Below are 115343 nucleotides of genomic sequence, written 5' to 3' on the forward strand. Positions count from 1 at the left end.
GCAAATTAGGCATAGAACGCATGCGATTCAAGTACTCTTTAGCAGATTCACCACTATTTCGCTGTTGAATATGCAAAATATCTTCAGCTGAACCTACAAAATAGTAGCCTTGCGCGCGAAGACGAACATTTTCTGGCCAAGAATCATTTCCTGCAACACTGCTAGTTACAGTACTATCTACCTGCTCTCCTGCACGCAGCTCATGCTTTGATATTTTCGACTTAAGTAACGGCTGGAAAGTTTTTTCTACACCAAAAGAAAAATCTTGCGGATACCATGTATTTTCAAAAGATCTAATCACATCTTGACCATCTGGAGAGAATAAACGTTCAGCTTTTGGAGCGTTAAAAGAAACTTCAATTCGAGCGTTTCCAGCATCAAGTGCGTTCCAAGTAATATCTAAACCTTCTTTTTTAGATTTTCCTTCAAAAGACTCAGATCCGTTAGCAAATTTAATAAGATTATTTGAGGATTTTACTTTAATAGGTACTCCTCCTAAAGAATCTCCATTAGAATTTTGCAGACTAATATGCATTACGCCAATGCGCTTGCCCTTAGTGTAATCATTTTTTAGCACAGCCTTAACCGGAGTTTCTTTAACACCCTGCTGCCACAACTTATCTGCCTTATTCCTTAAAGTTTCTGTTTCAACGTCTACAAATCCGTTTTCAACAGCCTCCTTCCATCTATCTTGATTAATATCAAAATGATTATGAATCATAAACGCCAAAGCAGCCTGAGTTAAATCATCGTCATTGTTGTTGTGCGTTTTAATAATATTTGCAGCAATACGATAATCTTCACCATTCATCTGCTTAATATTGCCTTTGTAATCTATAAACACGGAAGATTCCATGCAAAAAATAGAATTCTTTCTACCCTCCCACTTATCCGTAACAGGACCGAGCCTTAGCCTTGCAATCTTTTCGCTTAGCCATTCAACAGTATTCGACTTTTTGTAATAATAACCCGTTAATTTATCGACAGATCCCATAGCAATTTGCGAACAAAGCACCGAAGGAACTAGTACTGCGGAAGTAAACAATGCCAACATTTTGCGAATATTTTTTTGTTTCATGAGGTTTCGCAATTTATTCGCACAACTAAAATTAGTATGCTTCCCCAAATATGTTTCCATAAAAATCTCCTTTAACCCAACCCTTAATGCAATAGCGAATTATGAGAATAATTTTCTATTTGCATTGAACACTAGAGTAAGCGCTCATGACATCAACTATGACTTTAGAAAAGATTTGCGTAAATATTTTTTTAGTATTGTGGTTAAAAGGTAGTATTTGGATAAAAGTTATGCACAAATCCACAATTTTGCTTAAATCTCTTGCCTAAATTTTTGCCGTTTACCCGCCGCTTACCCGCCGCTTACCCAATTTTTTCATGTGGAGATTTTTAAAAAACAAAAACTCCGGACTGCAAAAAGCAATCCGGAGTAATCCGCGGAGTCAGAGAGATTCGAACTCTCGAGCCGCTTACACGACTAACACCTTAGCAGGGTGCCCCTATCGGCCACTCAGGCATGACTCCACTTGTTTACTGTACATAACAGCAACAGATTGACACTATAGCACCTCTTAAGGACTGTAAACAAGCTTGACGACACACTTTAAGATAACATTTAATATAACAATATCCAGTGCTACACAGGATTGTGATCTCCAGAAAACGTTACAACTACAGCAAACATAACAAGAATTATTCCTGCAATATCAGTCAATGTTGGAATTTCACCAAATCCCATTCCAATAATAACTGCGATTGCAGGATACAACGCTTGTATAACAGAGTATTTTGCAGAAGTAACACGTTTCAATAAAACCTGATCAAGCAAAGTTGGGAAGAAAGAAGCACATATTGCAATAACCAACATTAACGCAAGTAAAGCAAAAGAACCACCAGGGCGAGCAGCCCAAGTAGCTTCTGGTTTAGGCGAAATAACATGCTGCACTGCAGGAACAGCAAGAACAACAGATTGCAACAGCCAACCAATAAGAGCTGCAACACTTACACGATCAATAGCGTGTGAACTTTTTGCCAACATGCGACCTGAAACAATATATAGGCCCCACATTGAACCGCCAACAAGAATGGCGAATAACCCAATTAGAAAATGCGGGCTTACTGAACTATGTATAGAAGCGCTAGCCAACAGCATAATGCCACAAACAGCAATCACAATTCCCACACGCTCTCGCCATTCATGACCTGCAATAACAGCCACAAGCAAAGGACCTATGAATTCTATAGTCACTGCAACACCAACAGCCATGCAACTAATAGCAACATAGAACATAGTGTTCATAGCAACTAACGACACGCCAACGGCTGCAACAATTCCCCATTCTCGTAGCGTTTTTGGCAAAAAACTACGTTTGCTGCGAGAAAATGGTCTTCTCCAAGCCAAAAGCAACAATGTCATAAATCCTACGCGATACCACACTGCATACAGAGGATCCAATTGGCTAAAAGCTACTTTTGCAACAGAAGTTGCTGTATACACCATTGAAGCCTCAATGACGATAATAAGCAGCACAGGCATGCGATGTAAAAGATTGACGACAAATTGCTTCATAGCAACAACCCTACATGAATATTGATCCGACATACGCTTTTTTACAAAAACATTAGTTTAATCCACAAATTTTTTCCATAAAATCGAACGTTTGTTCTATTATAAACTTATGAGTACAGCACCGAGAGTACAAGCAGCGAAACGTGATTGGGGGCACGACACCTCAGGTTGTAACATACTTCATGTCGACATGGATGCATTTTATGCTTCTTTAGAAGTTGCAAGACACCCGGAGCTTAAAGGAAAGCCGCTTATTATCGGCACAGGCAATCGCGCTGTTGTTTCTGCAGCAAGCTACGAAGCGCGCGCTTACGGCGTTAATTCCGCTATGCCCGTTGTTAAAGCTAGAAATCTTTGTCCACAAGGAGTTTTCTTGCCAGTTGACATTCCTTACTATTCAAGCGTTTCCAAAAGTATTTTTGAAAATATTTTTTTGCATATTACTAATCAAGTTGAAAAAGTTTCTGTTGACGAATGCTATATGAATGTTAAATCGGCTTTATTACAGTGGAAATCGCCTGTAAATATTGGAACTTGGGTACGAAAAGAAGTATTTGAAAAGTATCATATTACATGCTCGGTTGGCATTGCCAGCAATAAACTTATTGCAAAGATGGCTTCAACTAACGCAAAACCTAACGGAATGCTTCTTATTCCGCAAAAATGTAATGAAGATTTTGTGTCAATAATGCCATTGCGCGCAATACCAGGAATTGGCTCATCTTTAATACATAAGCTTGAGGATTGGGGCTTATCTACTGTTGCGTCGCTTAAAAATGTTGACGAAGCAACGCTTACTCGCATAACGGGTTCGCAAATCTTAGCAAGAATGATATATCAATCAGTTAGGGGCATAGACGAGCGCACTGTGACTGCACATGCCCCTGAAAAATCCATTGGAACTGAGCGAACTCTTGATACAGATACCACGAACGAGAATGCTGTTAAACAATTACTACAGCAATGCTGCAGCGAAGTAACTCAACAGTTGCGAAACAGAAAACTTATGGCACGCACTATAACGTTAAAACTACGCTTTGGCGACTTGCATTATGTTACTAGATCTTCTACTTTGCAAAACGCAACTGATTCAACACACGAGTTTTACGAGCATGTCGTTGTTTTGCTTTCTAAAGCTAATCCAACTGTGCATAATTACATTCTTGGAGGCAATAACACAAAGCTTTTAAGCCCAGTTCGTTTAGCTGGTGTTACAGCGAATAATCTTGTGCCAGCAAACAAAGTTTCACTTCAGCCTTCTCTAAACGATATTCTGGAGGAAAATACTCGCGAATCTAAAAATCCTACACAAAACATCATGTCCACAATGAATAAAAATACTAGATTGCGTCACGCAGAACACGCTTTAGATGCCGTTCGCAAAAAATACGGCAACAACGCTGCCCACATTGGATTGTAAACTCGCGCCACATTAAATAATACTTTGCAAATAATTAATTACTTGCTTTATCTGAACGCGGAGGCAAGGCTGCAACGCGAGCTTCATCCCATCCGGAAGCTCCAGCATCTGTAGCTCCTCCCAAATCTCCGAGCTTGTCGAAATAATCAACCGCAGCATCGCGATACCACTCCCAGTCTTCTGGCAAATCATCTTCATAAAAAATAGCTTCTACTGGGCAAGCCGGTTCACAAGCTCCACAATCCACACACTCGTTTGGGTTAATATAAAGCGTTCGATCGCCTTCATAAATGCAGTCTACAGGGCATTCATCTACACACGCTTTATCTTTTACATCAACGCAAGGCTCTGCGATTACATATGGCATAACGCCCTCCTTTCTGCTTTTATGCAACTTTTCTATTATAGAACATTTTTGAAAAGTCTATGACACAAAAAGTCGGCATGCGATATAACCGTATGCCGACTTCTTGCTAAATAAATAATTTATTAATTTTGACTATCTTGCGAGGCCGCAGCAGTCGCCTCAGCTTGAGCTTCTGCACGAGCCTGCTCCTCTGTTTCTCCTTCAGCTACCTTCTCTGCAGCAGCAGCATCTTGAGCAAACAAAGTTTCAACCGGAACACCGAGCTGCTTAGCTTTACGCAACTGCCTGCCAAGCAAAGAATTGCGGTAAGAGTAGCCGAAGTATACCGCAAAGCCTATTGCCAGCCACACTGCAAAACGAATCCAAGTCAATACAGACAAGTTAAGCATGAGCCAGAATGTAGAAAGCGCTGCAAACAGCGGAAGCCATGGATTGCCAGGAACGCTAAATGAACGGTGCAAATCTGGTCTGCGCATACGCATAATCGGCACACCAGCAGAAACAAGCAGGAATGCAGAAAGCGTACCAATGTTCACCATGTCGGAAAGAATGCCAATATCGAGAGTGGAAGCAACGACTGCCACAACAATACCAGCAACAATCTGAAGTCTTGCAGGAATACCACGCTTGCTTACCTTAGAGAAGCTACGTGGAAGCAAGCCATCGCGGCTCACAGCGAAGATAATGCGCGTAAGACCGAGCAAAAGCACCATCACAACGGTTGTTAAACCAATAACAATACCGAGGGAAATAATCTTTGCAGCCCAAGTAGCACCCACAAGTTCGAAACTTGTAGAAAGCGAAGGAGCGGCTTGCTTTGCCAAATCCTTGTAGGAAACCATACCAGTTGTTACAACTGCGACGAGGATGTAAAGAACAGTAACAATAAACAATCCAAGACCAATACCTCGTGGAATGTTCTTGTGCGGATCCTTAGTTTCTTCTGCTGTTGTTGCAACAACATCAAAACCGATGAATGCGAAGAACACGAGAGCCGCGCCGGAAAGAATACCTGGAACGCCATAAACAGCTGGCTGCATGCCTGTTACCCACTGCCACAAAGGCTGTGCCATAACCCCAGAGACTTCTATTCCCTTTACACTTGCAGCGTCGGTTGCAGGTGGCACAAATGGCGTAAAGTTGGAAGCTTTAATGTAGAAGAAGCCCACAACAACCACGAATAGAACGATACCAATCTTCAAGATTGTTAAAGCGCCGTCGAAGCGTGCAGAAAGCTTAGTTCCAAGGACAAGCATAGTTGTAAAGAATGCAACGATTATAATCGGAGCAACATCAATAGTGAAACCACCTAAGTTAAAACTTGTGGTCATATTCAAACCGAAAAGCTTCATTAAATCGTTAAGATAAACGCCCCAATACTTTGAAATTACTGAGCCAGCCATCAGCATTTCTAGGATCATATCCCAGCCAATAATCCAAGCAATAAGCTCACCAACTGTAGTATATGTAAACGTATAAGCAGATCCAGCAACTGGAATCATAGAAGCAAATTCTGCGTAACACATTGCAGCAGAACCGCATACAATGCCTGCAATAATAAAGCTAATAATTACAGCAGGACCAGCATGAAATGCTGCAGCCTGAGCGCCAACAGAGAAAATACCGGCACCAACAGCGACAGCAACACCCATAACTGCCAAATCCCAAGCATTTAATGTACGTTTAAGATGGCGTTCACCATCCATAGTCTCAGCGATAGTCTGTTCAACAGACTTTTTTCTCCATATTTGCATAATAAACGCACTTTCGTTGAGGTATAGGTATAAAGGTATGCCGCAATCAGAAGCGCATCGACAAATTTGCGAAACAGTTGCGACTTCACCTATATAAAATTTCTACTTAATTTTCTTTATTTATTCCTGTAAATGTAATTAAATAAAAAATTTATATAGATAATGTAGGTAAATATTACACAAAACATTGCTTACACGGTAGTTTTACCGTGTGTTCCTTTATTATTTGTGAAAATTTAAATAATAAACTTATATATTACTGCATAAAACGCATCATATTCGTAAAATTTTCAGTTTATAGAAATATTTATTACAACAGGTTCAGGAATAAGCGTTACACCAAACTTACTTTGCACACCACGGATAATAGTTTTTGCCAAATTTGCAATATCGTCACAAGAAGCATTATTACGATTGGTAAGTGCCAAAGTATGCAATGAAGAAAGCCCCGCAGGCGAAGGTTTCCCATTTTCTATAAGCCTAAAACCCTTATGGAATCCAGCATGGTCAATAAGCCAAGCTGCAGAAGTCTTTATACCATGCGATCCATCTTGCATAATTGCATCAAATTTAGGAGCATCTTCTGGCAAAGTATCGGCTTCACTAGTACTAAGTATTGGATTCATAAAGAAACTACCGCAACTATGACGATCACTGTAAATATTATCGCTCTCTAAAAATTCGCCAGTAACATAGTCTTCACTTTGCAATCGCAAAGCAAATTCAACACCTTCAGCACACTTTGTACCACGCATCCACAGCTTATCGTAACGAGAAGCATCCTCAAGCATGCCTTTAGAGGCACGAACGCGCAAAACTTCACGACGTATTGCTGCTGTTTGCATGCGCTCACCCAATTCTACGTGCAAAGCATTAGCTAATTGCGAATGAGAAACAACGCCGGTTGAATTATGCTTCAAACAAAAAGTAACAGACAGTACAACGTAACGAGGAGTAGGAAAATACGAATCCGCAGGGACTCCTACTGAAGAGTACATACTTTTTTTAAGCAATGAAGTGCGATACCCAAAATTTAAAGCATCCTTTTGCAACTCCATAGTTGATTTTGTTTCGCGATCCCAAACTTCTACGGAAGTAACACTTTGAGATACTTCTTGACCATAAGCGCCAATATTTTGTACAACAGAAGCCCCAACAGTGCCAGGTATGCCAGAAAGACCTTCTACACCCTCTAAGCCAAGAGAAATCGTATGTGAAACAAAATCATCCCAATTACAACCAGCTTCAGCATTGATATGCACTAAATGAGCACCACTTTGCAAATCAATGCCATCTTCTGAAGGTGCTGCTTCATCAAGCACATGAATATCACGTCTAGCATCTCGCACAACAACGCCGTTGAAATCCTCATCGCTAACAAGCATATTAGAGCCGCCACCGATAACACATAAAGGCAAACCAGCTTCATCAGCATCTTCTACCGCTTCAATAACAGCAACGCGACTTTTTGGCTCTATAAAACGCGCAATTTTGCCACCTACGCCAACAGTTGTTATATCTGCAAAGGATGGATTATTTACTAAAGATGCTTGCATACTCATGGTTTAAATATTAACAGCAATAAATAACAAAAACCCCGCATTAAGCGGGGTAATAAGCATAAAATCTGCGCAACTAGCAATAAGCTTAAACAAGCCAAAATCGTGAGCGCAGTAAGCTGAAGATTCAGCGAGTCTCGCGATGAAGCGTATGCTTGCCACAGCGTGGGCAGAACTTGTTCAACTCAAGACGATCAGGCGTATTGCGACGATTCTTCGTCGTGATGTAATTACGCTCTTTGCACTCCGTGCATGCCATCGTAATGCCCGGACGGATGTCGGCGCTCTTGCTTGCCATTTCGTTCACCTCTACAATTCATTATTGGCCAGCCAGTCTCCTACTGGCCGTTGTAGCGAGGAAGAGACTCGAACTCTTGACCTTACGATTATGAGTCGTACGCTCTAGCCAGCTGAGCTACCCCGCCAGAGAGCCTCGAGTGAGAATCGGACTCACGACCTCTTCCTTACCAAGGAAGTGCTCTACCACTGAGCTATCGAGGCGTGGCGGGTAGTGGATTCGAACCACTGAAGCACGAAGCGGCTGATTTACAGTCAGCTCCCTTTGACCACTTGGGAAACCCGCCAGCAGTCTCCGTAAGAAGTGAACTTCAAACGGCAACTTTGTTATTTTGCCACGAAATCGCGACTAATGCAAGATTAAGACACGCCGAAAGCAAAACTTTTATGCAAAAAGCTAGTTATTTAGCGAAAAACCTTCTTTTTTTAAATTTTCGCAAACTGTCAAAACCCTGTCATTAGCCTCGCGCTCGCCGATACTAATGCGAATACCTTCACCAGCAAAAGCGCGAACAGACAATCCTGCAGCAATAAAATGTTCTGTTGCCCGCTCGGTATCTGCCCCAAATGGCATCCAGAAGAAGTTTGCATACGCATCTTCAATATTCCAACCTTGCTCGCGCAAAGCTTCAAGAATGCGCTCACGCTCAGCAACAAGAGATGCAACACGAGTACTCATCTCCTTGCTTGCGTCATCTTCCAGAGAAGCCAAAGCTGCGACCTGCGCTATTTGAGACACTCCAAATGGCACAGCAACTTTACGCATACCGTCTACGACTTCAGCCGGAGCAATACCATAACCAATGCGCAAACCTGCCAATCCATAAGCCTTGGAGAACGTTTGAGCAACAACTACATTTGGATACTCATGGTACAGTTTTATGCCATTTGCAGTGCCTTTTGCTGTGTTAAACTGCACATAAGCTTCGTCAATAAGTACAAGAACGTCGCTTGGCACAGCATCTAATACCTTGCGAGCTTCCTCCTCGCTAAGTGAAGCAGAAGTTGGATTATTAGGATTATTCAAAATAACCAAACGCGTGCGATCGCTAATAGCTGCAATCATAGCGTCAACATCATGGGAACCATCAGCACGGTTAGGAATCTGAACGCTTGTAGCACCAGCTCCAGTCACAATAATCGGATAAGCTTCAAAGCTTCTCCAAGGATATATGACCTCATCTCCCGGACCTGCAACCAAGTCAACAAGCTGCGTAATAACTTCCGTAGAGCCGCAACCAAGCACGACTTCGTCTGCAGTCACACCAAAACGCTTAGCAAGTTCTTCAACAACTTCTGTGCCACGCATATTAGGATAACGGTTTATTACATTAAGAGCGCGATTTGAGATCGCTTCTTTTACGCTTTGCAAAGGCTCATAAGGATTTTCGTTACTAGAAATCTTATACGCACGAATGCCGTCTAATTTAGGAGCTGGCTTACCCTGCTTGTAGCTAGGAATTGTATCTACAATATTGCGGTGTTTGTATGTCATACTTCTCCATCATACTCCACACATGCCTTAACTGTGCAATAGCAAAAATCCGACCAAAACCTTACAACCGCGTAAAGTTTCTGCCGCCTATCTAAATATTCCACAGACATTCTTACGTACCGCAATAAAAAACGCTGGGAACAACGTTTCCGTCATTTCCAGCGTAAGTTTTATTGTTTCAACCGGCTAAATACTAGCCAAGAATTGCAAGCACATCGCGAGAAGACACGATTAAGTAGTCCTCACCTTCATAATGCACTTCAGTTCCGCCGTACTTGGAATAAAGAACCTTGTCTCCAACCTTAACATCCATAGGAATGCGCTCGCCCTTATCGTCGCGACGACCAGGACCTACGGCAAGAACTTCACCCTGCTGTGGCTTTTCCTTGGCATTATCTGGAATATACAAGCCAGAAGCAGTCTGAGTTTCCGCTTGAGCTTGCTTAACAATAATCTTATCCTCCAACGGTGTGAGCTTAATCGACACTGTTGCCACCCCTTTCATAAGAGATACTATTTCGTACGCAAGAAACAATCCGACGAGGCTGACGATCACGTCCGCAACCGCACTTACGTTCTATGCCTCATAATACCGCGAATTTAGCACTCTAACAACTCGAGTGCTAATCTTTTAAGAAAATTTTTAGAAAACTCTTAAATCATGCATTTCGACGAGCAAGAACATCATGCAAATTTGCCACGCCGAGTGAGTCTTCAGAACTCTCTGGAGCATCCACTTCGCTTACTTTTTCTTTTTCGTGGAACTGAGAAGAGTTTGTAGCAGCAAAATTAGCAGCGTCATCGGCATTATCAACATTAGCAACTGGTACAGCTTTAACTACTTGCTTAGTTGACTTAATTTCCAAACTTTCTGGAGTACGAGATGCTAAATTAGCATTACCTGAATCAGACTTAGTTTGTGAATCAAGCGAGAACGAAATTAAATCTTGATTAGACTGATAGTTTTGCTCCGAAGCCACAAAAGCGTTAGAAGAATCGTATGCGTCTTTCTTTTCCACCTCAACGATATTAGACTCTTTAGATTCAGATTCTTCTTTATACAAACGCTCACGCAACGCTGCATTGCGCTCTTGCTCCGCACGATGTAACGCAACACGAATTTCGCTCTGCTCCATAACCGAAGTTTCAGTATTGTCACGAGACGCATCATTTCGAACAGGCACTACAGTCTGAGATACAGAATATTCAGCACTGTCGTTTTGAGAAATCGCATCACTACTGTTGATTTCTCCATTAAAATCAGAATCAGATGCAGAAGAATAATCTTTCAACTGGCGTATAACAGCACTATTATGGCGTTCGCACAGCTCATCCTCAGCTTTGCATTTCGAAGCAGCGCGCATTGTTGCAATACGCACCTCCCAAGCACGAGCATGCTTAGAAGCACGAGCTCCAAAATAAAGCACTACTGCCAACATAGCTCCAGGAATAAGAGCAAAAACTGGAGAAAATATACCAGAGCATCCTGCTAAGAATACGACAAAAGTCAAGGCAGCAAGCGCAACTACCAACACACAACGACGGCGTATTGCAGCACGCCTAGCAGCGCGAATGCGCGCAATATATTCAGGAGTTAATGTTCGTTTTTGTTGTGTCGGTTGCATACAAGCCCCTTTTGCCAACATACTAGTACCGTCGCAAATGCGCGCAGTACTCCACTCACCTACAAGATGAAGTGTTGGTGAAAACCTATCCTCGCGATGTTCAAGCATAGACTTCATGCCGTTAACCGTGCGTTTAGGCAACCACCCGAACCATAAGGCTACGAGGATGACTAATACGAGTACCGCACTCACCGATTCATAACCCATAAGTATTAATATAAAGAAGTCATAGGATGTGTAGCAACATAAACATTTCGGCGTGTCGCCAAAATGTGGGATTATTGCGCGCGACATCACACAATATGCTGTGCCGCAATCATTCACTAAGCAAATTTAACACCTATAATAACTGTCATAGTATGTACTAGGATATGTGAAGGAACAGTAAGTTTCTACTTACGTGCTCGTGTAACTTCGGAGGGACTTTTGCCTACTTATCATTATCGTTGCAAGCAATGCGGATACGATTTTTCAGAACATCAATCATTTTCAGATGACCCTATTACCATTTGCCCTCAGTGCGGAAAAGATGCAGTGCACAAAGTGTACTCTGCTCCTCCAATCAACTTTAAAGGCAAAGGCTTTTATCGAACCGATAAATGATTTTGTAAAATTATAAATATTAATTATTGTTTAAATATTGCGCGCTAATAGGTTTTATCCACAGCGCGCAATTTTTCTTGCTCTTGCATTTTTTATATTTCAAAATACAGGTATGAGCATAAATTTTTCTTTATTTAAATCTCAAAATAACGCAAAAAATAGTGCGTTATTGCAGCGAAGGCAACGCGCTTTCATGCGGAAAATCATTATTGTGCTATGTGCTGGAATGATGGCTTTACTCGTTGTGTCAACTATTATTGACTCACAAGAAACTCAAGTTATAGCAGTAGCTAAACACAATATTCAGCAAGGTTCACGCGTTAGCGTAAACGATATTGCATATGTTCGAGTGCCTAAACATAAAGTATTTAATCAAGCGCTATCTAATAATATAAGCGCGAATGCTTCTATTATTGCAACATGCGAAATACGTAAAGGCATGCCAATTTTGCAAACACTATTGAGTAAAATTCCGCGCATTCCAGAAGGATTCACTTCTATTACCATTCATTTAGCTAGTGCAGATCACACACTGCTTCCTGGCGAAAAAATTGATCTAGCTTTTAGCAAGCCGGTACAAGATGAAGAAATTTCTAACTCTAAAAATGCAGAAAGTCACAACAACGAAAAATCTAAAAGCAGCACTATAGAAAATAACGATAAAAACAAAAACCAGGATATTGAAGAAAACAATATTGCAGAAATTGACGAACGCTATGTTAGCGTAGTTCATAATGTTACGGTAATGCAAATAACTCAAAGCACCCAAGTTTCACAAAATCAGCAAAATACTACCACTCTTGCTATGCCTGCCGCAGATGCGTTGCGATTATTACAAGCTCAGTCTGCAAACCCCTCTTTGGCAATTGTTGCCATGAAATTGTCACAATGAGATTGCCGTCATGGAATACGTACACGATTAGTAGAAATCAGCGGTAATTATTAGCAATTAGCGATAATGACCAGTCAGCAACAAGCAGCAACAAGAATAAATCATTCTGCTACTTCTCGCGTATTTCAAGCTCAACTAACACGCTCGGAAAACACCGCCCAGTGAGGCGGCAATTCGCTTAAAATACGATTATCGTCGTCTTGATTACGCTGTTGCAAAGTAAGCTCGTCAGAAGGCTCGAGTTTAACGCCATCTGCATCAAAAAGCTCCGAGCCTTCACGAACAACCCTAACTGACCTGCGGGGAGATCTTCTATTGGGATCGTATTTACTCATTCGTTGTCACCATACAATTCCCCGAGACGAGAAACAACACGGTCAACCTCTTTTTCAGGATTGACAAAAGCTCCAACGCTCCACACTGTCATAACTGACCAGCCCAAGGATTCCAAATCCTGAATAATCATGCGATGACGTTCACGAGTTGATTGCACGCTCATAAATTGCGCATCATCCGTAAGCACAGCAACAGCAAATGACTTGTCCGCAAGTCCAACTACTAGAGGAATTCTAACGCCATTATCGAAGCCATAGTTGACTGCAACTTTTAATCCACGCGAGCGAATACGCTCAGCTAAATCAGTAAATAGCACATTTCTTTGTGCAGCTTCTGCAGCAATTTGCGCTTCAACATCGTTGGCATCTTCTGGACGAAGCGGCTTATCACTTAACTTCTCAGCCCATTGCAAAAGGTTCTTCAAAAGCTTTGGACCATCTTGGTGCAAACGCTCATCTTCCATATCTTTAGATGTAAACGCACTAACAATATCTAGATGACGACGAGCTAGAGCCAAAGCGTCAAGAAGCATACTGCTTCCACCTTCTTCTTCAAGCAATCCAAACTGCTGAAGAAGTCTGCCATGAGATGTTTTTGCATAGCAAAGCGACATAATTACATCTGTTGCTATTGCTCCAGAAGCTTCATTAACGCCCAAAAGTCTCACATGTCGCAAGAATCTAGCCATGTTTTCGTCTTTAATAGACAAAGACTTCAACTCTGCTCCTAAACGACTGCGGAACACGTTTGTCAACGTAACTACGACAAGCACATAGCTTGAAGGAACAACCGTAAACGTATTCGCACGCTGACGAATAAGCTCAACTACTTCATCAATTTCACGCTGGCTGCTTTCAATAAGCCCAGAAGACATTACTGGAACTCCAGTTGCTTCAATTTGATGCAAACGAACTTTACCTTGCAAACGTTCAACAGGAACGTCATGACGCAACTTTCCGTAACCATGTTCTTCCAAGAATCGCGCTAAACGAAGCGAGCGCCTTGTTGCTCTAGAAACTACTGTTACAGATGGTAGTAATGAAATAAGCGAACGCAAACTTTCAGAACTTACTGTTTGCTTATGCGCTAAAACTACTACTTGACGAGCACGAGACAAAATAGATAGCAACTCAATATTTGATATATGAGATGCCGAATCAATTATTACAGTATCTGCAATAGGTCTCAACGGAGTCATCATAGTAAGAGTAGATGGCATAGCTACAAGTATTGGTTTCGCAGCCAACACAAGTTCCGCATAATTGCGCAATAATTTATTAAAAGTAATTCCAGAACGGTTTCCTGCAAGCATAGTATGTAACTGATTAGCTTCTTGCGTGTGCGAGAACAATAAATCGCACAAATGCCTCATAGCTTCTTGCTGAACCATTGGACCGATTGAACGCACATGTTCTGTATCAACTTGCACGAACCGATCAGAGACATCTTGCATTGCGGAGCCATCTTGGTGAGAAATAATTGCAGAAGAATTAACGATATCTTCAAAAACAGTAGTCCACCAAGCCAATTGCAACTCACCGTCAATTGCATTACCTGTAACGTTGCGACGACGCAAATCGCTAACTAAATCAGATAAGCCCGCTTTGCTGAACTCACGCTCCAAATTGCAACGACCAGGGAGAGTATCTAGAGATGCTCTGTCGTCATGCAAATCTTGCAAACGAGCTTCAAGCTGCGCAAATTCAATATTTTCAAGATCTGCGCCCTTAAGAGTTGTTGCTAACACTGCATCAAGAGCAACTAAATGCCTTGCTAATAATTCTTGAGTATTTACAATATCATCCAATTTTGGCGGCAAAACAGGCCATCCGCCGTGAGGCACGAAAGTACGCCACTGAGCTGCTTGCTGCGCAACAATCTTTAATGCCTCATGCAAATCATCGACTTTAGCTCCAACTCTTAGCAAGCTGCGCGCTTCTCGAACATGATGTCTACGTTCCCAGAAGCCCATAATTGTGCCTTCGGCTTTACGCTGAACTTTCGGCTTACTCGCTTCAATCATTGCATCTAAATCGCGCTCAAAAATTTCAGGCTGGAATACGTCAAGTACACGTCGCAAATTTTTGAGAACTGTAACTTGACGACTCCACTCACGAGCTGTTGTTGGCACAGGGAAACCACAGCTTTGCACAGTGCTTTTAACTTGTTCTCGAGTTGCTGGAAGAAGCTTAAGAAGCACGTCTACAACACGCTGATATACAGATATAGCTTCATTTTCGTCAAATATCGACGCGCCAAACCAAGGAGTATCTTCAGGATTTATCCTAAACTCTCCAAGCTCATCGGCTTGGTGGAATTTTTTCGACCACTCTTCAATATGACCGGTCATGGCGTGCGCTGCAGAAACATCTAAACGCACATGCGTAGACGGATGGGTTGGAAACATTGCAATTGCTGCAAGATTCTGGATTGTTTGATATGCAGATACTCCCCAAGTTTCGTTGATACCATGAAGATCGCCTAAATAACGAGTAAGGCGAGAACGCACTCCAACCAACTCATCTGCAACCTGCTCAAATCGTGAAGTCGCAATACTATGTCTAGCACCAACTGCTGCAATCAACTGCGCATCGACATGCTTAGCAATATGACCATCCGCAACGTCTAATGCTAATGAGGAAATTTCATGCGTATTCAACGTGTAACGGAAACGCCTCTGCTGCTCAACAACATTAGGCACATACAACACAGAATGTCCTGCAATCACAGAACGAGAAGCAATCGCAGCAGCAATCGCAGCTGAATCTGAGCCCGAATCAATATCCACGAACAGAGAATTTCCAGAAGCAACAAGCTCCGCTGCATAACGCACAACGTTATCTACTTCACCAACTTCGCATTCGCTATGAGGATCTGCGTCGAAAGGACTATATTCTAGCTTATTTGCAGACTGAAGCTTATGAATAGCTCGATCATCGCCAGCCATAGCGTCAATCATCGCATTTCCAACATTGCCAGATTGCAAAGCGTTAATAATTTGTTCACTTTCTGCTACAAAACGCGAACCAGCATCTGTAAAGCAGCCAAGTATAATATCGCGCTCAATATCAAAATCTGTAAAAGCTGAGCGAGCTTGCTTACAAATAGCATCAAACACTACAGAAGTTTCTGGCGTTCCACTTTCATATTGAGATCCGTCGAATAAAACATCTTCCCTAAGTTGAACACCACGCTCACTTAAACGCGACACAAGCGAATTGTTCAGCCCAACACTTCCAGAGAAATAAATAGTGGCGGAGGTCTCATCTTGATTAGTGTCACGAACAACTTTCACAGGATACGTAAGAACAGGCACATGGTTGCCATTCCACGATGCAACACCAACTATTAAAGAAAGTTCGGAAACGCCACTTTCATGTGCTTTTGCGTCTCTATCTTCAAAAACTCGATCTAGCCTTCGCCCAGCAGCTCGCAACATTCCAGCGTCTCGGAATAAAGATTTTAATGTTACTTTTCCGCTTGCAAAAAGTTGCGCAATTCCGGAAGGATGAGCATGCGTCAACTCTAATTGTGCAGCAAGTTGCGTTATATCTTCTAGTGGAGAAGGAGATAGCTGAGCCTGATATTGCTGCTTCCACCCAACTATATGTTGTAAAGCGTTAGTACGAGCGCTGTTGGTATTGTTAGAGCCAGATTTTTCTAAAGAATCATCTTCTGACGTAGTATTTTCAACTACTGTATCAGTAAAAACTTGCTCTGCCGAATCCTGCTCCACATTGTTTGTATCACTCATATTCCCACCCTACTTGCTTACTGTTCAATAGCTTTGCGATATGCACTATAACCGCTGTTTCTAGCTAGTGCAGCATCTACTTCAGAATTACCTTGAGCTGCGAGCCACGCGTATAAGTCATCATATAACCCAGTGTTTGCAGCCAAAAACGGAAGCAACTGCGAATATTGCGCCATCTCAAATTGCTTTGAAAAATCACTACTTTCTTCAGCTTCTTTTGACGTAAATCCGCCGGCTTCCACTACATTTTCTTGAGAGTCAAATTCGCCTTTTGATACTTTTTCAAATACGGAGCCTGGCTCAAATGCAGGTGTGTACTCCGCATCAGAATTGTTAATATCGAGATTATTAGAGTCGAGATTTGTAGTACCGAGATTCGTAGAGCCAAAACTGTTAATATCGAGATTATTAGAACCTGTATTTGCACCATTAAAAGCTGAAGTATTGGCAATATTTTCAGCAAAAGTTTCAGTTGAATTTAATGGAGATACTAGAAATTCTTGAGAACTTTCGTTTTGCAATACATTTGTTTCCGGATTAACTGGCGTAACCGGAGAAACCTGAGCAACTGAATCAGCTTGATCAACTGCAGAAACCGAAGAAATCACAGAATCTTGTTGCGAAGGTTCTTCTTTAGTTGAACTTTCTTGCTGAATCGCTTGCGCATCTGCAAATAAATTACGCGGCTCTACAGGAGCCTCCTGCTGTTCTCGCATAACAGGCAAAGTTACATCATGATTGATTGGAGCAACATCTGTTTGCGAATCATCATTGAGCTGAGTATGATTCTGCATGCCTTGTTTCCAAGACAATCCAGGATGCGAAACTGATTGAGCATGGAAAACACCTGTTGGCTCACCAGCGCGCAAATCAAGAATTTGATCTACTGATAAATCTGAAGCTGCAGGCTCATCATGCGATTCATCTGTAGCATAAGAGAACAGATTACGCACTGCGTTATCTTTTTCAACTTCAGCAGATTCTTCTTCTACACGCACAAAATCAACAGGAACATCACCGAATTGCATGCGCATTAAGTTATCTGGAAGCTGAAAATCAACATCAGGCTCTAGACGCAGCAAATCACCATTTGCGCTGACTAAATATGTACCGTTAGTTGAATGCAAATCTCGTATTGTTGCCACGCCTCGCATGTCTACAATTAGCAGCGCATGCCTCTTTGACATAGAACGTTTATTATCCACTATGTCGACGCGCGCGAAACCATCTTCACGCAACGGGCGTATAGGCTTTCGACCAATCTCTACAGACTGACCTGCACCCACACGTGCCTGCTCGACACCACCAACTGTAATCATCCAGCGCTGCACGGTTTGTCGCTCACTCACGTGATCTGCTCCCTTCAAAAAACACACTACTTACTATTGTGTCATGCTTTGTGTATATTGCGCTAGTATTTGTTGATTTTAAGCATAAAAATATCACATATTCATATTTGAAGATTTTACAAGAAAATTTATAAGGAATTTTACTAGAACTTTTGCAAAGAATTTTATTTGCAATAATTTTTAAAATCTTTATGCAAATGGAAATAACAAAAGGCTCGGAAGAAACTTCCGAGCCTCGAAACTTGCGATATTACCAACCGTCCCTAGCGGAAAGCAACAACGCAAAGTGCTCAGCATTAATCGGTTAACGAAGCCTGAATCAATAGTAAAAAAGGAAATTTGGCAAACCATATCAACAAGCAAACGCAAACCAATTAATTGCTGTATAAAACTAAAAGATCTACACAGCGTGCAGAGCACAAAATTTTTTACAAAAGCACTTAGTCTAGCGCACCTTTCAGCACACTAGACTAAGTAATTCACAGTAAAACCGACTCAACGATCAACCAATAAGCTAAAGCCCAAATGATTCATCACTGAATCAGATTTCAGCTTAGTGACGGATCTTGCGAAGAGCAGCACCCATGCCAGCAAGCACAGAAGCAGCAACAGCAGCCAAAGCTACAGCAGCACCGGTCTTAGCCAATGGAGCAGCCTTCTTCTCGGAAGACTTCTTAGCTTCAGACTTCTTATCAGACTTCTTTGCGGCAGCCTTGTCATCAACCTTCGCATAACACGCGCGGCAGAAACTTTACGCGCAAGTAAAGAAAAGGTCGCAGCGCAACAAAAAAGGCGGCAGGAATAATCCTACCGCCTAATTTTCACTATGCACGCACGCATAAAACTGCGTTATGCGCAAAGCAACAAAAAGTTAGAACTACTTAAGTTCAACGGAAGCGCCAGCCTCTTCGAGGGCAGCCTTAGCCTTCTCAGCGTCTTCCTTCTTAGCCTTCTCGAGAACAGCCTTTGGAGCGCCGTCCACGAGAGCCTTAGCTTCAGCCAAGCCGAGGCTGGTCAAAGCACGCACAGCCTTGATGACTGCAATCTTCTTATCGCCAGCAGCGGTGAGAACGACGTCAAACTCGTCCTTCTCTTCCTCAGCAGCACCAGCAGCAGCTGGAGCAGCGGCAACAGCGGCTACAGGAGCAGCAGCTTCGACATCAAACTTATCTTCGAATGCCTTGACGAACTCAGAGAGCTCAACGAGGGTCATTTCACCGAAAGCTTCAAGAAGCTCTTCGTTAGTGAGCTTAGCCATAATTGGCTTCCTTTCTTACTTGGCCGGGCATACCTTATGCCTTACGACCATAACATTTTTATATTTGGTTGGTCTCATGCAGCAAGCTGCAAGGGAATCAAGCGGCCTTTTCCTGCTTCTCGCGCAAAGCGTCGATTGTACGAACTGCCTTGGTTGGCAATGCGTTGAACAGGTAAGCGGCCTTGGACATGGTGCCCTTGAGCGCGCCGGCCATTTCGGAAAGCAACTGTGGGCGCGACTTCAAGTCGGCGAGCTGCTTTGCACCTTCGGCATCGTAAACGGTTCCATCTGCGAAACCGCCCTTAATGACGAGGGCTTTATTCTCTTTGGCAAAATCACGCAAGGTCTTAGCAGCCTCAATGAAATCACCCTTAACGAAGGTGACTGCAGTTGGACCGGCGAGAAGCTCGTCGAGACCTTCAATGCCCGCTTCCTTAGCAGCAATACGAGCAAGCGTGTTCTTAGCCACAGAGTAGGAAGTATCGCGGCCTAGCTTTTCGCGCAGAGTAGAAATCTGCGGAACGGTAAGCCCGCGGTACTCGGTGAGGTAGATAGCGTCTGCATTACGGAAAAGTTTCGTAAGCTCGGCAACTACCGCTTCCTTTTCGGGCCTCTTCATGGCGTTCCTTCCTAAATTGGCCGTAGGTGAAAGAAATGCATCAAGCGTAATAAACAGGGCAATAAAAAAAGCCCTGCGCACTGGCAGAGCAACATAAGAAACACTAAAATGTGCTTAAATTTTCGACTCATAACGAAATTCGCTATAAATCATCGCTCAACCTGTGCTGGCCTGACACATCAATTTCAGGAATTTTTAATTCCGCCAACGGTCTGTGGTTTACGTTGGGTAAGTCTAATACGCCGTTAGGACAATGTCAAGAGAAATACTATAGAAATAAAAAAGAGGGCATGTAATTTACATACCCTCGAATTTTTTAATTTTTACTTTTATATTTTATGTTTCACAAGTTCACTACTTGCAAAATGCGCCTTACATTAAATGCACATTTTACAGCACTGCATTAGCAACGAAATCAAGCAAGAACAGCAAGGAAACAATCCAAAGCATTGGATGAACTTCCTTAGCACGCTTCTTGCAAGTCATAACTAAGCAGTACATGATGAAGCCTGCAGCGATGCCGTAAGAAATGGAGTAAGAGAACGCCATAAATACGGCAGCAAAGAATGCAGGAATTGCTTCGGAAATATCGTCCCAAGCAATTTCCTTCAAGGAGCTTGCCATCATGCAACCAACAACAACAAGCACGCCTGCAGTTGCTGCAGCAGGAACTGCAGAAGCAAAAGGCGCAAGAACAATAGAAAGCGCGAAGCAAATAGATACAACTACGGAAGTCAAACCAGTGCGACCACCGGCACCAATACCAGCAGCAGATTCTACATAAGTAGTGGTGTTAGAAGTACCGCAAATTGCGCCAACAGAAGTAGCAATAGAATCAGCAAACAATGCGCGATCCATCTTGGAGCTAAATCCGGAGCCGTTTTCAAGAGCCTTTTCGTCAGCCTCAGAGAAGATACCTGTACGACGGCCAGTACCAATAAAGGTGCCGAGAGTGTCAAAAGTATCCGACATTGAGAATGCGAAAATAGTTACCAACACAAGCGGCAAACGAGCAGGATCAGCAAACAAAGATGCAAAACCCTTATCGCTAAAAATAGCACCGAAAGTAGTTGGAAGCTGAGCAAAAGCATCAGTAACAGACACTGCATTGTTCAAAGAAGTCAATCCCAAAGGAATACCAATTAAAGAAGTTGCAATAATTGTAATAAGCAAGCTTGCGCGAACTTTAAGAACTGTAAGAACAATAGCAAAAAGAAGTCCAATAAGGAATAACCAAAGCACAGGGTTATTCATAACAGCAAGACCTGGAATAGCAGCAGTTGGTTTACTCTTTGCAGCGGCGGCAGGATCCTTGGAAGTAAAAGTAATCAAGCCAACACTCATCATGCCCACATAGGCCACAAATAAACCAATGCCACCGCCGATTGCTTGTTGAAGCGAAGTCGGGATGGCACGAATAATCATTTTACGAATTTTAGTAACGGTAATAATAATGTTAATTAAACCGCACAAGAACACCATGCACATGGCCTCTTGCCAAGTAAAATGCAGGCCGAAGCAAACTGTGTAAGTAAAGAATGCGTTAAGACCCATGCCAGCAGCCTGTGCGTAAGGTACGTTAGCAAACAAGCCCATAACAAGGGTACCAATGATTGCTGCGATGATTGTAGCGAGGAAAACGCCACCTTTAGGCATGCCAGTTTGGCTTAAAATCATTGGATTTACGACGATAATATACGACATTGCGAAGAATGTAGTGAGACCTGCAGTGATCTCCGTTGATACATTCGTGCCGTTTTCTTTGAGATGGAAGAACTTTTCCATATACTCTCTGTTCCTTGGTTTACAAGCGCAAAAGACCAGAAAAGCGCGGCGAAAGCACTTGAGCAATCGCGTACGCAATTACATTTGGGCATTCACGCAGAGGTTACTGCGACTCGTCGAATGAACGAAAGCATCACAAAATCTCACATAAAATTATGAAAATTGCGAAACCTTTGAACAACCGAACAGCTCTGACCTTACGCGCACGTGCTGACCAAGGAAATACACCGAAATCAAAGAAGTATATAACAACTCAGCCAAAACGACCGGAAATATAACGCTCAGCTTCAGCGTTGCGCGGATTGTTGAACATAGTAGTTGTGTCTGCAAAGTATTCCAAATGCCCCGGCTGACCTACAGCTTTCAAATTAAAGAATGCCGTGTAATCCGCAACACGCGCAGCCTGCTGCATGTTGTGAGTCACAATCACAATCGTGTAGTCACGCTTAAGCTCATTAATCAAATCTTCTACAGCCAATGTAGAAATAGGGTCAAGAGCTGAGCAAGGCTCATCCATAAGTAAAACTTGCGGATGCACAGCCACAGCCCTAGCAATGCAAAGTCGCTGCTGCTGACCGCCAGAAAGACCAATACCCGGCTTATCTAAGCGATCCTTAACTTCATTCCACAAGTTCGCGCCTCGTAAAGCCCACTCAACTAAATCGTCAGCATCACTCTTAGCAATTTTGCGATTATTCAAACGAACTCCAGCGAGCACGTTTTCTCGAATAGACATTGTTGGGAAAGGATTTGGACGCTGGAAAACCATGCCAACATCGCGGCGGACAGCCACAGGATCCACGTCTTTACCGTATAAATCGCGGCCTTCAAGAAGCACTTGACCTTCTACTCGCGCGCCAGGAGTGATTTCGTGCATGCGGTCTAAAGTGCGCAAAACTGTTGATTTTCCACATCCGGAAGGTCCGATAAAAGCCGTCACTTTATTTGGCTCAATATTAATATTCACATCTTCTACAGCAAGAAAATCACCATAGTAAATATTAAGATGCTTCACATCAATTCGTTGACCCATTTTATGCTCACTTTCTAAAAATTTAATTCGCTTTGCTTTGCTTTATTTTGCTTTGCTTTAACTCACTTTATTTAAGATTTACTTCGCTTTATTTCGCCTTTACAGAAAACACTCGAGCTACAACTCGCCCCAAAATATTTAGCAACAACACCAACACAATAAGCGTTAAAGCTGCAGCCCACGAGCGCTCCATTGGAATTGACGTTACGCAAGAAGCCGGCGCATTAGCTGGACAATTCGCAGAAAGTTTGGAATATTCTTGGTAAACATACACCGGCAAAGTCGTCATTTGCCCATCAAATAAATTGAGATTCGTGGAAGCAATAAAGCCTGAAGCCATAAGAAGTGGTGCAGTTTCGCCAATAACGCGCGCAACCGCAAGAATACAGCCAGACACAATTCCCGGAAGAGCAGTGCGCAAAACGATTTTTGTAATTGTGCGCTGCTGAGTAACTCCCAAAGCAAGAGACGCTTCGCGCAAATCGTTAGGCACGATTTTTAGCATTTCTTGAGAAGACTTCACAACTGTTGGAATCATAAGAAGAGAAAGAGCCACAGATCCTTCAAAACCATTGATTGTGCCAGGACCAGCAAGAAGAGCAAACATAGAAAATGCAAACAATCCAGCAACAATAGACGGAATACCACTCATAACGTCAACAAGCAGATTAATTATGCGCGAAATTTTGTTTCCGCGAGCATACTCAACCAAATAAACAGCACACATTAAACCAATCGGAATTGAAATAACCATAGCTCCTAGCGTTATTTCAAGAGTTCCAATAATCGCGTGCAAAATTCCGCCGTAACCGCCAGTTCCAGTAGCATTTCCGCCCACAACGTAAGTCATGTTATGAGTGAGAAAATCAAAATTTAAACGCTTAATACCATTGATAATGGTTGTTAAAAGCAAAGAAATAAGCGGAATAAGTGCCACAACAAAAGACAAGAAAATCAGCACGCGCATAAGCATGTCTTTACGTTTGCGCGCAGCTATGTGTGAGCGAGTTGGGCGGAATTTGTTGAAGTCAATAACCGGAGCCGCAGAATTTTCTGCGCGATTTTCTACGCAATTTTCTGCGAAGACTTCAGCACCTTCGTTAGATTTATTAATTTGATGCTCCATTTATGCGCCCGCCTTTCCGGTAATTTTGCGAGCAATAAAGTTGACTGCAAAAGAAATAACGAACAAAACTAAGCCGGTTGCAATAAGCGCACTTACGCCAAGTCCGTTCGCTTCCGGATACTGCGCTGCAATATTTGCGGCAATAGTTTGATTTTGAGAAGCCTTGAAAATATTGATACCAAAAGTAAATCCAGGAGACAAAATCATCAAAACTGCCATCGTTTCACCCAAAGCACGGCCCAGCCCAAGCATAGAAGCCGACACAATACCAGACTTTGCAAACGGCAAAACAGCTAACTTAATCATCTCCCACTTCGTAGCGCCGAGCGCAAGCGCACCTTCCTGCTGCAAGCGAGGAGCCTGCTGGAAAATATCGCGAGCCATAGAAGTAATAATCGGCAAAATCATCACAGCCAAAACTAATGCAACCGTAGCAGCAGAACGAGAAGGATTAGCCGCCGGACCAGAAAATAGCGGAATCCAGCCAAAAAGTTTAGAAACCCAATCCCAGAAAGGATACATAGCTGGAACCAAAACCAATCCGCCCCACAAACCATAGATTACGGACGGAATCGCAGCAAGCAAATCAATTACTCCACTCAAAAGCGGAACAATTTTTTTAGGCGCATAATACGAAATAAACAGAGCAATACCAATTGCCACAAAAAATGCGAACAGCAGTGCGAGCGCAGACATAAGCACTGTGCCAAAAATAAGCGGAGCCACATAGCTTATAAAATCATGCGCTTTACCACCAGTAAAATCAGCAAACACATGACTTACTTGATCGTGATTTCCACTTAATAACGGCAAAGCACGAAACAGCAGAAATACTGCAACTGCTGTAAGAACAAGCAAAATTAGCATGCCACAGCCTGCAGCCACGCCTTTAAAAAGACGGTCCGCAAGATGAGTGCCAACATAATTTTTGCTATTGCTCTCAGAAATTTGAGCAGTTTCGTTTGCACTATTCGCGACTGCTTTCGCATTTTTCGTAGAACTCAATCATTCTCCTTTATAACCGATACGTTCATAATATCAGTTTGTAAAGTTTTTACTTTCCTGTTTTAACAGACTTAATCGATGCGTTAATTTTGCTTACCAAATTTTGTGGAAGTGGAGCCGTTCCAGCAGCAGAAGAAGCAGCATTCTGCCCTTCCGCGCTAGTTACGTAGCTAAGCCAAGACTTCACAAATCGAGCAGTTCCAGCATCTTTATAAACCGGGCAAGCAATATCGTAAGAAACTAACACAATTGGATAAGCACCCTTAGATTGCGTATTGTGATTAATTTTCATAACAACGCGATTAGGATATTTTGCAGAAGCGTCTGCGTCAATTTCAGAATCAGCTAAAGTTTTAGAAGCAGCTTCCGGAGAAATCTCATTGTAAGTATCCCCCACCTTCACTGCAACAGTACCGAGCTTACCGACCTGTGAAAAATCAGCGTAACCAATCGCACCATTTGCCATGCGAATAGTAGATACAACGCCCGAAGTGCCCTTTGCACCTTGACCGACACTATTTGGCCAGTTTTCAGAAAGATCATATTTCCAATCGTCCGGAGCAGCGTCTTTCACATAGCTTAAGAAATTCTGCGTTGTACCGGACTTATCGGAGCGGTGAACAACAGTAATCGGGGTGTCTGGAAGCTTTAGCTTAGGATTCTGCTTCTTGATATCGTCATCATTCCAGCGCGTAATTTTTCCGTCGAAAATTTTAGCAATCGTCGAAGCGTCCAAATTAATATGCTTGCCAGCATCCGAAACACCTTTAAGGTTGAAAATAATCGCAATTGGTGAAACATACACGGGCACATCGAAAGCCGTAGTTCCATGAGCACAAATCGACTTAGACTTTTCAACTTCGTCGTTACTCAACGCTTTGTCTGAACCAGCCCAAGCCGTGGCACCAGTCATAAAAGTGGTAACGCCAGCACCAGAACCAGTAGGATTGTAAGCAATTTTTGCACCCGGATTTTTAGATTGGAATCCTGCAATCCACGCTTCCATTGCAACCTGCTGGGAAGAAGCACCCGAGCCTTGGAAATTGCCGGAGATCTTAGTGTTTTGCGAACCTGACGCATTGGAATTATCAGCAGGAACATTGTCTCCGCAAGCAGAGCAGGTTGCACACAAGCCGAAAGTTAGCGCCGCCGCAGCAATACTGCGGAACTTAAGTGCGCTTTTAGTCGTATTAAATTTATTCATATTTGACTTATTCATATCGTTACGCATATTCTTCTTTCCTTTCGCGAAGAATTGCCTTGCGCCCCACCACATTTTCGCGTTCCTATAGCCGTATTGCGAATTGGGCGCATTTTCTTAATTAATCCCTATCTTTTTTTATTAACGCAACCATCGTAAACAGGTGGGTAAAACCTCACCGGCAAAAATAAAGTGGGTACCAAAAATGGCGGTATTTGGTGCTATATTTAACGCGACTTAAGCAAAATGAAGGTCGGCGACCACATCAGCGTGTCGAAATGCTACAAATTGCGAAGAATATTTACCGTAATTTTTGCAGCAGTGTCCGCATACTCGGAAATATCAAAAGTGTGAAAATCCTCGTATTTTGTATCCGCATTATCGCTCATTGCGCGCACAACAAGTGCAGGAACGTCGTTACGAGCAGCCACATGCAAGACTGCTGCGCCTTCCATTTCCACAGCATCCGCTTGAGTAGCTGCAATTACCTCCGCTACTTTTTCTGGCGAATCAACAAAATATCCGCCGGATGCAATAGTGCCAGCGATATGCGTGATTTTCATATCGGTAAGCACTTTACTAGCTACTTTAAGAAGATAATCATCCGAATTAAATTCGCTTGCAAATGGCTTCCATTGACCGATTAAGCGCATATCGGTATCGAGATATTTTACAGTTTTTCCAAGAACAACATCGTTCGTATGCAAATTTTTATTAAGATTTCCTGCAATACCAGAAAAAATTACGACTTGAGGGTTATATGCGTCAATAAGATATTGCACAGTTGCAGCAGCATTAACCAGACCCATTCCGCCAACAGTAGCCGCGACTTCGATTTTACTGCCATTCGCCGAGTCAAGAGTGCCGCAAGATACATCAAGACTTGCAGAGTGATCGTGAGTCACGTTTTCAAGCGCACTGGCAATATGCGCAACTTCTTCCTCTAAAGCACCAACAACAGCGACTTTCGTAATTTTCTCAGTACTAGGCATTAGCAGAATCATCCTTTTTTACTTCGCTACTTACGCATTTATCGTTATTCTTAACCAAAAACACGCATACTAAAGTCATAATAACAAAAGTCAAAGTCGCAATTTTCAGCAATGCTCCGCACGTAAAATCAAACCAAGGATTCACAACAGGAACATTGAAAAACGCAATAATTTGATTCTGCAGGGCAAGAAAAGCGAAAAATCCGGCTATAAGCAATACACAAACTAAAGTGCCAACAATGCGACGCCATCCGTTAGCAAAAACAAGCAAAGCAATTCCAGTTACAAACGGCATAAAAACGCTAAACCACAATGCAGAAAACGTAACAAGCGTATAACCAGCACTATGCGTGCCACGATACCATGCAAAAGCCAACAAAATAACACCAGTTGCAATCAAAGCTAACAATATATAACGCACCACCGGTAGTGCTTTACACATAAAACCTTTATTCGCATTATTCCCATTATTCGCTTTATTCAAGTCTTCGTTATACATTTCAACACACTCCCTTGTACGCAAAATATAATGCAAAAATAGGCGGCAAATACAGTAAGGAACATAAGCCAAGTAGAAATTAATTGAGATTATCTTACTACAATCTCTAAGCTCTAAGCTCTACGGCGAGTTGCTACAGATTTATCTAAAATTCTTAGCAAATTGGCAGTATCTTCCCAAGAAATACAACGATCCGTAATAGACTTCCCATATTCAAGTTCGCTAAGAGGAGCAGGATCCTGATTACCACCCTGTAAGAAGCTCTCCATCATCACGCCCTTAATACCCTGCTCACCCGCAGCCAAACGATCCGCAATCTCACGCACAACCTCAATCTGGCGACGCTCATCCTTGCCAGAATTACCATGCGAGCAATCCACAACAACACCATGCGAAGCCATGCAACCAGTACCCAAACGCAAACGAATTGAAGCCACAGCAGAAGCAACCGACGCAGCATCATAATTCGGCCCCTTACTAGATCCGCGCAAAACCACGTGACAATCAGGGTTGCCAAGAGTCTGCACAGCACAAGCGCGACCAAGATGATCAATACCAAAGAACGTATGATGCTGGCTCGCAGCTAAGCAGCCATTTACAGCCGCAGAAACAGAACCATCCGTAGCATTCTTAAAACCAACCGGCATAGAAAGACCACTAGCAAGCTGACGATGAATCTGAGACTCAGTATTACGCGCACCAATCGCACCCCAGCTCACAGCATCCGCAATAAACTGAGGGCTGGTCGGCTCCAAAAATTCAGTAGCAGCAGCCAAACCAGCATCCAACACGCCGAGCAAAGTCTTACGCGCAAGCAACAAACCCTTATGAATATCATGCGTTCCGTCAATATCCGGGTCGTTAATCAAACCCTTCCAGCCAAGAGCTGTGCGCGGCTTTTCAAAATACACGCGCATAACAATAAGAAGCTCATCTTCAAGCTCCGAACGCAACTTAGCTAAACGACTCGCATAATCAAGAGCAGCCTTAGGATCATGCACAGAACACGGGCCAACAATAACCAACAAGCGATCATCTTCGCCATTCAAACAGCTACGAATCTCATCGCGCGACTCAGCAACAATATCCTGCGCATACGGCGACAATGGCAACTCACCAAGCACCTGAGCAGGAGTTGGCAAAGGCTCCAGCTCAAGCACGCGGCGGTTTATTATGCGATCCACACCAACCTGGTCTTCCCAGCGCTGAAACTTCGCGGAATTAAGAGGGTTACGCCCCTCCTCAACTTCCTTCTTTACCGCGCGAGAAGTACGCTGCTCAGCTGTAGAAGCCATTTGTCACCATCCTATAAAAACTGTGCTTGGTGCGATCGGTGGGTGCGAGGAGAGAATCAACCTAACTTGGTGGGGTCGGTGTACGCATCTTGAAATAAAGATGCGTGCACCGCCGAGCTTGCGTTGAAAGCACAACCACATTTGATGTGGTCGGTGCTTGCATCTTGAATAAAGATGCAAGCACCGCCGAGCTCACGCGAAAAGCACACTGTGCTTTTCGCAATAGTGAGCGCGGCGCTTTGGAGTAGCTTAAGCGCCCAATGCGCTTAAGCTAAGCCAAAGCGCCCATTGGATCCCACGCCGGTAATACGATTGCTGGTTCTTCTAGGGCTTTGCGATATTCTTCCGGAAGCAGATTCTTCGGCACTGCAACTTCGTACACATACTCGGTAAACCAGTCGTCACTCATCGTAAAGTAACCCTTATCTGCAATATCAGTGCCCCAAGAGTTCTCTACGCGCCAACGGCGAGTAGTCGTACCATCATCAGCAACATCCACACCAGCAAAAGCCATAGCGTGATTCATCGCAGAATCAGCAAAACGCACACGCGCTTCCTTATCCAAATCAAAATCAACGCCATAAACGCGACCATACTCGAACAAATCAGTAGCCCAAGCGCCATTCTCGCGATCCATCATAGGATGGCAATCGGCACCAAACCACACTGGAATGCCCTTCTCAACCAAAATCTTACGCACGCAATCCTTCATAAACTGGTTTGGCACGTTCAAATATTCGGTTGCGTCTCCGCCAGCAACATTACCCAAATGCTCAATAGCAATCTTCTTGCCCTTAGGATGTTCAGCTCGAGGATCGTCAACCAAGCACACATAATCCTCAAGACCAGCATTCACGTACTTCTTCCAAAACTCAACTGGCGTAATCTCACCATCGCGATGGAACTTGCCGTCGCTATCAGTCCACTCCCAATCGAAGCTCTTAGGTGGCTCACCCAAGTGAATTGTCAAAATCCTGTGACCTGCAGCAGTAGCATCCGCAATAATCGCATCAATTTCAGTGGCATTCGCATACATATGAGCAACAGCAGTATGCAAAAGCGCACGCAACTGCGTATTCATAGCACCAGTATTCTTAGAAGAAGCAGTTTCTGGGAACAAATCCTTAGGAACAGCACCATACTTCTTGTAAACATTCATAGCCATGGTCCACTGGCCGCCATCGCCCATAACGTCATGCAACAAATGCTGAATCAAACGAGAATCTGAAGGCTCACCTGCACGCACCAAAGCAGCAACATCCTTCAAGAAGTAGTTAATTCGCTCAAGCTTGTCGTAGTACATCGCATAGTTTTGAGAAAACTCAAATTCCTTCAATCCAAGGGATTTCTTCGCAATGAAACGAGCCACGTTCAACGAACTAAACAGCCAGCAACGGCCAGAACGATCCTGATGTGTTGCATCTCCGTTATCAACAATGGTAGAAAAACGACGCTGCAATAAGCGCGCACGATCATAATTACGCGCGACTTTATCAATACCAGCAGCAGTCACACCATTCATAGCTAAACGGTTTAAAGGATTTGCGTCAAAATCCTCACGCAAACCTTGTAATTTTTCATCAGTTAGAGCAGTGATTTCAGTCACAATGCTACCTTTCCTGTTAATTATCAATATTTATTTCAAATATTTATTCAAATACCAGCACATTCTAGCGTACGATGTTTAAGCCAATCTACAAATTTTACAATATTTTCTTTATTGATTATCTGTGTCTTGATCTTCTTGAGACTCGTTAGCTTCTTCAGATTCAGCCAACGCAGCTTGAACATCTCGCTGAGCCTGCTTCGCATCTGCAGAAGATTGAGCATCCGACGAATCCTCATTATCGTCAGAAGCTTGCGCAACTTGTTGGTTTTGTTGAGCATCCCCAAAATCAAATCCAGAGAAAGCATTCGCAAACAGCGAACGCAATTCCGTAACGCGCTGCGTAATAGTTGCCTCACGATGCTGCAATTGGGTTAATCGAGTCGTCATGCCATCAAGCTCTTGCTGCGCTGCAGCTCTACGCTCTTCAACCTGAGCAGTTGCTTCCTGCATAGCTTTGCGCACAATATCAGCAGCCTGACTATCCGCAGCCTGATGCGTTTGCGCTGCATATTCGTCAGCTTCTTGATGAACAGTTTTTGCGCGAGCAACCAAAGCATCTGCTTCTTCCTGAGCTGCTCTTTCTTTCTCTTTCAAACCAGAAAGCAAGGCATTGACTTTCTTTGTAGCTTCCTCCTGTTGAGCAGCAATATCTGCTCGAATCTGCTCAACTTCTGCACTAACTTGGCTTAACGTACGCGTGCGTTCAACTTGAGCATCATCTGCAATTTCTTGAGCTTTAGCAGCAGCAGCATCCGTAATTTCGCCAGCTTTGCGCTGTGCGTCAGCCATCATCTTCGAAGCGTGTTCGCGCATATCAGCAAGCTTTTTATTTGCTTCTGCAAGAGCAGATTCAATCTGATCGTTTGTTTCAGCTTTAGCACGTGCAATCTCTTCGTTTGCAGCCGCACGCTGCTCAGCAATTTTTTGCGCAGCTTCCGACTTAAGTTGCGAAATGCTGCTTTCTTGCTGAGCGCGCTCAGAAGCCATGCGCTTCGTATGTTCTTCTTGAGTGTTTTGTAAAGCTAATTCTGCAGCGTCTTTTTGAGCTTGCACATCTTTAGCAGTAGTATCGCGCAAACGTGCAGAATCTTCTTGTGCAGCTTGCATAAGTTGTGTCGACTTTTGCGTGGCATTGGAAAGCATTGTGTCTGCTTTAGTTTGTGCTTCTTGCATTAAATGTGCAGCATCCAGTTTTGCATTGTTCAGCAAAGTTCCAGCTTGTGCTTGTGCATTCTTTTTAATTGATGCAGCATCTTGCTTAGCGCGCTCAAGCAATTGAGAACTAGTCTGCTCTGCAGATGCCAGCAATTGTTGCGCATTTGCACCTAAGGATGCAAAAGTATTTCCGCTTTTTGCACGTTTTACATTATTTTTTTCTTCTTGCAATTGCGCTTGTAATTGCAAAATTGATTCATCGCTTGAACGCACTTGTTCACGCAGACGAGAAATAGTACGCTCATAGTTTGCAAATGCTTCATTTACCTTGTCTTTATCGTACCCACGCAACGCGGTTGGAAATAAATCAGCCACCATAATATTCCTTTCACAAGCCCCCACACAGCTGCACAAAACGCTGTGCTACACCATCAGAATCAACGCTATCACTTACAAGCAAAAAACACTCGTGTGTTGCGCACGTTTTTGCTAAGCTCACACAACTGCACTTACTACCTAGCTCAAATACAGTAATGTTTATATAGCATATGCGATTATTTGTCGCGAATTACTAAAGCAAGAAGTCTACCTTCATGCGATTTTCCAGCTAAACTAGCACGTCGATGAGAATACCATAGCGGATTTTCCAAAGTGCACATTGGGTTTTGCAAATTTTGCAAACGTTCCGGCAAAGACTCGCCTTCCCCATCTACTTCGCAAATCGCGCGCAATTCCTCATCTTCCTGCAAATATTGCGTAGCTGCAGTAACTCTTGGCAAAGCGTCAACAATATTCGCAACTCCTGCGAGCGCTAAATCAATGCGTGCAGCTTCAGCAATATCAATACCAATTCCACCGAAACGCGTTTTTGTTACAGTTTGCGGATAACGTTTTTCAAAATCGCGCGCAATACTCTCACCAACTTCGTAGCAATCTCCACAAATACACGGACCGAGCACTGCTTCTATACGAGAACGCTCAGCTCCCTTTTCGCACATTGCTTCGATGACAGCATCAAGCACTCCAGCCATCAATCCTTTTCGTCCACAATGCGCTGCAGCGATTACTCCAGCTTCGTCGTCCGCAAGTAAAACTGGCAAACAATCTGCAGCAAACATTCCTAATGCAAGCGAGCACGCAGTTGAAACTTGCGCATCTGCTTCAATTCTCAATTGCGAATCCGCAAAACCTGTTGCATCAAAGCCGTAAGAAGTATTCCATGAATCTACTACACTATCTGCGTCAAATACTTCTCTGCTATGAACTTGAGCAACAAGCGACAAGTCAGCTTGCAAAGCTTTTTGTAAAGCTGCGCGATTGCTTGCTACAGCCTCCTCACTATCTCCTGCGCGTCCGCCTAAATTAAGTGAAGCAAATAAGCCTTCAGAAATTCCACCCAATCTAGTAGTAAAAACTGCATGAGTGCGAGACCCTAACGGCACTGGAATGGTTACAGGAATTGGCGTACCGTCCTCATCTTCGTGCGGCAATGGCATACCAGTTACGCTTGTTTCTTGCATTTTATTGTTTTCTTTCAGCCTAAATAAGCCAATTCTTCATTGCTTAATTGCAAATCAGAAGCTTTCAAACTATCTAAAATTGTAGCTGGTCTGTGAGCTCCAGGAATGACAAATATGTGATCGCCTTTAGCGAGCTCCCAAGCCAAAACTACTTGCTGATAACTTACGTTATGATCTTCAGCAACTTTGCGGAATGGATCGAAAAGATGCTCGTCATAAGGATGACGGAATCCACCTAATGGACTCCAGCAAACAAAAGCAATTCCAAGCTTTTCGCAATATTGCAACGTATCTTCATTCTCTAAATGAACTGGAGAATATTGATTTTGTACTGCTACTAGCTTTTCTCCTAAAATGTTGCGCGCAATATCGATTTGCTCCACAGAAGCGTTAGAAATACCGATTTCTCGAGCCACACCTTCATCAAGCAACTCTTGCATTGCTTCAATAGACTCATTGTATGGAACTTCTGGATCTGGCCTGTGGAAGTAAAGCAAGTCAATAGTGTCAACGCCTAGAGCCATTGCAGACTCTTTGGCATGCGCAATCAAATGCTCTGGCTTACCATCCTTACCCCACGTTGGTCGCCCGTCAGTAAAGTTACGGAAGTGACCGACTTTAGTAGCAACCAAAATAGAAGATTTGTCGCCTTTCCAGCTTTCTAAAGCCTCACGAACAAGCTTTTCGCCAGTTTGTTCTTCACCACCAGAGCAGTAATATGCCCAAGCTGTGTCAATATGCGTACAACCTGCATCAAGAGCTGCGTGAATTGTTTCAATTCCCATATCGTGACCAAGATTGTTTTCTATTGTCAATGGCATTTCGCCAAAACCAATAGCGGTTGTATCAAACGAACCTAATGCGCGATGCATAACCATATTTCACCCCTATTTTGTAAGTTTTATATTTTTCGTAAGTATTTATTATTGCATTACGCTACTTTACGCAGTCACAATATTTTACTACTTTTTATATTTTATTTTATTGCACAGATTGCATAAAACATTTAAATAGCTATCTAAAAGAAATGCCTCCAAACGCAAACGCAGCTTGAAGGCATTTCTACGAATATTTATTTTTATTTAGTATCTAGCAATAATTTTGCTTTAATACTATTTGCGCAATTAATCTTCCTCAAATGGATCAAAATCGCGACGCACGCGGCGACGAGGACGCTCTGCGCGCTCTTCACGAGCCGAACGATACTCGTCATAGTGATCGTCATCAGCTGCATAACGCGGCTTTCTATCAGATACGCGACGATTTTCTGAATCTCGACGATTTGAGCGATCTTCACGGTCGTCACGATCTGCACGATCTTCACGGTCGTCACGATTTTCGTAACGATCGTCACGATCATCGCGCACGCGGCGACGAGGACGTTCATCAAAATCGTTATCGCTGTAACGGTTATCGCGATCCGCACGATCTGCACGACGGTCGTCTCGACGAGTGTTGCGGTCATCATAACGGTTATCGCGATCCATGTATCGGTCATTTCGATCCATGCGATCTCGATCGTCACGGTCATCGCGCATGCGGCGACGAGGACGCTCATCGCGATCTGCACGATCCGCACGGTCATGATTATCGCGATCGTCACGGCGAGAACGACGGTAATCGCCACGAGAGTCACGAGAATCGCGATCGTCGCGAGAACTGCGGGAACGATTTTCACGCGCTGCTGGAGCAGAAGATTCTTGATCTTCAAAACCTGGAATAGCCAAAGAAATTTTGCCACGCTCATCTACGCTTTGTACGATAACTTCAACATTATCGCCTTCCTTCAGCACATCTTCAACAGTGTCAATGCGCTCACCATTTGCTAAATTGCGAATCTGTGAAATGTGAAGCAAACCGTCAGTTCCAGGAGTCAAATTCACAAAAGCTCCAAAGCTTGTGGTCTTAACAACCTTGCCTGTGAAAGTTTCACCAGCTTTTGGCACACGAGGATTTGCAATAGAATCGATGATTCCCTTAGCTTTCTCAGCAGCTTCTCCGCCTTCAGAAGAAATGTAAACAGTACCGTCATCTTCAATAGCGATTTCAGCACCAGTTTCTTCCTGAATTTGGTTAATCATCTTGCCCTTAGGCCCAATTACCTCACCAATCTTGTCTACAGGAATTGTGGTTGTAATAATGCGTGGAGCGAATGGACTCATCTCAGCTGGGCAATCAATGCATTCGTTAATAACTTCAAGAATCGTTGCACGAGCTTCATGTGCCTGCTGCAAAGCGGCAGCTAAAATATCAGCTGGAATACCATCAAGCTTCGTATCGAGCTGCAAAGCAGTGATGAATTCAGAAGTACCAGCAACCTTGAAGTCCATATCACCAAATGCATCTTCTGCACCGAGAATATCAGTCAAAGTCTTGAAGATATGCTTTCCATCAACATCACCAGAAACTAAGCCCATAGCAATACCAGCAACTGGAGCCTTCAAAGGCACGCCAGCAGCAAGCAAAGAAAGCGTAGAAGCACAAACGGAACCCATAGAAGTAGAACCGTTAGAACCAATAGCTTCAGACACCTGACGAATAGCGTATGGGAACTCTTCGCGACCTGGCAAAACTGGAACCAAAGCCTTCTCAGCTAAAGCACCGTGACCAATTTCACGACGCTTTGGAGAACCAACGCGACCAGTTTCACCAGTGGAGTATGGAGGCATTTCGTAATTGTGCATATAACGCTTAGTCTGTGGACCAGAAAGCGCATCAACCTGCTGCTCCATCTTAAGCATATTCAAAGTAGTCACACCCAAAATCTGAGTTTCACCACGCTGGAAAAGTGCAGAACCGTGTACGCGAGGCACAACATCAACTTCTGCAGAAAGCGTACGAATATCGCGCAAACCACGACCATCAATACGATAATCTTCAGTCAAAATACGACGACGAACAATTTGACGCTGCAATTCTTTAAACGCATTGCCGAGTTCCTTTTCCTTTTCGGCTTCGTCCATATCAGTGAATTCTTCAGCGATTGCAGCACGCACGCCTTCCTTAATTTCAGCGATGCGATCTTGACGAGGAAGCTTTTCAGCAATAGAAAGAGCTTCATTCAAATCAGCATGAGCAATCTCGTCAATACGAGCATAAAGTTCGTCAGTATATTCTGGGAAGAGTTGGAATTCCTTAGTTTCCTTAGCTGCAATACGCTTCAACTCATTTTGAGCATCGCAAATAACCTTAATAAATGGCTTTGCAGCTTCCAAACCTCCGGCTACGACTTGCTCATCTGGCTTGGTTTGACCATCATTGTAAATCAAATTCCAAGCATTCTTACCAGCACCAGCCTCAATCATTGCAATAGCAACATCGCCGTTTTCAATCACACGACCAGCCACAACAATCTCAAATACTGCACGCTCGCGCTCACTCCAACGTGGGAAAGCAACCCACTGGCCATCAATCAAAGCCAAACGAACGCCAGAAACTGGGCCCTCAAATGGCAAACCAGAAATCATAGTAGATGCAGACGCCGCATTCAAAGCAATAACATCGTAAGCATCATCTGGATTAATTGCCAAAATTGTTTCAACAACTTGCACTTCGTTACGTAAAGTGTGTGGGAACAACGGACGCAACGGGCGATCAATAATACGGCATGCCAACGTTGCTTCGTTAGAAGGACGACCTTCACGGCGGAAGAACGAACCTGGAATCTTTCCAGCAGCATACATTTTTTCTTCCACATCAACAGTTAATGGGAAGAAGTCGTAATTTTCCTTCGGACTAGATCCTGCAGTCGTCGTCGACAAAATCATGGAATCGTCATCCAAATATGCGGCAACAGCACCATCTGCTTGCTGAGCAAGTCGACCAGTTTCAAAGCGTAGCGTACGCTTACCAAATGAACCATTATCAATAACGGCTTCTACAGCCTTAATTTCGGGACCCTCCACGGGTTCCTCCTTTTCTTAACTTACCTAATCAACCAACATGCGTAATAACATTGACGACTTCGCATTATTACTTATATGCGAATATTTGCACTCTTTGCAACACTTGCGTTACGTCAATATTTCGTAGTGTTTTTTGTTTCGGTTACTTCAATCATCCGTATTCAGTTATACATCAATCTTTAATTATTTTTTGAATTATTCGTTAATTCTTTTTAGTTATAAATTTTAAATATTGTTCACAACACTTACCCCAAATCTGTGAATATGTGAACAATTTTTATGCGTACACGTACCTGCGTACAGCACAAAGAATACAAAAGCCCGAGCTAAGCCCGGGCTACAAGACTATCGACGCAAGCCAAGTCGTTCAATCAAAGAACGATAACGGTTGATGTCAACACGCTTCAAGTAATCGAGAAGACGACGACGATCACCAACCATGAGCAACAAGCCACGACGAGAATGATGATCGTGCTTGTGCTCCTTCAAGTGCTCAGTAAGGTCAGCAATGCGCTTGCTAAGCAAAGCGACCTGCACTTCTGGGGAACCCGTGTCACCCTCGTGCGTCGCGTATTCGTTGATAATATTCTTCTTATCTTCAGCCGTTAATGCCACGGCGTCCTCCTTAATATCACTGCGCGGTGCCACAACCTTCTGCTGTAGCGCTCTCAATCCGCGGGCGTTACACGCCAAGTCTCTATCATACAACCACTTGCAAACAACTTATTTTCGCAAAATCCAAATATTACATTGCGGTCATAAAGCCACCAAATAACACAACTAGAATTGCCAAAACCTCAATTGCATAAAACATTATGAACGACGCCCAACTACGCGTAAGAACATTCAAAGCCGAGGTTTTAGGAACAATGACAAGCAAACCAACAAAAATGACAGCAAATACAGCTACTCCAATACCTGCAGAAATAATGCCAAGATTTGCCGCATTCGCTAAACCTGAAGCATGACCATAGACCACATACGTCGAATACCAGAAGCTCATGTTTAGCATGCATAATCCGGCAATAAGTTGTTCTAAAGCCAGAAAAACAGCAAACATTATCCGCCAAATCCAACGATGAGTGTCAATCAACGCCATAGCAAGACTTGTAAAAGCAGACACTGTGATTACCCACGAAATAAAAACAACACCTTGCGAAGATAATCCAGAGCAATGCGAAATAACCCACGAAGTATGACGAGCTGCCATAGTGCGACCAATCCAATACGGAATAACAATAGCGACAAGCAGAACGCCAAAATAAATCCACCAATTCTTTGGATTAGAATGCTTACGAGAAAAATCAGCAATCGACAAGTCTGTTTCCGGCAAACCAATGTTTACATATTCGTCAGGAATTTTGCTTTTCGAATCATCATTCTTTTTTAAAACTTCATTAGCATTGATTACACGAGCAGAACGTTTCCTAGGCTTTAGCGGAGCAAAACTTTGTGGATATTCACCATCATGCTCATCATTTAACTTCATACGTTACTTCTCCTGCCAATCTTTAATTGCCAAGCAATTTCTCAAGTTTTAACCATGCAACATTACATTACTAACTATTATTGTATGTTATAACGCAATTAACTGATAGCGTGTGCACAAAAAGTGTCAACCGTTTATGGCGACTGCTAGGCTCAAAATAACAGTTGTTTCGCTTGATTTTTAATTAACAAGCGTCACTAAATACGCAAAATTTATGACAGGACATTATGGGATTTATTCATTTTATTGTTAACCTACTCAAGGATCCACGCTCAGCTATTGCAAGTTGGATTGCAATGGGCACAGCTCCAGCATTAGGCCTTATTTTTCTCATTGTTTTTATTGAAACAGGCGTAGTATTCTTCCCATTCCTTCCAGGAGATTCACTTCTTTTCGCAGCAGGGTTTTTTGCAGCTCCTGACGCTCAAACAGGTCATAGCGCGCTTCCACTTCCACTATTACTTGCCGTAGTGTGGCTAGCCCCAATTATTGGCGATCAGTGCAATTACTTTATTGGTCATTTCTTCGGACGAAAGATTGTAGAATCCGGGAAAGTAAAAGCGCTCACTCCAGAACGAGTTGCAAAAACCGAAAAAATGATTGATAAATGGGGTCCGCTGGCAGTATTCTTGGGTAGATTCTTCCCATTCATACGCACTTTTATGCCGTTCATCTCCGGAATTTCTGGAATGCGTTGGATACGCTTCACACCATTTTCTGTACTAGGCGGTCTCGTTTGGTCGTCGCTTTTCACATTTCTTGGATATTTCTTCGGCAAGATTGATTTCGTACAGAAGAATTTTGAATTAGTAATTGTTGCAATTTTGCTTATCTCGCTTGTGCCAACTTTTATTGGTTTATACAAAGCGCACAAAGCAAAGAAAGCAGCAAAACTTAATAAAGAAAACAAATAAACTAGTATTTTAACTTACGACACTCAAGCACGCTGCACTACAAGAAATGTTGTTTTTATACAAGCTTTGTAGTACAGTGTGCAGAGTTGTCGTAAGATGATTTGTCTTAGACATTGGGGCTATAGCTCAGTTGGTAGAGCGCTTCGTTCGCATCGAAGAGGTCGTGGTTTCGATTACCATTAGCTCCACTGAGCCCACTGCATTCATTCCACCGCAGTGGGCTTTTTATTTTTCTCGCACAATGCCTGTCAAATCTAGCAAAACTAATTAGAATAGTTTACTGATTGCTAATTTTCTTTTTAAAAATAATGCTAATTCCTAATGCAGCACAAAGAATTGCTATAATTCCAGTGCCAATATAAGCCACAATTTCTATATAATTTACCGATTTTCGCTTAAAGGAATCAGCATTTTCAAAAGATTTTTCCGATTTTTTCACTTGCGAACGAGCTATCCAATCATCGTTATCGGAGCTATTGTCGGAATCATCATCTAAACCATCATCAGAACTATCAGCATCTTTACTCTCGCTATTTTTAGATTTTTTATCTGCTTCAGATTTTTTTACAAGCTTATTTGCAATAGAAACAATTTTTACATTTTTATATTGCAAAGTTGTTATATTTCCCGCATAATCTGCAGCTTTTACTAATACGTCGTGAGTAAAACCGTCTGGTTTTAGTTTTATAGATAAAACTGATTTATTCACATCTTTACCGCTCCAAATACGATTTGTTTTACCATCAACATCGATTGTTACATATTGCAATGCTATGTTATCTTTTGCACTAATACGTAAAATTTTTCCTTCTTTATTAGTGCGATAAGTAGAATTATTTTGCATATCAAACACTGTTGTGATTGGAGCAAGATTATCTACTGTAAATTGCACGGAAGCTGGTGCAAATTGCAACATTCCTTCCTTTTTGCTAACTGCACTTTCGCTACAAGAATGATTGCCTGCCTTGTCTACTGACATAATGCGCACCCGATAATGAGCGTTATCGGCAAAATTCCGTTTAAAAATAGTGTAAGTCAATCGTCGCCAGCCACGATCTGTGCGACTGTTTACAGAAAAATCCTGTTTTGATAAAATCTTCTCTACACCGTCTTGCATAACACTAATTTTTGCAGGACTTGCCAGTCCGCTAGGATTGAGTTCTTCAATATGAATATCTTTAGCATTTTGCAATTGTTTACGATTCATTGCTTTAGTGGAACTATCTATACTAAATGAGGAACCGCTTCTATTTATAGAAAATTGCAACTTACCAGAAATAACATGATCTACTAAATCTTTAGCACTCCACTGAAGCTGATATACGTCATCGTCTTGAATTCCATTATAAAAACCTGCGTATTGCACACTTACGCTTTGCGAATCAGCTTTTCTAGACACAAAAGAACGCAATTCCTTAGCATATCGCATTCTTCTCAGCGAATACGTTACGCTTGCAGGTTTTAGCCAACGATCTTTTATAACTAATGTTGGAACTACAGCATGAGAATACGCTCCGCCTTGTTGCACTCCAGTAATAGAAACAGTTGGCGAAAGCGTATCAATAATGAATTTATTACTGATAGAAGAACTCGCATTACCCGATAAATCTTCAACACAATAGCGAACATCCCAAGAAGCATCCCCCGAAAAAGAAACATCAGCATACCACACGTTTGTATGCACACCATCGTTTTTAAAGCTTTTAGCTGTAAGTACCATAACCTGCTTACCATCAGCAAAAACTTTCGCAATAGGATAAGAATCGTGAAGCAAATACGAGAAAACGAACGAATCATCCTGTATTAATATTCTTGAAGCTCGATTATTACGAAAATATTTGCCTTCATACGATGCGTTGTTGTCATAACTAACACTCAAGCGAGGAACAGTTTTGTCAATAACAATATATCTTGGACGCTTGCTATAAGAATTATCTTTTGTTAAATCTGAAGCATTCAAAACTGAATCAGGAATACTTAATATTGGCTTACGAGAGCGCAATTTGTTGCCAGAAAGTTTACTTTCATTAGAAATATAGTTAGTTTGCTTTGAAACATGAGAATTAGAGTCAACTCCTCCCCATATGCGTTTAGGATGCATTGTTACAGCAGCAAGTCTTATAGAGATATCTTGCAAATCGTATATTCCTTCTTTTTGCAATTCAACTCTTACTATTCCTAATACTCGAGGTCGGATCTTATAACGAATATTAACTAGCGACGACACCGCCTCAATCTTAGCTAAATCAACTTTGGCACTCACTATTTGATATCTTCCAACGCTAACAGTAGCTTTATGCGCGTTCCTAATTTCCGAAGCGTCCAATCCATCAAAAGTTATAAGTAGCGAAGCAGCACGTTTAGTAAACATGTACTCGCCTTGAGTGCGAACAGTTTTCTGTTTTGTCATAACAGAAACATTTGCTATATGCAATCCTTTGGCTGCGTTATAGCTGTTTTTTGCATACGCAATAGAATTAAGTGGCAATAATGCAACAACTATAGCAGCACTAATAAATACAATAATCCCAATATAAACGCCAATGCGAGCGCAGCCGCATTGAAATCGCTTGAAAAACCACATATCCCCCAAATTTCTTTGTTTACACATTTATTCCCTCCCTTTTATTATTCCTTTTATTTCTTTTATTTCTTTTGCAAAAAAGCTAGATTAATTTCGTCTTGAACTTTTTTGACACTGTCGATTGCGTTTTTCTTTCTACTTACAGCTTCATCATTTGACACATGCGCTTGTTTAAGAAGATATTCTGCCTTGTCGCACATTTGCTGAATTTCTTGTTTACTGGATCCACTTTCTAGAAACATCGGCAACCACGAATGAATTGATTGCAAAACTAGTTCTCCAGTATCCACAAATAAAATGTCTCCGTGATCTTTCTCAACAATTTGCATTAGCTGCTGTAATTGATTCACATAATTTTTATACGTTTCTACGCTTGCACAATCTTTAGAAACATCAACAAGTTGCGCATAAGCGTCAGAAATAGCGATGTACGCGCTTAACATTTTTTGATTTGAAACAGTATGCGATATGCCATCAGAATTAGTTTCTACAGCTTGCAAAGACGCTTTATTCGCATCTATCTCATATTTTTGAGCCTCTTGGAACCATACTTTTGCTACTCGCATACGAGATAATCGTTCTGTTTGCGAAACTTTTCCAGAAAATCCTGCAAAATAGTACCAATACGCTTTGCCTATTTCTATAGAAATATTCAACCAATCTTTATTTACAGGACGCAAGTTTTGCTCGTATTTATTAATCAAACCAACAAAACATTGCTCTTCGTTGGCACTCCATTGCTGATCTGCAAGTTGAATTTGCAATAAAATTTGGAGAGGTTTAAATGATATTTTGCTTATATATTTCTTCTTGATCATACTATTTTGCACTTGCATTGCATGAGAAATATAGCGACACGCAATATCCGAATTGCTTTCACGCTCAGCTAATTGCATGTAAGAATCGTAGCTTTTATTATTTTTGCGTATTTCCTCAATTCTTTTACTACTTGGCTCACCATCAAAAGATTGCTTATTTCGATTTACAAAAGCATTCCCAACAAATAAACCTAAGCAGTTGAATAAAATTACTATAAAAACTAGTACTACAACAATTAATGCCGTAATTGCATAGCGCTTTTTTCTAGGCTTAGAACTATTTCTGCATTGTTTGCGTCGCAATACATCCGTAGAAGTGTCGCATTGTTGCGAATGTTTTTCTGTATGCTCACACGCTTCCAGTGCAGAAAACATTTCGTCGCAATCTTTATGTCTATGAGATGGTTTAGTAGCTGTAGCTATTGCGAGCACAGACACTAATTGTTCTACTACTTCACGATTCTCATGAGACAATAGTACAGCAGATTGCACGTTTGTTTTAGGCACTTCAGTTGGTAATAATGCGTAACGCAATGTCATTCCAATCGAATACACATCGCTTGAAGTAGTTGCTGCAGAGTTTTCGTTCAAAATTTCAGGAGCGGTAAAAATATTAGTAGCAAATCGCGCGTCGCACTGGTCTATTGTGCGCAAATCAAGCACTCCCCCGTTTGCATATAATTGCGTTGCAGCACCAAAATCAATCAAACGGACTGTGCCATCTTCTGAAATCATAACCTGAGAAGGCTTAAGATCACCGTATATAATTGGCGGATAATGCGAATGTAAATAAGAAAGTATTGAGCAAAGTTGCATACCTAAATCAAGAACAGTTTCAACATTTTGCAATCCAGATTCTTCTACAATAGATTTTAAAGAACGTCCCTTTACATAATCGCGAACAGCATAAGCTCTACCATTTTCTTCAAAAAAATCAACAATTCGCGGAATAGCTGGATGATCGCATTCCTTTAAAACATTCGCTTCAGCACGTAAGGATTGAATAATACGCCGTTGATACTCTTCGTCTCCTTGCAGAAGCGTTTCTTTAACAGCCCATTGCTTGTGCAAAACGGTGTCAACAGCAAGAAACACTGTTGAAGTGCCACCACGCCCCAGCTCACCAAGCAGCTGATAGCGTCCGCCTACACAAACCATCGTTACGCCTCCGCAATATTGAAAACTCCAACTACTCATCAAATATTTCAGTTAATTTTTTGAGTAATTGAATTACAGTTGCGACTACTGTACCGATAAATTTATGCGTAAAAAAGCTTTTTATAGCATTGTGGATAAAAGCTTATAAACCTACAAAACTCACGTTTTGTAGAAGAAGTAGAAGAATATATCAGTCGATATTAGCACCCAATGCTAAAAGTTTGCCTCTAAAATCTGCATATCCTCGATCAATTAGCGAAATTCCACGCACATTCGACGGACCTTGAGCAGTAAGAGCTGCAATCAAATGGCTAAAGCCTCCGCGCAAATCAGGTACATCAATATCTTGACCTGTCAACGGAGTAGGTCCGAAAATCACTGCAGAATGCTTGTAATTGCGCTGCTGGAATCTGCAAGGAAGCGAACCTAAGCATTCACGATAAAGCTGAATCATAGCTCCCATTTGCACAAGTGGCTTCGTGAAACCAAAACGATTTTCATAAACAGTTTCATGCACAATACTCAAGCCCTTCGCTTGAGTAAGCGCAACGACAAGAGGTTGCTGCCAATCAGTCATAAAACCAGGATGTACATCGGTTTCAATAGCAACCGGATGCAAATCCCCACCCGGATGCCAGAAACGAATTCCTTTATCTGTAACATCAAATTGTCCGCCAACTTTACGGAACACATTTAAGAAAGTCATCATTTCTGGCTGAGTTGCGCCCTTAATAAACACATCTCCGTGTGTTGCAAGAGCAGCAGAAGCCCAAGAAGCTGCTTCGATGCGATCAGTTAATGACGTATGAGTGTATCCTTGAAGCTCTTTTACTCCCTCAATACGGAAAGTACGGTCAACATCTACAGAAATAATCGCACCCATCTTTTGCAAAACGGCTACCAAATCCATAATTTCTGGCTCAATTGCAGCTCCGGAAAGCTCTGTACGACCTTCTGCAAGAACCGCTGCAAGCAAAGTCTGTTCGGTTGCGCCGACAGAAGGATAAGGCAAATGAATTTTAGTGCCATGTAAGCCATTAGGTGCAGTAATATGAATACCATCCTCGTGATCTTTATCTACATTTGCACCAAGTTTACGCAACGTCTCAAGATGAAAATCAATTGGACGGCCGCCAATATTGCATCCTCCAAGCGCAGGAATAAACGCTTCTCCAAGACGATGAAGAAGAGGACCAGAGAAAAGAATTGGAATACGAGACGAACCAGAAAGAGTGTCGACGTCAGCTACATCTGCGAGCTGCACTTTTGTGGCATCAATTGTTACAATGCCTTCAGGTCCATTAACTTCAACGTCAACACCATGCAAACGCAACAAATCAGAAACTACATGAACATCGCGAATTTCAGGAACGTTTTTTAGAACAGACTTGCCAGGTGCCAACAAAGCTGCAACCATAGCCTTGCTAACAAAGTTTTTTGCACCACGCACTTTAATAGTGCCATTAAGCGGCTTACCACCTTCTACATGCAACACATCTGCAGCGTCAATGCCACTATTGTTGTTCTGCTCAGCCGTATTGTGTGCGGACACATTTACCTCTTTCGTTCGCGCTAAAACACTATTCACTATAATACCGGCATATTTGCCAACGCGCTCATGCAATCTATTAAAACTGATTAAATTAGCGCGTAGATCGTTGACGCCATCGACGAATCAATCTAGTAAGTAATGATGGTTTACGTAATAAATCCACTTCTGGCAATTCATGCTCAGACTCAGCTGTAAGAGCATAAGTATAGGCTTTTTTGGAAGAAGGTTTGCCAACAAGATTCCCAAATTCAAGCATTTGCGTACGCGGTTCAAACGGGTGACGAATATCAAATTCAAGCAAGCGCACGCCTCTTTTAGCAGGTTCAGGACCGTAAGATCCAAAACCACATGTAGGAGTGGCAACAAATAGCATATTACTCTCGGGATCTTTAGCTGCGAAAGAATTGCGGTGATCGTGACCGGCAATTAGCGCAAAAGCTCCTGCATCAAGCAAAGCAGCGTATTCACCACTATCGACGTCAGGGCAGCTGATTCCTTCACCTAAATACCCATCGGGCAGAACATGTTTTTCGTCAAGAGCATAATAGCGACCAGCAAAAGTACGATACCCTTCAATAGCATGTTCGCGCGCAGCAAGTTCTTGCGGAACTTCACGAAGAACACGATAATATTGCGGCAATGGAAAATGCTGAAAAACACAAATATGCTCAGGCAAATAAGAAGAAAGACCAGAAATAAACTCGATAGTTTTTTTAGAAGGGCTACCATATCCGCCGGATTTAGCATAATCTCCAGAATCAACTAAAACTATTGAAAAAACAACCTTTTCATGCTTTTCATCCATAACAGGCAAGGCAAAAGTACCAGGCTCACATGTAAAAATAATCTGCTTTGGCAACACACATTTTGTCGATTGCATAGCACTTGCAGAAGATACATTAGAAGCACTGCGATTCATGCAACATGGAAAATCTTGATATATCTTATCAAGCTCTTCATTACTCAGACCGCACTGGAAATCATGATTCCCATAAGTAACAACCCACGGAATACTGCGATCTTCTAGTGGCTTCATTAACTTAGCAACAAATTCGTGCACCTTATCAACCAATTGCTTCTTATCAGAAGCTGAAATATTGGAAGATTCCTGCCAGAGTCTACGCTGAAAAGTTTTTGCAAATACTCTTTCATAACCTGCAATCTGGTTTCCAGTAAAAACTACAAGATCTGGTCGCACAGCATCGCAAGCAGAAGCAATAAGTCGAATAGTATCTTGTGAAATACGTAACCCATCTTGAACATCTGCACACTGAAGCACCCGGAATTTACCAGAAAGATGGAACTGCAAACGTCCTAAACGAGCCGAAATAGATAAAGGAAGTGCCGCAGATGCATGAGCTTCAGATTGTGCAGAATCAGTCATACTTTAAGCATACGGCAGATATGCCGCGACTCACTCAATTTTGTGCGCAAGTTTACATAAATTATTTACATTCAAAAATACTAAATTAAGCAAATACTGATAATAAATAACCTAAAAGCGATAAAAACGTGCAATTTCAGTAAAATAGTTACAAATTCACAGACAATTCACAGGTAATCGCATTACTGCACTCAGCATAAGGTGGTTATTATATATACATCAAAGGGAAATAAACTACAAGCAAGTAGTTGAATTTGACTTTAATAACTTAAACCTCTCTTCTTCTCTTCTTTCTCTAACCCCGGTCACGCACCGGGGTTTTTGATTTTAAGGCTACATAAGAAGCGTGCGGCAAGCGTGGTAAACGGGAGTAAACGGCAAAAACTGAGCATGTATGTAAAGAAACTGCCGCTTTCACGCCAACAAGCGGCAGAAACTTTACAGCCGTGTAAAGAAAAGGTCGCGCGCTGAGACAAATCGCAGTAATACAGATAGATAACAAAAAAGCCCTCGTTCTACGAGAGCTATTCGCTGGGGTACCTGGACTCGAACCAAGAATGGATGAACCAGAATCACCTGTGTTGCCAATTACACCATACCCCAATTGACAAGCTTCGCGGCTCTTGGAACCGTTCCGTCTTCGTACCCCCGACCGGATTTGAACCGGTGTTGGCGCCGTGAGAGGGCGTAGTCCTAGACCGCTAGACGACGGGGGCTTTCATTTATCAGCTACGCCTCTTGACGCAACAAATAGCGACTTTACAACATAAAGCAAATACTTGCAACCGCGGCGTGTCGAAAATATATTAAGCATAAAACAAATAAAAAGGCGGAAATGCAGCAATAGTGCCACACTTCCGCCTTATTCAAATTTTATTTGCGCTTATAAATTATTGGTGATTTACAAATGCTCGCGTAAACCAGCCAAACGCGCCAAAGTCACGTCTTTGCCCACGATTTCCATGGACTCAAACAGTGGAGGCGAAACGCGACGACCAGAAAGTGCAACTCGCACAGGGCCAAACGCCAAGCGCGGCTTGTAGCCAGCTTCCTCAACAAGCTTCTTGTTCAAAAGCTCGTGCAAGGAATCAGTATGCCAATCAGCAGCATCAACGTCCTTCAAGGCAGCGAGCGCAGCGTCAAGAACCTCTCCTGCAGATTCCTTCAACTGCTTACGAGCGTCGTCATCTGGAGCAATGTAGCCATCTTCACTTAACAGGCTGCCAACCATTCCAGCGACCTCGCCAAGCAAACGCACGCGAGGCTGTACAAGAGGTGCAGCAGCGGTGAGTACTTCACGCTCGCGGTCAGTTAACGCATCCCAATTATCCGCACTAACTACGCCATCCTTATGCAAGTAAGGCACAGAACGGTTCAAGAAATCTTGAGGCTCAAGCATGCGAATATGCTCAGCGTTAATCGAAATTGCTTTATCCAAGTCAAAGTGTGCAGGATTTGCCTTAACGTCGCGCACATCGAACTTTTCAACCATCTCGTCCATAGTGAACACGTCACGATCAGGCGCAATAGACCATCCAAGCAAAGCCAAGTAATTCAGCAAGCCTTCTGGAATAAATCCGTTATCCCTATGCAAGAACAAGTTGGACTCAGGGTCTCTCTTAGAAAGCTTCTTCTTACCTTCGCCCATAACGTAAGGCATATGTCCGTAAAGCGGAGTTTCCTTAGCAATACCCATCTCCATAAGATAACGGTACAGCACAATCTGACGAGGTGTGGAGCTCAAAATATCCTCACCGCGCAAAACCACATTCACATCCATTAACGCATCGTCAACAGGGTTCGTAAGCGTATAAAGTGGATCGCCATTCGGACGCACAATCACATAATCTGGAACAGATCCGGCTTTAAAAGTAATTTCACCACGAATTAAATCGTTAAAAGTAATGTCTTCATTTGGCATCTTCAAGCGAAGTGCAGGTTTGCGACCTTCGTCGCGGAAAGCTTGCTTCTGTTCTTCCGTAAGATTGCGATCGTAGCCATCGTAACCAAATTCAGCAGGACGGCCAGCAGCAATATTACGCTCCTTAATTTCTTCAGGAGTAGAGAAGGATTCATAAGCGTATCCTGCTTCAAAAAGCTTTTGTGCTACGTCTTTATAAATTTCCATGCGCTGGGACTGGCGATACGGTCCGTTATCTCCGCCAACATCAATGCCCTCGTCCCAATCAATATTGAGCCAACGAAGAGCCTCAATAATCTGCTGGTAGCTTTCCTCACTATCGCGCTCATTATCGGTATCTTCAATACGGAAAAGCAATTTGCCGTGAGTATGGCGAGCCTCCGCCCAGTTAAATAGCGCGGTACGAACCATACCTACGTGAGGTGTACCGGTTGGCGAAGGGCAAAAACGCACGCGAACATTCTTTGGAAGTTCAGGCTTTGCGGATTTTGTTGCATTATTAGCAACTTCTTGAGTTTCCTCGATATCAGTCATAGGTTCCATTGTGCCGCGCGTTACGGACGTGCAGCATTCGCATCAAACATAAGTCAACCTAAAAACTAATCAAGTGCCTGCGTAGATTCTTTATTACCCTCAACGTGCGCAAACTTCGCAGCAAGAGCCTCGCGGGACTTTCTATCATCCTCTTCTTTTGCGAGCTTCTTCGCAACTTCAGGATCCCACAGCACGTCTTCACGATGCTTTCCCCACTCTGAAATAAGCAGCGGCGAAATAAAATTGACCAACGCACTTATATCGCCACTTATATCACAATTACACTTATCGCTAGAATTGCGCACACAATCAACAATCTCACGCCATTGAGCATCCTTGAACATCATTCGCGGCAAACCAGCACACTCACATATTTCGTTAATATATAAGAAGATTGGTAAAGTTTCGCAAATCTCGTTAGTTTTTTTAATTAGATTTGTTAATAAGCTTAAAACTACAATAATTTTTTGCATTTCCAATGATTTATTTTCATAACAAGAAACCATTTGTTTCGCATAATTAATTGCAAAGTCAATATCGCTAATACTCCAATTACCTTCAACATTTAACGTATCGGCTGCTGCATTTATTGCATTAGAATCTTCGGCAGAATGAGATGCAATCTTACTAAAAATGGAATTTATATTATTACTATTTTCTAGTATTGCTTCTTCTGCTTCATCATAGTTAGGCTCATAGCATGAATCCATATTGTCGTAAGCATCGGCGGCAGCAAGTAGCGCGTCTACTATTTCTTGCGGACGTCCAGGAATTTCATCCGCACCTTCATACACAAATTCAGCATCCGGCACAGTAACATCAAGATTCGTGAGTATTCGTGCTATTGCTCGCATTGAGCGCACCTCAAGATTTTCCGCATATTTTGCGTCGTTATCTAAGTGTCGCGCTTCCGTCAATGGCCATAATTCCGTTAGTTTTGCGGCAGATTGCGCTGCATCATTCAGCATTAGCATACTTTTTTCATTATTTTTAATATCTTCAGAATCTTTGACAGAATCAACAGAACTAACCATTTCAATGCTCCTTCGCATTATATGTTACTTACTTCACTCGCCCAGCAGGATCAACATACGTAATTGAAAGCACACGCAAAGTCTCGCAATCGTAAGTAATAGAAGTAATCGAAGCTAAAGCCGTGTGACGAAGAAGCATATTATGTTCAGCGTGGCCGGTTTCCAGTAGGTGTCTATAAGACCAGATTGGCGACTCATGAGTAACTGCAACGATTTGCTCACCCGGATGCTTACGAACCTGCTCGCGCACAAAATCGCCAACTCTAGTGGCAATACTTCTGTAGCTTTCTCCCCAACTTGGCTTCCACAAATTCGCAACAAGCTTCCAATTGTTGTTTTTCCACAGTGCGCCTTCACCGTAACCTATGCGTTTCCCGCGGAAATTATTTCCAGCTTCAATTAAGCGTTTATCTAAAATAATGTCGCTTTCTTGAGATTGCGCAGAATCTTCGTCACAGTGCGCTTTTACATAGGCAGAATCTGCAATATTGCGCAAAGCATTTTCGATTTCACGCGCTGTTTCACGTGTTCGCTCAAGAGGAGACGAATAAATTGCAGTAATTCCGCGCATTTGCGGAACAGTGGCAATATATTTTGCTGTAGCTTGCGCCATTCTCACTCCGCGAGCAGAAAGATGAAATCCAGAAAGACGCTCATACAACACGTGATTTGGATTATCAACTTCTCCATGACGCACAAAATGAATTGTCGTAGCTGGCATTGCGTTCTACTTTCTGTTTAAAAGATTAAATCAATTACTTGCGATTTTTTGTATGATTAAGCGACCACATTCCCAAACGGTGAGCAAAACTCGTATCTTCTTGCGCAACATACCCAGGCTGTTGAGATTTAGTATCATCGAGCAGCCACTTTCGTATAACAAAATTCCACACAGCAACAACAACAGTAGCTACAAGTTTTCCTATATTTGTGCGCAAAACGTATACTGCAGATCCGCGTAAGCTTTCAACCATTCCTAACGTACTAGCCCAAATAATCAAATCGTTTATAAGCAAACCTATAACTGCGGAAATAACAAAAATCAGAAGCTCCATCCACTTTGCCATATCTTCACGATGTTTAAAGACGTATTTCATACTGGCAATATAGTTGAAGATAAGTGAGATTACGAAAGAAATCGTACCCGCAACCACATTATTTAAGTGCGCAAGCATTAATAAATTGAGTAACGCAACGTCAATAATAAGGGCAATAATGCCAACAATTCCAAACTTTACAACCTGTTCAATAAGCTTTTTCATAATATCCATTAAACACGCGGCTGCTAACAAATAACATATAATTGTTACGTAATAAAGCTTACCAAATTTAGCAAAGGAGCGATTATGCCAGTTATTCATACTCATGTTTCTGTAAGCACAACACCTGCCCAGCGCGACGCATTAAAAGCTGCTTATGGCAAAGCAATTAGCGCAGTTCCAGGAAAAAGCGAGCATTGGCTCATGTGCCCATTCGAGGACAATATGCCGATTTATTTTGCAGGAGACAATACTAAGCCTGCAGCTTACGTTGAGGTGAACGTGTTTGGTTCCAGCGTGCCAGGGTCTGCTTGGGAAAAGTTAACTGAGCAGATTATGGCAGCTTTAGAGCGAGAGCTTGGGATTCCACAGGATCGCACTTATATTCGTTACACTGCAACTACTGACTGGGGTTGGAACGGCGGCAACTTCTAGGCGCAAGTCGCAAGCCTCAATTAGCAAGTCGCATAAAATCGCCATATCTTGTTACGTAAAATACGCATCAAAATATGGCGATTATTATGACGTCTACGCGACGCTACAAAACTTTAGGATTGCTCACTAAAATTAGGTTCGTCAACAGTAGATTTAGCGGATACAGCGAAGTCAGCAGGCTCGTTAAACTCAGCATCGCTTGAAGAATAATAATCGTCGCTAGCAACACTGCCTTCAAGATCTGGACCAGCAGCTAGACGAGCCACCTCTTCCATGTCCTTGTTTTCAAATAAAACCATGCGGACATAACCAACAACAAATCCAACAACAGCAGGGCAAACCCACGCCATGCCAAATTCTGAGAACGGTAGCCAGTTTTGAACAACCACCAACATATCGTTCATATGCAATGCATTGCGTAAAGCTTGTGGCAAACTATTCAAAAAATCATATACCGCTGCAACACCAGTAAAACCAAGCGTCCAAGCGTACACGACTTTGGAATTTCCAAAAAGTCGACCGCACAAAGCCAAAAGAATCAATACGATTGACAGTGGATACAAGAACATCAATACTGGAACTGCATATTCGATGATTGTGCTCAAACCAAAGTTTGCAAGGCCAAACGAAACAAGCGTAATCAACACAGACCAAACGCGATAGCTAGGACCCTTAGGGAATAACTTAGAGAAGGTTTCCGAGCAGCTTACAATTAAACCAACTGCCGTCTTTAAGCATGCAAGAGTAACAGTTGCAGCAAGAACAAGCAAACCAACGTTTCCAAGATGGTAGCGTGCAACTTGCGCCAAAGTTACGCCACCGTTTTCAGCAGGCTTAAACAGTGCACGGCTACGCACACCGACAACAACAATTGCGACGTAAATCAACGCCATAAGCAAGCAGCTAAAGAATCCAGATCGCACAGTATTCACTGCCACATCTTTAGGGTCTTTTACGCCAAAGGATCGAATAGTACTAACAACTATAATGCCAAAAGCCAAGCTAGCTAAAGCATCCATTGTATTGTAGCCATCTAAGAATCCTGTAAAGAATGATTCATTAACATACTTCCCTATAGGAGCAGCATCCGCAGAAGCACCGCTTATAGGGGAAAATAGTGCAGTAAATACCAAAACCGCTAGGAACACAAGGAAGATTGGCGTAAGAACTTTACCAACCCACGTAAGTATGCCGCTTGGTTTCATAGCAAAGAAGAACGCGAGCGCAAAGAACACTACAGAGAACAAGAACAAGTACAATTGCCCATTTCCGTCTTGCGGAATAATTCGCTCCAAGCCAACCGTGTACGAAGTTGTTGCGCATCGCGGAATTGCAAAGAACGGGCCGATTGTTAAATAAAGAACGCATGTAAAGAACATGCCGTATTTTTTACTAGCTTTGCTTGAAAGTTCAAAAAGACCGTTTGCGCGACTCATTGCAAGAGCCGTAACGCCTAACAATGGCAAGCCAACGCCAGTAACAATAAAGCCTAATGCTGCAGGAGCAGAATTGTTTCCCGCGTTAGCACCAAGGAATACTGGGAAAATAAGGTTTCCAGCGCCAAAGAACATGCCAAACAACATGACCGCCACGTATGCGGACTCAATAATGGTCAAGTTCCTTTTTTTCGGGGCACTGTCTGTGCTGACACTTTGTGTTGTGACGCTCATGCTTACACCTCCTATATGGTGAAAATTGTTTAAGCATATTATTTAACGCATTGAATAACAAAACTGAAACCGAAAAATAATATTAGGGGGTATATTAATAAATCGCATGTACTTAATAGACAAAAATTTGCAATTTCGCGCGTGTCTCCTAATCAAAATAAAAGGACGCCAACATAAAAGCTAGCGTCCTAAATAAAAAGCAAATGCGCAATAATAGCAAATGCGCTAAATCACATCTTGTCTGGAGCAGAAACACCAAGCAAATCAAGGCCAGAGGCGATTACTGTGCGCACAGCAGCGTTAAGCTTAAGTCGAGCTGCAGCACGTGCTGGCTCTGGGCACTTTGCAATGCGAATAGCCTCACGCTCTGCCTCTGGCAAGCGATTTTCTGGGTCGCTCAACTCCATTGGCACTACGCGCTCAAGGTTGTACCACTTGTGGTAGCTTGCAGCCAAATCCTCAAGGTAATGCGCAACGCGGTGAGGAGCGCGCAAATCGCCAGCTTGTGCAAGAGCCGCAGGCCATTGAGCCAAAGCAGCCAACACTTCGCCGTCTGCCTCAGTATTAAGCAAGCTTAAATCAGCTCCGTCTACACTAATTCCAGCGTCTGCCGCGTTACGAGCCACATTGCAACTGCGCGCGTGAGCATATTGCACATAATACACAGGATTATCGTTGCTGTGAGAAGCAAGCAAATCCAAATCAATATCAACACTTGTGTTGTAGTCGGTGCGAGCAAGCGAGTAGCGCGAAGCATCAACGCCAATTGCATCAACTAAATCGTCAATCGTAATAACGTTTCCAGCGCGCTTGCTCATGCGCACAGGCTTGCCATCCTTCATAACGTTTACCATCTGACCAATAAGAATCTGCATGTTTTCGCCTGGCTTATCTCCAAAAGCCGCGCACATTGCCATCATTCTGCCAATATAGCCGTGATGATCCGCGCCAAGCATGTAGATTGCTACGTCTGCAGGATTCTGTTCGCGATGACGTTTGTTACGATAGTACGCAATATCTGCAGCAAAGTAAGCGTAATTGCCGTCGGACTTAATAATTACGCGATCTTTATCGTCGCCATGCTTGGTGGATTCAAACCAAGTTGCGCCGTCTTTTTCAAAAATGTCTCCACGCTCACGCAAGTCCGAAATAGCGCGCTCAACTTCGCCGTCCTCGTACAAGCTGTTTTCGTGGAACCACACGTCAAAACCAACACGAAAATCACGCATTGACTTGCGAATTTCCGCAAACATCATTGGCACTGCGCGCTTGCGGAACTCTTCTCGCTGCTCGGAATCGCCTTCGCCAAGTGGCAAACCTTCTTCATCTTTTCCAAGATCAATTCGTGGCAAAGAAAGAACGTCAACGCCGTCTGCTTGCGCTTCTTTTATAACCGCATCCGCAATTTCGTTAATATACGCGCCTTTATAGCCGTCTGCAGGCGTTTCTTCGCCGTGAGCTGCAGCAACTAAAGACTTTGCAAAACGGTTGATTTGCTCACCGTGATCGTTGAAGTAGTATTCGCGCACAACTTTTGCGCCGTTCGCTTCCAAAACTCGAGCCATAGAATCGCCAACTGCTGCCCAGCGTGTGCCACCAATGTGAATTGGGCCAGTTGGATTTGCGGAAACAAACTCAAGATTCAAAGTTTTGCCGCTCAAATGCGTATTCTTGCCAAAATCAGCACCCTGATTTAAGACCTCATCTACAACTGCCGCTGCAGAAGCAGAATCAAGCGTTATGTTAATAAAGCCAGGGCCTGCAACTTCTACGAGCGAAATACCTTCTGCTTCTTGCAAACGCTCGGCAAAAAGTTCAGCTAAATCGTGAGGCTTCATACCAGCTTTTTTAGCGAGCTGCATAGCAACGTTCGTTGCCCAATCGCCGTGCGCGCGATCTTTTGGCCTCATAACTGCAAGTTTTTCGGCAGCAGGAATCAAATCTTCTGTTAGATTGCCAGCTTTACCACTTGCTACTAAATCTTTAGCAATTTTTTCGATTAATTCACTTAAGCTTTCTGGATTCATGGTTTACAGTCTAGCGTTACCGCGCGATGCTTCGCGATTATAACGTATTGGATTGCGTTATTCTGCATATAAGGTAATATATGTTTTACATGTTTTACAATGGAGATTAGAAATGGCTGCAACAATTACAGGATTAAGAGTACCGTCTAACGTTTTAGATCGTTATGATCAGCTCGCTAAAACCACTCACCGCACTCGTTCATTTTACATGAATCAAGCACTAGAAGCTCAAATCGATGAACTTGAACATGAATATGGACTAATGGCAGATATTGAAGCATACAAACGTGGAGAATTAGAAACATCTCCACTCGACGACGTGGTGAAGCGCCTTGACTTGGAAGATTAATTTATCTAAAAGGGCTGAAAAACAGCTAGGGAAAATTGACAAAACAATTGCTAAGCAAATCGTTAAGGAGCTTCGCGAAATTAGCAATCTCGACAATCCTCGAATCAGAGGCAAAGCGCTAACTGGCAACTATTCGGGGTTTTGGAGATATAGAGTAAGGGATTACAGAATAATTTGTGCAATTGAAAATAATGTACTGACCGTTTTTGTTGTGGATATTGACCATCGCAGCAGGATTTATAATAAGTGATTATGCTTAGTTTTTAAATACACAAAAAGCGCTGGAGTCGAAGATTGACTTCCAGCGCTTTTGTTTTGCGATTCATTATTTTCGATTACTTGCAACTACTTCTTTTTTGCAGGAGCTTCGCCGAGTTCGCTTTGAGCAACTGAAACGTTTACGTTAGCTGCATCAGATTCTGCAGAATCAGAAGCAGATTCAGATTCAGAAGCAGAAGAATCTCCAGCAACTGCAGCCTTAACAGCGTTAAGCTTTACTTCTCCAGTAACGCGACCAGCTTCAGCAACGTCATCCAAAGTCTCCTCAACAGCCTTGTAAGCGTTTTCTGCAACGTTCAAAGTTACTTGCAAAATAGGAGTCTTCATAGAAACTTTTGCTTCAGACTTAATCTTGCGCAAAGCAGCCAAAGCTTCACCCGCGTAAGCCAAAGTGTCTGCAGAAACTCCGTTTGCAGCAGCCTCATACGCCTTAGCGCATGGCCAGCTAGCACGATGCACGGATCCTTCGCCGTCATGCATCCAGCTCCACACTTCTTCAGTAGCGTAAGGCAAGTAAGGAGCAAGCAAGCGAGCCAAAGCGTCGAGTGCAAGACCAAGAGTTGTACGAGCAGACTTCACAGCAGCTTCACTTGGAGTGCGTCCAGTTGATTCTGCAGTACCATAAGCACGATTCTTTGCAAGCTCAATGTAATCGTCGCAGAACTCCCAGAAGAATGTTTCGATTGCTTCCAAAGCCTTGGAATGCTCGTAAGATTCAAGCGCATCAGTTGCGGTACGAATAACGGATGCGAGCTTTGCCATAACAGAGCGATCCAAAACTTCCGTAACGTCTGCAAAATCCCAATCCGCACTAGCAGGCTCAAGAACCTGATGTTCATCATCTTCGCGACCAATTGCGAGCGCAAACTTCGTAGCATTCAAAAGCTTAATCGCTAAACGTCGACCAATCTTCATTTGACCTTCGTCGTAAGTTGCATCCAAGCCAAGTTTTGCAGAAGTTGCCCAGTAGCGCACAGCATCCGCGCCAAACTCTTCGATTGGTTTATTTGGCACAACCACATTGCCCTTAGATTTAGACATCTTCTTATGGTCAGGATCAAGAATCCAACCAGAAAGCGCAGCATGCTTCCAAGGCAAGCAGCCATTTTCAAGATGCGCACGATCAACCGTACTAAACAGCCAAGTACGAATAATATCTTGACCTTGTGGACGCAAATCCATTGGGAAAGTAGCCTTAAACAAAGCTTGATTTTCCTCACCTGGCTCTTCCCAACGGGTCACAATTTGCGGAGTTAAGGAAGATGTTGCCCAAGTGTCCATAATGTCTTGCTCAGCAGTAAAGCCGTTTGGCTGGTCGCGCTGAGATTCGTCGAATCCTTCTGGAACATCGATAGTTGGGTCGATTGGCAAACGGTCTTCGCTAGGAGTCAAAGGATGCTCGTAATCCACTTCCCCATTTTCGTTTACTGGATACCAAAGTGGGAATGGCACGCCGAAGAAGCGCTGGCGAGAAATAAGCCAGTCACCATTCAATCCATGAACCCAATTCTCGTAGCGCACGCGCATAAAGTCTGGGTGGAAATTAAGCTCCTTGCCGCGCTCAATAAGCTCAGCATTCAACTTTTCGTCCGTGCCACCGTTCTTTAAGTACCACTGACGAGAAGTGACGATTTCCAAAGGCTTATCACCCTTTTCGTAGAAGTTCGTCATACGCTTTGTTGGCTTTGGTTCGCCTTCCATATCTCCAGCTGCTTGCAAAGCTTCAACAATTTCCTTACGAGCAGAGAAAGTGGTTTTACCAGCAATTTTCTCGAACATTTCGCGGCCGGACTCGTCCGTAATCCAATCAGGAGTGGTCATTACAATGCGGCCGTTGCGCTGAATGATTGGTCGAGTTGGAAGATTCAAGTCACGCCACCACTCAACGTCGGTTACATCACCGAAAGTGCAGCACATTGCAATGCCTGCACCCTTGTCCATTTGAGCAGCAGAATGCGCCAAAATTGGAACTTTCACCTTAAACAGTGGAGAATAAACTTCCTGACCAAAGTACTTCTTATAACGCTCATCTTCTGGATTTGCAATCAAAGAGGTGCATGCAGCAAGCAATTCTGGGCGCGTAGTTTCAATATAAATTGGCGTACCATCTTCAAAACGGAACGCAATCTTATGGTAGAAACCAGGATATTCGCGCGATTCAAGCTCAGCCTGAGCAACAGCAGTCTGGAATGTAACATCCCACAAACCTGGAGCATCTTTCTGATACGCTTCTCCGCGAGCAAGATTGCGCAAGAATGCTTTTTGTGCAACTCGGCGAGGCTGCTCACCAATAGTGTGGTAAGTTTGCGACCAGTCCACAGAAAGACCAAGCCTACGCCACAAAGCTTCAAAAAGCTTCTCGTCCTGAGAAGTTAAGCGTTCGCAAAGTTCAATAAAGTTCTGTCGGCTTACAGGAACCTGATCTTTTGCCTCAATCTTCTTACCTTCAGTACCTTCAAAAGGCGGCTTAAAATCAGGGTCATACTTCAACGAAGTATCCACTCTAACGCCGTAATAATTTTGTACTCGGCGCTCTGTTGGCAAGCCGTTATCGTCCCAACCCATTGGGTAGAACACGTCAAAGCCTTGCATGCGCTTATATCGCGCAATGACATCCGTATGCGTGTAAGAGAATACGTGACCTACGTGCAAGTGACCACTAACGGTTGGAGGTGGAGTATCGATAGAATATACGGCCTTACGGTCGCGAGAATTATGGAATGCGTAAGTCTTAGCTTCGTCCCAATTACTACGCCACTTGTCTTCAAGACCATCAACACCAACCTTGTTAGGCAATGGTGTTAAATGTGCGTGTTTTACTGCGTTATTATCCTGTTCACTCATGAACTGAATATTAGAAACTCAGCGCGACAACGCAAATCTTACGCTTTTCTATTTCACCACTATGCTCTGCAATGGCAGAAGCTGATCCGTCATATTTTTCGTATAGCCGCTTACATTAGACTTTACAGCCATAATGCTCTTTCGAGCATATAACCAGTGAGCTGCAGCATTATTGCTTACTTCGCGCGCATATGCACGAGCATTTGTCTCATATTCGTTTGCATTCTTAGAATGAACCGCATCGGTCCAAGCTTGTTGAGCACGCGCGTCTTGCAAAACGAACGGAGAACCGCTTTCTGCAAACATGCCTTCATCTAAAGTACGATTGCTCGTAGTAAGCGCAAGATCATACTTACCTTCACTAATACGCTTACGCATAGTTTGTTGATCAACTTCTTCAAGATTGACCTTAAAACCGCTCACGGAACTAATCTGTTTTGAAAGCTCGCCCCCAACTCCACCTTCGCCCTGTGGAACAAGAAAATTAATAGTTCCTAAATAGCTTGCGCTAAAGTAATGGAACAAAGGAGCAGCTTTGCCTGGATTATAAGGATACAATCCATTTAAATCTTCATAACCAGTTGAAAGAGGATCAATAGGTCCTCCTACTGGAACACCACCATTGCCATCAGCTGCAAGTACAGTTTGCGCATTCAAAGCGTATCTCGCAGCTTTACGAGCCTGCTCATCGCAGAAAATCGACGAAACTGTTGTATTTATTGCAATAAATCGCACTCTTGTGCTCTGACCCTCTACCATTTGCGTATTAGCAACAGCAGCAAGGCGCTTATTTTCGTTACCTTCAAGCGGAACTGCCATTTGAATATTGCCCTTTTCCATTGCCTCAGCTAGAGCAGTATCGCTATTGAAATATTGCAAAGTAATACTTGCACAAGAAGCAGGGGTTCCCCAATATTTATCGTTGCGAAGTAATACTAAAGAATTGCCTTTATTGTAGTCACTTACAGTGAAAGGACCTGTGCCAAGAGCAGCACTTGCATAGTCGATCATCGATTTTGTGTCATAGACAATGCCAACACGTCCAGCAAGACGACGTAGAAGTAAAGCATCTGGATTATTAAGTGTAATTACTAAAGTGTAATCATCCGGATTATTAACAGTTTTAATATTTGTAAGTGCACTATAACCAGGATAATTATTTGTGATGCCTTGTTTCAAAGATTGTAATACGGAATTTGAAGTCATCTCACTACCGTTAGAGAAATGCACACCTTGACGCAAATTAAAACGATATGTTAAGCCGTCTTTCGAAATATCCCATGACTTCGCGAGACCTGGTTGCAAACTATTATCATCGCCACGTTTAACAAGAGTTTCGTAAACATTACCAATTAAAGCTTGCTGTAAAGCGTCACTGTCGTCGTTTCTAATATCAAGAGATTCAGGAGCAGTACGTAGACCAACTTTTAGCACTGAGTTACTAGCTGGATGCATTATTGCAGCAAAAGGCGAATGACCCTGGTACATTTGCCATCCACACCACAAAATGCCGCTCATTATTACAGACACAACCACAAACACAACCCATGGTATCCAGTCTGCACTAGTACGAGTATGATATGACCTGGAAGCGTGACACGCATATTTGCCTGTTCTTGACATAACCTACAGTCTATATCAATATCTGAATTGGGAACAACACGCTTTAAATAATTGCCGACGGACATGTTGTATTTAAAGGGCATGAAACACATTTTGGGTTCCGAGCAGTGCAAATTTTTCTGCCATGCAAAATAAGTCTATGAGAGAGATTAGTCCACTCTTTAGGAGCAAAATAAGCAGTTATTTCGCGCTCAATAGCAACAGGATTTGGACGATTCTGAACCTTACGCCAACCAAGACGACCTGTAACACGTATTACGTGAGTATCTACAGGAAACCCCGGTAATCCAAATGCGTTGCCAAGAACGACATTGGCAGTTTTACGACCAACACCTGGCAACGATATTAAAGCTTCCATATTTGATGGCACTATACCAGAAAAATTATTAAGCAAACATGCAGATAATGAAATAATGTTCTGTGCTTTTACTCTATAAAATCCGAGAGGGTAAATAATTGACTCAACTTGAGATACAGGAGCAGCAGCTAAAGAACTCGCGTTGGGGAAAATAGAAAAGAGTTCAGGCGTCACGATATTCACACGCTTATCTGTAGTTTGCGCGCTTAATACAGTAGCAATTAGTAGCTCAAATGGATTTTTGAAATTTAATGCACACTTAGGTTCCGGTATTTCTTTGCACAATAAATCGTACTCTGCATAAATACGAGCTAATTTCGCTTGTTTTGATTCTCGCATATTAGAACTTTGATAAATCATTATTGCGCAGACTGCTTATCTGCATCATTTTCAGAATCATCTTCAATGCTGCTTTCGGAAATCTCGCTATTCTCATCTGATTCCGAAGGATCGAAGCGATAGCCAACATTACGCACTGTGCCAATCAAATGTTCATATTCAACACCAAGTTTTGCACGGAGCCTACGAATATGGACATCTACAGTACGAGTGCCACCGTAGTAGTCGTAGCCCCATACTTCTTGCAACAAATGAGTGCGAGTAAACACCCTGCGCGGATGCTGCACAAAGTATTTCAGCAATTCAAATTCTTTATAAGCTAAATCAACAGGATGACCATGCAAACTCACTGTGTAGCTACGCATATCTACAACGAGATCTCCAGAACGCATAGTTCCATTGTCTGAATTGAAAGAATCATCAATTTCAGAGCCTTGCGAATGCACAAATAAATCATCAGAAGATCCGTGTTGCAAAGAAGCCAAACGCAAACGACCTTCTACTTCTGCAGGAGAAGCATTAGTCAGCACAACATCAGAAATGTTCCACGAAGGATTTACTACAGTAAAACCACCCTCAGTTATAACTAATATGACAGGAACCGTAATATTTGCAACACGCAGAGAAGAACACATTGATTTAGCGAGAGCTAAATCCTCACGCGCATCAAGCAAAAGAATGGTTTGTGCGGGCAGTTTTGCCAAACTTGACGTATCCAAAGAAAGTAAACGCACTTTATGAGATAACAAAGTAAGTGAAGGTAAAACTGAAGAGGGAGAAGCACACGAAGTCATCAATGTGATATCAGTCATATGATGCCTCCAACAAACAATTGATGTAGTAGCAAATTCAGCCTTTACAGGAATTGTAAACCATACTGCGAAAAATAGCGATAAGCGCAACACTTGCATTTTCCAAAGATAAAAAATATCAACACAATAAAGCGCAGTGCAGGTTATAGGCTACATTAGTAAATAAACAAAGTAATTTGTTAATGTTTTACGGACATATTACGCTTTATAAATATAAAATTACGGCACTAGGGAGTGTGTATGAGCAATGAAACACGTATCTGCAATGACAAGATGCAGAAAAATGATAATTCTTGCGTAAATGTTCAAAAACATACCCGTATACCTAGCATGAACGCATTAGCGATGTTTGTAAGCCAAATTTTTGTTGTAGTACTTCTCGCAATTGCAGCAATATTGCCAATCGCAACAGCAAAAATAACACTTATATTATGCCTTATCATAATGCTTACATTTATAGCGTTGTGGCCACTGCACGGAAATGTAATTGACCGAGCTATTGCATTATGCGCAGGAATTGCTTCTACATGGTTTGCAACCGGAGTATTAAAGGGATGGCTACCAAAAAGCGTCATTATTGATAACGAAACTGTGTCAATGAGTAAGTTCATTGCTGCAATTCACCCTTACGAACGCTGGGCTGTATCTTTTGCTCTAATTCTTGTAGCAGCAACATTTGTAACATTCTTGAGGCAAATGCTGCGCGAGAATCGCACAAATTTAGTACGAAATCTTTCGCACACGCTTACTGCAAGTATTGCTTGTGCAGCACTTCCGGGTTGGCTATTTTTGCCGTCAATTATTAGCTTTATGCCATCGCTTCGCAATTTAGACGGTGGAATACTCGTTATAGTACTGTGCATATTTATGCTAATCGCGCTATCAGGACTTTCATATTTATGGGTTCGCAACAATTATGAAGAATACGAAACTGGAATAGTTTCACACGATATCGCTATTTCTATATTGCCAATAATGCTTTCAGGGATACTCGTGTATATTGCAGGCCTTGGAATGCTAGTAGCTGCTTAAAATTATTAAAAGCGTATGCAACGTTACGTTTTAATTTACTTCTGAAAGCAGCACGCACTTACATAAAAACGTCGAAAACACAGTATGTGTCTTCGACGTTTTATTTATTAACTTTTAATTTTTATTGTTTTACTCATTAAAAGCGAAACTTATTTTTCGCTTTCTTCCAAGCGCTTGCGAGCTGCAACGATCTCCTTCTCAGCCTGCTCAACGCCAGCCCAGAAGTCACCAGGAAGAACTTCCTTACCTGGTTCCAAAGCCTTGTACTGCTCGAAGAAGTGCTTGATTTCAGCCTTGTGATACTCGTTCACGTCATCGATATCCTTGATGTCGTCGAAACGAACGTCCGCTGGAACACACAAAACCTTGTCGTCTCCACCGGCTTCGTCAACCATGTGATACAAGCCAACAGCGCGGCACTCAACAACGCATCCTGGGAACACAGAATTTGGAATCATAACAAGAGCGTCGAGTGGATCGCCATCTTCGCCCAAAGTGCCATCAATATAACCGTAATCATCTGGATAGCCCATAGCTGTGAAAAGGGTGCGATCCAAGAATACGCGACCAGTTTCGTGATCCACTTCATACTTGTTCTTAGAACCGCGTGGAATCTCTACCACAACGTTAAAAGTTTCTGCCATATTGGCTCCTTTGATAACTTTAATAACAATTCATATAACTGTTCTATCTCACTTTAGCGCGCACCGACGAACGACAGCAATAGAGCATATAAAACAAAATTTTGTTAACAAATTTCGTTAAATAATAAACGTTTTGTATCACTTACAGAAGTAGCATAAAATCACATATTTCTAACACATCCTAGGCATAGCAACAAGACACGCTTTAAGCTATAAAAGTGTCTCAATACACAGTTACTATTGCTACGTTTTACACACGATATGTTGCATACATTACCAGTATGGTTACCGAAGCGTAGGCAAGATGACAAAAAAAAGATGCGTGAACACTTCCACTGCTTCACAAGCAGGTCAATCCTTCAAAACAAAGAAGGTTCCTGCAGAAAAAAATGCTAGTAAAACGACCTCAACTAATCTTTCAGCAAACGCAAATAATACCGTAGAAAAAACTATTAATAGCGCAAAAGCTGAAAATAAACAATCATCTACTTTACCTACAAATACTGTTTCGAAGCGAAATAAAGCAATAGACGGTTTAAGAGCTCTAGCAATTATTGGTATTGTATGCTTTCATATGCGTCCAAGCCTTCTTATGGGAGGATTCCTTGGAGTAACACTGTTTTTGGTATTGGCAGGATATTTTTGCACGAGATCAGTTCTGCGCTATTTAAACGCAGATGAAAACGCAAAAAATGCAAAAAATATCGAAGATAATAATAAAAATACTCAAGGAATCAGGCATTACTGGGAGTATTTACTAAAGCGCGTAAAAAGAATTTGGCCGCCAACACTTGGAATTATCGCTATAACAGCACCAATTATGTGGCTTTTTTCGCCAAGTCTACTACCAAAGTTACAAGCGGATGCTCTTTCAGGCTCCGGATTCTTTAGCAATATAATGTATGTTGCTCGTAAGCTTTCATATTTTGAACAGTCCGGACTACCTTCTCCTATCAAACATCTTTGGTATCTCGGACTTTTAATGCAGGCTTTTGTTATATGGCCTATTATCCTTGCTGCACTTATTAAATTCGTGCGTAGCAAGCTAATACGCATGTATATCACAGCAGGCTTAGCCATACTTTCTTCTATTCTTACTTTTACTTTTGCCTACTTATTTAACAATTACACAACTCCAGCTCGCGTCTACTATTCTCTAGATACGAGAGCATCAGAATTCTTAATGGGTGCAATGCTAGCAATGTACGGTGCTTGGTTTGCCAAACATTCATTCCACGCGTGGCTTATTCATGCATTACATTTGCTGATGGGCAAAAAGAACATATCGGTCAGCTTAGCTTCATCAGTTAAGTTAGATAGTAATGCAGATAGTAGTGTAGATAATTCAGCACTAACGAAAAAATCAGATAAAGCCTACGCAAATAACGAAAAAGTATTTGCTGAAGATGGAATACCTGCTGACTTGCGCGAAGGATTACAAATTGATTTATCAGATAATAGCGTAGCTCCAGATATACAAGAACTTCCAAATAACGCATTCAATAAGCCAAAAACTGTTTTTTATAATCCACTTCATGCATGGCAGAGATCTTGCATTGGACTGTTGGCAACAATTGTGTTGTGCTGCTGCTTCGTGTATGCAGAAGGCACATCTTCAGTATTTGTTTTTGGCGGATACACAATAACAGCAGCCGCTTGCACACTAATACTGTGGTCTTGCACGCAAACTGATAATATTTGCTCAAGAATATTTGCATGGGCTCCGCTCGCTTATATCGGCAGACGCTCTTTTGCAATTTATTTAGTTCACTTCCCTGTTCTTGAATTATTCAACCCAGCAAATAGAACAACTGCTGTATCTACAGGAGAGCAAGTCTTGCAAGCACTAGTAATAGTTGTACTTGCAGAATGCTTGTATCAATTATTTGAAAAGCCAATACAAGATCAACAATTATTTAAGCTTATTCGCTCTGTCTCACTAACTTTGTGCTGCATAATTATTGTGTCGTTAATTATCTTGCCAGTAAATTGGCAAGATATAGCTAAGCATAGGTCAATGCAGCTTCGCCCAGAATTGACAGCACAAGTAGAGCAATCTTCATCGTCAAATAAAAAACCTACTGCTTTTGACAAAACTAATTCTAAGCAAGAAACAAAAGAAAAAGCAGTTCCAAAAGGTGTGCAAAAGAATGTAGTAAAACAGTCTCTTCCACCTACACCATCGAAGTATCGCATTCTCTTCCCTATTGCGGAAAAAGTTCCACGAAATCTTGTTACTACTCATACGCGGATCGACAAACGACGCAATACTTGTTCCGTAAACTTAACTATGGTTGGAGATTCTATTACTGAAGGCGCTAAACCATATTTGATGCAAGTTATGCCTAACGCTTATATAGATGGAAAAGTGAGTAGACAAATTTTCCACGGAGCTGATGAATACGAGAAAGATATTTCGGTAAAACACGCTGGAGATGTGGTGATTTTCGCTCTTGGAACCAACGGTCCTCCTCATGACGATAGCGTGCTTCAACACATGGTTGATGTCGCAAAAGGTAGACCTGTTTATTTCGTTACCACACGAGTTCCGCAACCTTGGCAGGATGCAACGAACGATAGCTTACGCAAGTTCGCAGCAACTCATCATAATGTTGGCATTATAGACTGGCATGGTTTGAGTAATGGTCACTCGGAATATTTGACTGACGATGGAGTTCACTTAACTCCAATCGGCGGTCCACAATACGCGAAGATGATTCGTTTAGCTGTATGCGGCGGCTGAAAATTAGAGTTATAACGCGCTAAAACTTTTTAATACTGTTATTAAGCATAATAAATTGCGTTTTGCGTGGTGAAAATAGCTACGAAATATTACGATAGTATCTATGACTGAGTTGAGGACACTACGTGATTCGCAAGACGCTGGGGAAAGCGTATCTACTTGGACGAATCCTCTGCGCGATCCGCGTGATTTGCGTTTAGCTCGCATTGCGGGTCCGTGCAGCCTAGTAATTTTTGGCATTACTGGCGATTTAGCACGCAAAAAACTTATGCCAGCAGTATATGATTTAGCTAATCGCGGGCTTTTGCCTCCAGGATTTGGTTTAACTGGTTTTGCGAGACGCGATTGGACGGATGAACATTTCGTAAACTTTGTGCGCGAAAATATTGAGCAGCATTGCAGAACGCCATTTCGTGAGTCAACTTGGATTAATCTCGCTAAAGGCATACGTTTCGTACGCGGCACCTTTGACGATGCGTCCGCGTTTGAGCGTTTAAGCAAAACAGTGAACGAACTTGATCGAGACAGAGGTACTCGCGGAAATCACGCTTTTTACATGTCTATTCCGCCTTCCAGCTTCCCAGTTGTTGCCCAACAGCTTGCAGCATCAGGTCTTTCGCACTCTTCTGAGCATGCTTGGCGACGCGTAATTATTGAAAAACCTTTTGGCCACAATTTAGCAAGCGCACGAGAATTGGATCGCGTCGTTTCTGAAGTTTTTGATCCTAATTCTGTATTCCGAATTGACCATTATTTAGGCAAGGAAACTGTGCAAAACTTGCTGGCTTTCCGCTTTGCTAACGCAATGTATGAGCCGATCTGGAACGCAAATTACGTCGATCACGTGCAAATTACGATGGCTGAAGATATTGGCATTGGCGGAAGAGCCGGATACTACGACGGAATCGGTGCTGCTCGTGACGTGATTCAGAACCATTTGCTTCAACTTATGGCTCTTACTGCTATGGAAGAGCCTGTAAGCTTCCGCGCTAGCGATTTGACTGCTGAAAAAACAAAAGTATTATCTGCAATCCGACTACCTCAAGACTTGGCTGCCAACACTGCTCGAGGACAGTATGCAGCAGGATGGCAGGGCTCTTACAAAGCTGTTGGATACTTGGAAGAACAAGGCATTGATCCTCAAAGCACTACTGAAACGTACGCTGCAGTGCGACTTGACGTTGATACTCGCCGTTGGGCTGGAGTTCCGTTCTACTTGCGAACCGGAAAACGTTTAGGCAAGCGCGTTACGGAAATTGCTGTTATTTTTAAGCGCGCTCCGCATTTGCCGTTTGAGTCTACTGCTGTGCGCGAACTTGGCAGTAACGCTATTGTGATTCGAGTTCAGCCGGATGAGGGCGTTACTATGCGTTTCGGCGCAAAAGTTCCTGGCGGCACAGCTATGGAAGTTCGAGACGTTTCTATGGACTTTAGTTACGGACGCTCTTTTACTGAAAGTTCCCCTGAAGCTTACGAGCGATTAATTCTTGACGTACTTCTTGGCGAACCACCGCTATTCCCAACTACGCAAGAAGTAGATTTAAGTTGGAAAATTCTTGACCCTATTGAGGAATTCTGGAGTTCGCTTGGCACACAACCGCAACCGTATCGCGCTGGAACGTGGGGTCCAGCAGAAGCTGATGCTATGCTTGCTCGAGATAATCGCCATTGGAGATTGCCATGATTATCAACCTTCCTGATACCAATACAAGCAAAATTGCAGCAAAAATCGACGAATTGCACGAAGAGCGCGGCGAATCCGCTACTGGTCGAGTGCTCACTTTGCTTATTGATACAACTCTTAAAGAATTAGAGCATGCACTTGATGCAGCAAACGCAGCTAGTCGCGAGCATCCTTGCCGAGTTATTGCAATGGTTCGAGATTGGTCTAGCGAACACGCTGCTGAGCGCGGTGAAGTTGTGCCAAATCTTGATGCTCAAGTGCGTTTTGGCGCAGATGCTGGAGCTGGTGAAATTATTATTTTGTATCCGCACAACGGTTTAGTTCGTCATCCGGATACGCTTGTTATTCCACTACTCGTGCCAGATGCGCCGATTGTTGCATGGTGGCCAACAAACGCTCCTGAAGATCCTGCTCACGATTTGCTTGGAGCTATGGCAAGTAGCAGAATTACTGACGCACAGCGAGCAGACGATACTCTTAAAACTGTGCAAAACTTGCGCAAAAACTGGTCTCCGCAAGATGCAGATTTGTCTTGGACGCGTTTAACTCCTTGGCGCGCGTTACTTGCTTCTATGCTCGATCAACCTCCACATTTGCCTATTCTTAGCGCGAAGATTGTGGGGCCTACTCATTACGTATCTTTGCACTTACTGGCAGCTTGGCTTAAGAGTAGCTTGCATGTTCCTGTAGAAATAGTTGAAAATCCTGAAGCTCAAGCTATTACTTCCGTAACTTTAGAACGCGAGGATGGCACGTTGTCACTCACTCGCCCTGCTGGCGGAGATCAAGCTTTGATTAGTCTGCCTGGACAGGCTGCACAACCTATTGCGCTTCCTATTCGCACTCTGGATGATTGCTTAAGTGAAGAATTGCGGCGCATTGATCCGGACGAAATTTATGCGCAGCTGGTTAGAGATAATCCTGCAGGAAATGCGTGAATCATTACGTGAAACAATTCGTGAAACATTTTCAATGGCATAAAAGGAACAACTATGACAAATAATGAAGTTACTTTTGCGCATAACGCAAGTATTTACGGATACGATAATCGCGATGTGCTTGCAGCTGTTGCAGCACAACGCCTAGTAACGCTTATTATGGAATCACAAAATAATGTGCAAAATCTCAATAAACCATTCCATTTACTTCTTACTGGTGGTACAGATTCAATACGCATGTTCCAAATGCTTGTTAGCAATCCACTTTTACCAGCAATTAATTGGAATTTAGTGCATATTTGGTGGGCAGATGAGCGTTTCGTAGCTTATGATAGCGAGGATCGCAATGCACGCAAGGCTCGCGAAATGTTTCTTAACTTACTTACTTCTAACAAAGCTTTGGCAGAATCTCATATTCACGAAATGCCTGCAGATGAGCGTAATGCAGAGGAAATTGCAGCAGCCAGCGACGCTGAAAATGACGCTATTTTAGATGCTGCAGCGCGCGACTATGAGGAAGAAATTGTGAGCATACTTGGCAAAGAGCCAGTGTTTGATTTAGCAATTCTCGGTATGGGGCCGGATGCGCATATGGCTTCACTTTTCCCAGGATTACCGCAGGTTAATAATCGCGATCGCATTGTTGTTGGAGTAAATCACTCCCCTAAGTTGCCGCCTATGCGCTTAACTCTTACTGTTCCTGTATTAGCTCACAGTCACTGCACTTGGTTTTTGACTGCCGGAGCAGAAAAGGGCGCTGCTTTAATGAATTCACTTTCGGGAGCTAATAATCCTGAATATCCTGCGTCTTTTGCAAACGGAACAGACGAAATCTCTTGGCTAACCACCGCAGAAACTTTGCAAGCTGCTATTGAATAACTGCATAGTTTTCTAGCAACATGCATAATACTCAGAACAATAAATAACAGACCCCTGCATAATAATGCAAAGGTCTGTTATCTCTAAATATTATTTTTTAATCTTGCTTTACTTCTGGGCGATTAGGATCTGCCCACAAAGTGTGGAATACGCCTGGCTCGTCAATACGACCGTAAGTATGAGCACCGAAGAAATCACGCTGAGCCTGAATAAGCGAAGCCGGCAAACGCTTAGAACGCAAACCATCGTAGTATGCAAGCAAGCTAGAGAATGCTGGCACAGGCACACCATGCTCAACTGCACGCGCAATAACACGACGCCAAGCAGCCTGAGACTTCTCAATAGCAGCCTTAAAGTACGGTGCAAAAAGCAAAGAAACGCTTGCTTCACCGGACTCAAAAGCCTCGGAAACGCGGTTCAAGAACTGAGCGCGAATAATGCAGCCGCCTCGCCAAATGCGAGCAACTGCAGCCTGATCAATCTTCCAATCATGCTCAATTGCAGCAGCCGCAATCTCATCGAAGCCCTGAGCATAAGAAACAATCTTAGAAGCGTACAAAGCTTGACGAATATCCTCAATAAACGCCTTACGCTCAGCATCATTCAAATCAAAATGCACATCCGGACCAGTCAAACCTTGACTTTCGGCAGCTTCTCGCAAAGCAACCTGACTGGAAAGTCCGCGAGCAAACACGGCTTCAGCGATACCCGTAACTGGTATGCCAAGCGAAAGCGCAGATTGTACAGTCCAAGTACCAGTGCCCTTCATGCCAGCATGATCCACCATCATCTCAACCAAAGGCTTACCAGTCTTAGCATCCTTCTGGCGAAGCACATCCGCAGTAATCTCAATCAAATAAGAATCAAGCTCGCCCTTATTCCACTCGCTAAACACATCCGCGATTTCGTCGGACTTCATGCCCAAACCGCGAAGCATTAAATCGTAGCTTTCGGCAATAAGCTGCATATCCGAGTACTCGATGCCATTGTGAACCATCTTCACAAAGTGACCAGCACCATCGGTACCAATATGCGTTACGCAAGGCTCACCTTCAGCAACAGCAGCAATAGACTTCAAAATAGGACCAAGAGTCTTCCAAGATTCCTCAGTGCCACCAGGCATCATCGAAGGACCACGCAAAGCACCTTCTTCGCCACCAGAAACACCGCAACCAACGTAATGAAGACCACGCGCGCGAATGTCACGCTCTCTGCGAATCGTATCTTCAAAATAAGAGTTTCCGCCGTCGACGATAATATCTCCAGGCTCCATAGCATTTGCAAGTTCTTCAATAACAGCATCCGTAGGAGCACCAGCTTTTACCATAATGATTGCGGTGCGCGGACGCTTGAGAGAAGCCACAAATTCTTCAACAGTTTTTGAAGGCACAAAAGCACCTTCACTGCCATGCTCATTCATTAAAGTTTCAGTGCGCGAATAATGACGATTGTAAACAGCTACTGTATTTCCATGATGCGCAAGATTACGCGCTAAATTCGAACCCATGGCAGCCAAACCAACAACACCAATATTTGCCTGAGCTTGAGCCATAATGACACCTCTTATCTTGTACTTGTTTTGTTATTTGCACGCATGCTTTGCGCACCCAAGCAATCTGCATTATCTACAAAATACACAATTTTTTATTTTGCGTTACGCCCCTTCAAGAAACGCACTTAATAATTTTATAGGCGGATATGCACAAGGCTTAACAATGTGCAAGTTAAGTAGTTTTAAATATAAATTTTGTGAAATAAATTACATTTTTAATCGTTAAAACTAAGCTCATATTTACTTCATAAAACACGACACGCTTACAAACACGCTATTTTTAGCTATTTTAATAATAACTATATATAGTGTTTACACAGTCGACACACCACTATAAATAGTGCTTATTCAGAGTAAGCTAACTACTTGGCTTTTGTCGATACAACACGGAATTGCAAAATTCCCCATCACCAGAGGAGATTGAAATGACTATCACAGTGTTTACTAAACCTCATTGCCCACAGTGTGATGCAACTAAGCGACAGTTCACAAAACTTGGCGTGAACTTCGAAACTGTAGACTTGTCAAAAAGCCCCGAATCACTCGAACAGTTAAAAAATGCAGGATACCGTCAAGCTCCAGTAGTCATTGCTCCCGACGCATCCTGGAGTGGGTACCGTCCAGATTTAATTGCGCAAATTGCGGATAAACTTGGAACTTCCGCAGAGGCAGCAAAAGAAGCATAAGAAATGTGTGAGCAAGAAAATATAACACAACAAAGCGAACCAGAATCTAGCGCACAAGGTGAATCAATCGGAGCTGTAGTCTACTTTTCCTCAGTTTCCGAAAATACGTTAAGATTTGTGCAAAATTGCGATTTTCCAAGCAATAACGTGAACGTATATCGCATACCGCTTCGTCCTAAAGAACCGGAATTAAACGTGCGCGAACCGTATGTTTTGATTGTTCCAACTTACGGCGGTGGAAATATTGCGAAAGCAATACCGATGCAAGTTCGCAAATTCTTAAATAATCGCGAAAATCGTTCGTTTATTCGCGGAGTAATTTCTTCCGGAAATACGAATTTTGGAGAAGCATATTGCGCTGCAGGTGATCAAATTGCAGGAAAGTGTGGAATCCCAAATATGTACTCGTTTGAACTTACGGGAACTGCAGAAGATATAGAAAAAGTAGCGCAGGGCATACCGAGATTTTTAAAACAACTCAAAGAAACAGAAGAAACAAAATAAACAAAACAAACGAAATAAGTAAAAGAAACAAAACAAAAAGCGTTTAAAAAAGCAAAAATAACGCATGAAGAAAGGAACAAACCCCATGAATAGCACGGATCCGATGAGCGAATCTACTTCGCTTAATCTTGATCACACTGATTCTGCAAGCGCAACTGCCAGTACAACAGCAGAGCGCATCCGCAACAGCCGCGACTACCACGTTCTTAACGCTATGCTCGGTCTTTTTGACCCAGAAAAAGGCATTCAGTTTGATAAAGATCAAGAAGCAGAAAAGCTTTACGTTTCGGGTTACGTGCAAGAACATAGCATGAAGTTTGCTTCAACTCGCGAGCGCTTGAACTATTTGATTGACAACTATTACTACAACGGTAACGTATTCAACAAATACAGCGATGAATTTCTCGATAAATTCTACGAGCATGCGGAAGCCGCACACCACACTTTTGGCACATTCTTGGGTGCTTTTAAGTTCTACACTTCTTACGCTTTGAAGACTTTCGACGGCAAGCAGTATTTGGAAAACTTCGCTCAGCGCGCAGCTGCTGTTGCATTGGAACTTGCAGATGGTGACGAAAAAGCAGCGACCAACTACTTAGACGAAATGCTTGCAGGCCGCTTCCAGCCAGCCACCCCAACGTTCTTGAATCTTGGTAAAGCTCAGCGCGGCGAAGCTGTGAGCTGCTTCCTCGTGCGTTTGGAAGATAACATGGAGTCTATTGCGCGCGGAATTAATTCTGCTTTGCAGCTTTCTAAGCGCGGCGGCGGCGTTGCTCTGCTTCTTACGAATTTGCGCGAGCTTGGCGCTCCAATTAAGCGAATCGAGAATCAGTCGAGTGGCGTTGTGCCTGTTATGAAGCTTTTGGAAGATTCATTCTCTTACGCTAATCAGCTTGGCGCTCGACAGGGTGCAGGTGCAGTGTATATTAGCGCGCATCACCCAGATATTATGCGTTTCCTCGATACTAAGCGCGAGAACGCAGACGAGAAGATTCGTATTAAGTCGCTTTCTTTGGGCGTTGTGATTCCAGATATTACTTTTGAGCTTGCTAAGCGTAAGGAAAAGATGGCTTTGTTTAGTCCTTACGATGTTGAGCGCGAATATGGCAAGCCTTTTGCAGATATTTCTGTTACAGAGCATTACGATGAGATGGTTGCAAATCCTCGTATTCACAAGAAGTACATCGACGCTCGCGAATTCTTTATGACGATTGCAGAAATTCAGTTCGAGTCTGGCTATCCTTACATTTTGTTTGAGGACACTGTGAATCGCACGAATCCTATTGAGGGTCGCATTACTATGAGCAACTTGTGCTCTGAGATTTTGCAAACTCAGGAAGCAAGCACTTATAACGCAGACTTGTCTTATAGCCACGTTGGTCGCGATATTTCTTGCAATCTTGGCTCTCTTAATATCGCTAAGGCAATGGATGGCGACTTGGGCACAAGCGTTGAGCTTGCTGTTCGTGCGCTCACTTCTGTTTCGGAGCATACTTCTATTGATTCTGTGCCTTCGATTCGTCGCGGTAACGCGGAAGGTCACGCTATTGGCTTGGGTCAAATGAATTTGCACGGTTTCCTTGCGCGTGAACACATGCAGTACGGAAGCGAGGAAGCTCTTGACTTTACAGACATGTACTTTATGACGGTTGCTTACCACGCTTATAAGGCTTCTCACGCTTTGGCTGTAGAGCGCGGCCACGCTTTTGCAAACTTTAAGACGAGCGCTTACGCTAAGCCTGCAGGAAAAGGCAACTACTTCGATAAGTACACAGATGACAGCCGCTCGCTTGAGCCTAAAACTCAAAAAGTTCGCGATTTGTTTGCCCGTTTTAACGTTGCGATTCCAACCGTCAGCGATTGGGAGCAGTTGCGCGACGAGATTTTGAGCGATGGCATTTACAACGAGTATTTGCAAGCTGTTCCTCCAACTGGCTCAATCTCGTACATCAACCATTCCACAAGTTCAATCCACCCGATTGCTTCTCGCATTGAGATTCGCAAAGAAGGCAAGGTTGGACGCGTCTACTACCCTGCTGCATACATGACGAACGACAATATGCAGTACTTTAAGGACGCCTATGAGATTGGCTGGAAGGCAATTATTGACACTTATGCCGAAGCAACTCAGCATGTGGATCAAGGATTGTCGCTTACTTTGTTCTTCCCAGACACTACGACTACTCGCGATTTGAACAAGGCTCAGATTTACGCATGGCGTAAGGGCATTAAGACTCTTTACTACATTCGTATTCGCCAGAAGGCTTTGGAAGGTACGGAAATCGAAGGTTGCGTAAGCTGCACGCTGTAAGTCGTAACGCTGTGAATTTTTCGCACGCCAAATCAAAAACTTAAAAATTTTATAAAACGTAAACACAGAATCAGGAGTAATAATGACAGAACTCAGCCCAACCGAGCTTAGAAGTAGCCTCGATAAGCCTTTCGGCACAAATCGCGTAATCGCAGATGACGCTATGATGGCAGCTTCTATCACACCATCTCAGTACCGCTACCATCACGGATCGCGCGTACGCCCAGTTAATTGGAATAATATTGTTGACGACAAGGATTTGGACGTTTGGAATCGCCTTATTGCTAACTTCTGGCTTCCAGAAAAGGTTCCGCTGAGCAACGATATTCCTTCTTGGCGTTCCCTCACCGATCTTGAGCGCAAGACCACTACTCGCGTTTTTACAGGCTTGACTTTGCTTGATACCAGCCAGGCAACTATTGGCGAGCTTTGCCAGATTGAGCACGCTCGCACGGAGCACGAGCAGGCTATTTACACGAATATTGCTTTTATGCAGTCGATTCACGCTCGCTCCTACTCCTCTATTTTCTCTACTCTTTGCTCTAGCGAAGAGATTGACGAAGCTTATCGTTGGGCTGTTGGCAACGACGTTTTGCAGCAGCGCGTCACCACTGTGCTTTGCGAGTATGAGAGCGAAGATCCACTTAAGCGCAAGATTGCTGCAACTATGCTTTCTTCGTTGCTTCTTTACGCGGGATTCTATCTTCCGCTTTACTTTGCTTCTCGCGGCAAGATGATGAACACTGCCGATATGATTCGCTTGATTTTGCGCGATAAGGCAATTCACGGCTATTATTCGGGCTACAAGTTCCAGCGCGGTTTGGAGCTTAGAAGCGAGAACGATAAGAAGAATCTTGAAAAGTTCACTATGAACTTGCTCGACACTTTGTATGATCTGGAAGTTGAGTATTCTGGTCAGATTTATGAAGGATTTGACTTCCACGATGACGTTTTTGACTTCGTGCGTTACAACGCTAACAAAGCTTTAATGAACCTTGGCTACCCTGCTAAGTACAGCGAAGAAGAAACTCACGTAAGCCCAGAAATTCTCGCTGCTCTTTCTCCTGCAGCCGACGAAAATCACGACTTCTTCTCCGGCTCTGGTTCCAGCTACATTATGGGCAAGTCAGTTGAAACCGACGACGATGATTGGGATTTCTAATCAAATAGTTGATTTACTAACTGATTTGCTGAATAACTGAATAACTAACTGATTGGTTAACTAATTAATTTAATTAGTTAACCAATTTTAATTTAGTTAGGTTAATTATTGCAGCTAAATAGAGTCTATATAAAAAGCTAAAAAGTCAGAAAGCAACACAGGTCACTCAGCCTTTATGGTACACTATGTGAAAAGGAACTGGTCTTGTTGATTCGTTTATGCAAAAATCGGCAGCGATTATCACTTCCTACTCATGCTCAAACCAAGATTTTTGAACTGAACTGAGCAGGCACTAAAGTTGGAGTTCAAATTTATAAAGATGACTAACATCCGTTAGACGCATCTACAAGAAGAAAGAAAGAAATCCATTTATGGGGAAAATGACTTATAAAAAATTACTTTGTGTTGTAGTGCTCTTCAGCTCGCTAGTGGGGCTAGCAGCCTGCGGTAACTCCGAAGCAAACAAACCAGTACCAACAAAAATAAGCCGTCATTCTACCAAAAAACATTCAAAACCAATCAAAAAAGCCTCAAAAAAGAAAATCGCCGAAGCTTTTGTAAAGGGACAAGAAGGGACTTTGGAAGCCCTAGGTGAAACTAAACGCGTTATTTGGGACGCTTATCCTGATCAGTTGGCTTACGTTAAAGATGCTTTCTATCACTGGACTCTTCAAGACGACTGGTTCCAGGTTAACACTGGCCATTATATGGTTGTAGACCGTTTGAACAGTTCAGGCATCTTATTAAAGAAACTCCAAAAAGGCATGCCAGTTAAATTAAACGGCAAAGATTACAAAGTGGCGGATTATAAAGACTTTGAGGGTGGCGGAAGCTCGGATAAGTTGCTAAAAGTATTCAAAGAGTACGTTGAGCAATTCCCTAAATCTGCTTACTTTATTCAAACTTGTCTCGATGCCAGAACTTATGGCGGACAACGTTTAGTAGTTCTTGATGTAGCAAAATAGTAAACGATTTAGCAATATAACTTAGATTAGTTTCCAAATTTTGTTGTCTTGAAAATATTGCCTGTGTATCGACGAGGTTGATGAACAGGCAATATTTTTTAACTAATTACGCGATTATATCGCGCAACTTTAATTGCATAGTCGCTATGGTATACGAGTTATCGTGGCAAAAATTGCAAAATTAGCAAAAACTGTCACGATAACTTGGTATGTCACGCATTTGCTGGTTCTATTGCAATGCGTCCACCTAACGCTTGAACAACTTTCGCAATAGTTTGAAAGCTAGGATTGCCATCTCGTCTTAGGCTTTTGTAAAGGCTTTCCCTTCCGACCTCAGCTTTTTGAGCAATCTCTTTCATGCCTCGAGCTTTTGCAATATCGCCTATAGCAGCTTGCAACAAGCGAGGATCGTTAAGTTCTGCTGCAGCATTGAGATACGCAATAACATCATCATCGTCCTCAAGATACTCACTCGCATCCCATTTACTTATATTTACCATTTTTTCTCCTCAATTAATTGTGCGAGAAGTATCTTCGCTTGCTTAATATCTTTACTTTGACTACTTTTATCTCCACCAGCAAGTAATAGCATTAGTTTTAAGCCTTTTTGTGCAAAATACACACGATACCCTGGTCCAAAAGTGAAACGCAGTTCACTAATACCATTGCAAACTGGATGTAAATCACCTACTGGCTTACCTGCAATTTCACATAATCTCAGTCTCGCGTTAATTCGAGCTTTAGATTGAGTATCGCGAAGTTTTTCATCCAATTGCGATACTCATCTGTTTTAAGTATCTCCATAAAAGTATTTTATCCTGTAGGATACAGTTTTGCAATATAAGTAAACAATCATATCAGTTATCGTGACAGTTTTTGCTAATTTTGCAATTTCTGCCACTATAACGTATGTGTTTGGGTTGATTTTTGCAGCATAAAATTTCTACTGAGCCAAAAATAACAATTACAAGTATTGCCAATTTTACTGTGTCGCTAAAAATAGTTACAGCTGATTACATGACAGTATTTTTTTATTACACTGAGACCCATTGCACAATTTATTTGTGCAGCAAAATAGCGTTTTAAGTAAAGGAGTTATGCGGTGAAGTGCTTAGCAAAGACAGTAGCTGCAGTAGTTACAACAGTGACAATGTGTCGCAACCAGTGGTAGGTAAATCATTACGAAAAAGCAAATCTTGGCTTATTTTAAGCGACTTATCAAACGAGAAGCTACTTATATGCCGTTAACATTTATTGGCTTGCTTGGAATTTTTGCAATATTTAGTGGCAATACAATTGCTTACCTTTCATCTCCAAATAGGTGGATTGAAACATTTGTTTTTACACTTATTGTTGCTTTTGCACGTGCCTTTATACCTGATGATCGTTATTGAACAATTTATTTCATGAAGATTAGCGAAATGCACACAGCACTTCGCTAATCTTCTATTTCATATTTTCTAAGTTATATTACGGTAGATTTTAATCCTATTTGGTTGTTTTTATTTATCAGTAACTTTTCGGTTGCTGTCTAAGATGCTAATATGCAATATTCATAGATTACATTAAGAAGAAGGAATGTCATGAGTCAAGATTTTGGAGTAAAAAATTGGAATCCATCTGCTGCAGCAAATATTAGTAACGATGACGATAATCTTTCTGAAGAAGATTTTGATAAATTGGCTGCAGAGCTTGAGCAATTCTTTACCAAGTATGTAGTGTTAGAAAATAATAAGTTTGTAGTTCATGACGATGCGATTATTGCCGATGGTTATGAAGAATATTTAGAAGGCTTTCACATCTTAGCAGAAAAATTCACTGCTGGTCTTGAAGAGGACAGGTAGCGTAAATTAACCACGATAAAGCGAGAGTCTGATTGATACTAGTTTAGCGGAATAACAACATTGACCAACCATGCATCATCATCTTTTTGCGCGTTTAAAGATCCACCTAAACGTTCCACGGATTTTTTGTGGAATAGTAGTCCTTTGCCAAAAACAAGTCTTCCACCAAACTTATTCGACAACGAATTCATACACATTATTTTGCATTCTCGCTCATCAACAGTAACGTTCATAGAAAAGTCAACGCTAGTACTGCAATGCTTACGAATATTAGTAAGCAACTCACTGCACATGCGAATAGCACATTGAGCTTTTTCAGTACTAACAGTTGCAGATGCAGCAAAATCACCACTCCCCGAACTTTTATCAACCACTGTTAGAGAGCCATAGTACCCAAGCTGCTCACAAATTTGCCGTTCAGCCTGTAAACGCGCACGAATATTGCATAAGAAATCAGCCAAATTCATGCAATCATTGCTATTAGAACTATAAACAAACTGCGTACTAGCAATATTTGAATCTAAAGAATCATCATACTTTTGTTCAGTTTGCTCAAGTAGGCTGATAACAAGTCTCGCTTTGGAAAGTGCATTACGCGAATGTTCAATAATCTGCTCTAACGATTCTTTTGTATGTTCATTGTTCTCAGCATATAAAGCATCCGTTGCAAGCAGTGTAATATCCGTAATCTCATTGTTCACATCGTCATGCAATTGCAACGCAACCGACGCAATATAAGACTGGAACTTACTCCGTACAATATCCATTTTTGCGCGATTATTTTCTTCCAACATGTTCAAATATTTGCGCAAAACGTAACCACAAATCATGGAAATAAGAATAAAACAAGGAAAAGTAAACGGAATGTACGCCATTTTTGCAAAGTACATAATATTCAGCGAAACTATGTACGCACAAAGCAAATACTTCCACGAATCATAAAAGCCTGCAACAAACATGCTAGCAATCAGCGCAAAAAGCACGCAAGTTGCATTTACACCTGGTACTGTTAACGTTACGCAATACAAAATCGGAGTTACGAGTGATACTTGACGCGGAAAAGCAATCAAAAGAAATATTGCAAACATCCAAACGTATTGACACGCAGATTGCTGCGGGTTATGCCACAGCCCAGCTGTATTGCACGATTGCACATCCATTGACACTACAAGAATCGCCAATATTATGAATAAAGTTCGCTGAATTTTCCAGCTTTTAACCAACTCAATAACGCGCGAAAATGTTTTCATTAACATGCGTTATCCGTTTCTTGAGAAGGATTCGGATGACTCTGCGGCGAATTATTAAAATATTGCAGATTGCTAGTTTGCTCACGATTTTGCATTGCAGCAAACGCGGATATTGCTTGCACTCGGTTAGAAACATGCAATTTTTTGTAAATCCTATGAATATGCGTGTTAATAGTGTTTGGCATAAGACCAAGTTGAGCCGCAACCTGATTTGTTGTGCAACCTTTAGAGAGCAGATCCATGATTTTTAGTTCTTGAGGCGGCAAAACGCTACGCGACCTTGATTTAGAAAGCCTAATAAAAGATTCTTGCGGAGTAGCAAAATCGTAAGCAACATCTTTAACACATCGGCAGCCATACACCTTCTGATTATCGCAATATTGCAAAGCTTCTGCTAACCCTTTGAAATTGTCTTTAGCAACCATTGCCTGCCCACCAACTTGCGCAACCATCGAAGCGTAGGATCTACAATCGTACGAAGTCATGCCAATTAAAACAATATTGCTGTTTTGTTCACGAATTGCGCGTATTACCTCTACTCCAGACATGTCTTTCATTGACATATCTATCAGAATATAATCCGGAGTAGTTTTTGTTACTTGGCAATATTTCAAAGCTTGCACGCCTGATTTTACGCACCATTTGCACACGTACTCGCTTGGCAAAAGCTTGCTGAGCACGTTTCGCATAACCGCTAAAACTAGCGGGTCGTTATCTACTATTGCATACGTTTTTTGCATAATGGCTTTCTTGCAATCTTATGCTACTTTCCTTATATTCTACTTTATAAGCATGCGCAAAGTAGGGCAAATCGTGTAGTAAAAAATGATTACAAGTACTGCGCGTAAATCATATGTGCTTATAATAAGTAACAATATGTGACTTTTAGTTGCGTTTGAAAATGCAGTTTCAATAATGATTGCAGCAGGATTATATGACAAAACGATTAGTAGTATTGCACTCCGCAGAAGTAGCTGCGATGGCACTTGCCTCAACAGCTGCTTTTATGCGTAGCTTTGGCTTTTTCGTTTTGTGGCTTGTTTTAGGACTTCTTTCTGTTGCATTGTATTCTTATGCATATTTTTTCTTGCGCAAAAGCGTTATTAAAGCAAAAAATGCGTATATAGAAAATAATATATCTAATCTTAACGGCGCAGGCGCTAACAGCATAAGTAGTGATGTTGAGAATATAGGAAACAACAAAGATTACATAACAACTCTTGAGCAAAAACGCAAAAAAGTCGAATCACAAAATAAGCAAATACTTAGCAATTATCTAAATAATTTAACAAATATTATTTCATGCTTTATTTGTGGGCTTATTCACGTTCCTTGGATTTATTACTACGGAATTGCAAATGGCGTCTTAACATTGGTGATTTTGTGGCGAGTAATAAAGCGTCCACAAGGTCACCCTATTGATGAAAGCGATTTGTAAAGATTTAAGACTTATTGGCAATCTACCATTACGTTGAGTATTAAGTTTTGAGTACATCATATTGCTGCAAAGAATTGCAATATTTATACTAGAAATACAAAATACATACGAACGAGAAGCAATGTACATGAATTAGCTACAATGCTCACAAACAAAACAGCAAATTGGAAAGAAGGCAACTCATGAGCAAGAACTCTATAAAAGTTATTAAAAAAACGCTTATTTGGATTCTTAAGTGGGCATTATTTACAGCAGTTGAGTTCCTTCTTTTGTATGTTGCAATTATTTCTTGGAATCATGATTTTGCACAGTTCATGGACGAATACAGTGATGCTATTATTCCATTTATGGCAGCAACCGGAGCCATGGCAGCAACAATGATTCGCGACGAAGGCACTATTCTTGAAGTCAAAGATTAAGGTGGTTGTAGATTATTTTGCGGATGCGATTGAAGCCTCTTGGCGAGCAACGTCAAGTGCTTTGTTGAAGGCATCGCTAGTCCAACTTGCTCCAGCAACAACTGAAATATGCAAATCTTTCAACGGCTTTCCAACGATTTTTCCTGGAATAGCCTTTGAGAATGCATCCATATGGCCTCTTGAAATCGGCGTAAACGGATGAGGCGTCATTTGCACATCGCTAACATTCCCATTTGCAACGCTTAAGCGCACATCGAAACTGTCTTCTGCAACCGGACCATACGTAGCTTTGACTTTATAGTCGCCATCTTTGTAATTGCCAGTGTCTGTTTTAGGCTGATTCTGCTGGTTCTGAGAATCCTCACTTTGCGCAGAAGATTTAGATTGCTGAGCACCAGCATCGTACTTTCCAGAAGGATTACCGCCATCATCCGCGCTTTGACCAGAATTACCAGCGAACTCATCGTTCATTGGTACAGCACTCGGCTCACCGCAAGCAGACAACATAGCAGACGATGCAGCTACAATTGCAAGCGTAGCAACAGTTTTTGCAACTTTTTTGGATTTCAAATCGTCGCGTGAAACATCGTGAAACATATTATCTGAAACCATAAAATCATCGCCTTCAAATCTTGTATATTTTAAAACCCACGCAACTAATCATCTAAATTCGCTAATTTAGGCGACTTAGTAGGCTCATGGTCTTGCAAAGCTTCCACAACACTTTCATCAAGGTGAGCACTCGTAAACGCAGGCTTGCCACCAATCGCCTCATACGCTTTGCGAGCATCCTCGTTATTCCAACGCTCACCAACAAGCACACCGTGGTTGAGCATAATTTCTCGATCTGCACATTGAGCAACCAAAGAATCGTGAGTTACAACAATAATCGTCGTACCTTGATTGTGCAGCTGCTTAAACAAGTCGAGCACAATCTGCTCATTTTTTTCATCCAAATTACCAGTCGGCTCATCCGCAAGAAGCAACTTAGGGCAGTTGATAAGTGCACGAGCAACGCAAACACGCTGCTGCTCGCCGCCAGAAAGCTGGCTTGGCAGATGGTGAGCGCGATCCTTCAAGCCCACGCGATCCAAAGCGTCCATTGCTTGAGCTTCGTCAACAACAGAATGATAGTATTGCGCAACCATCACATTTTCAACAGCTGTTAAATGCGGAACAAGATAAAACTTTTGAAAAACTAAACCGATTACGTTTTTACGAACGTCAGCGAGTTGACCGGCATTCAAATCCTCAAGTTTGCGACCTTGCAAAGACACGGAACCTTTAGATGGTGAATCCATGCAGCCAATAATGTTCATTAACGTTGTTTTGCCAGAACCACTGGAGCCAACAATAGAAAGCCACTCGCCTTCTGGCACAGTGAGCGACAAATCGTCAACAGCTCGAAGAGATCCGTAAATCTTGGAAATATGATCCAACGTCAACAGCATTTTTGGCTTAGACTCCGCGCTATCTAACTTATTTTCTATATTCTCTGTCATATTAAATCCTTAACTAATCACTCTAAAATCACTCTAAAAGCTATTCTTCTCGAAGCACAATCGCAGGGTCGATCTTTGAAGCACGCAAAACAGGCGGCAATGCAGCAACGCAAGACGCAGCAACGCTAAATACAATAGAGAACACGACTAGCCACCAATTCACGCCCAAATCTCTCGAGAACACCATTGCAGCAAGCAAGCGCGCAAACACATACCCTACCGCAGTACCAGCAATACCGCCAACGAAGCCATATACTCCAGCTTCAGCAGTAAACTCCACGCCAATACTCCGTGCGCTCGCACCCAAAGCTTTGCGCAAACCAATTTCATTTCGACGCTGCTGCACAATCGAAGAAATCGTAGTGCTCACGCCAACCATCATCAATACTAGAACAACTAGCGATACAATGCAGAACAGGCTGCGAAGCATAGTGATAATACCAGTGTCAGCAGCAGTAACTTTAGTAACTTGCTGAGCGCGCACGCGCATAGAAGTCATGTCGTTAATACTTCTAACAACCGCATCGACGCTAGGCGCAGAAGACGAGTAAGCAATCACGTCTGCTCCGCGCTTAACTCCCGTAAGAGTATTCACATCCGCATTAAGAGCGTAAAGCATAGAATCTTCAGCACCGCCCGTATCCAAAATGCCGCAAACGCGGAAAGTTGTGCCGTGAGTATCCATAATATCCGTTGAGACTCTGCCTTCAACAAGCTTTTGTTGAGAAGATTTTTGCGCAGACTGATCTGAAGAATTTGCAGCAGAATTTTGCGCTTGATTCTCTGCTGGCTTCTCTACAGACTGATTTGTAGACTTATTTGCAGATTCACTTGCAGACTTATTTGCAGACTTATTTGCAGACTTCTCTGCTGGCTTATGCGAGCCGGCAGTATTATCCGAAGATCTATACGCAATCGCAATTCGAGAACCTATTTTTAAGCCCATCGCAAGAGCTACATCTCGCCCAACCATAACATTTCCACTGCTAGGCCAAGAGCCGTCTACATTCCAATGCTTATTAAGCGACTTTACTGAACGAACGTCTATTCCTGCTAAAACATACGGAGCTGCGTTAATACGCACGTTTTCGTAACGATATGTAGCAGATCGCATAGCACCTTTTGCAAGAACCATATCGTTTGTGTGCAAAACCATCGCGCGATCAATACCGTTTTTCCACTCGCCCTCAATTGGAGTTACGATAATATTCGCTCCATAAGCACGCATTTCATCGCTCATTTGCTGAGGCACAACCAGGCAGATTGCAGCTAAACAAAACAGCGTAGCAGCACCAACAAGCGTTGCAATAACAGCCATCAAAGCACGCGATTTTCTACGAAATACCGCGCTAAATAGCATGGTAATAAACATAGAATTGTTGGAAGTCATATAAGATTTACCTGCCATGAAGCACCTCCGCAGGACGCACACTCAAAATCGAACGAATCGAAGAGCCTGCAGCCGCAAGCACAGTCAACGCAAGCAGCACGAACACCAGAACAAATACCATTGGTCGGAACAAAATCGAAGAGCCAAACACTGTGAAACCAATAATCTGCGCCACCGCAAATCCCAAAGCCATGCCGAGTAACGCTCCACCAAACGCAATAACCGCAGTTTCCATAAGCATAAGACGAGCAACAGCACCATCACGTGCACCCAAAGCCTTAAGCAATGCAAGCTCGCCAGAACGCTCAGAAATTGAAGCAGCCATAAGATTCGCCACAGCAACAGCAGCAGCAATTAAACTCAACGCAGTCATCAAAACCATAACAGCACGCGTCTTATTTAATACGTTACCCTGCAACGCCGCAACTTGACGAACCTGCTTTGCAACAGCTCCAGGAATTACCTCCTCAATTTGGTAAGTAATCGAACTCGGGTAAGCCGTGCAATACCAAGTTTCCCACTCTTCCTGGCTTAGCGCTGCCGGATTTTTAGCAGCCTTTCGCGCTAAATCATTTTCAGGAGTAGTAAGCGCCTTTACTTCAATCGAATCAACCTTATTCGGCTTATTTGCAAGGCCTTGAGCATCGCTAGAACCTGCGTAGATTGCGTTATTGTCGTCGTCGCCAGAATCGTATACGCCAACCAAGCGCAACGAAACCTCGCGTCCGTCACGAATCAAACGCAAACGCTGGCCAAGTTTTAAGTGCAAACGCTCAGCTAGCTGCGCACCTACCATTGCTTCAGATTTATTATCTTTTGCCCAACGACCTGCATTAATCTTCCACCAAGAGCGCAAACCTCTAACACCAACAACTGTTGTTTCCCCGGAAGCGAGCGCAAGCTTACGATTAAACCAAGTTCCAATAATAGGCACTACCAAATCGCCAGAAGATTTCGCTTCAAGATTTGCATGAACAATTATTTTCGGCGCAAAATTAGTGATATTAAACGCCCAGAAAATCATTTTTATTTTTGCAGCATCAGATTCTTTTAGCGAAGCAGTAGACTCGTGGCTTTCCGCAGCCTTTAAACTCTCAGAACCATTAGTATCAATCTGCTCTCGAGAAGCATACAAATCATTTACAACAGCGCTAGATTTTGGCTGAACCACAATATTTGAACCATATGAACTCAGCTCTGCGTTAATTTTGTCTCCAACGTCATACACAACGCTAAGCATTGACACGCTAACGCACGCGCTTAAGCACACTACGAGCGCAATTAACACACGCTTTTTCAATTGCCGCACAAGAGATCGAGCAACCATGCGCATCATAAACATAGCAACTCTCCCTTACTTAAAATGCGAACTGAGCACGTCTAAATCAGCAGTATGAATTGTGATTTTGCCATGTCCAGCCTTATACGGGAACGGAATCGGATTGCAACCACCTTTAAAACCGATAGTTGCCAAATTAATTGCTACGTCGCACTTACGGCAAATAATCTTACCGTCTTTTTCATAGTAGCCTGCATCTCCACAGTTTTCGCAAGCATCCAAGCCAACGCCATACGCTCCACCATTCTTTTTAATGATTATAAAGCGCATAACAGTGCCGTCTTTTGCTTTGTATTGGAAGCGATGCAAATGACCATCTGAAACTTGAACGTAATTAATAGTTGCAACACCATCGTGCAATTCATACGGTTCTGGAGGCGTAAGAGTTGGTTTAATATTCATAATAGATACGCCTACAGTAAGCGTAAGTATTACTGTGATAGCAGCCAAAAGAGCTGCGAGCGCAGACTTTCGAGATTTCCTTTTAAACGCTCGCTTCGTGCGAATTTCTGCTGCATTTTCACCAACTACAGCCGTTTTAAAGCCGATTATTACAGACGCAGCAGCAGGAATCATGAACACGCTAATTTGCGCCATAATCATTAATGGAGCGTTATTAATTAGCCAAACAAGCACGCTGAAAGAAAAGTCATCCATATAAAGCAGAATGCTTCCTTGCATAATCTGCAAAAGTGAAGTTATGTGCTGCACTAGCAAAATAATCATGCTTAAAACTACAGCAATTTTGAAGCAAATAGCGTTAGACGTAGTGCGCAAAGAACGCACCATAAGACTTAAGCAGATAGCAGCAATAACGCCAAGCACAAAACCAAGCGCGCGAAGTAACATGTCTGATGTAAAAGGCGGAGTGCTTGAATCTACGAAAATAGTAAGTTGCAAAATAACATCTGGTAAAGCATAAAACACAGTAAACGCTAAGCAACATGCACCAATCGCGTTACTTATGTGCATTAAAAGCGGGCAATTACGCCAATTTTTTATTATTTTGTGTGAAAAAATAACCACAATAATTGCAGCAATATCAAGCGGAACCGCAATACACAACGCCGGCATATTAATAAAGTTTCGCTGATTAATTACCACAGATGCGCGGAGTATAGCAAAAATAAGAGCTGCGACTGTGCCTGCAGACAGCCCATACAATCTCCAACGTGCACTCAGAGGCTTATCTCGCCCCTCGCCAACAGTAAGCGATGTGCTTAATCCCATTGTGAGTAGCGCAAGAGGGAGCAGCCCAGGCATAACTGCCACAAACAGTCTGAGCATAACTCCCTCCTTTGCTATTACTTATTATTTACTAAAATTATTAATTAATCGCTAATTATTAACTAGCTATCACTACCACTGACGAGGAGTGTACTTCCAATCGTCGAAGGTTGCCTTAATTGGCTCAGTCCAGAAGCGACCGGTTACGCCGGTAGCAGGATCGACGTGAAGCATCCAACCCTTCTTTTCTGGGGATTCAATAGAAAGCACGAGCTTGTAATTTCCAGCTTTGTCAAGCTTAACGTTTGCACCGTAGTGAGGACCATCGGAAGCGTTCATCTGCATAAACGTGCCCTTACCAACGGATTCGCCGCTTGCCTTATCGACAATCTCATAATTCACAGTCAAATCTGGAATGAACTCACCCTTACCGTAGCCAAGCTTTGTACCTTTTTGGTTAGCGTGGATATCGGCTTCAAGGTGGAAGCTTGCTTCGCTTGCCTTCAAGCCCATACCAGCTGGAACCATGTCCACTGGCTGGAAGTACACAGCGCCAATGGTAAGAGGTCCAATGTTCTGATCTTGGTGAGGACCAACTGGAACCTCCTCAAAGCCCTTATCGCCGCCCTTGTCATCAGCCTTGTCGTCAGCCTTCTGCTCGGTTGCTTGTGACTTAGCACCAGTTTTAGCGGAATTGCCATTAGAACCGCAGCCAGCGAGCGCAAGCAGTCCAGCAAGAGCCAAAGCTGCAATTGCCATCATTTTATTATTCTTCATATCTAACCTTCTGTGTTTGTTGTTAGTTATTTTTATTTAATTATTGTTATTGGTTGTTTATTAATTATTTATTAGTTGGTTATTTGTTGTTTTGCTTATTTATTTTCTACCGCGCGTTTCACACGACTTCGCGCAATAGATACGCAAAGCAGTGAAATCACAACAATTGCTGCCACAATTTGAGCAACAATCGTCTCAACATACGGATAGAACCCAAGCCAATCGTTAGTTGGCAAGCCTTGAATATACATTCCTTCGAGAGCATCGCCCTCGATTAACGCGTGCACACCACCGCCTGCAAAAATCACTACGAGAACAGACATAAGAGCACTTGTTCCAGTAAAGAATGGGCGAATTGGTATGTGCACAGATGCGAAACGAATCAGCAAGAATATCACTACAAGAACTGCAGCAGCGGAAATGAAGCCTCCCCAAATCATAGAGTCAGCTCCGTTTGAAACTGCAAAGATTGCTTGATAGAAGATTACAGTTTCAGCGCCTTCGCGGAACACAGCAAGGAAACTCAATAACGCTAAAGAAACCAAGCTTCCCTTAGAAACTGCTGCCGTTGTTTGCTCACTAATATACTTATTCCATGCTTGCACTGAAGATCTAGAAATCATCCAGTTACTCGTGTACAGCAGCATAAGCATTGCGAACAATGCAACAACGCCTTCTGTAATCTCCTGCTGCGGACCAGAGCCATTAAATAGCAAGCCGAATAGTGCAGCTACAGCAAGAGATGCCACAATTCCAGCCGCAATACCTAGGTAAATATACTTCACCATATTCTTGTGACCGGATTTAACAAGGTAAGCAATAATTGCTGCAACAACTAGCAACGCTTCCAAACCTTCACGAAGCAAAATTACGAAAGCCTGACCGAATGAGCTAGTTATGAATTGCATAAATGGATTTGCGCTTGAAGATGCGCCTTTGTCTAATTTTGCTGCGTCTTCAATAAGCATAGATTTAAGATCCGTCACGAATTTTTTAGCTTGCTCAATAGTTCCGCCGTTGTTCATTGTTTGGCGGCACTCTTTGAATTGATACTCGACAGTCGAAACGCGACTTCCGCTTATTGCATTCATCACGTTCTTCTCGAAACCAAGCTTTTCGTAATACTGGTAATAGGCTTCGTTAATTAAATCAACTGCAGATGCTACTTGAGTTTTATTACCTTTTGCAAACTTGTAGGTTGCAACCGATTTGTCGAGAATAACGTTCATTTCTCGAGCAACTTGACCCCACGTACGACCATTGCGCCCAAGGTTTTTCTTTTTTGCAGCATCTAGCTTTTTGCGCTCTGCTTTAATTTGCGCACGCAACTTTTGTGCATAAACATTTGGCTTATCCACTTTTAAGTTGGCATCGAGACTAGATGCAGTTTGTGCAACATCCGCTGCAAGAGCCGTTGAAATAGCACTTATTTGTGAACCTTGATTTTGCTGGTACACAAGCGTTTGCAGCTGCTGGAATTGATCAGTTTGTGCCTGAACTTTATTCTGCCCGATTGCATCTCGCACAACCGTAATCATGTTAGAAGCAACGTAAACGGAATTGTATGCTGCTTCAAATCGAGTTGCAGCTCCAGAATTATTGCCACTATTGTATTCTGATTGACCTTGTAGCAATTCTTTGTTAATTGCTTTAGAAACTTCTGTCCAGCTAGTATATGAACGATCTGCATCTGTTGCAAAAGCTGGAATAGTTGTAGCAAACGAGCTCACTATGCAACCTACCAACATGCACACAGCCAGAATCAGTGCAGCCGAGTCACGAATAATTCGGCGCACTTTTACACACGCGCGCATAACATCTCCTCGCGTTCTTCCGCGTCTTCTTGCGATTCCGCACTTCTCACGCGTTTTACGCCTTTTGCGTTAACGCATTTCCTGCATATCTACGCGCCCTACCCCAAATTGAGCGCACCCAACTAAAACTTGCCATTACAAAGGCCCCACAGGTACATAATATCGACATATCATGTAGATTGATATAGTTCAGAGCAAAAAATACGAAAATATTACAAAATGATATTGATAACGATAATTATCAATCTTTTTGCGAATCGTATTGAGAAAAGCCAATAAGACCAGCAAACTCATCAAACATGTTTCTCATACTCTCTACAATGCGACTTTTCTTCTCAGCGCGCACCTTAGCCACAGCGCCAAATCTGCTCATTCTAGGCATTAAATCATTAATGTCTGTACCAAGCTCACTTACTTCGCCAGCGCTAAAAGATTTCTCCATAAACTTGCGAGTCAAAGCATCGTTTAATCCTTCGCTTTGCACGAGTTGCGCCAAATCATGATTATACTTTTGCTCAACATACTCGCTCCAGCAATCAACAATACTCACCTTGTTGCCGTTCGAATCGTAAACAGTAATGTTACCTCCAGAATCCGCAAGCTTATCAAGCTCATTTTCGTTAAGCTGCGCAATAAACCCTTCAATAAGCTTCTTTTTACTACGCAACTGCGGGCTAGAGTCAACCGCCACCCTAATAGAAGCAAGAACATTTTTATCTTTACAATGCTTGCTATGGTACTGTTCTACTAACATCAAAATGTAGTCAATATTTACTTCTACTTGGCGCACAAGCTCCATCTCAAACACAACATCGTCCGTAATGTCGGCAATCTCGCCTTTTTGCTCTTTGCGCTTCCACTCTTCATGCAAATCTTGGTAATGCCCCAAGTAATCTTGCATATCGCGCTCTTTGATTATTTCGTTGCCTTCAAATTGATCGAAAGCTTTCAGCATGTTACGCAAGCGCAAAATATTGCTAAAAAGCGATATAAACTTTTTCTGATTCTCTTCTCCAACAATGTTGAAGCCTTGCAGCGGATACTTTTCCATAAGCTCATTTACTAAATCGCTGTATCCACAGCGCTCAATTCCTTTAGCATCAATATAACCGTTGTAAATCTGCTCAAACGTAGGGCAAAGCACAATACCTTGCGCATCTTTATCTCCAAAAAGAGCTACCGCTTCGTCAACTCTATAACTCAAATCCCTAAAGCACACAATGTTTCCGAATGTTTTAACGGAATTTAAGATTCGATTTGTGCGCGAAAACGCTTGAATAAGCCCATGCATGCGAAGATTTTTATCTACCCAAAGCGTGTTCAAAGTTGTTGCATCAAAACCAGTTAGAAACATGTTGACTACAATCAAAACGTCAATTTCCTTATTTTTCATGCGAAGCGAAACATCTTTGTAATAGTTTTGGAATTTGTTATTTGACGCATCATACGCAGTATTAAACATTTCGTTATAGTCTTTTATTGCACTTTCCAAGAATTCTTGCGAATTTGCGTCTAGATTTGCCGTGCTTTCGGAATTTTCTTCTCCAAGAGAACCCATGCCGTTGGCGTACGCCGAAGAATCTGACTCACCCTCGTTTACTGCATAGCTAAAAATAGTTGCTACTTTTAAGCGTTCGCTTGGAGGCAGATTTTGCTGCTGCTTTTTGAACTCGTTGTAATACGCTTTTGCAAGAGGAATGTCTGCAACAGCAAAGATTGAATTAAATCCGTTTACGTCAACTGCTTCAGAAGATTTTTTAGTCTCTAAAGTATTATGCTTATCTGCAGCAAGTTCTTTAACGTTAATAATGCGCTTGTATTTGTAAGTTTTCTCATTTCTATACGTTTTTTGACTAAAATGCTCAATAATGTATTGAACAACATTATGCACGCGCTCCGGGTGCTTAATTACATCTGATCGATTAATATCTTTAACCAATTCGTCGGTTGCTTTTTCCAGCTCGCTCGACGTTTTTACAGTAGCAACGTATTCTACGCGGAATGGCAACACGTTTTTATCGTTAATCGCGTTAATGATTGTGTACGTGTGCAAGCACGGTCCAAAGGTTTGCTCGGTTGTAGAAATATGCGCAGCGTCGGAGCCAGCAGCGTTAGCTTCAAAAATTGGCGTGCCAGTAAACCCAAAAAGCAGAGCATTTTTAAAGTGTTTTACAATATCCGCGTGCATGCCTCCAAACTGGCTTCTGTGACATTCGTCAAAAATAAACACTATGCGCTTTTTGTAAATTTCATGACTCGGGTTGCTGCTTATAAATCTACTAAGCTTTTGAATAGTGGTTATAATAAGCCTGCATTCTTCCGTATTGTCTTCTAGCTGTTTTGTAAGCACAGATGTTGAAGTGTTACTATTTGCGGCTCCTTTTTCAAACCTGTCGTATTCTCTCATTGTTTGATAGTCAAGATCTTTACGGTCTACAACAAACAAAACTTTGTCAACAAGATTATTGCCTTCTGCGTCTTTCAAAGCTTTTACTAGCTGCGATGTTTTGAAGCTAGTTAGCGTTTTACCAGATCCAGTAGTATGCCAAACATAACCACCCTTTTGTCGCTCTGATGCTGGCATTTTGCTCGCATTAGCAAACATGTATTTTACGCGATTCACTATGTTTTCTGCTGCAGTAATCTGGTATGGTCGCATTACCATCAAGCAATCTTCTGCATTAAAAACGCAATATTTTGTAAGAATGTTAAGAATTACGTGCTTTGCAAAGAAGGTTCTAGCAAAATCGCATAAGTCAGAGATTATAGTGTTTTGAGCATCGGACCAATAGTTTGTAAATTCAAAACTGTTACTTGTTGTGCTTTTGCTAGATCCTTTACTTTTCTGCTCTCTGTAAGCATTATTGCGAGTTGAGTTGGAGTAATACTTTGTCTCAGTGCCGTTTGAGATTACAAAAATTTGCACGTATCCAAATAGTCCGCTTCCAGCCCAAAATGAGTCGCGAGCATAACGGTTAATTTGATTGAACGCTTCTCTAATAGGCACACCTCTGCGCTTTAACTCAATGTGGACCATTGGCAAGCCGTTTACTAGAACAGTCACATCGTAACGATTACTACGCGCAGGGCCATTTGCATCATTATTGTTTGCGCTATCGCTTGCATTATCGTTTGCGTTAACAGCATACTGGTTGATTACTTGCACAATATTCTTGTGAATATTTTCTTTGTCAATAATAGTAATGTTCTTATCTGTGCCGTTATCTTTTTTGAGTATTTTAACGTTATCTCGCTGAATAGTGTCTGTTTTATCAACTATATCGTCAGTGCTGTTTGCAATATTTTCTTTGAAAAATCTTTCCCACTCGCCATCTGAAAAATGATAGTCGTTGAGCTTTTCGATTTGCACTCGAAGATTTGCTATAAGATCTTTCTCGTTGTGAATGTGAGCATACTCGTAGCCTTGGGATTGCAAAATGTTAATGAACTCTTCTTCGAGTTGCGCTTCGCTTTGATAGTTGCCATCGTTGCGCGCGCTTGGCGTAAACGTAGACATTACAGTGCTATCTTGATTCTCTAACACGATTTTCATTTTGCTTCCTTCTTATCTACTCACACTCGAATTTTTAATTACGCACGCTTGAAGGTTAGAAGTTGATTTCGGTAGTACTCGTATTGCTTGCGTCGAGCTTCGATTTCTGCAGGCAATCCTTGAGTTAAATCATTACAAAGTGCGTCAAAACGATCCAGAATTTGTACGATTTGGCGCTGCACTTCAAGAGGCGGAACGGGGATTGTTACTTTACTCATAACATTACTCATGAGTTTTGCATTACCCATGCCCGAACTTACATAGTTCTTCGCATGAATTGTCAACGCATAATACACATACTTAGTGTCAACTTGACAATCTGATATATCAATAACGCCACAAACATTTGTCACACTGAATTTACCGTCACGATAGAACACTGTTCCAGCATTAGCACCATCAGTTGTCCATGTCACATACTTACCGTCAAACATGTAAGTAGAAATCGCACCAAATTGACCATTATTTTCTGTTTGAGACGAGTAAACAGGATACTCACCTGAATTATCATTTATAAAGCTTTTCGACATTACTTTACCACGAGAAAGCGTAGCAATATCGCCAATCTTCTTATACTCCACACCATTCGGGCAGTATCGTGATATAAGCGAGTGTAGAGGATTATTGTCGTCAAATGTAAGCAGTGTATCTCGATAGTACTCGTATTGCTTTTTACGAGCTGTAAGCTCTGCTGTAAGCTCTGCTGTAAGCTCTGTAAACGTATCTAAAATCCGCACAATCTCCGCTTGCACGTCAAGCGGCGGGACTGGGATTTCAAAATCTTTTATGCTTGAAATATGCACATGCGGTACTCCGCCGCCTTTTTTCGTAGCATAAATAACTTCCTGCTTACTAAGCAAAACATAATACAAAAACTTAGTTAATGTTAAATCATTTACACCATTAACAGAAAAAGCATCGCAAACAAAAATAGGTTTATCCCAGTATTGTACAAATCCCGCACCTGCACCGCTGCCAGCAACAGTAATAGTTTCGCCACTACGATTAGAAGTATCGCAATAATAAGCAGGTTCACGACCACCAGAAATCACAGGAATATCGCCAGGATTAACGCTCTTCTTCGTAACAGTCGTACCACGCTTCATATCAGACACATCACTTAGTGCCTTATACTCCACACCATTCGGGCAAAGCTCAGCGATTAAATCTTCAAGTTTGCTAGTCATTTAGCCACCTCGCTATTATCAGAGTTAACACCGCCAGCTTCAATCTCGCTTATAATCTTCTCGATTTGCTCGCGTAACTCTTGCTCGCGAGCGCAAATCGTTTTCAATTGCGAGTTAAGCTCCGTAATATCAATCTTTTCGCGAGTATCTTCCGCTTCAACGTATGTAGAAACGGAAAGATTGTATTTATTTGACTCAACTTCTTCCAAAGATGCCACGTGTGCAATATGCTCCACATCTTGCCTAGAAGTGTACCACTTAACAATTTGCTCAATATTCTCGTCCGAAAGCTTGTTGCTATTCGTTGACTTTACAAACTCTCGGCTCGCATCAACAAACAGTACAGAAGTATCATTCCGCTTGTTTTTACGCAAAACCATAATGCACGTAGCAATCGAAGTGCCAAAGAACAAGTTACTTGGAAGCTGAATCACGCAATCAACAGCATTATGCTCAACTAAATATTGGCGAATTTTTTGCTCGGCTCCTCCACGGTACATAATTCCTGGGAAGCAAACAATTGCAGCAGCACCGTTTTCTGCCAGATGTGCCAAGCAGTGCAACACAAACGCCATGTCTGCCTTGCTTTTTGGAGCAAGAACTCCAGCTGGAGCAAAACGAGGATCGTTAATCATAAGCGGATTAGAATCCCCCTCCCAACTCGTGGAATAAGGCGGATTAGAAACCACTAGCTCAAACTTTTTATTAGCATCAATTTGCGGATTTATAAGAGTATCACCACACGTAATCTCAAACTTGTTAAAATTCACATCGTGCAAAAACATGTTCATGCGGCACAAGTTGTAGCTAGTAACATTCTTTTCTTGACCATAAAAACCGCCATTAATGTTTTCAATGCCTAGCACTTTTTTCGCTTTTAGCAGAAGTGACCCGGATCCGCACGCTGGGTCGTATACGTCTGAAATGCTTGATTTTCCAACTGTTCCAAGGCGCGTTAGCAGCATTGAGACTTCTGCAGGCGTAAAGTATTCGCCGCCAGACTTGCCAGCGTTCGACGCATACAAGCCCATCAAATATTCGTAAGCGTCACCAAAAGCCTCAATCACATTGTTGTTTACACTGCCAAGCTTCATCTCACTAATCACTTGTAATAACTTAACAAAACGCTTATTGCGGCCTTCAACAGTATCTGCAAGCTTAATGTTATTCACATCGTAATCGGAGAATAATCCCTTAAAATCGCCAGACGAATCAGTGCCTTGAGAAGAAGCTTCAATATTGCGGAACACGCGGCTTAATGTTTCGTTTAGATTGCTATCTTGAGGAGCGTTCTTAAGCACATTGCAAAACAGCTCGCTAGGAAGTATAAAGAAGCCTTTTTCACTAATCATGTCACCGCGAAGAGGCTCGGCATCTTCATCGCTTATTTTTGCGTAATCAAAGTTTGGATCGCCGCCTTCAGATTCATGCTCATCTTTATTAATATAATCGCATAAATTCTCGGAAATATAGCGATAAAACATTGTGCACAATACGTATGCTTTGAAGTCCCAACCATCAACTGAACCTCGCAAATCGTCGGCAATCTTCCAAATCGTGCGATGCAATTCCGCGCGTTCTTCTTCTTTGCGAGTGTCCATTTGCTGCTCCCTATTTGTGCAATTTGTGCAATTTGTGCACGCGTATGCGCCATAATTAAATAAACGCAATAATTACGCAATATTACGCGATAATTAAATAAGCGTTCTTTAATATTCTACTGTAAGCGTACACAATCAGCAGTGATAGTATTCGCATCGCTTTTTTACGAGCTTCGATTTCTGCGCGCAAGCTTTGAGTTACACAAGGCATAACGCAACAATGCATTAAACAATAAGGCGATTATTCGGCAAAAAAGTGCGCAGGGAATGTACACGTTTTGCGGAGCGCACAATTTGGCAGCATTACAGCAAACTCAGCGCCGACAGTTTGCACGATTTTTTGCAAATCGTTTTCTTGCGAAACAAACAACGCAGTTGCGAGTGCATCCGCGTAAGCAGTTGGAAAAGCGCAAGTTTTGCTAGGCACATACGCCCAACTTGCGCATAAATCGCAAGCAGGAATGCCGTCAAGCGCATTAATCAAGTGAGTCGCAATTAAATTAGACTCAAAGCCACTTGCATCTTTTACTTTCCAGCGCCTTCTTGCAGCAGACGAAGCACACAACGCTCCGCTTGCGATTGATGCCACACCTACCGCTTGCGTTGTGTCAAAAGGATTTTCTAGCGCAACTTTTATTTGACTATTCTTTTTGCTAAAGCAAGCGCGCATATCTCCGCCTGCGTTTACCAAAAAATCAAAATCCGAAGGAAAATAATTATTCGCAGTCGAATCGTCACTAAACTCCTCTTTAATAATCTGCATTACAAGATCTACAAAATAGCCCTTACCGGCTGCACCAAAATCAAGCTGCACTGGCTTATTTGTGTGAAGCGTTGCGCCGCCGTCATCTCGCGAAATATCTGCCCACTTAACTGGCAGAGCGCGGCGATAGTTAGAGCAACTGTAGCTGCTGCTATTATCGTTCTTGCCTGCGCTAGCTGCCGACTCCGGAACGAATTGCACAGAATTGTTGTAGCCAAGCGCAAGCAGATCCGCACCAATACAAGCGTCAAAAGCACCGTGCGTGGCATCGTAAAACTCGCTATAGATCGCAAAAAGCGGCTGAGCCCACGTTGGAAACTCAAACTCGCCGCCATGCTCCGCACAAGCCATGCGCGAAACAAGCGAATCCGCACGAAAGCGCGAAAGCACCGATTCATACTCTTCAATAAAATCGCGAATCCGATTCTGCACGCGCTGCGAAATCGGCACGCTGCTAGAGATAATAATCCCCGTGCCAAGCGCGCGCTCAATCGCCATTACATTCCCAAACATCACTTTCCTCACACAAAAACATCGCTTGCCTCACGCAAACATTTCATTCGCTTTTTTAGAAAGCTCATACCGAATAGGGCGTTCGCCAATAGAATCAACCATTCCAAGCTCAATCAAACCGTTAAGCGCACTCACAATCTTTCTCTCACCAACCTGCTCAGCAATTGCATTGCCAACATATTCGCTTAATTGCTTGCGAGTCATCGGAGTTGGATTATACGAAAAAAGCTTATTTTGCAACAAAATAGACAGAACTTCACGCTGCACTTTAGAAATTTCTTCCTCTGAGAAAAGCTCACGCAGCTTACCCATACAGTAAATAATGTGCTTTAATTGCACACTAATATTCTCAAACACTTCGCCCTGTGCTTTTACAATATATTCCAACATTGTGCAACAAAACATAGTTAAATCATTGCAATTAAACAGCTCCTGAGCTTTAGAAAAAACAGCATAGTATCCAGATTTTTCTGCATAAATTATAGAGCTTAAGCTCAAAATTGTTGGCATCGAAAGATGCTCATGCAATTGCAAAGCAAGCAAAAACCGCCCAGTTCTACCGTTTCCATCGTAAAACGGGTGCACGCTCTCAAAAGCATAGTGGCACATGCACGCCTTAATAAGCGTTGGAACTTCGCTGCTATTCATCAAACTCAACATCTGTGTTAAATGATCTTGAATTTCTGCTTCCGTTGCATCGCCATCGTGCACTACATTATTTGCACCATCACGAATACTTACTTTTCCACTCCTAAAAATCTCGCCATCTGGAATATTATTTGCTTCTAATTCGCCCTGCATAATACTGTCGTAGATTTTTCGTATATCTTGCAAGGTTTGTGGAATCGAAGTGTCACATTCATTTGAATCCGCAAGCTCGAGAAAAAGCTTAGTAAATTCACTAAAACGCGTATGATTATTCTGCTCGTTTGCAGCATCAAGTGCTTTGGAAAGCTCTTTTCTAGTGCTGTGAACACCTTCAATAATGTTGGTATTTTGCACTTCTTTTGCAATAAGTTGCATTAAATACTCGCGCTGAGCAAACCGCGGCAACTCGTTCCACGCTTTTTCAACCGCTTTTTCAGTATTCGCAATATAATTCATATACGTCACAAGATCCGTTACGCACATTGCAAAAATCTCATGCGCATCAAATACGATTCCAGAACGATACGTCACTGGATTATCAATGCGCAAGCAATACTCTTCTTCCGCAATATCACAAGGTTTTGCATTACTTTTAGACATTGCAACTATTTTGCGTATTGTTTTGTAATCCATAATGCGACTCCGTTTACATTATTGCGTTTACATTATTGAGGATTTTGTAGTGATGTCTTGCAATATTTTGCTTGCGATATTTTGCTTATACGCAAATAACGCATTTATCACAAAATGATTGCATAACTAATATAAAAGTCTATTCTATACCTACATTTTGGCAAAATGAAGGCATAGCACACAAAAAACATTCGTCTATACCGACATTTTGGCAAAAACGCGCTATAGAAACATCGGAAGCATTGGCAACATCACACCACTCGTTTCGGCGTTCGCAATACTCAAACGCTAAATTCAATCTATGCCGTAACGCGTTTTATACGCAGCGTAATCCTTATCTTGCAAAATACTAGCCACATTCGGAGCGTATTCGTATTCTTCTTCAACAAGATGCGCAAACTGCTGCTGAGCTAAAAGCTCAACATTCAAAGGCTTTGTAATAATGTGGAACATATCCTCAAGAAGCTTCGTATCGTTAGCATCTTTAGCCTGGATTGAAGCTTCGTCGTTAACACGCTGCGTTATTAATCCCCAATCGAAATGGTATCCAGCATCTCGCGCAACTATATCCCAAAAAACGCGTTGCGTTCTACCATTGCCCTCACGAAATGGGTGTAAAACATTAAAATTATTGTAATTTACACTTAGCTTACTAATAAACTCGTCAATAGATAAACCTTGCAATAAATTATCATTTTTAAGCGTTTGCTCACAGTAACGAATCCCAACGCCCATGTATTCAAGCGGATGAAACGGTTCGCCGCCGCCTTTAGTCATATCTATAGTGCGAATCTGGCCAGCCCAATCGTAAACATCTTGAAAAAGATAATGATGAATCCACTGCAATTGCTTAACAGTTCCTTCAGCATGTGGCAAGTTTTCGTACAAAATAGAACATCTTGTGAGAACAGCATCGTTCTCATATTTATCTAATTCAATCTGATTATTTATATTAGATTTGTTCTTCAATACCCTTGTGTGAGGAATAAGATAAGGGTCAAAAACTGTTTCCACGACACACAACCCAATAACTTAATCCATCACGCCATATCTAGAACGCATTCTAGCAACAAATTCATTGCTACTTATAAGACCATTAGCATATTGATTTGCGTCATAAAGAAACTCTTTTGAAGGCGAATTGCCTTCAAGTTTGCCTGAAGCTATTGCAAGACCCAAATTTTCTTGACGCCTACGTTGCGTTTCTTTATCAATCATTTCTTCTCCCTGCCAACACACGCACCCAAATCAAAAACAACTATTAACTATTTTACTATGCACGATACATTTTGATTACAACATATTCAATTACAACACATTTTACTTACAGCACATTCTGCGATTTGACGAATCTAGCATCGGCAACATAACGCCGCTCGTTTCGGCGTAGATTATTCCAAAGATAAGCGCCATGTTATAGCTAAATCTTTACTTATTTGCACATAACAACAATAAAAAGTAAAGATAATTGCAATCTTGCATATTGAAAAGTAAAGATTCGCAAAACTTAAGCAAAAAGAAAGAGCCTTCGCACACGAACGCAAATAGGCACTCACTTTCAAAAGTGAAAAAATTTTACAGTTTTGAAAGTGAAAGTGCGAATCTGCTTGCAAACACTCGCCACGATTCTTACGACATTGAAGGAATCCGCGTAATAGACATAGCGCAATGGCTGCTCGAAACAAACACGTCGTTTCGTTTGTGAGCGTTACTTTCTCAGTCGGCTAACTGAGTTTTTAACAGTGTTTTGCCAATCACCGTTACTTTCTCAGTTCGTTAGCTGAGTTAGTAACAGTACTTCGCCTCTGAGATCTATTTTCTTTACAAACGCGCTATAAAAACAAAAAGGCAGGAGCTTGAGAATATCCCAAACTCCTGCCTTAGAAGAGATTACCTTGCTTACACAAGTTCATAAACTTACAAAAGCAACAAACTTACATAAGCAACAAAAGCAACCTTAAATCACCTTAGCGTTAGGCAGCACGTTGCCGTCTTTATCAACGTTACAACTATGCTCAACAGCAATCGTAATATTGTCAGAGTCAACCGAGTAGAAGCCATCCGTCACCTTAAAAACGTGACGCACGCCTTTCAAATCGTCAACCTTCACAAAACCGTGATCAATCAACGCAAGCACAGCCTCATGTCCAGGAAGCACGCCCATTGCGCCATTCACAGAAGGAATAACCACAAACTTGGCGTCACCTTCCCAAACAGGATGCCTGGCTGCCACCACACTAACGTGCAGCGATTTTACTTGCTTCTCCGACATAATCACGCACCAAACTCTTGCTGCATATCGTGCCAACGACGCTCAAGATCATCAATGCCACCGATACCAGAGAATGCCTGCTCAGGAATCTCATCGTAAACACCATCGCAAATGCGAGTGAATGCCTCAATGGTTTCGTCTGCTGGCACATAAGAACCTGGACGACCAGTGAACTTTTCAGCCACATAGAAGTTCTGACCAAGGAACTGCTCAATCTTACGAGCGCGGCTGACAGTAGTCTTATCTTCCTCACCAAGCTCATCGATACCAATCAAAGCGATGATGTCCTGAAGCTCCTTGTTACGCTGCAAAATAGCCTTAACGCGGTTCGCGCAATCATAATGAGCCTGACCAACGTAACGCGGATCCAAAATTCTAGAAGTAGAAGTCAAAGGATCCACAGCTGGGTAAATACCCTTAGCTGCAATATCACGCGAAAGCTCAGTAGTTGCATCCAAGTGCGTAAAGGTTGTTGCAGGTGCAGGATCAGTGTAATCATCTGCAGGAACGTAAATAGCCTGAAGTGACGTAATGGAATGGCCGCGCGTAGAAGTAATACGCTCCTGTAATGCACCCATTTCATCTGCCAAGTTTGGCTGGTAACCAACTGCGGAAGGCATACGACCAAGCAGCGTGGAAACCTCAGAACCAGCCTGAGTAAAGCGGAATATGTTATCGATGAACAGCAACACATCCTGATTCTGCACATCGCGGAAGTACTCAGCCATAGTCAAAGCGGTAAGAGGCACGCGAAGACGAGTCCCAGGAGGCTCATCCATCTGACCAAAGACAAGCGCTGTTTTCTCCAAAACGCCAGCATCAGCCATTTCGCCAATCAAATCGTTACCTTCACGGGTACGTTCGCCAACGCCAGCAAACACAGACACACCACCGTGATTCTGTGCAACGCGCTGAATCATTTCCTGAATCAACACAGTTTTACCAACGCCTGCACCACCGAACAGACCAATTTTACCGCCCTGAACGTAAGGGGTAAGCAAATCGATAACCTTAATACCAGTTTCGAACATCTGAGTCTTAGACTCAAGCTGATCAAAAGCAGGTGGGTTACGGTGAATTGGCCAACGCTCAGTTATTTCAATGTGCTCGCCAGGCTTAGCATTCAAAATGTTGCCTGTAACATCGAACACGTGACCCTTAGTAACATCACCAACAGGTACAGAGATTGGGCCGCCAGTATCTCGCACTAAAGCACCACGAACCAAACCGTCAGTAGGCTTTAAAGCAACTGCACGCACAGTCGAATCACCAAGGTGCTGCTCAACTTCCAGCGTAATCTCGTGGACGGTATCTCCCTCGGTGTTTCCAACGGTGTTGATATCGACTTTGAGAGCATTGTAAATATCCGGCAGATAGCCGACCGGGAATTCAACGTCAATCACGGAACCCTGAACGCGGGTTACGCGACCAGCTGTTGGATCGACCTCCTGCTCAGCTTCTGGAGGCGCTGTGGTCTGATTTTCAGCCATATGCTCCTAATCCTCCTCATTATTCAGCGCATCAGCGCTGCCGATAATTTCGGTAAGTTCTTGAGTAATGGATGCCTGACGAGAAGCATTAAGCTTTCTTGTCAAATCATCCACCAAATTGCGGGCGTTATCTGTAGCCGTATGCATAGCGTTCTGTCTGCTTGCCGTTTCGGAAGCAGCAGAAGTAAGTAAGCACTCGTGAATACGAGACTGAATATACTTCGGCAAAACAGCATCCAATACTTCATCCGGGCTTGGTTCGAAGCAATACTCCACAGCTTCTGGATTGCTGCGGCTCACTGCTTCTTCACGAGCAGAAACTGCGCTCGTAGACGACAATGCTGCTGAAGGACCAGAAGCTGCTTCATAGTCAGGACGATGCATAGAAAACTCTTCACCGTCCTTCAAAGGAACCAGCTCAACTGGCAGCATGCGCAACGTACGAACTTTTTGCCTCACCATATTTATAAATTCAGTGAACACAATATACAGTTCCGAAACTCCGCCTTCTGCTTCCGGCGTCATATAAGCGTCCATTAAAGTATCGGAAATCTTTTCAGCAATAGTAACGTCTGGGTGGTCAGTAGAACCTTCCCAAGTACCTGCCACATCGCGATTGCGATACTTGTAGTAAGTTGCACCGCGTCGACCGTACACGTACAGTTCTGCATGCTTACCTTCTGCATCGAGTTTTGCAAGAAGTGCTTCAGTCTCACGAATAATCGAAGACGTAAACGCACCTGCCATACCACGATCAGAAGTAAGAGCTAAAACTGCTACACGATTGCCAGCATGCTCTTTACCAAAAATAGGATGCTTAATATTTGCTTCGTGATGAGCTACCAACGCCTGCACGGCATCGAAAATTGCGTCACTATAAGGCTTAGCATTAAGCGCAATATCTCGCGCTTTAGCGATATGAGAAGACGCAATCATTTCCTGAGCCTTAAAGATTTTACCCAAAGACTGTGTGGAAATAATTCTCGATTTCAATGCAAGTTGGGAGGACATACGCTACTTCCCCTCAGGCTCGCGACTGTCTGCTTTCGGCTTAGCTACGAGCTGTTCCTTCTCAACAGGAGCAGGGTTTTCAGCCGGCGGCAAAGAATCCTTTACAATCAAAGGCTTGCCAGCAGATGTCTTAAACGTCCTACGGAAATCATCAATGGCTGCATCAAGCTTAGCTTCAGTTTCCTTAGTGAAGTCTTCAGTATCGCGAATTACTTGCAAAATGTCGGTTCCCTTATCCAAGTAATCCAACAATTCGCTTTCGAAACGCAACACATCCTTCACAGGAATATCGTCAAGCTTGCCATGAGTACCAGCCCACACAGAAACAACTTCTTGCTCCATTGCTCGAGGAGAGAACTGCTTCTGCTTAAGTAGCTCAGTCAAACGAGCACCGCGAGTAAGCTGCGCCTTTGAGGCTGCATCCAAATCAGAAGCGAACATTGCGAAGGATTCCAAAGACTTGTAACGAGCCAAGGAAATCTTCAACATGCCGGAGACTTTCTTCAAAGCCTTAGCCTGAGCTGCACCACCAACACGAGACACGGAAATACCAACGTCTACTGCTGGACGCTGACCGGCGTTGAACAAATCAGACTGCAAGAAGATCTGACCATCGGTGATAGAAATCACGTTGGTTGGAATGTATGCAGAAACATCGTTTGCCTTGGTTTCGATAATTGGAAGACCGGTCATAGAACCGCCACCCAAATCGTCAGAAAGCTTAGCACAACGTTCAAGCAGACGAGAGTGCAAGTAGAACACGTCGCCTGGGTAAGCTTCACGCCCAGGTGGACGACGCAAAAGCAAGGAAATTGAACGGTATGCTTCTGCTTGTTTCGACAGATCATCGAAAACAATCAAAACGTGCTTGCCGTTATACATCCAGTGCTGACCGATTGCAGAACCAGTGTAAGGTGCAATGTATTTAAAACCTGCAGAATCAGAAGCTGGACTTGCCACGATTGTGGTGTACTTCATAGCTCCTGCTTCTTCAAGGCTTTGACGCACTGAAGCAATAGTAGAACCCTTTTGACCGATTGCTACATAAATGCAGCGAACCTGTTTCTTTGGATCTCCAGTTTCCCAGTTAGCACGCTGGTTAATAATCGTATCTATTGCGATTGCAGTCTTACCTGTTTGACGGTCACCAATAATCAACTGGCGCTGACCACGACCTATTGGCGTCATTGCGTCAATAGCCTTCAAACCAGTAGACAATGGTTCATCGACTGGATGACGGTGAATAACGTCTGGAGCCTGGGCTTCAAGAATACGACGCTCACTGCACTCAATCGCACCCAAACCATCGATTGGATTACCCAACGGATCCACAGTACGACCAAGATAAGCGTCACCAACCGGCACAGACAACACCTCGCCTGTGCGGTATACTTCCTGCCCTTCCTCAATACCTGTAAAATCGCCGAGAATAACGACGCCGATTTCGTGTGCATCAAGGTTGAACGCAAGACCCAAGGTATCGTTCTCGAATGTGAGCAGCTCGTTTGCCATGCAGCCGGACAATCCAGCTACGTGCGCAATGCCGTCACCAGCCGTAACAACATAGCCAACTTCTTGCGTTGGCATGTCGGTAGGCTTATACGAGTCAACAAACCCGTCGAGCGCCTTGCGTATCAGGGCGGGATCAATAGATAGTTCCGCCATAATTCTCCTTAATTTACTACTTCACTGCCTGTGTCCAAGCACCATTTCGCGCAGAACGCTGCAACTGCTTAAGCTGCATCAACATGGTGCGATCGGTTATTTGATCACCGATTTGTATACGCATACCACCAAGTACGTTTGGATCCACAATTGGGTTAATGTATGCACGATGACCCAACTTATTGCTGTAGATTTCAATCAAACGCTTAATTTGCTTATCTGTAAGCGGCTGAGCAGTAGTGACTGTAACCAATGTTTCGCCAGCTTCACGCTCAAATCCTGACCAAGCACCACCGAAGCTACCGGTTTTACCGCTTTCGGCACCTCCGTGCCAAGTTCCTACTAGATAATGCATAATGCGCAATACAACAGGGTGCGCCTTACCTCCAATAAGCTCGTCAATAAGGCGAGACTTATCTTCCGAAGACCTATTCGGATCAGTAATCGCATCAGAAAGCTCAGGATACTTATCAATCATGTCCATCATTGACGAAAGCTCGTCTGAAATGCGCTGCGCTTCATCGTGCGCATCTGAGATGGCCTGAGCAAGCGAAGAACGCGACAAACTATCGTTTGCTCGCGATGCCTTTTCTGGCATTCTTACCTCCTCGTTTCTGTAAAAAACGAAGTAATGCAAATAATACAAAATGAAATAACCGTAATTTTATTTTGCGATTATTCAGTTTTGTACATTACTTTACTTGCTTTGATCCGAATTTTTAGTGTCTCCAACTTCATCGATCACATGATCAATAATCTTGGAGCTGACGGTATCGTCATCCAATTTGGATGCAAGAATCTTGCCAGCTAAAGCTGCTGCAAGAACCGACACCTCTCCTTGGAGGCTGGACATGGCATGCTTATGCTGAGCCTCAATAGAATGCTGCGCTTCACTGATAATCTTCGCAGCATCCTTTTCAGCGCGTTGTCTAGCTTCGCCAATAATTTTTGAAGCTTCCGATCGAGCCTCTTCACGAGTCTTTGCAGCATCAGTTTGAGCTTGAGAAAGTTCGTTTTCAATCTGGCTCTTCAACTCGTCTGCTTCACGCTGCACATTAGCAGCCTTAGCCATTCCGCCTTCAATTTTTTCTGCACGCTCGTCGAGAATTGCCTGGAATTTAGGCATAACAAACTTGTAGAAAAACGCTGCAAGAACTACCAAAACTACTAATGACCACAGTACGTCATAAGGCTCAGGCAAGAACAACGCCAACTTATTACTTCCGGCTGCATATGCCATGGCTTGTCCTTTCTATTCTTTCAACACTATTCGTGTTGTGCATTGTAAGTTTTGTTCAGGCTCCCATAATGTAGGAAACGAAGCCAAGCAAGCCCAAAACCTCAATAAATGCCAAGCCGACGAACATAAACAGCTGAATGCGGTTGCCAACCTCTGGCTGACGTGCAGTAGATTCCATAGCCTTAGACACTACTATTGCCATGCCGAGTGCAGGGGAAATAGTTGCTACAGCAAAGCCAAGAATGCTCAGGTTGCCGGTCAAACCTGCAAGAGCGATGATACTATTCATTGGTTTCCTTTCTGTTGAAACAGTAACCAGTATAAACCCGTAAGATATGTAAAATCTGAAAATCTAAACTACTTTTATTAAGCAGCTACAACAGCAGACTTTTCTTCCTCTTCCGGATAACTTTCCGAAATGTAGACTGAAGCAAGCACTGTAAAAATAAATGCCTGCAAGCCAGCTACCATAATTTCGAATAGGGTAAACAGAATGCCACCAAGCAGCCACAAAGCACCGCCTAAGGCAAGGAGTTTATTGCTGGAATCCACCACGAAGAAATTGGTGAATACTAAACAAGTGGCCACCAGCAAATGGCCAGCAATCATATTCGCAAACAAACGAATTGTAAGCGAAAGTGGTCGCACAATTATTAATTCTATGAGCTGCAATGGCGAAAGAATAAAGTAAATCGGCCATGGCACACCCGCTGGGAACAATGCTTCGCGGAAGAATCGCAAAAAACCTTTTTCGCGAATGCCCGCAATAAGATATTGGCAAACAACCCACAAAGCAAATACCAACGGACAAGCAATGGTTGCGGTTGCAGCCATATTTAATCCTGGAATCACAGAACAAAGATTAAAGAAGAAAATAGTGAGGAATAATGTGGACATCATTGGCACATAGCGCTTGCCGCGTTCCTCGCCAATCATTTCGTAAACAATGTTGTAGCGCACAAAATCCATCAAAATTTCAAGCACGCTTTGGAATCTGCCAGGAACAACCTTTGCTCGCATAGCACCAATTCCAAAAATAATCATTACTACTACTGCCATAAGTAAGCGCACTAAAATAATGCGATTCATGGCAAATGGAGTGCCTTGGAACAAAATTTCTGGAGGCAAAAACTCACTAATATTAGGTAGCTCTGGTTTATTCGAAGCTACAGTAGAAGCTACAGTTGTGGTCTTCTGTAAAACATCAACCATTACATCCATAAGTGCCTCCTTATAGCAATTCGTTCACACGCCTCAATTCAGTGCCGCTCACTCACATACTCAATTCATTCATTCTTGCGGCATATATATCAACTAGATCATATGTTTCATATTTCGTAAGGCGCGGGGCACGAAACGAAAAATATATCTAATTGCTGATTGTACTCTTTGCTTGTACATAAAATTACGCAACGTCAAAATTTATTTATTCATACCGTACTTAACTCCGTCAAATGGATAAAAATTATCGGAGCGCGGAGAAGCTGGCTCATGTCTTATAGAACGTTCAGTTCCAAGCCTTCCAGCAGTTCTTAAATGAGGAATATCAGAAAGATTGTAAGGTGTAGTTTCGTACACCCAATTAAGCCAGTTGCGCCAAAGCAAATTCGCGTGCGCGCGCCAAGAAAATAATGGCTCTAATTTTGGATCGTCATGAGGGAAATAGTTGTAAGGAAATGGAACGTTGCTCAAACCTTTTAACATGTCACGCTCATATTCCTGCGCAAGAGTCATTTTGCCATATTCCCAGTGTCCTAGCGCAAAAACTTCAGAAAAATCACGCGTAGCAACTAAGCCCGGACCAGATTCGGGACCATACGTAAGAATTTGTAAACGCTGATCTGCAGAAATGCTGTCAACATCAACACTCGCTATTCTAGAATGCGGTTGTAAAGCGATTTCATCAAAACCATTTGTAAGAAAACAGTACTCATCCTGCAAATATTGCGGGAACACACCAAAAACTTTTTTGCTGAGAACATGCTTTTTTACGCCATATCGATAGTAAAGCGCACCCATTGCACCCCAGCACAAATACATTGTTGAGAAAACGTGTGTTGATGCCCAGTCAAGAATTTGCGTAAATTCGTGCCAGTAGTCGACATCTTCAAATTCCATATGCTCAACAGGAGCTCCCGTCACAACAAATCCGTCGTAATAGTTGTTACGAAGTGCGTCAAGATTTTCATAGAATTTTACTAAATGATCAGCGCTAACATGCGTTGATACATGCGTAGAAGTTTTCATAAAATCGACGTCGACTTGCAAAGGAGACTTAGAGATGAGTCTCAAAAGCTGAGTTTCTGTCTCGATTTTTTTGGGCATAAGATTCAAAATCAACAAACGAAGTGGTCGAACATCCTGCTGTTCTGCTTCTGGGCGTTCCAATGCAAAAATTCGCTCAGCATCTAATATGCTTCGCGCTGGCAATCCTTCAGGAATCTTAATAGGCATGTGTTTATTATACTCCACACTTGTTTATGTTTATTGTGCCTATGTCACTCATGTGCACGAATCGTAAAATTCTAACCAAATACAGCGAGACACGCCCGAAAGTTGACAAATTTAAATTTGCACCTATCGTAGATAGAGCTGCTAAAAGTAGCCGACGCGGGGTGGAGCAGCTCGGTAGCTCGCTGGGCTCATAACCCAGAGGTCCATGGTTCAAATCCATGCCCCGCTACGAATAAGGTCGTAGGTTCTACTTTTAAGAATTCTGCGGCCTTTTCTATTTCCGGAACACGCCATGGAGTGGCTTCATTTAATCTCATATTGACCGACGGTCGTGTCATATCTAATACTTCCGCCAATTCATTTTGCGTACGTCTTTGACCCGCCAAAAGCATACGAATATTCATTGTCACAATCTGATTCAATGTCAAATCCATTATCATTCATCTTTCTTTCCTAAAACCAACTAGCCTTTTCATCCTATCGGTTAGTTACATATATAGTATATCACATATTATGTATTTGTAAAAAAAACGGACTTGAAACCGTGTAACGAAACAATACGTAAAATCTTTTCTCTACGTATTCTAGTCTATGTTTTTATGTTAAAAATCAAAAGAAAACTACTCCCTAATAGTTGGGAAACATATGTTACACATTGGCTGGAATATCTTGAAGCAAGTGGATATACAGAAGATACGATTAGATGCCGCTACTACAAAATCAGTCGGCTTGCACGCCTACTTAATCAGCCACCAGAAGATATTACAGGACAACAACTTGTTGAGCTTTTTGCACACCAAGACTGGAAACGAGAAACGCGCAAAGGTTATTCTTCAACAATACGCTCGTTTTACTCATACATGATTGAAGAAGAAATTATTGATGTCAATCCAACAGTAAAGTTACCTAAAATTCGTAAAGAATACGCAATACCTCATCCATGTCCTGATTACATCATTCGTGGTGCTTTAGCCCGAGTTAGAGGTAACAAGGAGTATGAAGCCATGCTCAGGCTCGGGGCAGAATGTGGATTACGACGTAGTGAGATAGCACAAGTATCTTCATCCGATATTATGATGCTTAATACTCATCCCCAGCTTCTTGTACACGGTAAAGGACGCAAAGAACGCACTGTCCCCATCGCGCCAGATCTCGCACAAATCATCGCCAACAAGCATGGATACATGTTTCCTAGCAGATGGACCGGTCACGTCGAAGCATCCTATATTGCGCATCACATCTCTCAGCTTCTTGGTAACGGATACTCCACACATAGTCTCAGACATCGATATGCCACTAAGGCATATGAAAGTACACACGACCTTCTCTTAGTATCTAAACTCCTTGGCCACGCTAGTGTAGAAACCACTCAAATATATATCAGTCTCACATTCCCTGATAGCAGTGCCATTACAGAAGCTGTTCGCCTCTAAAACAAGACAATATGAGGGGAGCACACGAGCATATTGACTTTATATCAAAAAGTTGCCAATCGTATTCTCACTACTATGTATAAAGCAAAAGTTATCGAGATTAGGAAAGAAAAATTAGAACGACACTAAGTATGTATATATCTTTCACCTGAATATTTACGTATAGTAAAAACATAGATAGAAAGACGAAGGATAATTATGGCTAATATGGATAAAAATCAGATTATTAAACAAGAAACCGAGATTACGAGACTAGATGCTATTTCTGGTCGCGGTGACCAGAAGCCAGGGAGCAAGAAGAAGCGTAAGCTTATCATCATTGCTACTGCGGTTGTTGTAGTTATAGCTTTGCTGGTTGCGAGTATGCTGGGTGTGAAGTCTTTAAGAGATTCCAAGACTCAAGCGTGCATCCAGGCAAACAGTGCGTACGCCAAAGCGTGGGCACAGTACGAGAAGACACGCCAGGATGCTGATGAAACTGCTAAGACTGTGACTAGTGTGGAGCAGGTTGCAAACGCTAAAACCTACACCACATTCACAGCCCAGCATGCTAAGAGTAAAAAGGTAAGTAAGGCGCAGTCTTTGAATTGTGCTATCTCCTACACTCAGGCTTTCAACGCGACCATGTCTAGTCTTGATAAGACTACAGCACAGCTTAATAAGACCACTAAGGCTCTGAAAAACTCAGTCGTTCAGGTCACAAAGTCGAAGAATGTGAAGGATCTTGAAAATGCTAAGAATATGGTGAAGGCGAAGCTTGATGAGATGAATAATCTGCTCTCCTCATCAGACGGTCAAGTGGCTGATAATGCTACTCGTGATAACCTGCAAAACCAGATAAACACGCTTACCGCAGCGTTGAATGATAAGAAAGCAACCGTCGAGTCTTTGACTAAGGCTCTTGAGCCAGTCCAAGGCGCAATCGACAGTGTAAACGCAAGTATACAAGCGAAGCAGCAGGCAGACGCTGCCGCAGCGGCTGCGGCGCAAGCAGCTCCGCAGGCTCGTTCCCAGTCTGCGGCTCGTACTAGCTCGGGAGCTCCTCGTTCAAGTACTCGTGGTGGGTCTTCTTATAGTGCGCCAGCACAGAATAAGAATTCGGGTGCGGTCGACTGGGATAAATACCTTGCTGACGGGAAAGCATATAATGAATTACATAGAACACCTAATCAATGTCGATATATCTATCGCTGTGGCACTGGATGGAATACCGATGGAACACCAGATGGTGACGGTGATGTAACTAATAGCAAATAGTTTCCATCTTTACTCATTTTCCCTTTACATAGTGGTTGGTTTTAGACGACTTCTAAAACCAACCATTTTTATCAATACCAAATTTTTATTGATATAAAATAAAATTTTTTCATTTTCTCATTACTGAATGTGAAACTTTTTGGTTTCGCATTTCATAATAAGCAATTTGAAAAAGGGAGACTTTTATGTCGCTTTTCGCTAAGCATAAAAGTATGAGAGACAAGATCCGACAAGGTTCACATCGCGCTCTTGCTGGTATCGTTGTCGCATCAACAATGTTGACAGGATCCGCATTTGCCGCTGGCGGTGCCGGATGGACAGGTGGAAACACTGGCGGATCTGGCACATATAAATCGAATACATTCTGGGTTACCGATGATAACCTAGGTTCCGCATCAGATAATGAAGCAGTGGTGCGCGCTATCCAATCAGAAGGTGTAGCCATCGGTAGCTCTGCTACCCGCGAAGCAGCAGCTAGAGCGCAAATTAACGCTGCATTATCCAAGGCTCGCGGTGATTGTGAAACAGAGTATACTGCGCGAGGTGGCACTGGTTCGGCAGACTGCCGCATCTGGGGTGTAGGCTTCACCGCAACAACAGCAGGACCAGGAATCACAAAACCGGAATATAACAATACTTCTAGCGCGCAAGCAACTGGCGCTCAATGGTTATCAGCATGGAACAACGAAACACAGAACGGTACCAGAAAATATAATCACGGCGGTAGCGAATACACAGTGTTTGATGATATTGATTCAGCTAATACACTCGCTTCATTCGCTGCTCAGGGTATGAGTACGCCAAATACTGATTTGATTGTTATCGTTCTTGCAAAAGACCAGCCTAAACTGTGGGACTTTACCCCTGATAAGTCCTGGGTAAAATACTCTAACGGCAAATGGGCAACCGTTATTGATGCGAAGCATACCAACACCACCGGTGCAGACACCCAAACCATCCTTGATGGTGACAAGCTCGGCTCTGTGGTTAACGGTAGCTTGGGCGAGAACCTGGGAGATAGCCTCGACACATTCACCCTGTCTGATGATTACACGGCTGCTGACTATTTGTGGGATCCAGATATGAGTGATGTGCATGTGTATGCTGCTCCAATCCCTGAGGCATCAACTACCGTCTCCTCAGTCGATGACATCATCACTAAGGGTACTGACGTGACAAGCCAGTTCACTATCCAACAGGCTGGCACGACCATTACTGCTACCATGACCAGTCAAGCTCTTGCTGCTGCACGTAGTCTTGCTACCCCTATGCAATACACGCTGCTTATCGGAGGCAAGGCGAATTATGCAAATGGTAAGGGTGCAGCCCAGGTACGCGCTGACGCAGGCAAAAAAGCTACGGATGAAGTCGAGTTTTGTGCTGATCCAACCACAGGCGCAGCCCTCAATTCTCATGGTTTGAAGAATAAAGGCTCAGAGTCTGCCGCGGGCAAGACAAAGACTACGAACGAACCATACGTGTGTGGTTACGTTCCACCAGTAGCAAAGGCAGTCATATCTGAGGCCTCTCAGGGTGGTGACCAGGACGATATTAATGGTAAGAGTGTCATGCCAGGACAGAAGCTGGAATACGAACTCACTAGCGAACCAACCATTCCAAACAACCTGAGTTATGCTATCGAGTCTGTTGCATTCACTGACACGTATGACCAGTATCTTGAGCTTGACAAGCAGACTATCGAGCTGCGTGACCTTGAAACCGGTCGCACCATCAGTAAGAAGAACTACACGCTTACTGCAGATACCGAGAAGCATGAGTTTACTATCGAACTCAACAAGGATTACGTGACAGCGAATATGACCGCGGGATCTAAGCATCGTTTCCAGGTTCGTTTCGAAGGCACGGTATCCAAGAACGCTCCAACAGACCATAGTGTGGATAATCAGTGGGGTTTGAAACTCAACAATAGTTTGACCTCGTCTAACGTGGTATCGAATAAGCCGGTAGAGCCAAAGCCTGAAAAGAAGGATGAAACCAAGACTGGTATCAATATTGATGGCAAGACCGCATACGTAGGAGACGATATTTACTACCGTCTCACTTTAAGCGCAGCCACGTTGAAGGACACTGCGTATAAGGTTCACCGTCTCGGCATGATCGATGACTATGATGATGAGTACTTGCAGCTCAATGACAAGAATATCGAAATCCTAGACGCAGCCGGTAAGGACGTCACCAACAAGTTCAATATCCAGGTTAAGGATGGTGTCGTCTACGTGTTCGCTAAGACCGTAGACACGGAGTATCTCGGAGATATTCTTCCAGGGGATCCACAACCAACAGATTTAAAGGCCTACGCTGGCAAGGTATTGGATGTGACAAAGGATCCTGCAATCGACCAGTCTCTCCTTGGTCAGGATTACACCATCGTGCTTCCTATGACAGTCAAGCAGGTCAAGGACGGGTATGTAGTGAAGAACACTGCCACCCAGATTACAAACGATCGCAAGGATGTAACGAACACGGTAACTAACCCGTTAAAGGTTATTAACCCGAAGAAGGATGTGACTGTTAAGGTTAATGGCGAAAGTGCGAATGGTAAGAGTATTTATAAGGATCATCAGTTCTTGTATCGTCTCGATAGCTCCAAGATCGCTGGTAACCGTGCCTACAAGCAGATCAAGAATTGGCGCATCGTGGATGATTATGATGAAAAGTTTGACAAGCTAACCGGCCAGTGGGCAGTCTATGTCAACAACGACATTAAGCTCGCTGACGGCACTGTGATCTCCAAGGGTAGCCGTATCGACGGTAGCGGTGTTGATGCCGGATATTTCACTTTCACCGAGGCTAATGGTGCGTTTACTGTAGAGGCAACACAACAGTTCCTTGATATTGCATCTGCTATGGATAGTGACTTGTCCTGGACAGCGTACGTGCAAATGACCCGTTTGGGCGTAAGCGATCGCGTAGAAAACACGTTCGTGGAAACCATGAATGATGTTGAACGCGAATCCAATATGGTGTGGACCAAGACCCCAGACCAGACCCCTGCTATTAAACTCATCAAGTACGACGCAGCATCTGGTCTTGAAGCGGGAGACCGTAACACACCAAGCGAAGCCTTGAAGTCTACCAA

The 115343-nt window shown here is 42.7% G+C and carries 97 protein-coding genes, 8 tRNA genes and 1 pseudogene (2 of these 106 only partly in view); 26 read left to right on the forward strand and 80 right to left on the reverse strand.

What is annotated here, in order from left to right:
• The 3 genes from HXT40_RS06360 to HXT40_RS06370 all read right to left on the reverse strand — a co-directional run.
• Positions 1-1138 carry the 5' portion of a peptidase gene (locus HXT40_RS06360; RefSeq protein ID WP_410310960.1) on the reverse strand. It extends 1730 nt beyond the left edge of the window, so only the first 1138 of its 2868 coding nucleotides appear in the window; its start codon is at positions 1136-1138; its stop codon lies off the left edge, out of view.
• Positions 1139-1455: 317 nt separating this feature from the next.
• Positions 1456-1542 (reverse strand) — tRNA-Ser (locus tag HXT40_RS06365).
• Positions 1543-1654: 112 nt separating this feature from the next.
• Positions 1655-2587 (reverse strand): EamA family transporter, encoded by a 933-nt coding sequence (locus HXT40_RS06370; RefSeq protein ID WP_064621617.1) that lies wholly within the window; start codon positions 2585-2587, stop codon positions 1655-1657.
• A gap of 109 nt (positions 2588-2696) precedes the next feature.
• Between HXT40_RS06370 and dinB the strand changes: the two genes are divergently transcribed.
• Positions 2697-4007, forward strand: coding sequence for a DNA polymerase IV (gene dinB / locus HXT40_RS06375; protein WP_064621618.1), 1311 nt, complete (start codon positions 2697-2699; stop codon positions 4005-4007).
• A gap of 34 nt (positions 4008-4041) precedes the next feature.
• On the opposite strand, the gene fdxA is transcribed toward dinB, so the two are convergent.
• From fdxA to HXT40_RS06425, 10 genes are all read right to left on the reverse strand, one after another.
• On the reverse strand, positions 4042-4374 hold the full coding sequence (gene fdxA, locus HXT40_RS06380) for a ferredoxin (RefSeq protein ID WP_004109733.1): 333 nt from the start codon (positions 4372-4374) through the stop codon (positions 4042-4044).
• A gap of 122 nt (positions 4375-4496) precedes the next feature.
• Entirely contained in the window at positions 4497-6128 is a 1632-nt protein-coding gene (locus tag HXT40_RS06385) for an APC family permease (RefSeq protein WP_064621619.1), read from the reverse strand.
• Between the two features lie 290 nt (positions 6129-6418).
• Positions 6419-7690: an FAD-binding protein gene (locus HXT40_RS06390; protein WP_116440342.1), complete on the reverse strand. Its 1272-nt coding sequence runs from the start codon at positions 7688-7690 to the stop codon at positions 6419-6421.
• Between the two features lie 124 nt (positions 7691-7814).
• Positions 7815-7985, reverse strand: a complete 171-nt coding sequence (rpmG, locus tag HXT40_RS06395; RefSeq protein WP_004105548.1) for a 50S ribosomal protein L33 — start codon at positions 7983-7985, stop codon at positions 7815-7817.
• A 53-nt stretch (positions 7986-8038) separates the two neighbouring features.
• Positions 8039-8112: transfer RNA gene (locus HXT40_RS06400), tRNA-Met, on the reverse strand.
• Between the two features lie 4 nt (positions 8113-8116).
• A tRNA-Thr gene (locus tag HXT40_RS06405) sits at positions 8117-8188 on the reverse strand.
• Between the two features lies 1 nt (position 8189).
• Positions 8190-8271: transfer RNA gene (locus HXT40_RS06410), tRNA-Tyr, on the reverse strand.
• Positions 8272-8381: 110 nt separating this feature from the next.
• Positions 8382-9479, reverse strand: a complete 1098-nt coding sequence (hisC, locus tag HXT40_RS06415) for a histidinol-phosphate transaminase (RefSeq protein WP_076002616.1) — start codon at positions 9477-9479, stop codon at positions 8382-8384.
• Between the two features lie 193 nt (positions 9480-9672).
• The gene (gene groES, locus HXT40_RS06420; protein ID WP_004114319.1) at positions 9673-9966 is read right to left on the reverse strand and encodes a co-chaperone GroES; all 294 of its coding nucleotides are present in this window, start codon (positions 9964-9966) and stop codon (positions 9673-9675) included.
• Between the two features lie 172 nt (positions 9967-10138).
• On the reverse strand, positions 10139-11221 hold the full coding sequence (locus HXT40_RS06425; RefSeq protein WP_416091016.1) for a hypothetical protein: 1083 nt from the start codon (positions 11219-11221) through the stop codon (positions 10139-10141).
• 309 nt (positions 11222-11530) lie between these two features.
• On the opposite strand from HXT40_RS06425, the gene HXT40_RS06430 reads away from it, so the two are divergent.
• On the forward strand, positions 11531-11707 hold the full coding sequence (locus tag HXT40_RS06430) for an FmdB family zinc ribbon protein (RefSeq protein ID WP_004574103.1): 177 nt from the start codon (positions 11531-11533) through the stop codon (positions 11705-11707).
• Between the two features lie 112 nt (positions 11708-11819).
• Positions 11820-12599, forward strand: a complete 780-nt coding sequence (locus HXT40_RS06435) for a hypothetical protein (RefSeq protein WP_416090941.1) — start codon at positions 11820-11822, stop codon at positions 12597-12599.
• Between the two features lie 131 nt (positions 12600-12730).
• Here HXT40_RS06435 and HXT40_RS06440 read toward each other — a convergent pair whose 3' ends face one another.
• The 21 genes and pseudogenes from HXT40_RS06440 to HXT40_RS06540 form a co-directional block, all read right to left on the reverse strand.
• A complete protein-coding gene (locus HXT40_RS06440) occupies positions 12731-12934 on the reverse strand; it encodes a hypothetical protein (RefSeq protein WP_076002614.1) in 204 nt (67 codons plus the stop codon).
• Entirely contained in the window at positions 12931-16689 is a 3759-nt protein-coding gene (locus HXT40_RS06445) for a helicase (protein WP_410310958.1), read from the reverse strand. Before HXT40_RS06445 ends, HXT40_RS06440 begins: the two co-directional genes overlap by 4 nt.
• A 17-nt stretch (positions 16690-16706) precedes the next feature.
• A complete protein-coding gene (locus tag HXT40_RS06450; protein WP_116440337.1) occupies positions 16707-18038 on the reverse strand; it encodes an FHA domain-containing protein in 1332 nt (443 codons plus the stop codon).
• 553 nt (positions 18039-18591) lie between these two features.
• Positions 18592-18765: pseudogene (locus tag HXT40_RS06455) on the reverse strand (peptidase); the annotation flags it as partial.
• A 150-nt stretch (positions 18766-18915) separates the two neighbouring features.
• Positions 18916-19296, reverse strand: a complete 381-nt coding sequence (gene rplL, locus HXT40_RS06460) for a 50S ribosomal protein L7/L12 (protein WP_004105575.1) — start codon at positions 19294-19296, stop codon at positions 18916-18918.
• Between the two features lie 97 nt (positions 19297-19393).
• The gene (rplJ, locus tag HXT40_RS06465; RefSeq protein ID WP_004109752.1) at positions 19394-19915 is read right to left on the reverse strand and encodes a 50S ribosomal protein L10; all 522 of its coding nucleotides are present in this window, start codon (positions 19913-19915) and stop codon (positions 19394-19396) included.
• Positions 19916-20305: 390 nt separating this feature from the next.
• Positions 20306-21700: an NCS2 family permease gene (locus HXT40_RS06470; protein WP_012913808.1), complete on the reverse strand. Its 1395-nt coding sequence runs from the start codon at positions 21698-21700 to the stop codon at positions 20306-20308.
• Positions 21701-21953: 253 nt separating this feature from the next.
• Positions 21954-22733: a phosphate ABC transporter ATP-binding protein PstB gene (gene pstB / locus HXT40_RS06475; protein ID WP_004109757.1), complete on the reverse strand. Its 780-nt coding sequence runs from the start codon at positions 22731-22733 to the stop codon at positions 21954-21956.
• 88 nt (positions 22734-22821) lie between these two features.
• A complete protein-coding gene (gene pstA, locus HXT40_RS06480) occupies positions 22822-23859 on the reverse strand; it encodes a phosphate ABC transporter permease PstA (protein WP_012913807.1) in 1038 nt (345 codons plus the stop codon).
• Positions 23860-24807 (reverse strand): phosphate ABC transporter permease subunit PstC, encoded by a 948-nt coding sequence (pstC, locus tag HXT40_RS06485; protein WP_076003130.1) that lies wholly within the window; start codon positions 24805-24807, stop codon positions 23860-23862. It abuts the gene before it with no gap.
• A 106-nt stretch (positions 24808-24913) separates the two neighbouring features.
• Positions 24914-26140, reverse strand: a complete 1227-nt coding sequence (gene pstS, locus HXT40_RS06490) for a phosphate ABC transporter substrate-binding protein PstS (RefSeq protein ID WP_410310235.1) — start codon at positions 26138-26140, stop codon at positions 24914-24916.
• A 206-nt stretch (positions 26141-26346) separates the two neighbouring features.
• A complete protein-coding gene (gene mtnN, locus HXT40_RS06495) occupies positions 26347-27057 on the reverse strand; it encodes a 5'-methylthioadenosine/S-adenosylhomocysteine nucleosidase (protein WP_012913804.1) in 711 nt (236 codons plus the stop codon).
• The gene (locus HXT40_RS06500) at positions 27050-27556 is read right to left on the reverse strand and encodes a hypothetical protein (protein WP_102703336.1); all 507 of its coding nucleotides are present in this window, start codon (positions 27554-27556) and stop codon (positions 27050-27052) included. Before HXT40_RS06500 ends, mtnN begins: the two co-directional genes overlap by 8 nt.
• A gap of 113 nt (positions 27557-27669) precedes the next feature.
• Complete coding sequence (locus tag HXT40_RS06505) at positions 27670-28851, reverse strand: 3-deoxy-7-phosphoheptulonate synthase (protein ID WP_064621722.1); 1182 nt, start codon at positions 28849-28851, stop codon at positions 27670-27672.
• A gap of 271 nt (positions 28852-29122) precedes the next feature.
• Complete coding sequence (locus HXT40_RS06510; RefSeq protein WP_103013784.1) at positions 29123-30457, reverse strand: C1 family peptidase; 1335 nt, start codon at positions 30455-30457, stop codon at positions 29123-29125.
• Between the two features lie 111 nt (positions 30458-30568).
• Positions 30569-31993 (reverse strand): cell division protein, encoded by a 1425-nt coding sequence (locus HXT40_RS06515; protein WP_033888563.1) that lies wholly within the window; start codon positions 31991-31993, stop codon positions 30569-30571.
• A gap of 176 nt (positions 31994-32169) precedes the next feature.
• A complete protein-coding gene (locus HXT40_RS06520) occupies positions 32170-33135 on the reverse strand; it encodes a polyphenol oxidase family protein (RefSeq protein ID WP_116431943.1) in 966 nt (321 codons plus the stop codon).
• A 14-nt stretch (positions 33136-33149) separates the two neighbouring features.
• On the reverse strand, positions 33150-34013 hold the full coding sequence (locus HXT40_RS06525; RefSeq protein WP_076002605.1) for an aldo/keto reductase: 864 nt from the start codon (positions 34011-34013) through the stop codon (positions 33150-33152).
• 246 nt (positions 34014-34259) lie between these two features.
• Positions 34260-37040, reverse strand: coding sequence for a polyribonucleotide nucleotidyltransferase (locus HXT40_RS06530; RefSeq protein WP_116431944.1), 2781 nt, complete (start codon positions 37038-37040; stop codon positions 34260-34262).
• Between the two features lie 345 nt (positions 37041-37385).
• Positions 37386-37655: a 30S ribosomal protein S15 gene (rpsO, locus tag HXT40_RS06535; RefSeq protein WP_004109774.1), complete on the reverse strand. Its 270-nt coding sequence runs from the start codon at positions 37653-37655 to the stop codon at positions 37386-37388.
• Positions 37656-37785: 130 nt separating this feature from the next.
• Complete coding sequence (locus tag HXT40_RS06540) at positions 37786-38529, reverse strand: hypothetical protein (protein ID WP_004109776.1); 744 nt, start codon at positions 38527-38529, stop codon at positions 37786-37788.
• 227 nt (positions 38530-38756) lie between these two features.
• Here HXT40_RS06540 and HXT40_RS06545 point away from each other — a divergent pair, with 227 nt between their 5' ends.
• A complete protein-coding gene (locus HXT40_RS06545) occupies positions 38757-39443 on the forward strand; it encodes a DedA family protein (protein ID WP_004109778.1) in 687 nt (228 codons plus the stop codon).
• A 115-nt stretch (positions 39444-39558) separates the two neighbouring features.
• Positions 39559-39631: transfer RNA gene (locus HXT40_RS06550), tRNA-Ala, on the forward strand.
• Positions 39632-39720: 89 nt separating this feature from the next.
• On the opposite strand, the gene HXT40_RS06555 is transcribed toward HXT40_RS06550, so the two are convergent.
• From HXT40_RS06555 to HXT40_RS06600, 10 genes are all read right to left on the reverse strand, one after another.
• Positions 39721-42054 carry a hypothetical protein gene (locus HXT40_RS06555; protein WP_421777234.1) on the reverse strand — a complete coding sequence of 778 codons (2334 nt, stop codon included), beginning with the start codon at positions 42052-42054 and terminating at the stop codon, positions 39721-39723.
• Positions 42055-42089: 35 nt separating this feature from the next.
• The gene (locus HXT40_RS06560; protein WP_421777235.1) at positions 42090-44003 is read right to left on the reverse strand and encodes a serine/threonine protein kinase; all 1914 of its coding nucleotides are present in this window, start codon (positions 44001-44003) and stop codon (positions 42090-42092) included.
• 190 nt (positions 44004-44193) lie between these two features.
• Positions 44194-45555: a UDP-N-acetylglucosamine 1-carboxyvinyltransferase gene (gene murA, locus HXT40_RS06565; protein ID WP_004109784.1), complete on the reverse strand. Its 1362-nt coding sequence runs from the start codon at positions 45553-45555 to the stop codon at positions 44194-44196.
• 91 nt (positions 45556-45646) lie between these two features.
• Positions 45647-46939: a metallophosphoesterase gene (locus tag HXT40_RS06570; RefSeq protein WP_410310238.1), complete on the reverse strand. Its 1293-nt coding sequence runs from the start codon at positions 46937-46939 to the stop codon at positions 45647-45649.
• A gap of 531 nt (positions 46940-47470) precedes the next feature.
• Positions 47471-47542: transfer RNA gene (locus tag HXT40_RS06575), tRNA-Gln, on the reverse strand.
• Positions 47543-47582: 40 nt separating this feature from the next.
• Positions 47583-47655: transfer RNA gene (locus HXT40_RS06580), tRNA-Glu, on the reverse strand.
• 185 nt (positions 47656-47840) lie between these two features.
• Complete coding sequence (gltX, locus tag HXT40_RS06585) at positions 47841-49403, reverse strand: glutamate--tRNA ligase (protein ID WP_116431948.1); 1563 nt, start codon at positions 49401-49403, stop codon at positions 47841-47843.
• A 56-nt stretch (positions 49404-49459) separates the two neighbouring features.
• Complete coding sequence (locus HXT40_RS06590) at positions 49460-50428, reverse strand: hypothetical protein (protein ID WP_102155478.1); 969 nt, start codon at positions 50426-50428, stop codon at positions 49460-49462.
• A gap of 28 nt (positions 50429-50456) precedes the next feature.
• Positions 50457-51149, reverse strand: coding sequence for a histidine phosphatase family protein (locus HXT40_RS06595; protein WP_004109791.1), 693 nt, complete (start codon positions 51147-51149; stop codon positions 50457-50459).
• 34 nt (positions 51150-51183) lie between these two features.
• Positions 51184-51690: a GtrA family protein gene (locus HXT40_RS06600; protein WP_033888629.1), complete on the reverse strand. Its 507-nt coding sequence runs from the start codon at positions 51688-51690 to the stop codon at positions 51184-51186.
• Positions 51691-51774: 84 nt separating this feature from the next.
• On the opposite strand from HXT40_RS06600, the gene HXT40_RS06605 reads away from it, so the two are divergent.
• Complete coding sequence (locus HXT40_RS06605; protein WP_004574134.1) at positions 51775-52122, forward strand: phenylpyruvate tautomerase MIF-related protein; 348 nt, start codon at positions 51775-51777, stop codon at positions 52120-52122.
• A 113-nt stretch (positions 52123-52235) separates the two neighbouring features.
• Here the strand turns inward: HXT40_RS06605 and brnQ are convergent, their stop codons facing one another.
• A complete protein-coding gene (gene brnQ, locus HXT40_RS06610) occupies positions 52236-53792 on the reverse strand; it encodes a branched-chain amino acid transport system II carrier protein (RefSeq protein WP_410310239.1) in 1557 nt (518 codons plus the stop codon).
• A gap of 230 nt (positions 53793-54022) precedes the next feature.
• Positions 54023-55819 (reverse strand): arginine--tRNA ligase, encoded by a 1797-nt coding sequence (gene argS, locus HXT40_RS06615; protein WP_410310240.1) that lies wholly within the window; start codon positions 55817-55819, stop codon positions 54023-54025.
• A gap of 112 nt (positions 55820-55931) precedes the next feature.
• Between argS and relB the strand changes: the two genes are divergently transcribed.
• Together relB and HXT40_RS06625 are read left to right on the forward strand one after the other, a co-directional pair.
• Positions 55932-56168 (forward strand): type II toxin-antitoxin system RelB family antitoxin, encoded by a 237-nt coding sequence (relB, locus tag HXT40_RS06620; protein WP_115794039.1) that lies wholly within the window; start codon positions 55932-55934, stop codon positions 56166-56168.
• Entirely contained in the window at positions 56152-56418 is a 267-nt protein-coding gene (locus HXT40_RS06625; RefSeq protein WP_116689325.1) for a type II toxin-antitoxin system RelE family toxin, read from the forward strand. The genes relB and HXT40_RS06625 overlap by 17 nt, the downstream gene beginning before the upstream one ends.
• Before the next feature lie 95 nt (positions 56419-56513).
• On the opposite strand, the gene valS is transcribed toward HXT40_RS06625, so the two are convergent.
• The 4 genes from valS to HXT40_RS06645 all read right to left on the reverse strand — a co-directional run bounded on the left by valS (position 56514) and on the right by HXT40_RS06645 (position 62423).
• On the reverse strand, positions 56514-59291 hold the full coding sequence (gene valS, locus HXT40_RS06630; protein WP_285089441.1) for a valine--tRNA ligase: 2778 nt from the start codon (positions 59289-59291) through the stop codon (positions 56514-56516).
• Positions 59292-59339: 48 nt separating this feature from the next.
• A complete protein-coding gene (locus HXT40_RS06635) occupies positions 59340-60827 on the reverse strand; it encodes an ABC transporter substrate-binding protein (RefSeq protein WP_004109812.1) in 1488 nt (495 codons plus the stop codon).
• A 130-nt stretch (positions 60828-60957) separates the two neighbouring features.
• Positions 60958-61632, reverse strand: a complete 675-nt coding sequence (gene nth / locus HXT40_RS06640; protein ID WP_004109815.1) for an endonuclease III — start codon at positions 61630-61632, stop codon at positions 60958-60960.
• Complete coding sequence (locus tag HXT40_RS06645) at positions 61632-62423, reverse strand: response regulator transcription factor (RefSeq protein WP_033888627.1); 792 nt, start codon at positions 62421-62423, stop codon at positions 61632-61634. Before HXT40_RS06645 ends, nth begins: the two co-directional genes overlap by 1 nt.
• A gap of 240 nt (positions 62424-62663) precedes the next feature.
• On the opposite strand from HXT40_RS06645, the gene HXT40_RS06650 reads away from it, so the two are divergent.
• Positions 62664-63455 carry a hypothetical protein gene (locus HXT40_RS06650; protein ID WP_004109821.1) on the forward strand — a complete coding sequence of 264 codons (792 nt, stop codon included), beginning with the start codon at positions 62664-62666 and terminating at the stop codon, positions 63453-63455.
• Positions 63456-63604: 149 nt separating this feature from the next.
• On the opposite strand, the gene HXT40_RS06655 is transcribed toward HXT40_RS06650, so the two are convergent.
• Entirely contained in the window at positions 63605-64099 is a 495-nt protein-coding gene (locus HXT40_RS06655; protein ID WP_004105658.1) for an inorganic diphosphatase, read from the reverse strand.
• Positions 64100-64403: 304 nt separating this feature from the next.
• Here HXT40_RS06655 and HXT40_RS06660 point away from each other — a divergent pair, with 304 nt between their 5' ends.
• The 4 genes from HXT40_RS06660 (at position 64404) to pgl (ending at position 70343) form a co-directional block, all read left to right on the forward strand.
• Positions 64404-66842 carry an acyltransferase family protein gene (locus tag HXT40_RS06660; protein ID WP_421777236.1) on the forward strand — a complete coding sequence of 813 codons (2439 nt, stop codon included), beginning with the start codon at positions 64404-64406 and terminating at the stop codon, positions 66840-66842.
• A gap of 103 nt (positions 66843-66945) precedes the next feature.
• Positions 66946-68526 (forward strand): glucose-6-phosphate dehydrogenase, encoded by a 1581-nt coding sequence (zwf, locus tag HXT40_RS06665; RefSeq protein ID WP_162863138.1) that lies wholly within the window; start codon positions 66946-66948, stop codon positions 68524-68526.
• On the forward strand, positions 68523-69464 hold the full coding sequence (locus HXT40_RS06670; RefSeq protein WP_116431954.1) for a glucose-6-phosphate dehydrogenase assembly protein OpcA: 942 nt from the start codon (positions 68523-68525) through the stop codon (positions 69462-69464). The genes zwf and HXT40_RS06670 overlap by 4 nt, the downstream gene beginning before the upstream one ends.
• 54 nt (positions 69465-69518) lie before the next feature.
• Positions 69519-70343 (forward strand): 6-phosphogluconolactonase, encoded by an 825-nt coding sequence (gene pgl / locus HXT40_RS06675; RefSeq protein ID WP_116431955.1) that lies wholly within the window; start codon positions 69519-69521, stop codon positions 70341-70343.
• Positions 70344-70440: 97 nt separating this feature from the next.
• Here pgl and gndA read toward each other — a convergent pair whose 3' ends face one another.
• Positions 70441-71895 carry an NADP-dependent phosphogluconate dehydrogenase gene (gene gndA, locus HXT40_RS06680; RefSeq protein WP_421777237.1) on the reverse strand — a complete coding sequence of 485 codons (1455 nt, stop codon included), beginning with the start codon at positions 71893-71895 and terminating at the stop codon, positions 70441-70443.
• A gap of 425 nt (positions 71896-72320) precedes the next feature.
• Between gndA and nrdH the strand changes: the two genes are divergently transcribed.
• The 5 genes from nrdH to HXT40_RS06705 all read left to right on the forward strand — a co-directional run bounded on the left by nrdH (position 72321) and on the right by HXT40_RS06705 (position 77523).
• Positions 72321-72581 (forward strand): glutaredoxin-like protein NrdH, encoded by a 261-nt coding sequence (nrdH, locus tag HXT40_RS06685; RefSeq protein WP_012913782.1) that lies wholly within the window; start codon positions 72321-72323, stop codon positions 72579-72581.
• 3 nt (positions 72582-72584) lie between these two features.
• Complete coding sequence (gene nrdI, locus HXT40_RS06690) at positions 72585-73085, forward strand: class Ib ribonucleoside-diphosphate reductase assembly flavoprotein NrdI (protein WP_004109846.1); 501 nt, start codon at positions 72585-72587, stop codon at positions 73083-73085.
• Positions 73086-73170: 85 nt separating this feature from the next.
• Positions 73171-75396, forward strand: a complete 2226-nt coding sequence (gene nrdE / locus HXT40_RS06695; RefSeq protein WP_410310243.1) for a class 1b ribonucleoside-diphosphate reductase subunit alpha — start codon at positions 73171-73173, stop codon at positions 75394-75396.
• An 82-nt stretch (positions 75397-75478) separates the two neighbouring features.
• Positions 75479-76558: a class 1b ribonucleoside-diphosphate reductase subunit beta gene (gene nrdF, locus HXT40_RS06700; RefSeq protein ID WP_012913780.1), complete on the forward strand. Its 1080-nt coding sequence runs from the start codon at positions 75479-75481 to the stop codon at positions 76556-76558.
• Positions 76559-76929: 371 nt separating this feature from the next.
• On the forward strand, positions 76930-77523 hold the full coding sequence (locus tag HXT40_RS06705) for a hypothetical protein (RefSeq protein ID WP_041160459.1): 594 nt from the start codon (positions 76930-76932) through the stop codon (positions 77521-77523).
• Between the two features lie 212 nt (positions 77524-77735).
• Here HXT40_RS06705 and HXT40_RS06710 read toward each other — a convergent pair whose 3' ends face one another.
• Both HXT40_RS06710 and HXT40_RS06715 read right to left on the reverse strand, forming a co-directional pair.
• A complete protein-coding gene (locus tag HXT40_RS06710; protein ID WP_004109873.1) occupies positions 77736-78023 on the reverse strand; it encodes an addiction module antidote protein in 288 nt (95 codons plus the stop codon).
• The gene (locus HXT40_RS06715; RefSeq protein WP_004109878.1) at positions 78017-78295 is read right to left on the reverse strand and encodes a type II toxin-antitoxin system RelE/ParE family toxin; all 279 of its coding nucleotides are present in this window, start codon (positions 78293-78295) and stop codon (positions 78017-78019) included. The genes HXT40_RS06710 and HXT40_RS06715 overlap by 7 nt, the downstream gene beginning before the upstream one ends.
• Before the next feature lie 424 nt (positions 78296-78719).
• Here HXT40_RS06715 and HXT40_RS06720 point away from each other — a divergent pair, with 424 nt between their 5' ends.
• Together HXT40_RS06720 and HXT40_RS06725 are read left to right on the forward strand one after the other, a co-directional pair.
• Positions 78720-78917 carry a hypothetical protein gene (locus HXT40_RS06720; RefSeq protein WP_421777238.1) on the forward strand — a complete coding sequence of 66 codons (198 nt, stop codon included), beginning with the start codon at positions 78720-78722 and terminating at the stop codon, positions 78915-78917.
• A 189-nt stretch (positions 78918-79106) separates the two neighbouring features.
• Complete coding sequence (locus tag HXT40_RS06725) at positions 79107-79367, forward strand: hypothetical protein (protein ID WP_012913776.1); 261 nt, start codon at positions 79107-79109, stop codon at positions 79365-79367.
• Positions 79368-79405: 38 nt separating this feature from the next.
• Here HXT40_RS06725 and HXT40_RS06730 read toward each other — a convergent pair whose 3' ends face one another.
• Both HXT40_RS06730 and HXT40_RS06735 read right to left on the reverse strand, forming a co-directional pair.
• Complete coding sequence (locus HXT40_RS06730; RefSeq protein WP_116440324.1) at positions 79406-80623, reverse strand: histidine kinase dimerization/phosphoacceptor domain-containing protein; 1218 nt, start codon at positions 80621-80623, stop codon at positions 79406-79408.
• Positions 80617-81357: a response regulator gene (locus HXT40_RS06735; protein WP_421777239.1), complete on the reverse strand. Its 741-nt coding sequence runs from the start codon at positions 81355-81357 to the stop codon at positions 80617-80619. The genes HXT40_RS06730 and HXT40_RS06735 overlap by 7 nt, the downstream gene beginning before the upstream one ends.
• Before the next feature lie 194 nt (positions 81358-81551).
• Here HXT40_RS06735 and HXT40_RS06740 point away from each other — a divergent pair, with 194 nt between their 5' ends.
• Complete coding sequence (locus HXT40_RS06740) at positions 81552-82055, forward strand: hypothetical protein (RefSeq protein WP_103013775.1); 504 nt, start codon at positions 81552-81554, stop codon at positions 82053-82055.
• Between the two features lie 182 nt (positions 82056-82237).
• Positions 82238-82474 (forward strand): hypothetical protein, encoded by a 237-nt coding sequence (locus HXT40_RS06745; RefSeq protein ID WP_162861111.1) that lies wholly within the window; start codon positions 82238-82240, stop codon positions 82472-82474.
• A gap of 12 nt (positions 82475-82486) precedes the next feature.
• Here HXT40_RS06745 and HXT40_RS06750 read toward each other — a convergent pair whose 3' ends face one another.
• The 23 genes from HXT40_RS06750 to HXT40_RS06860 all read right to left on the reverse strand — a co-directional run bounded on the left by HXT40_RS06750 (position 82487) and on the right by HXT40_RS06860 (position 109553).
• Positions 82487-83086 carry an FMN-binding protein gene (locus HXT40_RS06750; RefSeq protein WP_103013773.1) on the reverse strand — a complete coding sequence of 200 codons (600 nt, stop codon included), beginning with the start codon at positions 83084-83086 and terminating at the stop codon, positions 82487-82489.
• A 44-nt stretch (positions 83087-83130) separates the two neighbouring features.
• A complete protein-coding gene (locus HXT40_RS06755) occupies positions 83131-83976 on the reverse strand; it encodes an ABC transporter ATP-binding protein (protein WP_103013772.1) in 846 nt (281 codons plus the stop codon).
• 40 nt (positions 83977-84016) lie between these two features.
• Positions 84017-85384: an ABC transporter permease gene (locus HXT40_RS06760; protein WP_410310247.1), complete on the reverse strand. Its 1368-nt coding sequence runs from the start codon at positions 85382-85384 to the stop codon at positions 84017-84019.
• Complete coding sequence (locus HXT40_RS06765) at positions 85374-86708, reverse strand: ABC transporter permease (protein WP_004109900.1); 1335 nt, start codon at positions 86706-86708, stop codon at positions 85374-85376. Before HXT40_RS06765 ends, HXT40_RS06760 begins: the two co-directional genes overlap by 11 nt.
• A 12-nt stretch (positions 86709-86720) precedes the next feature.
• A complete protein-coding gene (locus HXT40_RS06770; protein WP_102155495.1) occupies positions 86721-87992 on the reverse strand; it encodes a DUF2318 domain-containing protein in 1272 nt (423 codons plus the stop codon).
• Positions 87993-88064: 72 nt separating this feature from the next.
• Positions 88065-88709 carry an iron transporter gene (locus tag HXT40_RS06775; RefSeq protein ID WP_004109905.1) on the reverse strand — a complete coding sequence of 215 codons (645 nt, stop codon included), beginning with the start codon at positions 88707-88709 and terminating at the stop codon, positions 88065-88067.
• A 95-nt stretch (positions 88710-88804) separates the two neighbouring features.
• Positions 88805-90523: an FTR1 family iron permease gene (locus HXT40_RS06780; RefSeq protein WP_421777240.1), complete on the reverse strand. Its 1719-nt coding sequence runs from the start codon at positions 90521-90523 to the stop codon at positions 88805-88807.
• 241 nt (positions 90524-90764) lie between these two features.
• Positions 90765-94076, reverse strand: a complete 3312-nt coding sequence (locus HXT40_RS06785; RefSeq protein ID WP_421777241.1) for a type I restriction endonuclease subunit R — start codon at positions 94074-94076, stop codon at positions 90765-90767.
• A gap of 38 nt (positions 94077-94114) precedes the next feature.
• Positions 94115-95263: a restriction endonuclease subunit S gene (locus HXT40_RS06790; protein WP_410310250.1), complete on the reverse strand. Its 1149-nt coding sequence runs from the start codon at positions 95261-95263 to the stop codon at positions 94115-94117.
• Entirely contained in the window at positions 95260-96864 is a 1605-nt protein-coding gene (locus HXT40_RS06795) for a type I restriction-modification system subunit M (RefSeq protein ID WP_421777242.1), read from the reverse strand. Before HXT40_RS06795 ends, HXT40_RS06790 begins: the two co-directional genes overlap by 4 nt.
• 241 nt (positions 96865-97105) lie before the next feature.
• Positions 97106-98125, reverse strand: coding sequence for an FAD:protein FMN transferase (locus HXT40_RS06800; RefSeq protein WP_410310429.1), 1020 nt, complete (start codon positions 98123-98125; stop codon positions 97106-97108).
• A 45-nt stretch (positions 98126-98170) separates the two neighbouring features.
• Complete coding sequence (locus tag HXT40_RS06805) at positions 98171-99421, reverse strand: Fic family protein (RefSeq protein WP_416090920.1); 1251 nt, start codon at positions 99419-99421, stop codon at positions 98171-98173.
• Between the two features lie 294 nt (positions 99422-99715).
• Positions 99716-100435: a Fic/DOC family protein gene (locus HXT40_RS06810; RefSeq protein ID WP_012913758.1), complete on the reverse strand. Its 720-nt coding sequence runs from the start codon at positions 100433-100435 to the stop codon at positions 99716-99718.
• Positions 100436-100453: 18 nt separating this feature from the next.
• Positions 100454-100639 carry an antitoxin VbhA family protein gene (locus HXT40_RS06815; RefSeq protein ID WP_012913757.1) on the reverse strand — a complete coding sequence of 62 codons (186 nt, stop codon included), beginning with the start codon at positions 100637-100639 and terminating at the stop codon, positions 100454-100456.
• A gap of 739 nt (positions 100640-101378) precedes the next feature.
• On the reverse strand, positions 101379-101693 hold the full coding sequence (locus tag HXT40_RS06820; RefSeq protein ID WP_033888552.1) for a F0F1 ATP synthase subunit epsilon: 315 nt from the start codon (positions 101691-101693) through the stop codon (positions 101379-101381).
• Between the two features lie 2 nt (positions 101694-101695).
• Entirely contained in the window at positions 101696-103183 is a 1488-nt protein-coding gene (gene atpD / locus HXT40_RS06825; protein WP_012913756.1) for a F0F1 ATP synthase subunit beta, read from the reverse strand.
• A gap of 6 nt (positions 103184-103189) precedes the next feature.
• Positions 103190-104194 carry a F0F1 ATP synthase subunit gamma gene (locus tag HXT40_RS06830; RefSeq protein ID WP_004574170.1) on the reverse strand — a complete coding sequence of 335 codons (1005 nt, stop codon included), beginning with the start codon at positions 104192-104194 and terminating at the stop codon, positions 103190-103192.
• A gap of 3 nt (positions 104195-104197) precedes the next feature.
• On the reverse strand, positions 104198-105859 hold the full coding sequence (gene atpA, locus HXT40_RS06835; protein ID WP_012913755.1) for a F0F1 ATP synthase subunit alpha: 1662 nt from the start codon (positions 105857-105859) through the stop codon (positions 104198-104200).
• A gap of 16 nt (positions 105860-105875) precedes the next feature.
• On the reverse strand, positions 105876-106457 hold the full coding sequence (locus HXT40_RS06840; protein WP_004574172.1) for a F0F1 ATP synthase subunit delta: 582 nt from the start codon (positions 106455-106457) through the stop codon (positions 105876-105878).
• A 99-nt stretch (positions 106458-106556) separates the two neighbouring features.
• Entirely contained in the window at positions 106557-107099 is a 543-nt protein-coding gene (locus HXT40_RS06845; RefSeq protein ID WP_004109948.1) for a F0F1 ATP synthase subunit B, read from the reverse strand.
• A 55-nt stretch (positions 107100-107154) separates the two neighbouring features.
• Positions 107155-107388: an ATP synthase F0 subunit C gene (gene atpE, locus HXT40_RS06850; protein WP_004109950.1), complete on the reverse strand. Its 234-nt coding sequence runs from the start codon at positions 107386-107388 to the stop codon at positions 107155-107157.
• 77 nt (positions 107389-107465) lie between these two features.
• Positions 107466-108320 (reverse strand): F0F1 ATP synthase subunit A, encoded by an 855-nt coding sequence (gene atpB, locus HXT40_RS06855; RefSeq protein WP_004109952.1) that lies wholly within the window; start codon positions 108318-108320, stop codon positions 107466-107468.
• A 201-nt stretch (positions 108321-108521) separates the two neighbouring features.
• Positions 108522-109553, reverse strand: coding sequence for a homoserine O-succinyltransferase (locus HXT40_RS06860; protein ID WP_004109954.1), 1032 nt, complete (start codon positions 109551-109553; stop codon positions 108522-108524).
• Positions 109554-109708: 155 nt separating this feature from the next.
• Between HXT40_RS06860 and HXT40_RS06865 the strand changes: the two genes are divergently transcribed.
• A tRNA-Met gene (locus HXT40_RS06865) sits at positions 109709-109782 on the forward strand.
• Here the strand turns inward: HXT40_RS06865 and HXT40_RS06870 are convergent.
• Positions 109742-109993 carry a helix-turn-helix domain-containing protein gene (locus HXT40_RS06870; RefSeq protein ID WP_116285258.1) on the reverse strand — a complete coding sequence of 84 codons (252 nt, stop codon included), beginning with the start codon at positions 109991-109993 and terminating at the stop codon, positions 109742-109744. The genes HXT40_RS06865 and HXT40_RS06870 overlap by 41 nt on opposite strands.
• A 159-nt stretch (positions 109994-110152) precedes the next feature.
• Between HXT40_RS06870 and HXT40_RS06875 the strand changes: the two genes are divergently transcribed.
• From HXT40_RS06875 to HXT40_RS06885, 3 genes are all read left to right on the forward strand, one after another.
• Positions 110153-110986, forward strand: coding sequence for a tyrosine-type recombinase/integrase (locus HXT40_RS06875; RefSeq protein WP_116431970.1), 834 nt, complete (start codon positions 110153-110155; stop codon positions 110984-110986).
• A 198-nt stretch (positions 110987-111184) separates the two neighbouring features.
• Positions 111185-112243 carry a hypothetical protein gene (locus HXT40_RS06880; RefSeq protein WP_004109958.1) on the forward strand — a complete coding sequence of 353 codons (1059 nt, stop codon included), beginning with the start codon at positions 111185-111187 and terminating at the stop codon, positions 112241-112243.
• 185 nt (positions 112244-112428) lie between these two features.
• On the forward strand, positions 112429-115343 hold the 5' portion of the coding sequence (locus HXT40_RS06885) for an LPXTG cell wall anchor domain-containing protein (protein ID WP_009993957.1). It continues 487 nt past the right edge of the window; the window shows 2915 of its 3402 coding nt (coding positions 1-2915); the start codon lies at positions 112429-112431; the stop codon falls past the right edge of the window.

Origin of the sequence: Gardnerella sp. DNF01180P, assembly GCF_049244205.1 — a bacterium.
Taxonomy (GTDB): Bacteria; Actinomycetota; Actinomycetes; order Actinomycetales; family Bifidobacteriaceae; genus Bifidobacterium; species Bifidobacterium swidsinskii.

Coding starts and splice junctions, on each gene's coding strand:
- HXT40_RS06370 (WP_064621617.1), bottom strand. CDS start 2,587: ATGAAGCAATTTGTCGTCAATCTTTTACATCGCATGCCTGTGCTGCTT.
- dinB (WP_064621618.1), top strand. CDS start 2,697: ATGAGTACAGCACCGAGAGTACAAGCAGCGAAACGTGATTGGGGGCAC.
- fdxA (WP_004109733.1), bottom strand. CDS start 4,374: ATGCCATATGTAATCGCAGAGCCTTGCGTTGATGTAAAAGATAAAGCG.
- HXT40_RS06385 (WP_064621619.1), bottom strand. CDS start 6,128: ATGCAAATATGGAGAAAAAAGTCTGTTGAACAGACTATCGCTGAGACT.
- HXT40_RS06390 (WP_116440342.1), bottom strand. CDS start 7,690: ATGAGTATGCAAGCATCTTTAGTAAATAATCCATCCTTTGCAGATATA.
- rpmG (WP_004105548.1), bottom strand. CDS start 7,985: ATGGCAAGCAAGAGCGCCGACATCCGTCCGGGCATTACGATGGCATGC.
- hisC (WP_076002616.1), bottom strand. CDS start 9,479: ATGACATACAAACACCGCAATATTGTAGATACAATTCCTAGCTACAAG.
- HXT40_RS06425 (WP_416091016.1), bottom strand. CDS start 11,221: ATGAAGTCTATGCTTGAACATCGCGAGGATAGGTTTTCACCAACACTT.
- HXT40_RS06435 (WP_416090941.1), top strand. CDS start 11,820: ATGAGCATAAATTTTTCTTTATTTAAATCTCAAAATAACGCAAAAAAT.
- HXT40_RS06440 (WP_076002614.1), bottom strand. CDS start 12,934: ATGAGTAAATACGATCCCAATAGAAGATCTCCCCGCAGGTCAGTTAGG.
- HXT40_RS06445 (WP_410310958.1), bottom strand. CDS start 16,689: ATGAGTGATACAAACAATGTGGAGCAGGATTCGGCAGAGCAAGTTTTT.
- rplL (WP_004105575.1), bottom strand. CDS start 19,296: ATGGCTAAGCTCACTAACGAAGAGCTTCTTGAAGCTTTCGGTGAAATG.
- rplJ (WP_004109752.1), bottom strand. CDS start 19,915: ATGAAGAGGCCCGAAAAGGAAGCGGTAGTTGCCGAGCTTACGAAACTT.
- HXT40_RS06470 (WP_012913808.1), bottom strand. CDS start 21,700: ATGGAAAAGTTCTTCCATCTCAAAGAAAACGGCACGAATGTATCAACG.
- pstB (WP_004109757.1), bottom strand. CDS start 22,733: ATGGGTCAACGAATTGATGTGAAGCATCTTAATATTTACTATGGTGAT.
- pstA (WP_012913807.1), bottom strand. CDS start 23,859: ATGGAGCATCAAATTAATAAATCTAACGAAGGTGCTGAAGTCTTCGCA.
- pstS (WP_410310235.1), bottom strand. CDS start 26,140: ATGTGGTGGGGCGCAAGGCAATTCTTCGCGAAAGGAAAGAAGAATATG.
- mtnN (WP_012913804.1), bottom strand. CDS start 27,057: ATGCCTAGTACTGAGAAAATTACGAAAGTCGCTGTTGTTGGTGCTTTA.
- HXT40_RS06500 (WP_102703336.1), bottom strand. CDS start 27,556: ATGTATAACGAAGACTTGAATAAAGCGAATAATGGGAATAATGCGAAT.
- HXT40_RS06505 (WP_064621722.1), bottom strand. CDS start 28,851: ATGGCTTCTACAGCTGAGCAGCGTACTTCTCGCGCGGTAAAGAAGGAA.
- HXT40_RS06515 (WP_033888563.1), bottom strand. CDS start 31,993: ATGGTGGCTGATTTATTTCCAACCGCGTTGCGTGGGTACGATAAAGAC.
- HXT40_RS06520 (WP_116431943.1), bottom strand. CDS start 33,135: ATGCAAGAAACAAGCGTAACTGGTATGCCATTGCCGCACGAAGATGAG.
- HXT40_RS06525 (WP_076002605.1), bottom strand. CDS start 34,013: ATGGTTATGCATCGCGCATTAGGTTCGTTTGATACAACCGCTATTGGT.
- HXT40_RS06540 (WP_004109776.1), bottom strand. CDS start 38,529: ATGAAGTTAAATGATGAGCATGATGGTGAATATCCACAAAGTTTTGCT.
- HXT40_RS06545 (WP_004109778.1), top strand. CDS start 38,757: ATGGGATTTATTCATTTTATTGTTAACCTACTCAAGGATCCACGCTCA.
- HXT40_RS06555 (WP_421777234.1), bottom strand. CDS start 42,054: ATGTGTAAACAAAGAAATTTGGGGGATATGTGGTTTTTCAAGCGATTT.
- HXT40_RS06560 (WP_421777235.1), bottom strand. CDS start 44,003: ATGGTTTGTGTAGGCGGACGCTATCAGCTGCTTGGTGAGCTGGGGCGT.
- HXT40_RS06570 (WP_410310238.1), bottom strand. CDS start 46,939: ATGACTGATTCTGCACAATCTGAAGCTCATGCATCTGCGGCACTTCCT.
- gltX (WP_116431948.1), bottom strand. CDS start 49,403: ATGGAACCTATGACTGATATCGAGGAAACTCAAGAAGTTGCTAATAAT.
- HXT40_RS06590 (WP_102155478.1), bottom strand. CDS start 50,428: ATGGTTAGTTCTGTTGATTCTGTCAAAGATTCTGAAGATATTAAAAAT.
- HXT40_RS06595 (WP_004109791.1), bottom strand. CDS start 51,149: ATGCCAGCTACGACAATTCATTTTGTGCGTCATGGAGAAGTTGATAAT.
- HXT40_RS06600 (WP_033888629.1), bottom strand. CDS start 51,690: ATGAAAAAGCTTATTGAACAGGTTGTAAAGTTTGGAATTGTTGGCATT.
- HXT40_RS06605 (WP_004574134.1), top strand. CDS start 51,775: ATGCCAGTTATTCATACTCATGTTTCTGTAAGCACAACACCTGCCCAG.
- brnQ (WP_410310239.1), bottom strand. CDS start 53,792: ATGAGCGTCACAACACAAAGTGTCAGCACAGACAGTGCCCCGAAAAAA.
- argS (WP_410310240.1), bottom strand. CDS start 55,819: ATGAATCCAGAAAGCTTAAGTGAATTAATCGAAAAAATTGCTAAAGAT.
- relB (WP_115794039.1), top strand. CDS start 55,932: ATGGCTGCAACAATTACAGGATTAAGAGTACCGTCTAACGTTTTAGAT.
- valS (WP_285089441.1), bottom strand. CDS start 59,291: ATGAGTGAACAGGATAATAACGCAGTAAAACACGCACATTTAACACCA.
- nth (WP_004109815.1), bottom strand. CDS start 61,632: ATGATTTATCAAAGTTCTAATATGCGAGAATCAAAACAAGCGAAATTA.
- HXT40_RS06645 (WP_033888627.1), bottom strand. CDS start 62,423: ATGACTGATATCACATTGATGACTTCGTGTGCTTCTCCCTCTTCAGTT.
- HXT40_RS06650 (WP_004109821.1), top strand. CDS start 62,664: ATGAGCAATGAAACACGTATCTGCAATGACAAGATGCAGAAAAATGAT.
- HXT40_RS06655 (WP_004105658.1), bottom strand. CDS start 64,099: ATGGCAGAAACTTTTAACGTTGTGGTAGAGATTCCACGCGGTTCTAAG.
- HXT40_RS06660 (WP_421777236.1), top strand. CDS start 64,404: ATGACAAAAAAAAGATGCGTGAACACTTCCACTGCTTCACAAGCAGGT.
- zwf (WP_162863138.1), top strand. CDS start 66,946: ATGACTGAGTTGAGGACACTACGTGATTCGCAAGACGCTGGGGAAAGC.
- HXT40_RS06670 (WP_116431954.1), top strand. CDS start 68,523: ATGATTATCAACCTTCCTGATACCAATACAAGCAAAATTGCAGCAAAA.
- pgl (WP_116431955.1), top strand. CDS start 69,519: ATGACAAATAATGAAGTTACTTTTGCGCATAACGCAAGTATTTACGGA.
- gndA (WP_421777237.1), bottom strand. CDS start 71,895: ATGGCTCAAGCTCAGGCAAATATTGGTGTTGTTGGTTTGGCTGCCATG.
- nrdH (WP_012913782.1), top strand. CDS start 72,321: ATGACTATCACAGTGTTTACTAAACCTCATTGCCCACAGTGTGATGCA.
- nrdI (WP_004109846.1), top strand. CDS start 72,585: ATGTGTGAGCAAGAAAATATAACACAACAAAGCGAACCAGAATCTAGC.
- nrdE (WP_410310243.1), top strand. CDS start 73,171: ATGAATAGCACGGATCCGATGAGCGAATCTACTTCGCTTAATCTTGAT.
- nrdF (WP_012913780.1), top strand. CDS start 75,479: ATGACAGAACTCAGCCCAACCGAGCTTAGAAGTAGCCTCGATAAGCCT.
- HXT40_RS06705 (WP_041160459.1), top strand. CDS start 76,930: ATGGGGAAAATGACTTATAAAAAATTACTTTGTGTTGTAGTGCTCTTC.
- HXT40_RS06710 (WP_004109873.1), bottom strand. CDS start 78,023: ATGGTAAATATAAGTAAATGGGATGCGAGTGAGTATCTTGAGGACGAT.
- HXT40_RS06725 (WP_012913776.1), top strand. CDS start 79,107: ATGAGTCAAGATTTTGGAGTAAAAAATTGGAATCCATCTGCTGCAGCA.
- HXT40_RS06730 (WP_116440324.1), bottom strand. CDS start 80,623: ATGTTAATGAAAACATTTTCGCGCGTTATTGAGTTGGTTAAAAGCTGG.
- HXT40_RS06735 (WP_421777239.1), bottom strand. CDS start 81,357: ATGCAAAAAACGTATGCAATAGTAGATAACGACCCGCTAGTTTTAGCG.
- HXT40_RS06740 (WP_103013775.1), top strand. CDS start 81,552: ATGACAAAACGATTAGTAGTATTGCACTCCGCAGAAGTAGCTGCGATG.
- HXT40_RS06745 (WP_162861111.1), top strand. CDS start 82,238: ATGAGCAAGAACTCTATAAAAGTTATTAAAAAAACGCTTATTTGGATT.
- HXT40_RS06750 (WP_103013773.1), bottom strand. CDS start 83,086: ATGGTTTCAGATAATATGTTTCACGATGTTTCACGCGACGATTTGAAA.
- HXT40_RS06755 (WP_103013772.1), bottom strand. CDS start 83,976: ATGACAGAGAATATAGAAAATAAGTTAGATAGCGCGGAGTCTAAGCCA.
- HXT40_RS06760 (WP_410310247.1), bottom strand. CDS start 85,384: ATGGCAGGTAAATCTTATATGACTTCCAACAATTCTATGTTTATTACC.
- HXT40_RS06765 (WP_004109900.1), bottom strand. CDS start 86,708: ATGTTTATGATGCGCATGGTTGCTCGATCTCTTGTGCGGCAATTGAAA.
- HXT40_RS06770 (WP_102155495.1), bottom strand. CDS start 87,992: ATGCTCAGACTGTTTGTGGCAGTTATGCCTGGGCTGCTCCCTCTTGCG.
- HXT40_RS06775 (WP_004109905.1), bottom strand. CDS start 88,709: ATGAAGAATAATAAAATGATGGCAATTGCAGCTTTGGCTCTTGCTGGA.
- HXT40_RS06780 (WP_421777240.1), bottom strand. CDS start 90,523: ATGCGCGCGTGTGTAAAAGTGCGCCGAATTATTCGTGACTCGGCTGCA.
- HXT40_RS06785 (WP_421777241.1), bottom strand. CDS start 94,076: ATGAAAATCGTGTTAGAGAATCAAGATAGCACTGTAATGTCTACGTTT.
- HXT40_RS06790 (WP_410310250.1), bottom strand. CDS start 95,263: ATGACTAGCAAACTTGAAGATTTAATCGCTGAGCTTTGCCCGAATGGT.
- HXT40_RS06795 (WP_421777242.1), bottom strand. CDS start 96,864: ATGGACACTCGCAAAGAAGAAGAACGCGCGGAATTGCATCGCACGATT.
- HXT40_RS06800 (WP_410310429.1), bottom strand. CDS start 98,125: ATGGCGATTGAGCGCGCGCTTGGCACGGGGATTATTATCTCTAGCAGC.
- HXT40_RS06805 (WP_416090920.1), bottom strand. CDS start 99,421: ATGGATTACAAAACAATACGCAAAATAGTTGCAATGTCTAAAAGTAAT.
- HXT40_RS06815 (WP_012913757.1), bottom strand. CDS start 100,639: ATGATTGATAAAGAAACGCAACGTAGGCGTCAAGAAAATTTGGGTCTT.
- HXT40_RS06820 (WP_033888552.1), bottom strand. CDS start 101,693: ATGTCGGAGAAGCAAGTAAAATCGCTGCACGTTAGTGTGGTGGCAGCC.
- atpD (WP_012913756.1), bottom strand. CDS start 103,183: ATGGCTGAAAATCAGACCACAGCGCCTCCAGAAGCTGAGCAGGAGGTC.
- HXT40_RS06830 (WP_004574170.1), bottom strand. CDS start 104,194: ATGTCCTCCCAACTTGCATTGAAATCGAGAATTATTTCCACACAGTCT.
- atpA (WP_012913755.1), bottom strand. CDS start 105,859: ATGGCGGAACTATCTATTGATCCCGCCCTGATACGCAAGGCGCTCGAC.
- HXT40_RS06840 (WP_004574172.1), bottom strand. CDS start 106,457: ATGCCAGAAAAGGCATCGCGAGCAAACGATAGTTTGTCGCGTTCTTCG.
- HXT40_RS06845 (WP_004109948.1), bottom strand. CDS start 107,099: ATGGCATATGCAGCCGGAAGTAATAAGTTGGCGTTGTTCTTGCCTGAG.
- atpE (WP_004109950.1), bottom strand. CDS start 107,388: ATGAATAGTATCATCGCTCTTGCAGGTTTGACCGGCAACCTGAGCATT.
- atpB (WP_004109952.1), bottom strand. CDS start 108,320: ATGGATGTAATGGTTGATGTTTTACAGAAGACCACAACTGTAGCTTCT.
- HXT40_RS06860 (WP_004109954.1), bottom strand. CDS start 109,553: ATGCCTATTAAGATTCCTGAAGGATTGCCAGCGCGAAGCATATTAGAT.
- HXT40_RS06870 (WP_116285258.1), bottom strand. CDS start 109,993: ATGATAATGGATTTGACATTGAATCAGATTGTGACAATGAATATTCGT.
- HXT40_RS06875 (WP_116431970.1), top strand. CDS start 110,153: ATGTTAAAAATCAAAAGAAAACTACTCCCTAATAGTTGGGAAACATAT.
- HXT40_RS06880 (WP_004109958.1), top strand. CDS start 111,185: ATGGCTAATATGGATAAAAATCAGATTATTAAACAAGAAACCGAGATT.